93 protein-coding genes are annotated in these 96,586 nt (G+C 64.0%); 55 read left to right on the top strand and 38 right to left on the bottom strand.

Annotated elements, in window-relative coordinates; translation table 11 throughout:
* Nucleotides 1-238: 238 nt before the first annotated feature.
* Complete coding sequence (locus tag VFO25_03740; protein ID HET9342019.1) at nt 239-1,510, top strand: hypothetical protein; 1,272 nt, start codon at nt 239-241, stop codon at nt 1,508-1,510.
* 21 nt (nt 1,511-1,531) lie between these two features.
* Here VFO25_03740 and VFO25_03735 read toward each other — a convergent pair whose 3' ends face one another.
* On the bottom strand, nt 1,532-1,846 hold the full coding sequence (locus tag VFO25_03735; GenBank protein HET9342018.1) for a glutaredoxin: 315 nt from the start codon (nt 1,844-1,846) through the stop codon (nt 1,532-1,534).
* 60 nt (nt 1,847-1,906) lie between these two features.
* Here VFO25_03735 and VFO25_03730 point away from each other — a divergent pair, with 60 nt between their 5' ends.
* From VFO25_03730 to VFO25_03715, 4 genes are all read left to right on the top strand, one after another.
* Nucleotides 1,907-2,695 carry a DUF169 domain-containing protein gene (locus tag VFO25_03730; protein HET9342017.1) on the top strand — a complete coding sequence of 263 codons (789 nt, stop codon included), beginning with the start codon at nt 1,907-1,909 and terminating at the stop codon, nt 2,693-2,695.
* A 46-nt stretch (nt 2,696-2,741) separates the two neighbouring features.
* Entirely contained in the window at nt 2,742-3,527 is a 786-nt protein-coding gene (locus VFO25_03725) for a TonB family protein (protein HET9342016.1), read from the top strand.
* Entirely contained in the window at nt 3,485-4,693 is a 1,209-nt protein-coding gene (queG, locus tag VFO25_03720) for a tRNA epoxyqueuosine(34) reductase QueG (GenBank protein HET9342015.1), read from the top strand. The genes VFO25_03725 and queG overlap by 43 nt, the downstream gene beginning before the upstream one ends.
* Before the next feature lie 65 nt (nt 4,694-4,758).
* Nucleotides 4,759-5,505: a metal-dependent hydrolase gene (locus tag VFO25_03715; protein HET9342014.1), complete on the top strand. Its 747-nt coding sequence runs from the start codon at nt 4,759-4,761 to the stop codon at nt 5,503-5,505.
* Nucleotides 5,506-5,521: 16 nt separating this feature from the next.
* Here VFO25_03715 and VFO25_03710 read toward each other — a convergent pair whose 3' ends face one another.
* Genes VFO25_03710 through rocF form a run of 3 tightly spaced genes read right to left on the bottom strand, consistent with a single transcriptional unit; the run spans nt 5,522 to nt 8,028 of the window.
* Nucleotides 5,522-6,139 (bottom strand): DUF47 family protein, encoded by a 618-nt coding sequence (locus VFO25_03710; GenBank protein ID HET9342013.1) that lies wholly within the window; start codon nt 6,137-6,139, stop codon nt 5,522-5,524.
* 9 nt (nt 6,140-6,148) lie between these two features.
* Nucleotides 6,149-7,108, bottom strand: coding sequence for an inorganic phosphate transporter (locus VFO25_03705; protein HET9342012.1), 960 nt, complete (start codon nt 7,106-7,108; stop codon nt 6,149-6,151).
* Nucleotides 7,105-8,028, bottom strand: a complete 924-nt coding sequence (rocF, locus tag VFO25_03700) for an arginase (GenBank protein HET9342011.1) — start codon at nt 8,026-8,028, stop codon at nt 7,105-7,107. The genes VFO25_03705 and rocF overlap by 4 nt, the downstream gene beginning before the upstream one ends.
* Nucleotides 8,029-8,143: 115 nt before the next feature.
* On the opposite strand from rocF, the gene VFO25_03695 reads away from it, so the two are divergent.
* On the top strand, nt 8,144-9,061 hold the full coding sequence (locus VFO25_03695) for a serine hydrolase (GenBank protein HET9342010.1): 918 nt from the start codon (nt 8,144-8,146) through the stop codon (nt 9,059-9,061).
* A 150-nt stretch (nt 9,062-9,211) separates the two neighbouring features.
* Complete coding sequence (locus VFO25_03690) at nt 9,212-10,504, top strand: HD domain-containing phosphohydrolase (GenBank protein ID HET9342009.1); 1,293 nt, start codon at nt 9,212-9,214, stop codon at nt 10,502-10,504.
* Nucleotides 10,505-11,026: 522 nt separating this feature from the next.
* Here the strand turns inward: VFO25_03690 and VFO25_03685 are convergent.
* Nucleotides 11,027-11,992 (bottom strand): branched-chain amino acid transaminase, encoded by a 966-nt coding sequence (locus VFO25_03685; protein ID HET9342008.1) that lies wholly within the window; start codon nt 11,990-11,992, stop codon nt 11,027-11,029.
* Nucleotides 11,993-12,200: 208 nt separating this feature from the next.
* On the opposite strand from VFO25_03685, the gene VFO25_03680 reads away from it, so the two are divergent.
* From VFO25_03680 to uppS, 3 genes are read left to right on the top strand one after another with little or no spacing between them, the layout of a single operon-like run.
* The gene (locus VFO25_03680) at nt 12,201-12,812 is read left to right on the top strand and encodes a hypothetical protein (GenBank protein ID HET9342007.1); all 612 of its coding nucleotides are present in this window, start codon (nt 12,201-12,203) and stop codon (nt 12,810-12,812) included.
* Entirely contained in the window at nt 12,809-13,219 is a 411-nt protein-coding gene (locus tag VFO25_03675; protein ID HET9342006.1) for a transcriptional regulator, read from the top strand. The genes VFO25_03680 and VFO25_03675 overlap by 4 nt, the downstream gene beginning before the upstream one ends.
* A 3-nt stretch (nt 13,220-13,222) precedes the next feature.
* The gene (gene uppS / locus VFO25_03670) at nt 13,223-13,960 is read left to right on the top strand and encodes a polyprenyl diphosphate synthase (protein HET9342005.1); all 738 of its coding nucleotides are present in this window, start codon (nt 13,223-13,225) and stop codon (nt 13,958-13,960) included.
* Nucleotides 13,961-14,054: 94 nt separating this feature from the next.
* Here uppS and VFO25_03665 read toward each other — a convergent pair whose 3' ends face one another.
* Together VFO25_03665 and polX are read right to left on the bottom strand one after the other, a co-directional pair.
* Nucleotides 14,055-14,858, bottom strand: a complete 804-nt coding sequence (locus VFO25_03665) for a PHP domain-containing protein (protein ID HET9342004.1) — start codon at nt 14,856-14,858, stop codon at nt 14,055-14,057.
* A 5-nt stretch (nt 14,859-14,863) separates the two neighbouring features.
* Entirely contained in the window at nt 14,864-16,585 is a 1,722-nt protein-coding gene (gene polX / locus VFO25_03660) for a DNA polymerase/3'-5' exonuclease PolX (GenBank protein ID HET9342003.1), read from the bottom strand.
* Nucleotides 16,586-16,653: 68 nt separating this feature from the next.
* Between polX and VFO25_03655 the strand changes: the two genes are divergently transcribed.
* Nucleotides 16,654-17,772 (top strand): hypothetical protein, encoded by a 1,119-nt coding sequence (locus VFO25_03655; GenBank protein HET9342002.1) that lies wholly within the window; start codon nt 16,654-16,656, stop codon nt 17,770-17,772.
* Between the two features lie 143 nt (nt 17,773-17,915).
* On the opposite strand, the gene VFO25_03650 is transcribed toward VFO25_03655, so the two are convergent.
* On the bottom strand, nt 17,916-18,521 hold the full coding sequence (locus VFO25_03650; GenBank protein ID HET9342001.1) for a hypothetical protein: 606 nt from the start codon (nt 18,519-18,521) through the stop codon (nt 17,916-17,918).
* Nucleotides 18,522-18,546: 25 nt separating this feature from the next.
* Nucleotides 18,547-19,623, bottom strand: coding sequence for a GDSL-type esterase/lipase family protein (locus tag VFO25_03645; protein ID HET9342000.1), 1,077 nt, complete (start codon nt 19,621-19,623; stop codon nt 18,547-18,549).
* Nucleotides 19,624-19,783: 160 nt separating this feature from the next.
* On the opposite strand from VFO25_03645, the gene VFO25_03640 reads away from it, so the two are divergent.
* From VFO25_03640 to VFO25_03625, 4 genes are read left to right on the top strand one after another with little or no spacing between them, the layout of a single operon-like run.
* Nucleotides 19,784-20,722, top strand: coding sequence for a hypothetical protein (locus tag VFO25_03640; GenBank protein ID HET9341999.1), 939 nt, complete (start codon nt 19,784-19,786; stop codon nt 20,720-20,722).
* 19 nt (nt 20,723-20,741) lie between these two features.
* Entirely contained in the window at nt 20,742-22,871 is a 2,130-nt protein-coding gene (locus tag VFO25_03635) for a 3'-5' exonuclease (GenBank protein HET9341998.1), read from the top strand.
* A gap of 13 nt (nt 22,872-22,884) precedes the next feature.
* Nucleotides 22,885-23,691: an O-methyltransferase gene (locus VFO25_03630; protein ID HET9341997.1), complete on the top strand. Its 807-nt coding sequence runs from the start codon at nt 22,885-22,887 to the stop codon at nt 23,689-23,691.
* Between the two features lie 9 nt (nt 23,692-23,700).
* On the top strand, nt 23,701-24,732 hold the full coding sequence (locus VFO25_03625) for a hypothetical protein (GenBank protein HET9341996.1): 1,032 nt from the start codon (nt 23,701-23,703) through the stop codon (nt 24,730-24,732).
* A 286-nt stretch (nt 24,733-25,018) separates the two neighbouring features.
* On the opposite strand, the gene VFO25_03620 is transcribed toward VFO25_03625, so the two are convergent.
* The 6 genes from VFO25_03620 to VFO25_03595 are packed head-to-tail and all read right to left on the bottom strand — an operon-like array spanning nt 25,019 to nt 30,230.
* Entirely contained in the window at nt 25,019-25,462 is a 444-nt protein-coding gene (locus VFO25_03620; protein HET9341995.1) for a hypothetical protein, read from the bottom strand.
* A gap of 17 nt (nt 25,463-25,479) precedes the next feature.
* The gene (locus VFO25_03615; protein ID HET9341994.1) at nt 25,480-26,199 is read right to left on the bottom strand and encodes an ABC transporter ATP-binding protein; all 720 of its coding nucleotides are present in this window, start codon (nt 26,197-26,199) and stop codon (nt 25,480-25,482) included.
* Nucleotides 26,196-26,957 (bottom strand): ABC transporter ATP-binding protein, encoded by a 762-nt coding sequence (locus VFO25_03610; GenBank protein ID HET9341993.1) that lies wholly within the window; start codon nt 26,955-26,957, stop codon nt 26,196-26,198. Before VFO25_03610 ends, VFO25_03615 begins: the two co-directional genes overlap by 4 nt.
* The gene (locus VFO25_03605) at nt 26,957-28,039 is read right to left on the bottom strand and encodes a branched-chain amino acid ABC transporter permease (protein HET9341992.1); all 1,083 of its coding nucleotides are present in this window, start codon (nt 28,037-28,039) and stop codon (nt 26,957-26,959) included. The genes VFO25_03610 and VFO25_03605 overlap by 1 nt, the downstream gene beginning before the upstream one ends.
* A 1-nt stretch (nt 28,040) precedes the next feature.
* Nucleotides 28,041-28,961, bottom strand: a complete 921-nt coding sequence (locus VFO25_03600) for a branched-chain amino acid ABC transporter permease (protein HET9341991.1) — start codon at nt 28,959-28,961, stop codon at nt 28,041-28,043.
* Nucleotides 28,962-28,979: 18 nt separating this feature from the next.
* Nucleotides 28,980-30,230, bottom strand: a complete 1,251-nt coding sequence (locus tag VFO25_03595) for a branched-chain amino acid ABC transporter substrate-binding protein (GenBank protein ID HET9341990.1) — start codon at nt 30,228-30,230, stop codon at nt 28,980-28,982.
* A gap of 101 nt (nt 30,231-30,331) precedes the next feature.
* Here VFO25_03595 and VFO25_03590 point away from each other — a divergent pair, with 101 nt between their 5' ends.
* The 3 genes from VFO25_03590 to VFO25_03580 are packed head-to-tail and all read left to right on the top strand — an operon-like array spanning nt 30,332 to nt 32,502.
* The gene (locus VFO25_03590) at nt 30,332-31,102 is read left to right on the top strand and encodes an NRDE family protein (protein HET9341989.1); all 771 of its coding nucleotides are present in this window, start codon (nt 30,332-30,334) and stop codon (nt 31,100-31,102) included.
* Nucleotides 31,103-31,108: 6 nt separating this feature from the next.
* A complete protein-coding gene (locus tag VFO25_03585; protein HET9341988.1) occupies nt 31,109-32,140 on the top strand; it encodes a P-loop NTPase in 1,032 nt (343 codons plus the stop codon).
* Nucleotides 32,137-32,502, top strand: a complete 366-nt coding sequence (locus VFO25_03580; GenBank protein ID HET9341987.1) for a hypothetical protein — start codon at nt 32,137-32,139, stop codon at nt 32,500-32,502. The genes VFO25_03585 and VFO25_03580 overlap by 4 nt, the downstream gene beginning before the upstream one ends.
* A gap of 253 nt (nt 32,503-32,755) precedes the next feature.
* Here VFO25_03580 and VFO25_03575 read toward each other — a convergent pair whose 3' ends face one another.
* The 4 genes from VFO25_03575 to VFO25_03560 all read right to left on the bottom strand — a co-directional run bounded on the left by VFO25_03575 (nt 32,756) and on the right by VFO25_03560 (nt 35,604).
* Complete coding sequence (locus VFO25_03575; GenBank protein ID HET9341986.1) at nt 32,756-33,253, bottom strand: hypothetical protein; 498 nt, start codon at nt 33,251-33,253, stop codon at nt 32,756-32,758.
* Nucleotides 33,254-33,466: 213 nt separating this feature from the next.
* Nucleotides 33,467-34,174: a hypothetical protein gene (locus tag VFO25_03570; GenBank protein ID HET9341985.1), complete on the bottom strand. Its 708-nt coding sequence runs from the start codon at nt 34,172-34,174 to the stop codon at nt 33,467-33,469.
* A gap of 14 nt (nt 34,175-34,188) precedes the next feature.
* On the bottom strand, nt 34,189-34,737 hold the full coding sequence (locus VFO25_03565) for a TlpA disulfide reductase family protein (GenBank protein HET9341984.1): 549 nt from the start codon (nt 34,735-34,737) through the stop codon (nt 34,189-34,191).
* A 36-nt stretch (nt 34,738-34,773) separates the two neighbouring features.
* Nucleotides 34,774-35,604 carry an SDR family oxidoreductase gene (locus VFO25_03560; GenBank protein ID HET9341983.1) on the bottom strand — a complete coding sequence of 277 codons (831 nt, stop codon included), beginning with the start codon at nt 35,602-35,604 and terminating at the stop codon, nt 34,774-34,776.
* Between VFO25_03560 and VFO25_03555 the strand changes: the two genes are divergently transcribed.
* Genes VFO25_03555 through VFO25_03545 form a run of 3 tightly spaced genes read left to right on the top strand, consistent with a single transcriptional unit; the run spans nt 35,597 to nt 38,842 of the window.
* Nucleotides 35,597-36,505 carry a MoxR family ATPase gene (locus tag VFO25_03555; GenBank protein HET9341982.1) on the top strand — a complete coding sequence of 303 codons (909 nt, stop codon included), beginning with the start codon at nt 35,597-35,599 and terminating at the stop codon, nt 36,503-36,505. The genes VFO25_03560 and VFO25_03555 overlap by 8 nt on opposite strands.
* Before the next feature lies 1 nt (nt 36,506).
* Entirely contained in the window at nt 36,507-37,790 is a 1,284-nt protein-coding gene (locus VFO25_03550; GenBank protein ID HET9341981.1) for a VWA domain-containing protein, read from the top strand.
* Nucleotides 37,778-38,842, top strand: coding sequence for an XdhC/CoxI family protein (locus VFO25_03545; GenBank protein ID HET9341980.1), 1,065 nt, complete (start codon nt 37,778-37,780; stop codon nt 38,840-38,842). The genes VFO25_03550 and VFO25_03545 overlap by 13 nt, the downstream gene beginning before the upstream one ends.
* 261 nt (nt 38,843-39,103) lie before the next feature.
* Here the strand turns inward: VFO25_03545 and VFO25_03540 are convergent, their stop codons facing one another.
* From VFO25_03540 to VFO25_03525, 4 genes are all read right to left on the bottom strand, one after another.
* On the bottom strand, nt 39,104-39,316 hold the full coding sequence (locus tag VFO25_03540) for a hypothetical protein (GenBank protein ID HET9341979.1): 213 nt from the start codon (nt 39,314-39,316) through the stop codon (nt 39,104-39,106).
* Between the two features lie 7 nt (nt 39,317-39,323).
* A complete protein-coding gene (locus VFO25_03535) occupies nt 39,324-40,739 on the bottom strand; it encodes a SpoIIE family protein phosphatase (GenBank protein ID HET9341978.1) in 1,416 nt (471 codons plus the stop codon).
* A gap of 168 nt (nt 40,740-40,907) precedes the next feature.
* Nucleotides 40,908-41,237 carry a glutaredoxin domain-containing protein gene (locus tag VFO25_03530; GenBank protein HET9341977.1) on the bottom strand — a complete coding sequence of 110 codons (330 nt, stop codon included), beginning with the start codon at nt 41,235-41,237 and terminating at the stop codon, nt 40,908-40,910.
* Nucleotides 41,230-41,484, bottom strand: a complete 255-nt coding sequence (locus VFO25_03525) for a BolA/IbaG family iron-sulfur metabolism protein (protein HET9341976.1) — start codon at nt 41,482-41,484, stop codon at nt 41,230-41,232. Before VFO25_03525 ends, VFO25_03530 begins: the two co-directional genes overlap by 8 nt.
* An 89-nt stretch (nt 41,485-41,573) precedes the next feature.
* On the opposite strand from VFO25_03525, the gene VFO25_03520 reads away from it, so the two are divergent.
* The 12 genes from VFO25_03520 to VFO25_03465 all read left to right on the top strand — a co-directional run bounded on the left by VFO25_03520 (nt 41,574) and on the right by VFO25_03465 (nt 54,739).
* Entirely contained in the window at nt 41,574-42,257 is a 684-nt protein-coding gene (locus tag VFO25_03520; GenBank protein HET9341975.1) for a cytochrome c biogenesis protein CcdA, read from the top strand.
* Entirely contained in the window at nt 42,254-42,835 is a 582-nt protein-coding gene (locus VFO25_03515) for a tetratricopeptide repeat protein (protein HET9341974.1), read from the top strand. Before VFO25_03520 ends, VFO25_03515 begins: the two co-directional genes overlap by 4 nt.
* A 199-nt stretch (nt 42,836-43,034) precedes the next feature.
* On the top strand, nt 43,035-44,774 hold the full coding sequence (locus VFO25_03510) for an ABC transporter ATP-binding protein (GenBank protein ID HET9341973.1): 1,740 nt from the start codon (nt 43,035-43,037) through the stop codon (nt 44,772-44,774).
* Nucleotides 44,775-44,976: 202 nt separating this feature from the next.
* Complete coding sequence (locus VFO25_03505; GenBank protein HET9341972.1) at nt 44,977-45,594, top strand: TetR/AcrR family transcriptional regulator; 618 nt, start codon at nt 44,977-44,979, stop codon at nt 45,592-45,594.
* Between the two features lie 62 nt (nt 45,595-45,656).
* Nucleotides 45,657-46,919, top strand: a complete 1,263-nt coding sequence (locus VFO25_03500; GenBank protein ID HET9341971.1) for a hypothetical protein — start codon at nt 45,657-45,659, stop codon at nt 46,917-46,919.
* Nucleotides 46,920-46,924: 5 nt separating this feature from the next.
* Nucleotides 46,925-47,641: a VIT1/CCC1 transporter family protein gene (locus VFO25_03495; GenBank protein HET9341970.1), complete on the top strand. Its 717-nt coding sequence runs from the start codon at nt 46,925-46,927 to the stop codon at nt 47,639-47,641.
* 123 nt (nt 47,642-47,764) lie between these two features.
* Nucleotides 47,765-48,163 carry a hypothetical protein gene (locus tag VFO25_03490; protein HET9341969.1) on the top strand — a complete coding sequence of 133 codons (399 nt, stop codon included), beginning with the start codon at nt 47,765-47,767 and terminating at the stop codon, nt 48,161-48,163.
* Between the two features lie 21 nt (nt 48,164-48,184).
* On the top strand, nt 48,185-48,865 hold the full coding sequence (locus tag VFO25_03485; GenBank protein HET9341968.1) for a hypothetical protein: 681 nt from the start codon (nt 48,185-48,187) through the stop codon (nt 48,863-48,865).
* A 189-nt stretch (nt 48,866-49,054) separates the two neighbouring features.
* The gene (locus VFO25_03480; protein HET9341967.1) at nt 49,055-50,374 is read left to right on the top strand and encodes a hypothetical protein; all 1,320 of its coding nucleotides are present in this window, start codon (nt 49,055-49,057) and stop codon (nt 50,372-50,374) included.
* Between the two features lie 143 nt (nt 50,375-50,517).
* Nucleotides 50,518-53,061 carry a zinc-dependent metalloprotease gene (locus VFO25_03475; protein HET9341966.1) on the top strand — a complete coding sequence of 848 codons (2,544 nt, stop codon included), beginning with the start codon at nt 50,518-50,520 and terminating at the stop codon, nt 53,059-53,061.
* A gap of 120 nt (nt 53,062-53,181) precedes the next feature.
* On the top strand, nt 53,182-53,880 hold the full coding sequence (locus VFO25_03470; GenBank protein HET9341965.1) for a DUF2461 domain-containing protein: 699 nt from the start codon (nt 53,182-53,184) through the stop codon (nt 53,878-53,880).
* Between the two features lie 19 nt (nt 53,881-53,899).
* Nucleotides 53,900-54,739 carry a serine hydrolase domain-containing protein gene (locus VFO25_03465; GenBank protein HET9341964.1) on the top strand — a complete coding sequence of 280 codons (840 nt, stop codon included), beginning with the start codon at nt 53,900-53,902 and terminating at the stop codon, nt 54,737-54,739.
* 5 nt (nt 54,740-54,744) lie between these two features.
* Here the strand turns inward: VFO25_03465 and VFO25_03460 are convergent, their stop codons facing one another.
* From VFO25_03460 to VFO25_03450, 3 genes are read right to left on the bottom strand one after another with little or no spacing between them, the layout of a single operon-like run.
* Entirely contained in the window at nt 54,745-55,140 is a 396-nt protein-coding gene (locus VFO25_03460) for an ATP-binding protein (protein HET9341963.1), read from the bottom strand.
* Nucleotides 55,137-55,463: an STAS domain-containing protein gene (locus tag VFO25_03455; GenBank protein ID HET9341962.1), complete on the bottom strand. Its 327-nt coding sequence runs from the start codon at nt 55,461-55,463 to the stop codon at nt 55,137-55,139. The genes VFO25_03460 and VFO25_03455 overlap by 4 nt, the downstream gene beginning before the upstream one ends.
* Nucleotides 55,460-56,992 carry a SpoIIE family protein phosphatase gene (locus VFO25_03450; GenBank protein HET9341961.1) on the bottom strand — a complete coding sequence of 511 codons (1,533 nt, stop codon included), beginning with the start codon at nt 56,990-56,992 and terminating at the stop codon, nt 55,460-55,462. Before VFO25_03450 ends, VFO25_03455 begins: the two co-directional genes overlap by 4 nt.
* A 158-nt stretch (nt 56,993-57,150) precedes the next feature.
* Here VFO25_03450 and VFO25_03445 point away from each other — a divergent pair, with 158 nt between their 5' ends.
* Nucleotides 57,151-57,828, top strand: coding sequence for a dienelactone hydrolase family protein (locus VFO25_03445; protein HET9341960.1), 678 nt, complete (start codon nt 57,151-57,153; stop codon nt 57,826-57,828).
* On the opposite strand, the gene VFO25_03440 is transcribed toward VFO25_03445, so the two are convergent.
* On the bottom strand, nt 57,815-58,858 hold the full coding sequence (locus VFO25_03440; protein ID HET9341959.1) for a YncE family protein: 1,044 nt from the start codon (nt 58,856-58,858) through the stop codon (nt 57,815-57,817). The genes VFO25_03445 and VFO25_03440 overlap by 14 nt on opposite strands.
* Before the next feature lie 99 nt (nt 58,859-58,957).
* On the opposite strand from VFO25_03440, the gene VFO25_03435 reads away from it, so the two are divergent.
* The 8 genes from VFO25_03435 (at nt 58,958) to tsaA (ending at nt 67,412) form a co-directional block, all read left to right on the top strand.
* Nucleotides 58,958-59,905, top strand: a complete 948-nt coding sequence (locus VFO25_03435; GenBank protein HET9341958.1) for a chromate resistance protein ChrB domain-containing protein — start codon at nt 58,958-58,960, stop codon at nt 59,903-59,905.
* Nucleotides 59,902-61,110 (top strand): chromate efflux transporter, encoded by a 1,209-nt coding sequence (chrA, locus tag VFO25_03430; protein HET9341957.1) that lies wholly within the window; start codon nt 59,902-59,904, stop codon nt 61,108-61,110. Before VFO25_03435 ends, chrA begins: the two co-directional genes overlap by 4 nt.
* Nucleotides 61,111-61,140: 30 nt before the next feature.
* On the top strand, nt 61,141-61,587 hold the full coding sequence (locus tag VFO25_03425; protein ID HET9341956.1) for a chromate resistance protein ChrB domain-containing protein: 447 nt from the start codon (nt 61,141-61,143) through the stop codon (nt 61,585-61,587).
* Nucleotides 61,588-61,592: 5 nt separating this feature from the next.
* Nucleotides 61,593-62,738 carry an MFS transporter gene (locus VFO25_03420; GenBank protein HET9341955.1) on the top strand — a complete coding sequence of 382 codons (1,146 nt, stop codon included), beginning with the start codon at nt 61,593-61,595 and terminating at the stop codon, nt 62,736-62,738.
* 103 nt (nt 62,739-62,841) lie between these two features.
* Complete coding sequence (locus tag VFO25_03415) at nt 62,842-65,601, top strand: adenylate/guanylate cyclase domain-containing protein (GenBank protein ID HET9341954.1); 2,760 nt, start codon at nt 62,842-62,844, stop codon at nt 65,599-65,601.
* A gap of 17 nt (nt 65,602-65,618) precedes the next feature.
* Complete coding sequence (locus tag VFO25_03410) at nt 65,619-66,401, top strand: hypothetical protein (protein HET9341953.1); 783 nt, start codon at nt 65,619-65,621, stop codon at nt 66,399-66,401.
* A 28-nt stretch (nt 66,402-66,429) separates the two neighbouring features.
* A complete protein-coding gene (locus VFO25_03405; protein ID HET9341952.1) occupies nt 66,430-66,999 on the top strand; it encodes an isochorismatase family protein in 570 nt (189 codons plus the stop codon).
* A complete protein-coding gene (gene tsaA, locus VFO25_03400; protein HET9341951.1) occupies nt 66,996-67,412 on the top strand; it encodes a tRNA (N6-threonylcarbamoyladenosine(37)-N6)-methyltransferase TrmO in 417 nt (138 codons plus the stop codon). The genes VFO25_03405 and tsaA overlap by 4 nt, the downstream gene beginning before the upstream one ends.
* On the opposite strand, the gene VFO25_03395 is transcribed toward tsaA, so the two are convergent.
* Nucleotides 67,413-67,709: a GYD domain-containing protein gene (locus tag VFO25_03395; protein HET9341950.1), complete on the bottom strand. Its 297-nt coding sequence runs from the start codon at nt 67,707-67,709 to the stop codon at nt 67,413-67,415. It lies immediately after the preceding gene.
* A gap of 67 nt (nt 67,710-67,776) precedes the next feature.
* Between VFO25_03395 and VFO25_03390 the strand changes: the two genes are divergently transcribed.
* Nucleotides 67,777-68,676, top strand: a complete 900-nt coding sequence (locus tag VFO25_03390; GenBank protein HET9341949.1) for an IS481 family transposase — start codon at nt 67,777-67,779, stop codon at nt 68,674-68,676.
* Between the two features lie 337 nt (nt 68,677-69,013).
* Here the strand turns inward: VFO25_03390 and VFO25_03385 are convergent, their stop codons facing one another.
* Nucleotides 69,014-71,815 carry an AAA family ATPase gene (locus VFO25_03385; GenBank protein ID HET9341948.1) on the bottom strand — a complete coding sequence of 934 codons (2,802 nt, stop codon included), beginning with the start codon at nt 71,813-71,815 and terminating at the stop codon, nt 69,014-69,016.
* Between the two features lie 271 nt (nt 71,816-72,086).
* Here VFO25_03385 and VFO25_03380 point away from each other — a divergent pair, with 271 nt between their 5' ends.
* Entirely contained in the window at nt 72,087-73,088 is a 1,002-nt protein-coding gene (locus VFO25_03380; GenBank protein ID HET9341947.1) for a hypothetical protein, read from the top strand.
* Here VFO25_03380 and VFO25_03375 read toward each other — a convergent pair.
* From VFO25_03375 to VFO25_03365, 3 genes are all read right to left on the bottom strand, one after another.
* On the bottom strand, nt 73,085-76,183 hold the full coding sequence (locus tag VFO25_03375; protein HET9341946.1) for a hypothetical protein: 3,099 nt from the start codon (nt 76,181-76,183) through the stop codon (nt 73,085-73,087). The two genes, VFO25_03380 and VFO25_03375, sit on opposite strands and share 4 nt — an antisense overlap.
* 90 nt (nt 76,184-76,273) lie before the next feature.
* Nucleotides 76,274-76,405, bottom strand: a complete 132-nt coding sequence (locus VFO25_03370) for a hypothetical protein (GenBank protein HET9341945.1) — start codon at nt 76,403-76,405, stop codon at nt 76,274-76,276.
* Between the two features lie 123 nt (nt 76,406-76,528).
* Nucleotides 76,529-76,750 (bottom strand): hypothetical protein, encoded by a 222-nt coding sequence (locus tag VFO25_03365; protein ID HET9341944.1) that lies wholly within the window; start codon nt 76,748-76,750, stop codon nt 76,529-76,531.
* A gap of 123 nt (nt 76,751-76,873) precedes the next feature.
* Here VFO25_03365 and VFO25_03360 point away from each other — a divergent pair, with 123 nt between their 5' ends.
* Complete coding sequence (locus tag VFO25_03360; GenBank protein ID HET9341943.1) at nt 76,874-77,164, top strand: DUF2277 domain-containing protein; 291 nt, start codon at nt 76,874-76,876, stop codon at nt 77,162-77,164.
* Between the two features lie 8 nt (nt 77,165-77,172).
* On the opposite strand, the gene VFO25_03355 is transcribed toward VFO25_03360, so the two are convergent.
* Nucleotides 77,173-77,775: a TMEM175 family protein gene (locus VFO25_03355; GenBank protein ID HET9341942.1), complete on the bottom strand. Its 603-nt coding sequence runs from the start codon at nt 77,773-77,775 to the stop codon at nt 77,173-77,175.
* A 107-nt stretch (nt 77,776-77,882) separates the two neighbouring features.
* Between VFO25_03355 and VFO25_03350 the strand changes: the two genes are divergently transcribed.
* The 3 genes from VFO25_03350 (at nt 77,883) to VFO25_03340 (ending at nt 81,759) form a co-directional block, all read left to right on the top strand.
* A complete protein-coding gene (locus VFO25_03350) occupies nt 77,883-78,977 on the top strand; it encodes a tetratricopeptide repeat protein (GenBank protein ID HET9341941.1) in 1,095 nt (364 codons plus the stop codon).
* A gap of 90 nt (nt 78,978-79,067) precedes the next feature.
* Nucleotides 79,068-80,600 (top strand): M28 family metallopeptidase, encoded by a 1,533-nt coding sequence (locus tag VFO25_03345; GenBank protein ID HET9341940.1) that lies wholly within the window; start codon nt 79,068-79,070, stop codon nt 80,598-80,600.
* Nucleotides 80,601-80,703: 103 nt separating this feature from the next.
* On the top strand, nt 80,704-81,759 hold the full coding sequence (locus VFO25_03340; GenBank protein ID HET9341939.1) for a stalk domain-containing protein: 1,056 nt from the start codon (nt 80,704-80,706) through the stop codon (nt 81,757-81,759).
* On the opposite strand, the gene VFO25_03335 is transcribed toward VFO25_03340, so the two are convergent.
* A complete protein-coding gene (locus tag VFO25_03335; GenBank protein HET9341938.1) occupies nt 81,750-83,228 on the bottom strand; it encodes a hypothetical protein in 1,479 nt (492 codons plus the stop codon). The two genes, VFO25_03340 and VFO25_03335, sit on opposite strands and share 10 nt — an antisense overlap.
* Nucleotides 83,225-83,968, bottom strand: a complete 744-nt coding sequence (locus VFO25_03330; protein HET9341937.1) for an AraC family transcriptional regulator — start codon at nt 83,966-83,968, stop codon at nt 83,225-83,227. Before VFO25_03330 ends, VFO25_03335 begins: the two co-directional genes overlap by 4 nt.
* Nucleotides 83,969-84,301: 333 nt before the next feature.
* Between VFO25_03330 and VFO25_03325 the strand changes: the two genes are divergently transcribed.
* Nucleotides 84,302-87,412, top strand: coding sequence for an AAA family ATPase (locus VFO25_03325; GenBank protein ID HET9341936.1), 3,111 nt, complete (start codon nt 84,302-84,304; stop codon nt 87,410-87,412).
* Between the two features lie 163 nt (nt 87,413-87,575).
* Nucleotides 87,576-88,925, top strand: a complete 1,350-nt coding sequence (locus tag VFO25_03320) for a hypothetical protein (GenBank protein ID HET9341935.1) — start codon at nt 87,576-87,578, stop codon at nt 88,923-88,925.
* Nucleotides 88,926-89,101: 176 nt separating this feature from the next.
* Here VFO25_03320 and VFO25_03315 read toward each other — a convergent pair whose 3' ends face one another.
* On the bottom strand, nt 89,102-89,332 hold the full coding sequence (locus VFO25_03315) for a hypothetical protein (protein ID HET9341934.1): 231 nt from the start codon (nt 89,330-89,332) through the stop codon (nt 89,102-89,104).
* Here VFO25_03315 and VFO25_03310 point away from each other — a divergent pair.
* From VFO25_03310 to VFO25_03290, 5 genes are all read left to right on the top strand, one after another.
* Nucleotides 89,331-90,629 (top strand): hypothetical protein, encoded by a 1,299-nt coding sequence (locus tag VFO25_03310; GenBank protein HET9341933.1) that lies wholly within the window; start codon nt 89,331-89,333, stop codon nt 90,627-90,629. The genes VFO25_03315 and VFO25_03310 overlap by 2 nt on opposite strands.
* Before the next feature lie 107 nt (nt 90,630-90,736).
* Nucleotides 90,737-91,483 (top strand): DJ-1/PfpI family protein, encoded by a 747-nt coding sequence (locus VFO25_03305; GenBank protein HET9341932.1) that lies wholly within the window; start codon nt 90,737-90,739, stop codon nt 91,481-91,483.
* A gap of 399 nt (nt 91,484-91,882) precedes the next feature.
* Complete coding sequence (locus VFO25_03300) at nt 91,883-93,058, top strand: hypothetical protein (GenBank protein ID HET9341931.1); 1,176 nt, start codon at nt 91,883-91,885, stop codon at nt 93,056-93,058.
* Nucleotides 93,059-93,313: 255 nt separating this feature from the next.
* Complete coding sequence (locus VFO25_03295) at nt 93,314-93,739, top strand: VOC family protein (protein HET9341930.1); 426 nt, start codon at nt 93,314-93,316, stop codon at nt 93,737-93,739.
* 131 nt (nt 93,740-93,870) lie between these two features.
* Nucleotides 93,871-94,266 carry a hypothetical protein gene (locus VFO25_03290; GenBank protein ID HET9341929.1) on the top strand — a complete coding sequence of 132 codons (396 nt, stop codon included), beginning with the start codon at nt 93,871-93,873 and terminating at the stop codon, nt 94,264-94,266.
* A gap of 246 nt (nt 94,267-94,512) precedes the next feature.
* Here the strand turns inward: VFO25_03290 and VFO25_03285 are convergent, their stop codons facing one another.
* Entirely contained in the window at nt 94,513-95,535 is a 1,023-nt protein-coding gene (locus VFO25_03285; protein ID HET9341928.1) for a hypothetical protein, read from the bottom strand.
* A 179-nt stretch (nt 95,536-95,714) separates the two neighbouring features.
* The gene (locus VFO25_03280; GenBank protein HET9341927.1) at nt 95,715-96,383 is read right to left on the bottom strand and encodes a hypothetical protein; all 669 of its coding nucleotides are present in this window, start codon (nt 96,381-96,383) and stop codon (nt 95,715-95,717) included.
* Nucleotides 96,384-96,586 lie beyond the last annotated feature (203 nt).

The raw sequence follows: 96,586 nt of genomic DNA, 5'->3' as shown, positions 1-96,586 counted from the left end.
CGAGTTCGTGGTACAATACATGAAGAGCCCTCCTGAAGGCGGTTGCTAAGCACAAACACCTTTCAGGAAGGCTCTCGCTTTACCCTAATTTTACGTGTAGCGAAGGTCCGTAGACACTACACTTTAGCTCGACCGCCGCGGCCTTACCTGAAAATCTAAGCGCAGACCCTTTCACTCGCGTTTCAGACGCGGTCATTACGATGCAGTGGTTGCCGCAAGCATACCTCTCGGAGGAGCCATGCATCACAATCGCTCGATCGCGACGCTCGTCTCGTTGATCTCGTTCGCCCTCTTCGCCGCGCCGGCTCTGACGCCGGTGATCGCAGAAGCGGCCGGAACCGGTGGGAGGCTCGATCCAACTTTCGGGCAGTCCGGCTTCACCATCGTGCCGCACACCGTCTACTCGGTGAACGACGTCCGCGTCGATGCTAATGGTCGCATCGTCACATCGGTCGACTTCGCCGGAATGGGCAATGCGATCGGCGGCTTCGGTGTCGATAGGCTGCTGCCGAACGGTGCGCCGGATGACAGCTTCGGATCCGGTGGCATTGCCGTCGCCCAGTTCGCCAACGGGATCAATTTCGCGATGTCGACCGCGACGCAGACCGACGGCAAGGTCGTCGCGGTCGGCACTGCCGAGTCGCTGCCCAGCGGGGTGCGCGCGATCGCGATCGCTCGCTTCGCGTCGAATGGCATGCTCGATCAGGGTTTCGGCAGCGGCGGCCGCGTGATGCCTGCCGTCGCGGGCGCCACGCAGACGGGTGCGGAGAGCGTCATGGTGCTTGCCGACGGGAAGATCCTCGTCGGCGGGTCTGCGCTATTCGCGACAGGCCCGCAAGGAATTCTCATCAGATTGAACGCCGACGGCTCGCCCGATGCGTCGTTCGGATCCGAAGGCATCGTCGAAACCGGCTTGCCGGGAACGGTCAACGGCCTCGGTGTGCAAGCCGACGGGAAGATCGTCGCGCTCGCCGGCACCGCGGCAGCCCGGTTCCGAGCGAGCGGCACGCGCGACCCGCGACAGGCGCGCGGCACGCTCGTCGCCGAGACGCACATCGGCACAAGCGCATTGCGGAGCGACGAGCGGATCGTGGCGGTTTTCGCGCGCGCGGACAACGGATCCGGAAGCGATATCGATACGCAGGCTCAGCGGTTTTTCCCGAACGGCACGGTCGATGCTTCATTCCAAAGCCCGCTGTTCGACTTCGTCGTATCAAACCCCGACATCTTCGCGAACGAAGCGCACGCGCTCGCGATCCTGACGAACGGCTCGGTCGTGGTCGGTGGCGGCGGTCAGCCGGCGGTCGCCGTGACGGAATTCGGTCTTGCGCGGTTGCTCGCCGGCGGCCGGCTCGATCGAACCTTTGGACGCGGCGGCATCGTCGCGAGCAAGCTCAACGGCAACTGTGAGGTCGACGCTCTCGGGCTCGAATCGAACGGCGACATCGTCGCCGCCGGTCAGTCGTTCGACAGCACAGGCGGCCTCGTCGTAGCGCGGTATCTTCCATAGATAGCGCCTGTAAAGACCGGCTTACTTCTTCGCGTAGTGCTCTTCAAGATACGGGATGATAGCGTCGTCATCGTCGATCACGACGTCGCCGTCGACGAAGACCGGCACGCTCGTCTGGCCCGACACCTCGAGCACCTTAGTGCGCTTGCTATGGAAGACCGGCACCTCGACGTACTCGTAGTCGACGCCGAGTTCTGCGAGCTTTTCTACGACGCGTTGGCAGTACCAACACCAATCCGCGCTGTAGAGAATGCGCTTCGGTCCGGCGTCTTTGATCGCTGCCGGCTCGGCGGTCGCGGCGGAGCCGACCGTCTGGGCGGTATCGTTTGATGACATGAACTCGAACGTGTTGCACGCCGAGGGGCGCTGTGCCCTTGTGCTGAACGCTCGGAGGCGATGACTCCGAAAGACCTTTACGACAAAATCGAAGAGTACGTCCGTCCCGCCACCTTTCCGGTCGCCGTTCGCTGCCTGCGCAACGGCGAACAAGCGCCGCCGAAAGCGAAGCGTCCGCTCGCCGATCTAGGCAAACACGTCACGGTCTGCCAAGGTTGGGCGATCTCGCGCCGCTACGGGTGGACCACTGTCCTGCGCGCCGAAGACATGAAGTGCCCGCTCGGCGCGCTCGTCGCCGGCTTCGCGTCGCCGAACGCGTATTACGATGAAGGCAATCTCTGTGCCGGCATGTACACAGCCGACGAAGCGGCCGGCGCGCGCAGCGAAGCGTCGGTCGAGAAGTTCAAGCCGGGCGAGATCGACGGCATCGTCTTCGCGCCGCTCCATCGTGCAGACTTCGAACCTGAAGTCGTGATCGTCTACGGAAACGCCGCGCAGGTCATGCGGCTCGTCGCGGCCGCGCTGTACGAACGAGGTGGGCGCGTCGCATCGTCGTTCGCAGCTCGTATGGACTGCTCCGACCACCTCGTCGTGCCGCTGCGAACAGGCGAGCCGCAGGTGATCCTGCCCTGCAACGGCGACCGCATCTTCGCCGGAGCTCAGGACGAAGAAATGGCGTTCACGCTCCCCTGGTCGTGGGCGGACGAGCTCGTGCGGGGCTTGGAAGGGACCCAGCGAGGCGGCATCCGCTACCCAATACCGTCGTTCCTCACATATGAGCCCGCCATGCCGAAGAAATATGAAGAGCTCCTGGCGATGCAGCGCGCCGAGCCGGAGGCGGGCCATTGACGCCGGGCGAATTCCTAGAGCCCGGAACTAGAACGAGCGGACGCTCATGGACGACGGACAAGACAAAGTAGAGACGACGAAACGCCGGTTGCCATTCCGCAAACGCACCGCTGCGGGACTTGTCGCGTTCGTGTTCCTGTCTGCGTTCGTCCACTTCACCCTCGGAACCGAGGTGACAAACCTCTCGCCGCACTTCGCCGCGTCAAACTTGCCCGACTCGGTATCGATCGTGACGCTGTCGCGCAAAGAAGAGCTGCAGAAGATGCCCCCGCCGCCGACGCCCACGCCTTCACCGCGACCGCTGCCCCGAACGAACCGCGACCTCGCACTGCTGAAATATCGCGAAATGGCCAAGATCGCCGACGTACGCATGAGCGTTCGGCCGCCGGCGCGCCGCCACGTGCGGATGATCATCGAGCACCCGGTCAAGCCGGTGATGGACCAACGCGTCGCGCATGTCGTCGCGGCGGCGCCGGTGCCGACGCCCGAACCGACGGAGACGCCGGGAGATTCTCGCACGGCGAACGGCGGCACGCAGGATCTTTCCGGTAACGTCGTTTGGGGCGACGATAATCCGGTGCGCGTCATCAAGATCGCTCAGCTCGCCATCGACGACCATGCGCCCGGCACGGCGACCGTCGAAGTCGAAGTGGGTCCCGACGGGCAGATACTCTCAGTCCGTCTCGTGAAATCTTCGGGCGATCCGAACGTCGACGACGCGGCGCTCGCAGCCGCGCGCGCATCGACGTTCGCGCCGGCGACGCTCAACGGTCTGCCGGTACACGGCACGTGCGACCTCGACTTCCCGCCGCCTGCGTCGCAGACGACATAGCCCCGGTCACGCCGAGCCGACCGCACCCCGGCGATGCCAAAGCGCGCATCACCGCGCGCGCGTTCGAGCTGGGATTCGACCTTGTCGGCTTTACCGGCGCCGCGCCGTTCGTCTCGACGATGCGCGTCTTCCAGCAGCGCGTCGACGACGGACTCTTGAGCCAATGGCGCTACAGCGCCGGCGACGTGCGCGAACGCTGCACGCCCGAGGACGTGCTGCCGGGCGCGAGGACGATCGTCTGCACCGCGACGTCCTACGCCGGCGAGGCGCATCCTTACGACCCGAACGCACCGGGCTTGCGCGGCGCGGTCTCGTGCCATTCGTGGGGAAGCGATTACCACCGCATCATCGGCGGCAGGCTGCGCGAACTCGCGCGCTTCATTAGCGTCGAATATCCGGGCGAGCGGTGCTTGCCGTGCGTCGACACGGGGCCGCTCGTCGATCGCGCAGCTGCCGTACGTGCCGGCATCGGCTGGTTCGGCCGCAACGGCAACGTGCTCACGAAGCGCTTCGGCTCGTGGGTGCTTCTCGGCGAGCTCATCACGACGGTCGAGGTCGAACCGGACGAACCGCTCGGTACGAACTGCGGGACTTGTCCGGTGTGCATCGATCGCTGCCCGACGGGCGCGATCGGCGAGGACGGGTCGGTCGACGCGCGCCGCTGCATCTCCGATCTCACGCAATTGAAGACGCCGATCCCGCGCGAGCTGCGCGACGCGATCGGCAATCGTCTCTGGGGCTGCGACGATTGCCAAACGCCGTGCCCGGTCAACGAAAGCGAGAACGTCGCGGCCAACCGGCGTGCCGGCGACGACCCGTTCGCGCCGCTGCCGCACATCGGCACGTCCATGGATCTCATCGCCGTTTTGCGCATGACGAAGTCGCAGTTCCGCACGTGGTTCGGTCCGACGTCGATGGCGTGGCGGGGCAAAGCTGTCCTCCAGCGAAACGCGGCGGTCGCGTTGGGGAACTCGCGCGACGAGCGCGCCGTTCCCTATCTCGTCGCCGCGCTCGACGACCGCAAACCGCTGGTCCGCGGCCACGCCGCGTGGGCGCTCGGCCGGCTAGGCGGCGATGCGGCGCGAGACGCGCTGAGAAAACGGCTTGACACCGAGAGCGATGCGTGGGTGCGAGAAGAGGTCGAGCTCGCGCTCGGCTCCGCGTGAGCAGGCCCAATCGCGTGTCGTCTTAAAATCTTCCACCCTTCGCCTGGGTGACGCTCAAGGAGAGCATGATGTCCATCGATCTCGGCAAACTCGAAATCACGTTTTGCGGCCACGCGACCTTCGCGATCAAGACCCCGAGCGGCAAGCACGTGATCGTCGACCCATTCCTCAGCGGCAATCCGGCATGCCCGGATCATCTGAAGCAGCCGAAGAACCTCGACGCGATTTTCCTGACGCACGGCCACGGCGACCACCTCGGCGATACGGTCGCGCTCGCGAAGAAATTCGACGCCACGTGCGCGACGATGATCGAGCTCGGCGTGTGGTTGAGCAAGCAAGGAGTCAAAAAGGTCGTCGGCTTCAACAAGGGCGGGTCGACCGAGGTCGCCGGCGTTCACCTGACGATGACGCACGCGGTCCACTCGTCGGGAGTCCAAGACGGCGATGGGATGTGGTACGGCGGCGAGGCGGCGGGCTTTGTCATGCGGTTCGAGAACGGCGTCAAGATCTATCATGCCGGCGACACATGCGTCTTCTCCGACATGAAGCTCATCGGCGAGATCTACAAGCCGGACATCGCCATGCTGCCGATCGGCGACTTCTACACGATGGGTCCGGACGAGGGTGCGTACGCGATTCGGCTGCTCGGAGCAAAGACGGTGATCCCGATGCACTACGCGACGTTCCCCGTGCTCACCGGAACGCCCGCGAGGCTTCGCGAGCTGACGAAGGATGTCGCCGGACTCGAGATCGTCGAAGTGAAGCCCGGCGAGACGCTCACCGGGCAGATGCGGCGGCTCGCCGCGGTCTAGCCGATCGGCTCAGCCCTCACGATGTCTTCACGACGATCTTGCCGATGAGCTTGCCGACCGCGTCGCCACGGTCGGCGCTGTTGCTCAGGTGGCGATAGATCTCGCGCAGCTTGAACATCTCGCGGAAGTCGTGACCTTCGAATAGATCGGCAAGCGCTGTCCGGTAGAGGATCTCCATGCGGTTCTCGGCTTCGCTCGCCTCGCGGCCGGCGATCAGTGCCGTATCTCGGTCCTTCGGTATCGCGCCGACGGCGGACTGGATCGATAACGCCGCTTCGACGAGCAGCTCGCACATCGCGCGCATCGCAGGCGTGCTCGGCTGCCGGAAAAGCGCTATTTCGACGGCAGCGCTCGCGATGTAGTCGATCATGTCATCGAGCGCTTCACCGAGGTTGTAGAGGTCCTGCCGGTCGAGCGGGGTGACGAACGTATCGCTGATGGCGGCGATGAGCCCTCGCAGCACGTCGTCGCCTTTGTGTTCGAGCTCGTCGACGACCGTCGCGAGTTCCGCCTTGCCGCTGTCGACATATGCGGCGAGCGTCCGCGCGGCTTCGAGCAAGACCGACGCGTGCTCGTCGAGCAGGTCGAAGAATCGCTTGCCCGGGGAACTGCGGAAGAGGTCGGCAAGCCACATGACAGACTCCTATATCGAACGCACGATCAGACCGGCGAGCGCACCCGCGACGAGCGCTGCCGGCACGGTGACGATCCACGTCAGCGCGATCTGTGCGGCGGCGTGCCAGTGGATCGCGCGCGAGTCGACCGCCGCTCCGACGCCGATGAGCGACGACGCCGCGACGGCCGTCGTGCTGAGCGGACCGCCCAAGAGCGACGAACAGATGACGGTTGCGGCAGAAGAGACCTCGGCTGCGAGCGCCGACTGCGGACGGATCGAGAAGAGTTTGCCGCCGACCGTCCGCGCGATTCGGCCGCCGCCGGCGACGAGCCCCATCACGAACGCAAGCCCTGCGACGACGAACGTCCATGCGGGCGCGGTGAACGTGCCGGTTGAAACTGCCGCGCCGAGAAGGCCGGCCGTGCGCTCAAGATCGTTCGAGCCGTACGCCACCGCGAGCGCGAACGTCGTCAGATGTTGGAGCGAGACGATGCGTTCGCCGGCCGGGCGATGGACGCGAGCGAGCAGCCATGCGACCGCGCCGTACGCGATCGCCCCGCCGGCGGCACCGATCACGACCGATCCGACGAGCGATACCGCCACGAGTTCCACGCCGTGCCATCGGACCGCCGCGAGGCCTGGTCCGCTCCACAGAGCACCGACCATCGACGCGAACAGCGCTGCCGAGATGCTCGTCGGCACGCGAGCCGCGAACGTCAGGCCGACCGTCGCGATCGCGCCCGCGATCGCGGCGAAAAGCTGCGCTGCACCGACGGTCGCATAGTCGGCGACCCCTGTTCCCGTCGTGTGCGCCACCGCAGTTCCGAGTACGAACGGGCCGACGAACGCGCCGGCCACGATGAGCAAGAAGGACCTGACCGGCGGGATCGTCCGGCTCGCCGCCGACAAAGCGAACAAGTTGCCGCCGTCGTTGAAACCCGCGATCACGGCGAGCACGACGGCGGCGGTGAACGCCGCCGCTATCACAAGATCGATTTGCCCAAAGCCGAGCAGACGAGCTCCATCGCGACGCGCGCCGTCTTGACGCCGTCATCGATGACGGGGTTCACCTCGACGACCTCGAGCGAATGCGCGGTGCCGCTTTCCGCGACTATCTCCATCGCGAGGTGGCCTTCGCGATACGTGAGTCCGCCGAGCACCGGCGTTCCGGTTCCGGGAGCGGCCGACGGGTCGATCGCATCGATGTCGAAGCTCACATGGATCGAAGCCGGTCCGCGGCCGGCGACCTCGACTGCGCGTTCCATGACCTTGGCCATGCCGATCCGATCGATGTCCGACATGGTGAACGCGGTCATCCCGCGCTCGCGGATCTGGCGCTTCTCGCCGGGGTCGAGATCCCGTAGCGCGACGAACACCGTTCGCGCCGCGTCGATAGACGGCGTCGGGAAGAGCTTTGCGTCGAACAGGTCGCGCATGTCGCCGAGTGCCGCTCCGACCGGCATGCCGTGGAGATTACCCGTCGGACTCGTCGCCGGCGTGTTCGCATCCGCGTGCGCGTCGATCCAGATGAGACCTTGCGGCCCCTTGACGCGCGCGCAGCCGGCTAGCGCGCCGATCGCGAGCGAATGGTCGCCGCCGATGATGATCGGGAACGCGCCGGATCCGAGCGAGCGTTCGACCGAGTCGGCGAGCGCGAGCGAAGTCGCGCGGAGCATATCGAACGAGTGCGGCTTGCCCGGTTCGGGCGGCGCCGGATCGTCCGCGGGCACCGCGACGTCGCCCGTGTCTCGAGCGCGATAGCCGAGCGCTTCGATGCGTTCGACGAGGCCGACTGCTCGGATGGCTTGTGGACCAAGGCGAGCGCCGCGCCGGCTCGCTCCGGCGTCGACCGGAACGCCGATGATCTCGACGAGTCTCGCGAGATCGGGCGGACCGGAAAAGGGCATGCGGGCGACCCTCATAGTGTAAGACGCGTCACCGCGGCTGACGCGGCCGCGACTCGTTCGCGTCAGGGAGCGGTCGACCTTTACGGTCGACCGGAAGCCTGCCGATAACAGGAAGATGCGGCCGGCATCCGTCATCGCCCCGCTCTTAGCGGTCGCGGTCATAGCGTTCTCGGGCGTACCTCTTGCGGCCGCGGACGATCCCTCGTGGGATCTCGACCTTGGCGCTGCGAGGCTGCACGAACTCGTGCCGCAGCTCATGGACCTCGCCGCCCACACGGACGGTCTCGTCGCGCTCAGCATCGGCGATCTTCGGACCGGCCACGCGATCGCGATCAACGGCGGCGTGAACCTGCCGGCTGCGAGCACGATAAAGATCCCGGTCATGGTCGAGGTCTTCAAGCAGATGGCGGCGGGCCGGTTCACCGATGACCGCACCGTCATGCTCCTCGACCGCGACTGCGGCTACGGCTCGCTGTGCGACGCGCCGTGGGGCACCGAGTATCGGGTGGGCGACTTGCTCGCGCGGATGATCGATGTCAGCGACAACACGGCGACGAACATGCTCATCCGGCTCGTCGGCCGCTCGTCTATCAACGCGACGATGTCGGGGCTAGGCCTTTCACAAACGCGCCTGGGCGACAGCATCCGCAGCGACGGCGATATCCGCGCGTTGCGCACGAGCGCGGACGACATGCTCCGGCTTCTCTCGCTTATCGCAGCGGGGCGCGTCGTCGATCCGCAAGCGAGCGGCGAGATGTTGGCGTTGCTCGCAGGTCAGCGCCACAACACGCTCCTGCCCGCGCCCTTACCGAAGGGCGTCGTCGTCGCGCACAAGACCGGCACGCTGCACGACACGCTCAACGACGTCGGAATAGTCGAGCTCGCCGGCGCTCCGTACGTCATCTGCGCCTTCTCGACGCACCTCGACGACCTCGACAACGGCGAGCGGTTCATCCGCCGCGCATCGCTTTTGACCTTCGAGAGCTTCCAGCGTACGGCCATCGCACGCGCCGATTCGAACGGCCGTTTGTGACGCTCGTCACGACTGCCCGCTAACCGAGCAACCGCGCTCCCCATCCCCTCTAGACTAGGCGATAAAATCCAAAGAGGGCCTGGTGTGCGGCGTCACGGGAGAGCGTGCGCCGTAGTCATATAGGTAGTGGGAAAGTTCTCGGCAGCTAGCGTGGCTTTGGCAGAAGACCACACACGGATCGAGGCGGAGCGCTGGCGCTCGGTCGCTCTCAACGTTTTCTGTTTCGCCATCGGATTCTTGGGTCTCGCGGTCGTCGTGTTGTGGCCGCCGCATCTCGATCTCAGTTGGTGGACGGTCGTTTCGGTGCTGTTCATCGGCGGATTTCTCGCCGTGTCGCAGCGGCCGACGCTCGCCGCGGGTAAGTCGTACGCTCCCCTGACCGCGGTCATCGCGGCGTCGTCGATCGTCTTCGGCTACTGGACGATACTCCTGGTCCTCATATCGTTCGCCGCCATCCGGCTTCGTCTTTTACCACGCCCCGCGAACTTCTCCGACCTCTTCTCGCCGCGATCGTTCGGACAAGCAGGCGCCGGCATCACCGCGGTCTACGGCATGATCGCCGTATGGGGGCTCTTCGCCGACGTCCAAAAAGCTGCGCCCTCGTGGGCGGGTTCCGCGATCGCGCTCGTCGGCGTGCTCGTCGTCGGCATCGTCTGGCAGATCTCGCAACACGGCTTCGTCCAGGTCACGTACTTCTTCACGCGGCAGACCGGCTTCTCGCTGCAGTTCGTGCGCATGGGCGTGTTCGCTTCGCTTTACGGCTACCTGCTCGTCGCGATGTACGGCTACGGCGGCATGCTGACGACGGTTCTCTTCTACGTCCTCATCGCGCAGACGCGCGTCGTGCAAGACATCCTCGGCGTCGTCAGACGCCTCGAACAGCTGGAACAAGCGAAATCGCAGGCGACATCGGTCATCCGAGAGATGATCCGATTCACCGACATGCCCGATGTCCAGTTCACGGCTGAGGTCGAGAACATCTCGAAGATGCTCGCCCGCCACCTCGGACTGTCGAAGCAAGAAGTCGCCGATATCGGTCTTGCCGCCGAGCTCCACGAGATCGGCAAGAGCCGGCTGCCGGCGCGCATGCGCTGGGGCAAACGGACGAACGCTTCCGAGGAGAACCAGCGGCGCACGTATGCGCGGCTAGGCGCCATCATGTTGAGGAGTGCGGACGCGCTCGTCGACCCGGCGATCGCCGACTACGTCGAGTACCATTCCGAGCACTTCGATGGGACCGGTTATCCGAAGGGTCTTGTCGGTGAGGCCATACCGCAAGCCTCGCGGATCATCGCGATCGCGCGCGCCTACGTCTCGTCGCTGACCGGTTACGACGGTGTCGAGAAGATCAAAAAAGAAGAAGCGCTCCGCAAACTCCGTCAGGAGAGCGGAACGCTTTTTGATCCTAGGCTTGTCGACTTGCTGACGGAGGTCGTCAGCTAGGCGATGTTACTTCGTGGCGATCGGGGTATCGGAGATATCGAAGATGTGGATGATCCCGGCCAGCACGCCGCCGGCCAACGAGATTAGGTGAAGGACCCCACCGAGTGACGCGAAGTGCAGCATGACAACTCCTTTAAGTTCGCGCGCGAGCTAGAAAGCCGTGCCGTCATCCCCGCTTTGAGAGGCAGTCCTCGCACTGCAACCTCTCGCAGCCGATCTGACTCCACCGTCCCCACCAAGACGCGCCGCTCTGCCAAGCGGCGTCGTCTTTTGTGTCCGATGAGCCAAGGTGCTCGGCTCGCCGCTATACGCATATAGCCCCATATCTAACGGGCCGTTACGCGATGCGGCCGGGCTAGTCAAAAGTGACGCCCGTCACACAACGGCATTATAGCAGAGTCGCATATGAGAACGCAAGATAAGCGCATATGGATTTATACGCGCACATCTGTTCGATTTTGCCCTTGAAATTGTAGCGGTCGAGCTTTAGCTCGACCGCCGCGGTCATGCCCTGCGTCGTGCCTAGACGCTGGCCTTCGCTTTCCTCAAGCGATCCGTTTTCGTAGCGTGAGAAGGCGTGAGCCAATGATGGTACTTGGCGACCTTCCCGAGCGTGATATCACGGTAGAGATCCCCTAACGCGATCGCGATCTTACCAGGGGACCCGCTTCCGACCGGCCTACGATCGACCTCGATCACGGGCGAGACGCCGACCGCGGTCCCGGAGAAAAATATCTCGTCGGACTGATAGAGCTCGCTGCGATCGATGCTGCGCTCTGCGACGTCGAGCCCGAGCTCTTCGCGCAGCAACTCGATGACGGTCTTGCGCGTGATGCCTTCGAGAATCGCGTCCGTCACCGGTGGCGTGTGGACGCGCCCGTCGCGGACCAGGAAGATGTTCTCCGCGCTGCCCTCGGCCACGTGTCCGTCCGCGGTCAGCAAGATCGCTTCGTCGAATCCGTTCATGACCGCTTCACTCTTCGCGAGTGCCGAGCTGACGTAGACGCCGGTCAATTTCGCTCTTGCCGGCGCGCTGTTGTCGTCGATCCGCCGCCACGATGAGACCGCCGTCCGCAGACCGGCCCCGGTCTCGAAGTACGAACGGTGTGGGATCGCGATGATCGCGAAATCATCCCTGACGTTGTGGAGCCGGACGCCGATCTCTTCCGCGGCCTTGAACGCGATCGGCCGGACGTAGACGTCCTGGTGATAGTCGTTGAGCCGGATGAGCTCCGTCGTCGCCTCGCACATCGTCGCGACGTCGTCCTTGAGTTCCATGAGGAGCAGTTTGGCTGACAGGTGCAGCCGCTCGTAATGCTCGGCGAGCCTGAAGAGATACACTTCCGCATGGTCGGCGCTCCAGTAACCGCGGATGCCTTCGAAACAGCCGGTGCCGTAGTTGAGGCCGTGCGTGAGCAATCCGACCTTCGCGTCGCCGTACTTGACGAAGTCACCGTCGTGGTAGACCTGGATGCCTTCGAGTTCCATGCGTCTCTCTCCGATCTGTGAGGAGGTCGCGGGTGGTTGAGCGTTGTTTTCAGACGCCTGCCGTTACACACCTTGCCCGCCTTCAGGACGCGCGGAACACCGCGCGAGCGGGTTTTGGGCCAAGTGTCGACACGATGAACGCGCGTCCCGCGACGAACGAGACTTCCGGGGGATTGCGCCCTATCGCACTTTGTGATACAAAGTGCATATGGAAGTCGAGCGTGCGCTGGCAGACCTCGCAGAGGTCAGAGATCGCCTTGCCGCGTGCCAGCAATTCAAAGGTTATTCAGGCCCTGCAGCCGCCGCGAGCGGGGTCATCGCGATCGTCGCCGGGCTCGCGCAGTTCGTCCTCGTGCCGCATCCGGTGACGGCAGCCGACGATCGCATGTATCTCTTCGTCTGGTTCGCCTGCCTCGCTGCCGCGTTGATACTGAACTATGGTGCGATTGCGGTCTGGTATTCCCGTACGGGCGCGACGCAGGAACGCGTGCGCGCGCGCAGTGCCGGCGTGACGCTCTTGCCGGCGATCGTTCTCGGTGCGGTGCTGAGCCTCGCGCTCATCTTGCACGGACTCATATGGATGCTGCCTGGAGTCTGGTACGCGTCGTACGCCATGGGACTCTACGCTTCGCGCTCGCTGGTGCCCAAAGGTGCTATACCGCTAGCGGCGGCGTTCGGCATCATCGGATCGGTCTTGCTCTTGACCCCGGACCCGACCGTGCCGCTCGCGTGGTGGATCATGCCGGTGGGGTTCGGGTTCGGTCAGATCTTCATCGGCTGGCTTCTCACGCGCGAAGCAGAAGCGGCGGTAGCACGATGAGCGCGCGACGAGCTGGGAAACGCCAACGCACGGACGGTCGCGAAGCACCTTTCGCCTATGCGGGCCTCGAGCGGATCTTCCACGAGCGAGGCCGGCTTGCGGTTTGCACGTGCCTCGTCGCGCACGCCGACGGCATGACGTTCACCGAGTTGCAAACCGCATGCGGTCTCACGGACGGCAACCTGAGCCGTCATCTCGCGGCGCTCGCCGAGATGGGCATCGTCGCGATCTCGAAGGATGCGGGGCAAGGCCGTCCGACCACGACTTGCCGCATAACCAAGAGCGGCAAGACGCGCTTCCTTTCCTATATAGATGAACTCGAGGCGGTCGTCCGCGACGTGCACGCCGGCGCCGAGACCTCAGACAACGACGGACGGCGCCGGGTTCCGCGTCTGGCGACGACCTGATCGATGCGCAACGTCGAACGCGCGGCGGCGGTGCCCGCACCGTCACCGATCCCGAAGCACGTCGCCGTCATCATGGACGGCAATCGCCGTTGGGCCCGCGCACGCGGCTTCCCGCTCGCCGAAGGCTATCGCCGAGGCATCGCCAGCTTGCGCGAGTTGACGCGCGCGTGCCGAGACCGCGGCGTGCCGTATCTGACCGCCTTCGGCTTTTCCACCGAGAACTGGAAACGCGACGCCGGCGAGGTCTCATCGCTCTTCGATCTCTGCTGCATCTTCGCGAAGACCGAGGCGCCCGGGCTGCGCAAGGACGGCGTCCGCGTGCAGGTGCTCGGCGATATCGCCGCACTACCGCCGGCGCCGCGCTCCGCTCTGTCGTCGCTGGTCGAGAACACCAAAGAAGGCCGCGCTGTGACGCTCAACCTGGCCGTCAACTACAGCGGCCGGGCGGAGATGGCCGCGGCGGTCCGACAGATCGCGCGCGACGTCCGCGACGGGATCATCGAACCCGAGCGCGTCGACGAAGCCGCCATCGAATCGCGCCTGTACACCGCCGGCATACCCGATCCGGATCTCCTGATCCGCCCCGGCGGTGAGCACCGGATCTCGAACTTCCTCTTGTATCAGCTCGCGTACACCGAGCTCTTCGTCAGCGACGTCCACTGGCCGGATTTCAACCGCGAGCACTTCGACGCGGCGCTCGTCTCGTATCAGCAGCGCCACCGCCGCTTCGGCGCCACCTGAGCGGACGATCGATTTTCACGCTCTCGTCTAGGGAGCGGTCGAGATTCACGGTTTCATGAGGGAGCGGTCGAGATTCATCTCGACCGCCGCGGTCTTACCTCAGCCCGAGCCGCACCATCAACGCGTCCGGCGCTTCGAAGCGCGGGTTGACGTACGCACCGCCGAAGTAGCCGTGGTAGTCGCTGCCGCACGAGTAAAGCTTCCCATTGCGTTCGGCCAAGGCTCTAAGTGCCTCTCGATCCGCCGGCGCATATCGCGCGTAATACGCTTCGATGCCGTCGACGTCGGTGAGCAGTGTTTCGACGAGGCCGTCGGACCCGACGCGATCGGGATGTGCGAGGATCGCGACACCGCCCGCTTCACGGATCGCCTCGGTCGCTTCGGCCGGCGTCGGTAGTCGGCGATATGCCTCGGGCGGAAGCGCTGCGAAAAAATCCTTGAAGCGCGCGTAGCAGCGGCCGACGTCGCCGTCGTCGACGCCGCGCGCGCATAGCCGCTCGATGAGCGCGGGAAGCCGCACGTGCTGCTCCGAGAGCACCTCGGGGGCGCGAAGGTCGAAGCCTCCATCGATAAGCGCGAGGACCCACGTCCGGACGTTCGCCATCCAAACGTCGAGCGCCACCCGATTGAATTGCTGGAGCGGCGGCCGCGAGGGGTCGAAGCCGTATCCGAGGACGTGGACGACCCGACCGTGCGCGTATGCCGTCATCTCGATGCCGCTCACAGCGGCGATTCCGCGCGCAGCCGCACGCATCAGCGTCTCGACGATGCCCTCTGTCGTATCGTGATCGGTGAGCGCGATGAGCTCGACGCCGGCGTCTGCGGCCATGTCGACGACGCGCGCCGGCGCGAACTCGCCGTCGCTGTGGTGGCTATGCAGATGGAGGTCGCAGAGCATCGACGTCAGCGGCGTTTCGCCGCGACGAATTCGAGCACGCCTTCGAGCGGCCGCGCGTTGAGGACGTTCTCTTTCACCAGGCCGGCCTTGCGAGCGGTGCCGACGCCGTAGAACATGTCGTCGAGCATATCGGTCGAGTGGGCGTCCGTGTCGATCGCGAGCGTGCAGCCGAGTTCGCGCGCGCGGCGCGCAAGATTCGCGTCGAGATCGAGTCGCGCCGGATTCGAGTTGATCTCGAGCGCGGTGCCGGTTTCGGCCGCGGCGCGGAAGACGGCGTCGACATCGAATTCATAGGCAGCGCGCTGTTCGAGCAAAGCGCCCGTCGGATGACCGATGACGTTGACGTACGGATTGCGGATCGCGCGGATGAGGCGTTCGGTCTGCTTCTCCTTCGAACCGGTGAACGCGGAATGGATCGACCCCACGACGATGTCGAGCTCGGCCAGCACCTCGTCTGGGAAATCCATCGACCCGTCCGCGCGTATGTCGACTTCGGACGAGCACAGCAGATGGACGCCGTAGGCGTCGCGAACGGTTTTGATCTGGGCGATCTGCTCGCGCAGCCGCTCGATCGAAAGACCGTTGGCGACCGCGCGGCCGCGCGAGTGATCCGAGATGGAAAGATACGATCGTCCGCGCTGCGCTGCAGCGCGCGCCATCTCCTCGATCGTCCGCGACCCGTCGCTCCAATCCGTGTGATCGTGGAGGTCGCCCCGGATGTCGGCCAGTTCGACGAGCGCCGGAACCTTGCCGGCACGCGCGAGCTCGATCTCATCGAGGCCAAGCCGCAGCTCGGGCGGTATGTACTGGAGGCCGAGCGCCGCATAGACCTCTTCTTCGGTCTGCGCCGTCATGACCGCACCGGTCTCGAGCGTCTCGATCCCGTACTCGCTCACTTTGAGACCGCGGGCGCGAGCGTGTTCGCGGATCTTCACGTTGTGGTCTTTATTGCCCGTGAAATGCTGCAGCAGATTCCCGAAGCATTCGTGCTTGACGACGCGACAGTCGACGGAGATGCCCGGCTCCGCCCAGATCGTCGCCTTAGTATCCCCGAGTCCGGAGACGCTGCTCGCGATAGGAAGCTTCGTGAAGTAAGCCAGCACTTCGGCGGGTGAGTCGCTCGTGCAGATGATGTCGATGTCGCCGACGGTCGGCTCCATCCGGCGCAAGCTGCCGGCGGCGACGACGTTGCGCGCGTCGCTATGCGCCGTGAGCGCTTCGACGATCGAGCGTGCGAGCGGCCACGCGTCGCCAAGGCGCAAGCGCCGCGTCCTATCCGCGAGCCGCGCGAGCGATGCCTTGAGATTCTCGATGCTCTTCGGGCCGAGCCGCGGGATCTTCGAGATCGATCCGTCATCGACGGCTTGCCGCAGCTCCGCGATGCTCGTGATGCCGAGCTCTTTGTACAGTGCGACAGCTGTCTTCGTGCCGATCGAAGGCACCCGGATCAGCTCGAGGATCGTCGGAGGGAACTTCGCGCGCAGCTCTTCGAGATATTTGCACGTCCCCGTGCGGTCGATGTCGTCGATCTTCTGAGCGATCGCCTTGCCGACGCCGGGCAGTTCGATGAGCTCGCCCGAATCGATGAGCGCGCGCATCGGCGTCTCGCTGTCCTCGACGCTCCGCGCCGCGCGCTGATACGCTTTCGTCTTGAAGAACGGTTCGCCGTCGAACTCCATGAGCGCGGCGATCTCGTTGAGGCGCGCGGCGATGCCGTCGTTCGTCATCGTCGCGCCTCGTTCGCCGCTGCGACGCCGAAGGCCTTACGAGGTGTGCGCCGAAACGTGGCCGCCACATGGCGATCCCCATCCCCGTCCGCCGCAGACTCGACCCGTCGATCTTCAACCTGCCGGTCGAGAAGATGCGCTCGGGCTATTATTCGGATACCTATTTCAACCGGGTCCGCGAGATCCTCGAACGCGACGGCAAGCATCCGCGCGTGCTCATGCAGGTCTTCAACAAGAAGGACGCCGTGCTGTGCGGCATCGATGAGGCCATCGCCATCCTGCGCCTGTGCAGCGGCCGCACCGCGAGAAATGGATCGTGGGAAGACGGTTGGCCGCAGCTCGACGTCCGCGCCCTCCACGACGGCGATCGCATAGCGCCGTACGAGACCATCCTGACGATCGAAGGCGACTACGCGCTCTTCTGCCATCTCGAGACCGATTATCTCGGCGTTCTTGCGAGGCGCACGAGAGTGGCTACGAACACGAGCGCCGTCGTCGCCGCCGCCAACGGGAAGAATGTCTTGTTCTTCCCAGCGCGCTTCGACCACCATCTCGTGCAGACCGGCGACGGCTATGCCGCCTACGTGAGCGGCGCGCTCGGCGTCAGCACCGACGCGCAGGCAGAATGGTGGGGCAGCAAAGGCATCGGCACGGTGCCGCACGGCCTCATCGCGGCGTACGGCGGCGACACCGTCCTCGCGGTGCAGAAATTCGCCGAGCACGTCGATCCTTCGATCAACGTCATCGCGCTCGTCGACTTCGACAACGATTGCGTCGCGACGTCGCTCGCCGTCGCCAAGAAGCTGGGCCGCAGATTGTGGGGCGTCAGGCTCGACACGTCGGAGACGCTCGTGGACAAGAGCCTCTGGAACGAGATGGGCACGTTCAACCCGACGGGTGTCAACGCCGAACTGGCCCTCAACGTGCGTGCAGCGCTCGATGCGGCGGGTTATCCGTGGGTGAAGATCATCGTGTCGGGGGGATTCACGGTCGAGAAGATCCGCGAATTCGAGCAGCGGCACATCCCGGTCGATGCCTACGCGGTGGGCTCGGCGCTCTTCGAAGGGCGTTTCGACTTCACGGCCGACATCGCGCTCGTCGAACGCGACGGCAAGATGGAAGAATGCCATAAGGTCGGCCGGCCGTACAATCCGAATCCGCGCGTCGAACGCGTGACCCTTCCCTAGCTCGACCGCCGCGATCGAGCGCAAAAATGGGAGCGGTCGAGATTCATCTCGACCGCCGCGGTCTCGCCATATGCCAGCTCGTCTCAGGTCGAGCTGAAGCTCGACCGCTACAGAGAACTAAGCTAGTAAGCTCGTCTGCGCGGTCACGGCAGTAGCGGGTTGTCGCCGGCGTAAAGGCCATCCGAGTTCGGCAGCCACGCCCACACGACGAACGCGCGCGTCGCCGGGTGCACGAACGCGAAGACGAGCTTCGCGTCCGCCGGCATCAATCCGCGCTTGACGATGTTCGCCGCCGTCGGCTCGTCGGTCGTCGGCCACTCAGCCTGCGCGTAATACGATTTTCCGTCGACGACGATGTTGTAATGCAAGTGGCGCGGTATGTCGAACCACGCGTCCTTCGGCACGTCGCCGAAGTCGGGGCTCGGTTTCGTGGCCGGCGTGAACTGGTACTCGACCGCGACAAGCCGACCGGCTTGGTCATAGATGAGCACCGTCGGATGGGCGAGGTCGACCGGATCGAAGCGGTCGTGATTCGTGAACATGACGCCGAAGTTCGCGACGTACGTCGTCGACTGCACGTAGTCGTCGCCGGTCGCCCAGAGCTGGAGCCGGTACTGTTCGGTCGCCGATCGGACTGCACGGGCGAGCGGCGAGTCGTAGCCGTCGTCGGCGCGGGCCGCGGTTCCGAACGAAGCTAATACGACGGCGCCGAGCAGCGCTGCGAACGCTACCCGAATGGTCTCGCGCATGACTTGCCTAGCGACGCCGGTCGGATCAGTATCGGACGTGGTGTAGCTTGACGTGGCGAAGCGTACTCAGCCCGCGATGGACGATCGCTTGCGAGAACTGGCAATTCCCGGCCGGCGGCGGTCCGCCGAAGTTCTTGATCGTGAGCGTGAACAGCTGCGCCAAGAGCGCGTAGCCGGCGTCGTCCGGATGAAAGCCGTCGATGTAGAAATTCGACGGGTCGTACGACCGCGGATCGCACTCGGTGTCGATCACCGGAATTCCGTTCGCGGCGAACTGATTGATGACGTTCGCGTCGATCCCGGTCGAGATCGCGTCGAGCAACGCCTCGAGGCCCGGCTGGCCGAGAGCGGGATCGTTCGGGCCGCAAAACGGCGGCGGATTGCCGGGGTCGGCGCCGATGCACACGCCGCGCGGGGTGAGACCGAAGTTCGGCAAGTTCGCGACGTAGATCCGGGCGAACGGGTGCGATTGATGGATCGCGCCGATCAGCGTCAGGTAGTCGTTCGCGAAGTTCGTGACGTCGGCCGTGATCATCGCCCGGATCTGCTGCTGATTGCACCCGTTGCAAGCGACGGCGACATGGGCGAGAATCGCCTCCGTGTCGTTGCCGCCGGCGAAGATCGTGACGAGGTCCTGATTGCCAGGGACTAGCGGCAACTCGTCGGAGAGGAAGTCGCCCGGAATGCAGACGTTCGCACCACTCGACGTGCAGTCTTCGAAGAGGAGCGGCTCCCATGTGTTCCCGAGCGTTCGCTCGGTCGGGCCGACGGCGGCGCCCGAGATCCCGAGATCGGTGAGCACGACGCTGCCGGTCGAAGAGGTCAGACGGCTTGCGATTCCTGGGATATAACCCCTGCCGCCCGGACAGTTCGGCGGCGACGGCATGAGTTCGGTGTCCGGTCCGATGATGACCGGCGCCGTCGCGCACGGAACAGTCGATCCGAAACCGACAGCGTCGCTCGCTCCGATCGCGGTATAGACGTACGTGTGCTGGATGGCGAGCGGATCCGAACCGGTCGCCTGCCCGAGCTGCGAGCATGACGCGAGCCCGACGACGACGCCGACGAGCGCTGCGATCGAGCCGAGACGACGGACTAACATGAGAGCACCTCTGACGCGTGCGAACCAGCGAACACTCCGAAGAGCGCGCGCGAGAACCGAAGGTTTTGTCCCGTTAGCGGGCCAACCCTGCCCGCGACAGCGCACAAGCGCCGGGTTACGAGCAAGCAGCCGCCGAGGTTGCGTTTCTAGAATCGACACGATGTTGAGACGGACGATCGCAGCCATCACGTGCGCCACCCTCGCGCTCTCGCTCACGGCGAGCGCGCTCGCCGCATCGAGCGGGTTTCTCCACGTGGGCGACGTCGTCAAGTATGGGCTGTCGATCGGCGTCAACGTGAACGTGGCACCCGCGCCGAACACGACGCAGCCGCCGGTCGCCGTCAAGACGAACGTCTACGGGACCGAGACGATCACCGGCCTGCGCGCGGATCCGGACGGGTCGGTGCACGCGAAAGTCGACGTCGCGCTCGATTCAGCCGGCACGTCGGGCACGACCATCGTCGACCGGTCGCTTCTCATGAAGATCGCGCCCGACGGCTCGGTCATCGGCGAGGGCGGCGAAGACGCGACGACGATGCAGTATATCCAGGCGCTCAGCGAAGCGTCGCGACCGTATCGCAATCGCTCGCTCTATGTCGGCGAGAAGTTCAGCCAGACGATGCAGCTTCCGGGCGTCGTGCCGATGACCGTCAACACGCAAGCGACCGTCGTCGGCGAAAAGACGTACCTCGGCTATCCGACGTACGCCATCCAGAGCACGGGCACCGGGAACTTCGATACGATGCTCGAGGGCATGCACGCGAAGGGCGTGTTCGACGTCGCCGGCACGACCTATTACGACCAGCGCGACCGGCTCCTCATCGGCCAAGCGATGCGGTCGAGCATCAACGCGCAGGTCGAGGGCGCGCAAGGCAATCGCATCACCGCGACTACGACCGTGTCGCTGTCGCTCGGATCGTACGTCCACGGAAAGCCGAAGCCGCCGCCCGTCAAGCGCGCAGCTCCAAGCCCAAGTCCGACGCCGACGCCGAGTCCATCGCCCTCGCCGACACCGACGCTCTCGCCGAGCCAATACTACACACCGACGCCGCCCGCTCCGACGCCGGCGCCCGTGTTCAGCCCCTACCCGCCGCGCTAGGGCATCGCGTATCGCAACCGTGGAAGACACGCGCGCGCTGCTCTTCGGGCACGGTGCGGGCGAAGGCATCGTCGCGGTCGAGCCGTATCCGACCGCCGGTACCGCCACCGTCTATCGCCGCACGGCGGATGGCATCGTGCGCGACGTCGTGCCATTGCGCGCCTGGCTCGTCGCACGAAAGCGGCTCGACGGAACGACTGAGCTCGCAGGCCGACATCCGCTGCGGCACCTGCTCGCGACGAACGACGGCCGTCAAGTCCGCGAGTGGTCGCAGACGCTCGCGAGCGATCAGCGGATAACGTACCTCGATCCCGTCACGGCACATCTCGTCGCAAGCGGCGATACGTTTTATCGCGGGCTGCGCTTCGACCAGCTCCGCCGGCTCCAGTTCGACCTCGAGACCCTCGATGTCTACCCGGATCGCGACGAAGCGGCGATCTGCCTCATCGCCGTTCGCGATGATGACGGCTTCGAACGCGTCCTCGCGCTCGACGACTTCCCGAGCGAGGCGGCGATGATCGCGGAGTTCGCGCGGGTCGTGCGCGAGCGGGACCCCGACGTCATCGAAGGCCACAACGTCTTCAACTTCGACCTGTGGTATCTGTACGAACGCGCGCGACGTTTCGGCGTGCCCCTCGTCATCGGGCGCGACGGCCGAACGCCGCTCTGGCTCGACGAGTCGATCCGCCGTTCGGTCCCGGCCGGCATGTCGTGCAAGTACTATCGCATCGAGGGGCGCCAGATCGTCGACACGTTCTTGGGCGTCATGCGTTGGGATGTCGGACGCAAGCTGCCCAACTACAAGCTGAAGCAGGTCGTCCGCCACCTCGGCATCGGCGACGAGTCGCGCGCGATGGTCGACGCGGCGAATATGCGGGCGCTGTGGAACGATCCGCAGCAGCGTGCGCAGCTCAAGGCGTACTGCCTCGACGACACGCGCGACACCGCGCGACTATCTTCGCTCGTCACGCCTAACGAGTTCTACCAAGTCCAGATGGTGCCGGAGTCGCTGCAAGGACTCGCATTCGTCGGGATCGGCAGCCGGATCGAGCGGCTCTTGGTCCGCGCGTATCTCCGTGCGAATCATTCGATCCCGCGCCCGCGACCGACGGCGCCGACCGAAGGCGGCTTCACTGCCGCTTTCGCGACCGGCGTCTTCCGTGAGGTCGCCAAATGCGATGTCGAAAGCCTTTACCCGTCGCTCATGATCGCCCGCGGCATCAAGCCGGAGGACGACGACCTGGACGTCTTCTTGCCGATGCTCGGCGAACTGCGAAGCCGCCGCGTCGGTGTGAAGCGCGCGTCGGCCGCGGCGCTCGCGGAAGAGCGAGCCGATGACCACCGCGCGGCCGACGGTCTCCAAAACGCCCTCAAGATACTCGTCAACTCGTTTTACGGCTTTCTCGGCACGAACGGCCTCCACTTCAACGATCCGGCAGCGGCCGGTCGCGTCACGGAAGCGGGGCGTACCGTCATGATGCGCATCGTCGACGAATTGCGCGCGGCGGGTGCGACCGTCATCGAAGCGGATACCGACGGGGCGTACTTCGTCGCGCCGAACGGCACCGATCCTGAAGCGCTTGTCGCTCGCGTCGGCGCGACGCTCGGCGACGGACTCAATCTCGTCTTCGAGGAGCGCTATAGCGCGATGCTGTCGCTCAAAGCGAAGAATTACGCGCTCGCGCGAACGGACGGCACGCTCGTCATGCGCGGGTCGGCCCTGCGCTCCGCTCGCGACGAACCGTTCGGCCGTGCCCTCATGCGCGAGATCGTGTCGGCGCTCTTCGCCGGACAGCCGGAATCGATCGAACGCATCGTCGAGTCGACGATCGCAGCCGTACGCGGCGGATCGATGGGCGTCGACGAGTTCGCGCGGCGCGAGTCGGTCACGTCGAAGACGTTCAACGCGTCCGGGAATCGACGGCTCGCCCAGGCGCTCGCGCGACGGGGGGTCGCGATCGGCGACAAGGTCCGGATCTATCAGCGCAGCGACGGCGAACTGACGCTCGCCGAGGAATACGCCGACGACGAGGATCGCGAGTATCTCCTCAGACGCATCGACGATTTCGTCGCTCGTTTCGGCGAGATCGTCCCGATCGAAGCTCGGCGGGCGGCGAGCAAGGATCGAGACCAGCTCTCTCTTCTATAGAAAGGCGTCATCCATGAGCGATGCCGTCCGCGATGCCGGACACGAGCTCGCCAATCAGCTGTCGACCGTGCTCGCGCTCGCAGATCTCGAGCGCAGGCGCGCGGAGCGGGGCGGCAAGGAGACCGAGGCGTTCGCGACGATCGCCGATTGCGTGCGAAAGGCGGCGTCGAGCGCCGCCGTCCTCTCGGCGGGGTCGCGCGATCTACGATACCTGCGCGCCGTGAACGGCGATCCGGACCCATTGCTCAAAGAGCTCGAAGATCTGTGCGCGCGCGACGGCATACCGCTCATCGATCCGGATACTGCCCGCTTTGTGTCGGTGACGGTGAGCGCGATGCTCGCGAGCAGCATCCTCGAGCTCGGCACCGCTTACGGATATTCAGCGCTGACCATGGCACGTGCGCAACCGGAGGCCGGCCGTATCTGGACGATCGACCCCGACACGGAGCGCACGGCGATCGCGCGGTCCTTCTTCGAGCGCGCCGGAGTCGCCGGCCGCATCGAGATCATCGAGCAGCCTGCGCTCGACGTGCTTCCGAAGCTCGCGCAGCGCCAGTACGACATCGTGTTCATCGACGCGCTCAAGGAGGAGTACCTCGACTACTTGCGACTGACCCTCCCGCACCTGAAGCGCTGCGGCCTCGTCATCGTCGACAACCTGCTCTGGCATCACCGCGTCGCCGTGCCGGAGGCGGACACCGATGAAGAGTCGACGAAGTCGATCCGCCGCTTCAATAGGGCGTTCTTGTCGCATCCCGATCTCAACGCCGCCATTTTGCCTATCGGCGACGGCGTCGGGATCGGCGCGAAAACGAGGTGACCGGAAGCCATGATCGACGTGCGCCGCTTCATCCCCGCAGCAGCCGCGCTTGCGCTTTTCGGTGCGGCGCCGGATGCGACTCCCATACCGTCGCCGACGGCGACCGTACCGCCTGGCGCCGGTGCGCTCATCGCATCGCCGCCGGTCATCGTGCCGCGCTCGCCGGGTTATTTCGACTACATGACGGTCGACGGCGACTACCGCCGTCTGCTCGTCGCCCACGCGGACAGCGATCAGCTCGCGATCATCGACGTCGACGCCGGCACGGTGATACAAGCCGTCGATCTGGGCAATAACACGGGCGGAGCGGGCGTCGCTGTCGACACGCGCGACGGCAAGTATTTCGTCGGCACCGCGGCCAACCGCGTCGTCGACATCAACCGCAAGAACATGGTGCTCCAGCAGTACATCACCCTGCCGGGCCCGGTCGACGCGATCGCGCTCGACACCAAAAGCGACACGCTCTACGCCGACGAGGACCACGGATCGCATGTCTGGGCGATCGACGCCAAGCACGACAAGCTCGTGGCTTCGATAGGGCTTCCCGGCGATCCCGAGTACGTCGACTACGATCCCGTCTCGAATCGCATCTACCAGAACATCAAACCGGCCCCGTCGCTCGTGGTCGCTATCGACCCCGGCTCGAACACGATCGCCGCGCAATGGCCGGTAGCGCCGGCGGTGAGTCTCCACGGGCTCGCGATCGACAGCGCGAGCGGCCGCGTCTTCAGCGTCGGGCTGAACGGCAAGCTCGCCGTCATCGACGTGAAGACCGGCGCGATCGTCACGGCAGTCGATGTCGCCGGCCGCGTCGACCAGATCGCGTTCGACCCGGCGACGAAGCGCGTCTACTGCCCGAGCGGATCGGGCGTGCTCACAGTGGTCCAGGAGACGGCAGCGGGAGCGTCCGTGCTCGACACGATCACGGTGCCGCGCGGCACGCACTCGTTGGCCGTCGACCCGAAGACGCACAACGTGTGGATTTCGTACGGGGCGCCCGACGGCGACTACGTCGAAAAACTGACCCCGACAAATATGTAAAAACCTGGGAGCGGTCTCGCGATGTCGGGTAGGGGAGCGGTCGAGATTTATCTCGACCGCCAGGGTCTCGCGATGTAGGATACGGGAGCGGTCGAGATTTATCTCGACCGCCGCGGATCTTGCAAATAGCAAGCGACGACAATGTGCCGAATTTTGGGTCGAGGGCGATATCGATCGACGCACCGCTCCACAAGGCCGCGGCGGTCGAGATAAATCTCGACCGCTCCCAAATCGCTATGGCGAAACCACGTCGGTCGAGCTGAAGGTCGACCGCTCCACTGAAGAGTTAAAGTCCGGCGCGGTCGATGGCTTCGATCACAGCGGGGTCTTGGGTGCGCGCCCACTTCCCGCTAGGGTCGCGTACGTAGACGACGATCGCGCTGCTCGAAGAGTTCGAGGTGCTCGTCATCGGCATCTTGATGACGGCGAGATCGAAGTTCGACTGCTGGAGCGATCCCTTGACGCCGTCGAAGACGTTCGAGGCGAGGCCGTTGGGGTCGCCCCCGCGCGGCATCTGCCCAAGCGTCACCACGAGAACATTTTTCTTGAGCGCAGGCACGTACGCTTTGTCGATCCGCTCGATGCCGAGATACGGCGTGGCCGGCGCTGCTGGCGACGGTGTGGCAGTGGCGGAACCGGTCGATCCGGCAGATCCGTGCGACGAACAGCCGCAAACCGTCAACAGAAAGATGATCGCCGAAAGCGAGCCGATCGAGCGAGACGCGATCACAGTCGAAGATATCACAGTCAATCCTCGCCGAGGTATGCTTTGCGGACGCCGTCATCGGAGAGCAGCGCCGACGCGGTGCCATGCTTCACGATCGTTCCTGTTTCGAGGACGTAGCCGCGCGTCGCTACTTGGAGCGCCTTACGCGCGTTCTGCTCGATGAGAAGTATCGGCACGCCGCGCTTGTTTATGTCCTGGATCACCGAGAAGATCGTGTCGACGAAGATCGGCGACAGACCCATCGACGGCTCGTCGAGCAGCAGTACCTTGGGATGGCTCATGAGCGCGCGCGCGATCGCAAGCATCTGTTGCTCGCCGCCTGAGAGCGTGCCGCCGCGCTGGACCAGACGCTCCTTCAAGCGCGGGAAGAGCGCGAGCACGTCGTCCAGGTCCTTGCGGATGCCGGCGGCATCGTTGCGGGCGAAAGCGCCGAGCTCCAAGTTCTCTTGCACGGTCATGCGCGGGAATATGCGCCGCCCTTCGGGCGAGTGGATGACGCCGAGCCGCACGATGCCGTCGGGCGTGACCGACGTGAGATCGGTGCCGCGGAACGTGATCGATCCGCGAGCCGGTCGCAGCAGCCCCGAGATCGTCCGCAGCGTCGTCGTCTTGCCGGCGCCGTTGCCGCCGATGAGCGCGACGATCTCGCCTTCACCGACCTCGATGCTGATGCCGTGGAGCGCTTGGATGCGGCCGTAGTACGTCTCGACGCCGTGGACCGACAGAACCGCCGCGCTCATGCGCCCTTCCCCAGGTACGCTTCGATGACCCGATGGTCGTGCCGCACCTGCTCGGGCTTACCGTGTGCGATCTCCTCGCCGTAGTCCAAGACGTGGACGTAGTCCGAGATGCCCATGACGAGCTTCATGTCGTGCTCGATGAGCAGCACGGTCACTCCGCGCGCACGGATAGACTGGACGAGCTTCATGAGGTCGGCCTTCTCGGCCGGATTCGTACCCGCCGCGGGCTCGTCGAGGAGCAGCAGCTTCGGCTCCGATGCGAGCGCGCGCGCGATCTCGAGCCGCCGCTGCATGCCGTACGGCAAATTGCGCGCCCAATCCGTCGAATAGCGCGCGATGCCGAACCACTCCAATAGCTCCATAGCTCGCTTGCGCGAGTCGCCCTCTTCGCGTTGCTGGAACGGCGAGTGGACCGCATCGCCCCACGGTGTCGCGCGCATGCGAACGTGGCGGCCGACGAGGACGTTCTCCAAGACCGTCATGTACGCGAAGAGCCGGATGTTCTGAAACGTCCGCGTGATGCCGGCCTCGGCGACCGCGTTCGGTTTCGAACCGGCGATCTCGCGGGCGTCGAACGCGATGGAACCGGACGTCGGCTGATAGATGCCGGTTATGAGGTTGAAGACCGTCGACTTGCCGGCGCCGTTCGGGCCGATGAGGCTGATGATCGACCCTTCTTCGACGTCGAAGGTCAAGTTCTTGACGGCGGCAAGGCCGCCGAACGATTTCGAAAGCTCGCGCAGCGACAGCAGCGCCATCAGCCCGTCGCCTCTTTTTCGGCGTGCAGCTCGGCGCGCACGGTCGCGCTCGGGATCAACCCCTCGGGCCGGAACAGCATGACGAGCACGAGGATGAGTCCGAACAACATGAAGTGGTAGTTCGTCAGGTCGACGTTCTGCAGCGCGACGATGCCGAACTTATAGCCGATCGCATGCGCCCAGTTCGACGCCTGCGGCAGGACGAGGAAGTTGAGCATCGCGATGATGGAGCCGCCGACGAGGACGCCGACGAGGTTGCCGATGCCGCCGAGGACGATCGCGAGCAGGATCATGACGGACACCTGGAACTGGAAGTCGTCGGGGCTGATCGTCGTCACCTTCGACGCATAGATGGTCCCGGCGATGCCGGCGAACGCCGAACCGATGGAAAAGGCCAGCAGCTTGACCCCCGTCGTGTTGATGCCCATGTGCTCCGCTGCGAGCTCGTCCTCACGGATCGCCATCCACGCGCGCCCGAGCCGCGAGTGGCGCAGGTTGTTCAAGAGGATGAGGCAGATGACGATGACGACGAAATACAGATAGTAGTAGGGCGTCGGATTGAAACCGAACTGATAGCTGCCGATGCTCGGCTGATCGATCGCGACGATGCCGTTCGGGCCGTTCGTGAACTTGTCGAGGTTGCGGAGCAGCTGCGGCACGATCTCGCCGAAGCCGAGCGTCACGATTGCGAGGTAGTCGCCGCGCAGCCGCAGCGTCGGCGCGCCGAGGATGACGCCGAACGCCGCCGCGACGAGCGCGCTGACGATGAGCATGAGCCAGAAGTTGTAGTGCAGGTTGAACTGCGGCGACGCGAGCATCGCGTACGTATAAGCGCCGATCGCGAAAAACGCGGCGTACCCGAGGACGAGCAGGCCGGTGTACCCGACGACGATGTTGAGACCGAACGCGAGCAGCAGCACGTAACCAGCGTCGGCGAAGGCGGAGATGTGCGAGCTGTTCTGATCGATGAGCGGCAGCAGCAGGAGCACGATGCCGATGACCGCGCCGACGATGAGCTGGTCGAGCCGGTAGCGGCCGAGACCGAACGGCAATCCTTGGAAGCGCCGCGCCAAGACGCCCACGCTACACCTTTTCCGCCAGGTGCTGGCCGAGAAGACCGCTCGGCCTGAAGACCAAGATGAGGATGAGGATCGAGAAGACGACGACTTCGGTCCACTGATTGCCCAAGAACTGCGCCGTCAGCGCTTCGACGATGCCGATGACGAAGCCGCCGAGCATCGCGCCCGTGATGTTGCCGATGCCGCCGAGCACCGCCGCGGTGAAGGCTTTGAGCCCGGCTTGATAACCGTTGAGGAAGAACGTGGTACCGTAGTAGATGCCCGAGACGAATCCGGCGACGCCCGCGAGCGCCGAACCGATGAAGAACGTCCACGCGATCGTCGAGTTGATATTGATGCCCATGAGCTGCGCGGCGTCGCGGTCTTGCGCCGTCGCGCGCATCGCCTTGCCGAGCTTCGTCCGGTAGACGAAGTAGTTGAGCAGGAGCATGCACGCGACGCTGACGGTGACGACGAGGATCTCGTTGTCGTTGAAGATGACGCCGCCGAGCGAATGCTCGGTGTTGGGCAGGAACTGCGGGAAGGGCACGGGCGACGTCCCTTTCCAAAGCTGCATGACGTTCTCGAGGATGAGCGACACGCCGATCGCGGTGATGAGAGGTGCGAGCCGCGGCGCGTTGCGCAAGCGGCGATACGCGAGCCGCTCGATGAGCACGCCGGTGATCCCGCAGAGCAACGCGGCGAGGATGATGACGCCGATCGCGATGAGGACGAGAAGCGGCCCGCTCGTCACGCCGGCGATCGGGAGCAGCGCGAGAATGGAGAGCGAAAAAAAAGAGCCTAGCGTGTAGACATCACCGTGCGCGAAATTGATGAGCTCGATGATGCCGTACACCATCGTGTAGCCCAACGCGATGAGGGCGTACATGCCGCCCGTCGCCACGCCGTTGATCAACTGCTGGGCGAGCGTGTGGATGTCGAACAACGCGCTGCCGCCCGCGCTCTACGTTCCGAACTTGACTTGCGTCAAGAAGTTCCAGACGTCAGCTTTCGCCTCGTAGACCGAGATGATCTTCGTCGTCGGATCGCCGTACTGGTCGAAGTTGAACGAACCGATGATCGTGTCGAACTTCGGCGCCTTGCGGATCTGGTCGAGCACGTCGGCACGCGAAGGCATCTTGCCGCCGTTCGCCTTGACGGCCGCGGCCGCAGCCTTGATGATGACCATCGCAGCGACGTAACCTGACGCCGAATACGACCCGACGGGGACATGATACGTGTCTTGATATTCCTTGAGGAACGATTGCGCTGCCGGGAGTTTTGCGGCGTTGACGCTCGCGACGGTCGCGTAGACGTCGTTCGCCATCGAACCGGCGATCTTGAGGAATTCATCGTTGCGGATGCCGTCGCCGCCGAACATCGTGACGTTGGCGAGCGGTGAGCCGTTCATCTGCTTGCGGAGCTGATCGCCGCCGGTCGCGCTCGTGCCGCCGTAGAACACGACGTCGGGATTCGCGGCCGCGGCGTCCGTGAGCAGCGCGTGGAAATCGGTCTGCCCGGGCGTGAGGTGCTGATGCGAGACGACGGTCCCGCCGTCGGCGGTAAAGCGCGCCGCCCACTGGTCGGCGATGCCTTTTCCGTACGTCTCGTTGTCGTCGACGACGTACGCGCGTTTGAGGTGAAGCGTCTTCGCCGCGTAGTCGGCGCCGACCGGACCTTGCACGTCATCGGTCGCGCAGACGCGGAAGAACGTGATCTGATCGGGATTCTGGCGGCGCAGCTCGACCGCTTGCGGACCTTTTGTGAGCGTCGGGTTCGTCGTCGAGGGAGCGACGAGGGCGATGCCGAGCGCGTTCGACGTCGGGATCTCCGCTTGCGCGACGTTGCTGTTGAAGGGTCCGACGATGCCGACGACGGCGGGATCCGATGCGAGCGCCTGGACGTTTTTCTGACCTTGCGGCGGATTGTGGACGCCGCTGACGGCGTCATCGAGCGAATCCGCTTGCAGCGTGAATCCCGGGATCATCTTCTGCTCGTTCGCGACCTTGACCGCGAGCTGCACGCCGTTCTGCGTGGGGATACCATCCGACGCGTCGGCGCCGGAGACCGGAAGATCCGATCCGATCTTGATGACGTTGCCCGACGCCGGTCCGGTGCCGCCGCCGCCCGAGCCCGTGCATCCGCTCAACAGGATTGAGAACGTCGACGCGACGGCTATGCTAGACGCGAGACGCGCCCATATCGGCCTCTGCATTAGGTATGATCTCCGAGGTTTTCGAGGAGTGAAATACGAATCGCACGGCTGGCTTCGCGGCGCGGGATACCGCTCCTCTCGGCGGGCTCTCCCCATCAAACATGTGTACCCTACTCCTCTGGAAGCATCGGCATCATCGCTTCGGCCTCATCGCCGCCGCGAATCGTGACGAGTTCCTTGCACGCCCTGCCACAACACCGACATCGCTTTGCGCCGATCCCCTCGTCGTCGGCGGGCGCGACGTGACGGCCGGCGGCACGTGGTTCGCGATCAACGCAAACGGTATCGTCACCGCGCTGACCAACAGACGCGGCGCCGGCGTGCACGACCCATCGAAGCGATCGCGCGGTGTGCTCGTTCTCGAGATCGCACGCAGCCGATCGATCGCGGAAGCCGCCAGGACCGCCGAGCGCATCGACGCAGCTGAGTTCAATCCGTTCGTGTTGTTCGCCGGGGATGCAGACGAAGCGTTCGCGCTGCACGGCGGCGATGATGGATCGCGGCTCGTGCGCATCGACGACGGCGCACACGCGATCACGAACTGGGATCTCGACGCGCCGTCGCCGCCAAAAGCTGCGTTCGCATTGAGTAAAGCTCGCGCGTTTTCGATCGACGCCGAGGAAGACGCCGACGTTCTCGCGGCGCGGTTGCATGCGTCGCTGTCCGATCACGGATCCGGCGCCGATGATGCGCTCTGCGTTCACCGGCCTCAGACGGGTTACGGCACGAGGTCGACGAGCATCGCGCTCGTCGGGTTCGAGCGGAGCGATACGCGGCTCTACCACGCTGAAGGTCCTGCCTGCGCTTCGACGTTGGTCGACGTCACTTGGTTGCTCCGCGATGAACCTGCACCGCGACCGTCGAACGTCTGACAGACGATGATCTCGGCAGACACGCTAATCAGTGAAATCGTCACCGCCCACCCCGGAGCCGATAAGGTGTTCGGCGCGCACGGCCTGCCGTGCGCGGGCTGTCACGTGTCGACGCGCGAGACCGTTCGAGGTGGCGCAGCCGTTCACAGTCTCGATCTCGACAGACTCATCGACGATCTTCGCCGTTTCGTCGCAGACGGAACCGTGCCGCCGCCTCGGCCGAAACCCGGCCCGTCGGGCAAGACCCCGCCGATGGACCGTCAGAAAAAACCAGGCATCGAAAACGTCGTCGCCATCATGTCGGGCAAAGGCGGCGTCGGCAAGTCGCTCGTCACGGCGCTTCTGGCCGTCGCGCTTCGGCGTCGCGGACACAGCGTCGGTATCCTCGACGCCGACATAACCGGCCCGAGCATGGCGCGCCTTTTCGGCGTCACGCAACGGCCATTCGCTGGACCCGACAACAAGCCGCATCCGCCGACGTCGGCGAGCGGCATCTCGATCATGTCGATGAACCTCATCCTCGACGATGAAGCGCAGGCGGTCATCTGGCGCGGACCGATGGTGTCCGGCGCGATCCGCCAGTTCTTCACCGACCTCGAATGGGGGAAGATAGATTACCTTCTCGTCGACCTGCCGCCGGGAACATCGGACGCGCCGCTCACCGTGCTTCAGGCGCTTCCCGTGTCGGGCGTCGTCCTAGTCAGCACGCCGCAAGGGCTGGCGACCATGATCGTCAGCAAAGCGGTGAAGCTCGTCCAACAGCTGCACGCGCCGATCATCGGGCTCGTCGAGAACATGTCGTACTTCACCGACGCGCAGACCGGCAAGCGCTACGAGCTGTTCGGGGAGAGCAAGGGCGTACGGCTCGTCGTCGAAAGCGGCGCGCCGCTTTTGGCGCAGCTTCCGATCGACCCGGCGCTGACGCAGCTGTGCGACGAGGGCCGCATCGAGGAGTACGAGTCAGCCGACTTCGACATCTTGGCAGCGAACTTCGTCAAGATCCTACCGACGCTCGAGGTCGCGCCGTCGACTTCGTGATCCGAAGATTCGCGCTGAAGGCTACCGGTCTGGCGGTGCTGATCGCGCTTTCGGCAGCGTGCGCGCCGTCGCTCCGCGCCCCCGCGGGCCATCAATGGGGACTGCCGGTGTATCCTGGGGCGGTCGTCACCGGCAAATCGTCTTCGAAAGCGTCGTTCGTCTTGTATCGCACGGATGATCCGGTCGAAACGGTCGACGCTTGGTACGCAGCCGAACTACCGAAGAGCGCCTCTCATGCGTACGACGCCGCACACGATCGCTCGACCTTCGCCCTTTTCGATCCGCACAGCCGCCGCACGGTCCATATCGAACGCGAAGGCTCTTCCACGGCGATCCTGCTGACCGACCTCTCAAATCCGTGACGCTGAATCCGTAGCGGTCGAGCTTTAGCTCGACCGGCGACGACCTTGCGAGAAAGGCCGCGCCGCGAGCGTGTCGCTCTAGAGCGGGTGTTCTGAGGCGGCGAAAGCCGCCGAAGACAGCGGCGGAAAGCAAGTATTTCCCGAATCGCCGCGTGCCCGCGAGAGCGACACGCTCGCGGCGCGGGGTCTGCTCTTAAAGGCCGCGGCGGTCGAGATAAATCTCGACCGCTCCCTTAGAGAGCGACAGCGCTTTCTATTTGACGATGATGATCGTGCGCATGTTGTCGCTGATATAATGATACGCACAGCCGAAGATGTAGACGCCGGGAACGTCGGCCTTGTACTTACGAGATAGGCTTCCCGCATCGATGTTGCCGGCGGTGAAACCCGGCGTCGATATGTCCATGCCGACGGGCGATGACGTCGCCGCTGCGTTCGGCTGTGCCGTCGGATAAGCTCCCGTCCAGCCGCCCAGGTCCGCGGCGGTGTGCGGTTGGATGTCGAGGTTCATGAACTGGATGTCGTCCGTGCTCGATGCCGTGACGCTGATGACTTGCGACGCCGTGACCGTCGAACCGGTGAAGTATCCTTTGACCGCTAGATACTTCGGGTCCGTGCACGCGTTCTGCACCGGGTTCGTCAGATTGACGCCGATCGTCTCGACGCTTGCCGGCGCCATGACGGCGATGCAGTTCTGGACGACGGCCGCTGCCTTCGGGAGCGGCGTACCGCCGGCGCAAGCGGCAAGCATGCAAGTCGCTATCGTCGCCGCAGCTGCTAGTGCATAGGCGCACCGCGATCCGCGAGATGCCGCGATGTACATTCGGTATGGCCTCCAATGACGGTGCGCTGAAGGCGCCGGCGGCGACGACAGGGCGTCACGTCGCACCGGCGCCGGACTCGATGGTAGGTCAACGGGCTGAAATGCGCGTGAAGGCGCGCGGGCGTCGCGCGATGCGGGCCGCTAGGGGCAGCCGATGACGTTGATGACGCCGCGCATCGAAGGCGAGCTGTCGTAGTTCTGAAAATCGCCGATGAGCCACGTGCCGTCTTGTCCGCCGGTCGAGTAGACGAGCGATAAACCAGGACCGCGCGTGGTCGATAGCGCGGTGACGTATCCCGTCGAGAACACAAAGCCCGGGAAGGAGATCGGCGTCAAGACCGGGCTCGGATTCGTACCGTTCGGATTGTTGTAGCCCACGGGGAACTGCGGCGGGAATCCGCCGGGGTTCGCCGGCGTGAGCACCGATGCCGTGAGCGGCTGCGTCGAGTCGAAGTTCTCGAACTGGATGTTCGAGTTACACGGTACGGTGATGATGCTCGACGGGCCTGGTGTCTGCGTCGGGGTCGGGCTCGGTTTTGGCGAAGGAGTCGGCGTTGGGCTGCTCACAGGCGTCGGCGGCGGCGAGACAAGGGCGTAGCCGTCGATAAATCCGTACGTCGGATCCATCGTCGGCTGCATGCTCGCATAGGCCATCGAGACGAAGACGTTTGCGGTCGGCGTCGGAGACGGCGTCGGCGTCGGCGAACCGCTCGCCATCGGCGACGGCTTTCCGACCGGCGAGACCGCAGAAGATCCGTGAGAGCACCCGCCCGTGCCGACGACGGACGCCGCGAAAGTCGCGCAAGCGATGAGCGCGATCGAGCGCAGTTTGCGTACCGAGTCGGACATCGAGGCGATTCCTTTCACGAGGTCTTACCTGCGCCGCGCGCGAGCAGTGCCCGCGCTTTTGCGCTCATCACGTCGTACGTCATCTCGCCGTCGACCGCGTCGCGGATGACGCCGTCGCGATCGACGAAGAACGAGCTCGGCAATCCGATGAGGTGCAGGTCGGTCCCGAGCTGTTGGCTATCGTCGATGCCCACCGCGAACGTCACGCCGAAGCGTTTGAGATACGACCGCACGATCGCGGGATCTTCGCGCTGGTCGATCGCGACGACCGTCAGTCCGGCCTGCTCCTTTGAGAGCCGCTCGAGCGCGGGCATCTCGCGCCGGCACGGGCCGCACCATGTCGCCCAAAGATTCACGAGCACCGGTCGCCCCTTGTAGGCCGCCAGGTCGATCCGTCCGCCCTCGACGTTAGAAACGACGGCTTCCGGCAAGGCGGTTCCCACGACCTGTCCGGCCGGTCCCGCATATGTATGAAGGGCTTGGTCGAAGTCGCTCGGGACATACATGGCTGTAAGAACGACGACGGCGACCACGACGAGGCCGCCGACGAGCCAACGGTACACGAACGCTTTTTGGCGGGCCCGGGACGGCCGACCTGCTCAGAAGGTCGTGCGCGTGAGACCGCCGTCGATGACAATCGTCTGACCTGTCACGTAACTCGCCGTGGTGCCGGCTAAGAAAACCGCCATCGCTGCGAACTCGTCGGGCGTGCCGAGGCGCTGCATCGGGATCTGCTGGGCCGCCTTTTCTATCGACGCCTCATCGCCGTAGAGATCGATGATCCGCTGCGTCATGATGCGTCCCGGGCAGACGTTGTTGACGGTGATCCCGTCCGTGGCGACCTCGCGCGCGATCGTCCGGGCAAGGCCGATGACCGCAAGGCGCACGCTGTTGCTGAGGATGAGTCCGTCGATGGGCTCTTTCACGCTCGAACTGACGACGTTGATGACGCGTCCGCGGCCGCTCTTCCTTAGATATGGAAGGGCGGAGCGTACGAGCCGCACGACGGACATGAGCGTCACGTCGACCGTGGCGGTCCATTGTGGATCGCCGATGTCCGAAAAGCCGCCCGCCGGAGGGCCACCGGCGTTCGTCACGAGGACGTCAAGACCGCCGAAACGCGAGACGACCTGATCGACGAGCCGCTGCGGATCGCCGTCCTTGCCGACGTCGGCGGCGAACGCAGCGCACTCGGCGCCTGTTTCGCGCGCTATCTCCGCAGCCGCTTTGTCCGCAGCGGACTGCGTGCGTCCGCTCACCGCGACGCGCGCCCCTTCGGCGGCGAGCCCACGCGCGATCGCGTATCCGAGCCCACGCGTCGACGCGGAGACGAGCGCGCTCGAGCCCGCGAGTCCGATGTCCATCGTCGCGTGTTGCACGGCGGAGGCTGTGGTCCCCGCCCGCGCGAAAACCGACGGAGTTTTGAGCACCGCACGAAGCATCGAAGACGTCGAGAAACTCCTAGCCGACCAGCGCTATGTCGCCGACCGCGACCTCGCGGTGACGATCTTCCTCGCGCTCGCACTCGAGAAGCCGCTGTTCTTGGAAGGCGAAGCCGGCGTCGGGAAAACGGAAGTCGCCAAGGTGCTCGCGGCCGGTCTCCGCCGGCGCCTCATCCGTCTGCAGTGCTACGAAGGCCTCGACGTCGGCCACGCGCTCTACGAGTGGAACTACGCTAGGCAGATCCTCCATATACGACTTGCCGAAAGCCGCGCGAAAGCGGACGACGGCGCCGACGTCGAGCGCGAGATATTCAGCCCGTCGTTCCTCATCAAGCGGCCGCTGCTTCAAGCGATCGAAGACGACGAAGGCGAGCCGCCCGTCCTGCTCATCGACGAGATCGACCGAGCGGACGAAGAGTTCGAAGCGTTCCTGCTCGAGATACTTTCCGACTTCCAGGTGACGGTTCCGGAGATCGGCACGTTTTCCGCAAAGAGGCGGCCGATCGTCGTCCTGACGAGCAACCGTACGCGCGAGGTGCACGACGCGTTGAAGCGGCGTTGCCTCTACTATTGGATAGACTACCCGAACGTCGAGCGCGAAGCGTCGATCGTGACGTCGAAGGTCCCGGGCGTCGACGCGCGGCTCGCGCACGAGGCGAGCGCGTACGTGGCTGCGCTGCGGTCCGAGCCGTTCTTCAAAGTCCCCGGCATCGCCGAGACCATCGACTGGGCGGCGGCGCTCGTCGCACTGGGAAAGACATCGCTCGACGAGCACACGGTCGCCGAGACGATCGGCTGCGTGCTCAAGTATCAAGAGGACGTGCGGCGCGCTCGCGACACGAACGCGACAGCGCGCTTCGAACAAAGCCGACGCGCGGCGCGGGCCTGACGTGCCACGGATCCCCGAACGCGGCAGCGCCCGGCACGGCGATCGCGATTTCGATCAGCTCTGCCGCAATGCGGTCGTCTTCGGCCGCGGCTTGCGAGCGAACGGCTTCCGTTCGCAACCGGACCGGACGACGCTGCTCGCTCAAGCTCTCGACGCCGTCGGATTGCGCTCGCGCGCTGACGCGCGAGCCGCAGCGCGAGCGGTCTTCGCCCGAAACGCCGACGATGCGCGCTCGTTCGATGCCGCCTTCGACGCAGTGTGGGCGTCAGCGGGCGGCTGGCCCGGCGAAGAAGAGCACGATGAAGACGGACGCGACAACGGAGGCGCCCCGAGCGAGCGCACGGGAGATGATGCGGCTGACGGCGCACGCGCGATCCGCGCGGTTGCGGCGGTTTCGTCAGAAGCGCGCGACGAGCGCGATCGCATCGATGCCGATCAAAAGGACAGACTCCATCTCGTCGATGGCGACCGCTCGGCGACGTACGCGTTCGCCGAGGGGCTCTACTCGAAGGATTTCTCTCGTCTGAACGCGGCCGAGCTCGAGCGCGCGCGCGACCTGACGAAGCGTCAAGCCTGGGACCTCGGGCGGCGGCTCACACGTCGGCTAAGAGCCGGCCGCGGCGGCGGCGCGGTCGACTTGGCGAACACATTGCGCTCGAGCTTGCGTCATGGCGGCGAGATCCTTTCGCTCGAACGGCGCGTGCGCCGCACGAAGCAGCGCGATCTCGTCCTCCTCTGCGATATCTCCGGCTCGATGGATAGATACTCGCGACTCGTGCTGCAGTTCGTCCACACGGTTCGTCACGCGGTCGGCAAGGTCGAGGCGTTCGTGTTCGGCACGAGGCTCACGCGCATCACGAGACAACTGCGTCACCGGGAGATCCACGCCGCGCTCGACGATGTCGCGGCATACGTCGTCGATTGGGCCGGCGGAACGCGCATCGGCGAGAGCTTGCAGACCTTCAATCAGCGGTGGGGCAGGCGCGTGCTGTCGCGCGGCGCGATCGTCGTCATCATCAGCGACGGATGGGACCGCGGCGACATCGATCTGCTCTCGCGCGAGATGCGCAGGCTCCAGCGCAGCGCCTTCCGGCTCATCTGGCTCAACCCGTTGCTCGGTTCAGCCGGTTATCGCCCGCAAACGGTCGGCATGGCGGCCGCGCTGCCGTTCGTCGACGATTTCTTGCCCGCGAACAACATGAAGAGCCTCGTCGAGATGGCTCAGCTTCTCCAGACCGTCGACCATCGGCGTCCATCGCGGGCGCAGCGTCCGTGCGCGAGCTGAACGAGGTCCTCTCGCGCTGGCGAGCAGATGGCGAGTCGATTGCGATGGCGACAGTCATCCGTGTCGACGGGTCGGCGCCGCGAGGTGAGGGTGCGAAGATGCTCGTCACGCGATCCGGCCGGATCGAGGGCTCGGTCAGCGGCGGCTGCGTCGAGGGCGCGGTCGCAGACGAAGCGTTGTCGGTGCTCGCGAGCGGAGAAGCGAAGACCGTTCGGTACGGCATCAACAAGAACATGATGTGGGACGTCGGCCTGTCGTGCGGCGGCGCGATCGATGTGTATATCGAATCGCTCGACCGCGGGCGCACGCCGGTCTTCGATGAGGGCGTCGTCCTTTGCACGGTCGTGGGTGGACCGGATCGCCGCGGCGAGCGCCTACGGGCGGCTGTCGGGGAAGACGACGAGTGGCGGCTCGACGGCTCACTCGGGTCGGCCGCGGCCGACGCGGAGCTGCTCGCAGCGGCCGAAAACGCAGCAAAATCGGGCGCTTCGCGCGTCCGCAGCATCGGCGGATACGAGTTGTTCCTCGATCCGCAGGTGCCCGAATCGCGGCTCATCATCGTCGGCGCCGTCCATATCGCCGTCGCGCTGTGCGCGTTCGCGTCGCGCGCAGGCTTCAGCGTCACGGTCGTCGATCCGCGCGAGCGACTGAACGCAAGGGAACGCTTTCCCGACGCATCGTCGCTCGTCGTGGAATGGCCGCAAGACGCCCTGCCGGCGTTGCGCATCGACGAGAACTCGTACGTCGCCGTATTGACGCACGACGAGAAGTTCGACGACCCGACGCTCGATTTCGCGCTGCGACGCCGCACACGTTACGTCGGCGCGATCGGCAGCAAGAAGACGCAAGCGCAGCGACGCCGGCGCCTCATCGACTCGGGCATGCCGCTCGAATCGATCGATCGCTTGCACGCGCCGATCGGACTCGACATCGGCGCCGAGACTCCTGAGGAGATCGCGATCGCGATCTTATCGGAGATGATAGCAGCGAAATATTCTCACGACGGTTCGCCGCTCAAAGATCGCGTCGACGAACGCATTCATAGCGACTGAATCGGCGCGTCTGCAGGAAAAGGAAATGAGCGACGCGTTGGGCAAATAATCAGCCGAGCTCGCAAGAGCTGCGTCACCCCATTTACTCCGTAGGATGGAGGTGAGTAAGAATGGCAGCGAAGAAGAAGGCGGCGAAGAAGACCAAGAAGGCCGCTAAGAAGACCGGCAAGAAAAAGAAATAGACTAGGTACGAACGGGAAGAGCGAAGATACGCTTCGCTCTTTTCTTTTTAGGGAGCGGTCGAGATTTATCTTGACCGGATCATGTCTTTTCGGATATGACGACGACTGGATGCCCGCGATGGTCGGCGAGGAACGCGAGTCCTTCCGACATCCACGTCTCGAGTCCGGACGACGTGTGTTCTTCGACCTCGCGGACGATGTGTTCGCGATCGCGCAGCCAGCGCAGGTGCGTGAGGCCTTGGCTGAGGATGCGGACCTCGCCGCATTCCTCGCAGGCGAAACCGTAGCGCAAGCGGTCGTCAGCCGTCCCCGGTCCTGGTAGCCGCGCTCGAGGGCATATCGAAGGCCGCCTTCCAGCTGCTGGGCGGTACCGTGGGACGTTCGACGGTTATGACGAGCAGCGCCAAATCGTCGTTGATCCGGCCGCCTGCGAAGCGCGTCACCTTTGAGACCAATTCGGCGGCGAGAGGCTGCGGGTCGCGTTCGCCATCCCGGATCCAGCGGATGACGCCGTCGTCGTCGACGAGCACGCCGGCGCTATCGCGAGCCTCGGTGAGACCGTCGGTCGCGAGGACGATCGTGTCGCCCGCAGAGATAGCGACTGTGACCGAGGAGAACGTCGCATCATCGACGATGCCGAGAAGCGGCCCCGTCACCGGCAGCTGCTCGACCCAGTCCTCTCGACGGACGTACGCGGGCGAATGGCCGGCGCTCGCGTAGCGCAGCGACCAGTCACGCTCGTCGAAGATGCCGACGAACACCGATACGAACGCGGACGGGTCACGCTGCGACCTGATGTACTGCCGGTTGAACTTGGCGAGCACGACCGCAGGGTCCATGTAGTCCTCGACGAGCGTGCGGATCGAGTACTTCACCTGCGCGGTCCCGACGGCGGCATCGAGACCTTTGCCGCTCACGTCGGCGACGAGCAGTAGGGTGCGATGGTCGTCGATGCGATGGATGTCGAAGAGATCGCCGCCGATCGTCGCCTCTCGCGTCGAGGAGAGATACGCGGTCCCGACGTGCAGGTACGGCAGCGCATCCCAGCCGCTGAGGAACGCACGCTGCAGCGTGTCGGCGACCGTCCGCTCGCGCTCGAGCGCCGCTTGCGTCCGCGAGCGATAGAGATCGGCGACGATCGCCGCGCAACCGAAGAGCAGCATGAGCGCGGCAGTGCTGATCGCGGCGCGTCGCAGCAGATCTTGGATGCGATCGGATGCAGCCTGCGCCTGGCTTGCATAGAGGGTCTGCAACCGCTGGAAGTCGTCGCGCATCCGATCGGTGAGCGCTTTGTCGAGCGTCAACTGCTTGAGCTGGTCGGGCCCGTTCGGGCGCGTTTCAAGCGGGATCGCGACCTGCGAGAGCCACCGTTCGTGGGTGCGCAGGAGGTCCGAGAGCAGAAGATTATCGACTTGCAGCTGCGCGCGCTGACTTGCGACGCGCAGCGCTTGCCACGCGGCGTTGAAGTCCGCTTCGGTAGAACTCGTGTTGAGATACCCGCGCTGACCCGACGAGAGGAAACCGCGCAGCCCCGTGTCCTGTTCGAGCTGCAAAAGGTAGAGCGAAGCGAGACTCGACTGCGCCTCGTCGACGTAGACGTGTTGAGCGAACGCGCCGCGCACGGAGACGTACGTGACGATCGATCCGACGATCGAGACGACGAGCGCGATCGCGAGGACGGTGCCGGCCGTGAAGGTGCCGCCGCCTCGGTCCAATCTCGATCCCGGGCGGCGCGCCACCCGGCCAAACGCTGAAGCGCTCATCTCAAATACAAGCGTGTCTCGGCCATAACGAGGACTGTGTGGATTCGGTCAGCGCTCGCGCTTGGCCCCCTGGTGGGACCATGATGCGGGTCACGGGGGGGGTAACCCCGATGGAGCGCTTCAGACCTTCTCTTTGAACGCCGCCTCGAGCAACGTCTCCAGCTCGCCGCTGTCGCGCATCGGGCCTAAGATATCGGTATCGCCGTAGAAAGTACCGGCGATGAACACCTTCGGCAGGGTCGGCCAGTTCGTCATATCAGATAGCGCACGGCGCTTCTCGTCGTCGGCGAGCACGTCGATGACCTCGAACGGGTAGCCGAGCGCGTCGAAGAACTGGATCGTCTCCAGCGTGAAGCCGCAGCGCGGGGCGGTCTTCGTACCTTTTCCGTAGACGAGGATCTTCGAGCCATTTATCTCGGCCTCGATCGCCGTCTTGAGGTCGTTAGCCATGTCGTTCCTTTGTTTCGGTCTTGATCTGGATCGCGTGAAGCCGGCCGTCCTTGAGCGCGGCGTCGACGGCGGCATAGATCATGCGGTGCTGGTCGAGCAGCGAGAAGCCGCGGAACCCTTCGGATGCCACGCGGACATCGTAGTGGTCTCCGGTGCCGGACCAATCTTGAGCCTCGACGGTGGCGTCGGGCAAAGCAACTCGGATGAGCGCGGCGATCTCGGCGGGCGTGATCATCGCGGACTTCATTCTACGAACCGTTCGTGAATGCTCTACGAACGGCATGTCCCGCATAGGTTTGGCCCCGCGGTGCCGATACTAATCTTAAGGCAATTATAATGGATTGGACCAACGTCTACGCGCTCGCCGACAAGATCGGCGACGTCGTGCACAAGGACTTCGGCGTCGCGCTGCTCGTGATGTTCGTTGGCGGCATCGTCAGCGCGATAAGCCCATCGAGCGTTCCCCGCATGGTGGCCATAGTCAACTACGCCGGTCACGAGGCGAAGACGTTCTGGTCGGCCGTGCAGATGTCGCTCGCATTCGTGCTCGGGATCTGTGTCGTCTACTGCAGCGTCGGCTTCCTCGCCGGGTCGTTCGGCCGCTTGCTCATGATGACGGGCTTCCTTTATTACTTCACCGCGGCGCTCTGTTTCGTCATGGGCCTTCAGCTCATCCGGCTGATCGACGTGAAGATCCCGATGCCGTCGATGCCGGTGCTGAGGCACGGTCTCGTCGGAGCCTTTCTCCTCGGCTTCGGATTCGCGTTCCTCATCGCGCCTGACGCGACGCCGATCATGCTCGGTGCGTTGGCGGTCACGACCTTCCGCGGCGAAGTCCTGAACGGCGCGCTCCTCATGCTCGCCTTCGGCGTCGGTCACGGCATACCGGTGTTCTTCGTCGGATCGTTCGCGCCGTGGTACATGCGCAATGCGTCGGTCAAGCGCTGGCATCTCGTCGCTGAGATGTCGGCGGGCTACATCCTGGTGTTCCTCGCTCTGTTCTTCGCGGTTATCGCATGAGCGATCGGAGCGAGACGAAAGACGTCCGGCCGTACGTCATCAGGACGTACGACCGCTGGATCATCCTCGTCATCGTGCTCGTAGGCGGGTGGCTCTTGTTCAGACCCATCTTCGCCGTCGTCGCGGCGTATCGCGGCGTCACGTTCGAAGCGGCCCTCGTCCCCGACTCGGCGGAACACTACTATAAGAAGGCGATCGCGATCGACCCCGCGGTCCCGGACGGCTGGATCCATCTCGGCGAGCTCTATTATTTCTGGAACGAGAGCAAGCAGTCGAGGCTCCAAGAGGCGGCGGCGACGTTCGAGGCCGGCGAGAAGGCGGTGCCAGGCAACGCGACGCTGCCGTTCGACCTCGGCCGCATCTACTTGTTGAAGTTCCACGACTATAAAAAAGCCGAAGATGCCTTGCGCGTGAGCGTTCAGCGCGATCCGACCAAAGAGTTCGCTTGGGACTATCTCGCCTACGCGGCGCTGAAGAACGGCGACCGCCAATACGCGCTCGAATGCTGGCGGAAAGTCCTTCAGATCAACCCGAATCACGACTCCGCGCGACGCGCGCTCCGGCAGTACGGCGGCTGAACTCCATACGTTCGTCCGGGTAGACGCTCCCGCCCGATCGGGCAGGTAGCGCGAGCCGCGCTGCCGCCCCTCGCGGCGGGATTATCCGAGCGCGCGAGCAGAAACCAGACGTATGCTCGGCGGCGGATCAACACCCTTCCACATGATGTGGTCGTCGCAATTCGACCCGAAACGGCCGAAGGTCGAAAAGCGGGTCGACATGCGGCGCATCTTCGCCTACTTCGCACCCTATTGGCGTGAAGAAGCGCTTGTGCTCGCCTGCATCTTCGTGACGAGCGCGCTCGGCGTGCTGCCGCCGTACTTCACCAAGCTCATCATCGACGGCGCGATCCGCCACGGCGACGCTCGTGAGCTCGCCGTCTACGTCGGAGCGATGATAGCGACGGCGTTGGCGGCGACCGGGATCGGCACGTGGCAAGGCTATCTGAACGCGCTCGTCGGCGAAGGCATCATGCGCGACATGCGCGATGCGCTCGTCCGCCATCTGCATCGGATGCCGCTCTCGTTCTTCGCCTCGACGAAGACCGGCGAGATCATGAACCGCGTGTCCAACGACGTCGATGCAATCGACAGCGTCGTGACGGGTACGCTTGTCACCGTCGTGACGAACGTCGCGATGATCTTGACGACGGTCGTCGCGATCTTCGTGCTCGATTGGCGACTCGCGCTGCTGTCGCTCGCGGTCGTCCCGATCATGATACTCCCGCTGTCACCGGTCGGACGCGCGATGTTCGCCGTCCGGAAGAAGACGCGCGAACAGCGCGACGTCATAGAAAGCCTCCTGCAAGAGACGCTGTCGCTATCGGGCATCACGCTCGTCAAGTCGTTCGTGCGAGAACCGCAGGAGGCGGTGCGCTTCCACGAAGCCGGTACGAAGCTCATGGATCTCGAGATCCGTCTGGCTCTCGTCGGGCGCTGGTTCTTGGCCGTCGTCACGGCGCTCGTCGTCATCGGACCCGCGATCATCTGGTACGGCGGCGGCATCATGGCGATACGCTCCGGACTCGAGGTCGGCACGATCGTCGCGTTCGTCAGCTATCTCGCACGGCTCTACGGGCCGGCGGCCGCGTTGGTCGGCGTCCAAGTGCAGATCGTCAGCGCATTCGCGGTGTTCGAGCGCATCTTCGACTACTTGGATATGAAGGTCGAAGCACCACAGCGCGCACTCGCGCTCGATCTGAAGAACTGCGAGGGCGACGTCGAGTTCGACCACGTCCGTTTCCGCTATCGCGACGATCGCTGGGCGCTGGACGATATCTCGCTGCGCGTCCGTTCGGGCGAAGTGGCGGCGATCGTCGGGCCGAGCGGCGCCGGGAAGACGACGATGCTCGCGCTCTTGCCGCGGTTCTACGACCCGCAAGAGGGCGTCATCCGGATCGACGGTCACGACATCCGCGATTTGACGCTCGACTCGCTGCGCCGCAACATCGGCATCGTGACGCAAGAGACGTTCCTCTTCCATGCCTCGATCGCCGACAATCTTCGCTACGGCAAGCCGGACGCGACCGAAGCCGACCTCATCGCCGCATGCAAGACGGCGAATATCTACGACACGATCGCAGCGCTGCCGGAGCGGTTCGACACGATCGTCGGCGAGCGCGGACACAAACTGTCGGGCGGCGAGCGGCAACGGCTCGCGATCGCGCGCGTGCTGCTCAAAGACCCGCGCATACTCATCCTCGACGAAGCGACGAGCTCGCTCGACTCGACCTCCGAAGCGCTCATCCAAGCGGCGCTCGAGCCGCTCATGGAACACCGGACGAGCCTCGTCATCGCGCACCGCCTCTCGACCGTGCTTCGCGCCGACAAGATCTTCGTCGTCGACGACGGGCGCATCGTCGAATCCGGCACGCACGCCGAGCTGCTCCGTCGCGCCGGCCTCTATGCCGAGCTGTATCGCGCGCAGTTCTTGCAAGAGCAAGACGCCATCGAGCTGTAGCGGTCGAGCTTCTGCTCGACCGAGACGACTCTGCACGAAGAGCCGCGCCGCGAGCGTGTCGCTCTAAAGCGGGTGTTCTGAGGCGGCGAAAGCCAAATATTTCCCGAATCGCCGCGTGCCCGCGAGAGCGACACGCTCGCGGCGCGGTCTTGTGTGCGTCATAATATTGAAACGAGTGTTTCAAGTATGATATGATCGGGCCATGACCCGGCCAGTCGACGAACGCAGCCGCGAAGAACTGCTCGACCGCGTCGTCCGCTACGTCCTCGCTCACGGCGTCATCGATCTTGCGCTGAGACCGCTCGCTCGCGCGGTCGGCGCGAGCCCGCGACTGCTGCTCTACCGTTTCAAGTCGAAGGACGATCTCCTCATGCAGGTGATCGCCCGCCTGCGCGAGCGGCAGCGGGAACTTTTCAACCGCGTTCGCGATCAGGAATCGACGAGCGCGGTCGACACATGCCGCGCGGCCTGGGATATCATGAGTTCGCCGAAGGCCGAGCCGACTTTCAGGCTTTTCTTCGAGCTCTACGGGCTCGCGTTGAAAGAACCGAAACGCTACGCGTCGTTCATCGCCGACGCCATCGGCGAGTGGCTGAAGTATATAGCGCGGCCGTTCATCGAAGCCGGTCACTCTCGAGCGGACGCGCGCGCGATCGCGACCGTCGTCCTCGCCGGCTATCGCGGTTTCATGCTCGACCTCTGCGCGACGCACGATCGAGCGCGCATCGATCGGGCCGTCGACATCTGGTTGAGCACGCTCGGCACGATCGGAGAGCCGAAATCGCTCGAAGCGGCACGCGTTCGCTCGAGCGCATCGTGATTCGCTCGCGCCTCACGTCGGGGAGGTCCCCGGTCGCGAAGCACCAGAAACATGGATATCCCATGCGCACCACCATCATTCTTAGCCGTTGCCTCGCGGCGGTCGCCGCGGCGGTCGTCGCCGCAGCATGTGCGAACGCCGGCCAAGGTACGAGCCTCGCCCACCCGACCGCGGCGCCCTCACCGTCCGGTAGCGCGAGCCCCGCGCCGACAACCGATCCGCGGATCCACATCGCGTCGGGCTTCACATCTTCAACCATCGCCTCGGTGTCCGGCGCCCGAGAGCTCGTCGGCCTTCCGAACGGCGATCTTCTCGTAGGGACCAGCGGCAACACGCTCGTCATCGTGCCGAACGCCGAGGCGCCAGGCGCTGCAGGCTCCGCGCAGACCTTCATCTCTTTGCCCGATGCGCCGGCGGACGGCATCGCGCTTTCGCCCGACCACTCTTGGATCTACGCGGCGACCGAATACAACGTCTACCGCATTCCGTATAAGACTGGCGATCGCAGCGAACCGTCTTCGTCGGCGCAGCACATCGCTTCGGTGCGGACGGGCCCTATCTCACCCGGCTCCGACGGCGACGTCCATATCACCAGTTCGGTTGCGGCGACGTCGTCGACGCTCTACGTGGGCGTCGGCTCGTCGTGCAACGCGTGCGTCGAAGTCGATCCGACGCGAGCCTCGGTCCAAGCGATGAACGTCGACGGCTCGGGCATGCACACGCTTGCGACTCGGATCAGAAACCCGATCGCGCTTGCCATCAACGCGGCGACATCGACGTTGTGGGCGGGCGGCGCAGGTCAAGACAAGCTGCCGTACGGTCACCCGTACGAGTTCATGGACGCGGTGACGCTGCAGAGCGGAAACCCCGTCGACTACGGATGGCCGGACTGCGAGGAGAACCGCCACGCGTACACGCCCGGCGCGAATTGTTCGAAGGTGGGCGTGCCGCTCGTCGAGTTCGCCGCCTACGCGACGCACATCGGCGCGACGTTCTACCCGTCGAGCGCCGGCGGCGCGTATCGCTTCCCGACGGCATTTGCCGGCGCGCTCTTCGTGACGTCGCATGGCTCGTGGCATTGCTGTCCGTCGACACCGCCTGACGTCGCATACGTGCGGATGTCCGGCGATGTGCCTTCGACGTCCGTCGATTGGAGCGATCCGACCAAGCAGTGGACCTCGTTCATGTGGGGCTTCGGCTCGTCGTCAGGAACGGGTTACATAGGGCGTCCGACCGGCATCGCGGTCGGCTCGCAAGGGAGCATTTTCGTCGCTGACGATGCGAACGGCGTCATCTACCGAGTCCGGCCTTCGGGCACGCGGTGACGGTGGTGAGAGCGGAAAGAGTCACAAAGGCGATTCACGGCGAGCGGCATTTCGCCGCGCCCGAGACGATCCGCGACATCGTCATCGGGATGTCCGACGGACTTACGGTGCCGTTCGCGCTTGCGGCCGGCATTTCGGGCGCGATCGCCGCATCGCACATCGTCGTCACGGCCGGCGTCGCGGAACTCGCTGCAGGTGCGATATCGATGGGACTCGGCGGTTATCTCGCGGCGCAGACCGACGCAGAGCACTACGAAAGCGAAGTGCAGCGCGAAGAGCGCGAAGTCGACGAGATGCCGGACGCCGAGCGATTCGAAGTCGCGTCGATCTTCCGCAGCTATGGTCTCGAAGCGGCCGACGCCGATAAGGTGACGGCGGAGCTCGTCAAAGACCGGAGGCGCTGGATCGACTTCATGATGCGCTTCGAGCTCGGGCTGGAAAAACCGAATCGACGGCGCGCGCCGATCAGCGCGATCACGATCGGCGGATCGTACGTCGTCGGCGGTCTCATCCCGCTCGTTCCGTACATGATCGTGCCGGACTCGACACACGGCCTCTACATATCATGCGTGATCACGGCGATAGCGCTCGGCCTGTTCGGTGCGGCGAAGGGTCGGGCGACGGGCGTCTCGTGGCTTCGAAGCGCGACCCAGACGCTCGTCATCGGCGGCGCCGCAGCGGCGGTCGCGTTCGCGCTCGCTCGATTGGTCGCGGGGACCTGATCCCACCGAAGGCACGGCGTGCGAGACCGCCGAACCGCATCGCATAAGCGCCGACGCGCTTTTCTGTCATTCTTGACCGGTGAGCGACGTCTGTGTCGCTGCGCCGGCGAACGGAGTTTCGACATGATATCCTTCGTCCGAAGATCCACGATCGTCTCGCTGTTCGTCGCAGCCGCCGTCCTCGCAGGTTGCGGCGGTGGCTCGCAGGGCTCATCGTCGCAAGCGACCGCGGCACCGACCACCGAAGCGCAGCGAGAACAAGCAGCCCTCCCGATGACGGCGATGGCGCCGGTTCCGAAGGACCTCGGCTGCTCGAGCAGCGATGTCGTCTGGGTCAACCTGAAGTCGAAGTCGTATCACGAGTCCGGCGATCCATACTACGGACGCACGAAGAACGGCAAGTACATGTGCAAGGCAGCCGCGGATGCGGCCGGCTTCCACATGGCCGGCGCGATGCACACGCATCACTCGAAGATGATGAACGGCTCCGGCGGCAATTTACCGTCCGACAACCCGACCTAATTTCGATGGAAAGGGCTTGACGTGAAGAGATCGATCATCGTCGCCATCACCGCGTTCGGACTCGTCGTCGCCGGCTGCAACAGCCAGCAGTCGTCGAATAATGGGCCGGCGTCGAATGGTTCCCCCGCGGGGGCGATCGCGAATCCGACCGACTTCCCGCTTGCCGCTGACGCGAAGATCCTTGCGGCGAAGCCGTTCAATCAAACCGTCACCGCCGGCGGCGGCGGCGGGACCGTGCTGTCGCAAGGAGCGGGCTCGTACAGCGGACATTCCGTCATCGCGCAAGCGAGCGGCTCGATCGCCGATGCGAAGGCGTGGCTGGCAAAGACGGAGAGCGCGCCGCCGGCGGGATACACGCACGTCGCGTCGGCGCAGAACGCGCAAGCTGCGAGCATCGCGGCGAAGTACGGCGTCACGTACGGCGTCTTCAAGAACGGGGCGAAGGGCGCGGTCGTCGCGGTCATCGACACGAAGGTCGCGCACGCGAAACTCGGTTTTCTCATCGGCCTCGCCGACAAGTACAAGATGCTTCCGCAGTCGATGCGAGGACCGATCGACGACCAGGTGAAGCAGCGTCTTGGCATGTCGATCACCGACGCGCTCGACCCGAGCGCGCCCGTCGGCATGACGCTTGAGGCCCTACGCACGATCAATTCGAGCGATCAGCCCGCGATCGTCGAGGTCGACGCGACGAAGCAGTAACATAAGCCAAACGATTGTTCGCGTCTATCGGGACTTTCGACCCTGCGACGGGCCGAAAGGTTAGGCTATCGCCAGCTCGTCCGTTTTTGATACTATCTGAGCGCGGTCGGACCATTCATACGTAGTTCATCCCGCGTTTCGCCCGCTTAAAACTAATCATGACCTTTCAAAAAGCGAGGTAGGTTCGTCGTGAATATTCGTATTGGTGCGCTCGCGGCAGGCGTCAGTCTCTTGATCGCGGGCTGCGGCGGAACGCACAACAGCATCATGCAGTCGCCGTCGTCAGGCCACGGCGTCAATAACCATGTGGTTCAAAACGGGAAGACCCCGATCAACTGGACCCAGTTCAACGATCCGCCGTCGGGCTACGGGACCAATTACACCGCCGTCGTCGGGTCCGACAAGAACCTCTGGTTCGGCAACAGCTCAGGCGGCCTGCTGCAAGTCCAGATGACCGGTAAGACCAAGCTCGTCGCGCTGCAGTATACGTGCAGCGGGTCGTCGCAGTGCAACTTCAACACCGGCTACGGGTCGACGGTCGGCAAGGACCATAATTTCTACTTCGGCGGCACGAACTTCGACTACAACAACAACAAGTACGTCATCGGCATCGCAACGACAAAAGGGGGATTGACGGTACACGACATCCCGAGCGGCGACTATAACGGTTCGGGCGGCCTCTCGCTCGGCCCGGATGGAAACGTGTGGTACACCGAGCAGTCGCATTTCGCGAAGATCAATACGACGGGCACCATAACCGAGTTCTCGTATCCGTCCGGCGCGACGTCGAACTCGTACGGCGACACGACGACCGGTCCCGACGGAAACGTCTGGTTCACCGAGTATAACAACAACATCATAGCGAACATAAATCCGACGACGAAGGCGATCAAGGAATTCAGCCTGGCTTCGCAGAGCCTGAGCTGCAACCCGTCAAGCATCATCAACGGCGGGGACGGCAATCTCTACTTCGTCTGCAACAGCCAATATATCGGCCAGATAACGACCGCCGGTGTCGCCAAGGTCTGGTACGATGCGTTCCAAGTCAGCTACTTCCCCCAGGCGCTCCAGGTAGGCCCAGACAAGAACATCTGGTTCGCAAACGGCAGCGGAACGTACATAAGCGAATTCAATCCGGTCTCGATCGCCTTCACGACGTATGTTCCGCCGTACGCGACTGGAACCGTCTATCAGATCGTGCTCGGGCCGGATCATAATTTTTGGTCCGCTGAGAGCGACAACAAGACCGACGTCTACATCCCGTCGCCGTTGACAGTCTCGCCGTCGTCGATCAACTTCGGCGGCACCGGCCAGACGCAGAATCTCACTGTGACGGAGCCCGGCACATCATCGTGGACGGCGAAGAGCACGAGCCCAGGCGTATGCAGCGTTGCGGCGGGCAATAAAGCGAACATCTTCGTCGTGACGTCTGTGGGTGCGGGAACGACGAAGATCACGATCGCCGATGCGATCGGCAACAGCTTCCTCGTTCCGTGCAAAGTGACGTAGACTGCGCTTCCATCCGTTCTAGCACACGAGAGGCCGGAGTTATTCTCCGGCCTCTTCATTTTCAGCGGCCGCAGACAGGTGGGGAAAGCGAAAAGCGAGTAAACACGCGCTTTCCCGAGTACCCGCCGACCGTGGAGGGACGCATGATCCGTCGCGTAGTTCTCACCGCCATCGTTTTCGTATTTTCCGCCGCGTTCTGTGTCAGCGTCGCGTCCGCGGCGCCTGCGGGAGGCGGTGCGGCTGCCGGATCAGGTTCGGGCGCCGGCGGCGGTTCCGGTAATGGACCCGCGCCGTATGCCGATTTCGTCCAAGGTGCGACCGTGCAGAACGGCCTCTTCCCGATCGTGACAAAAGACGACAAGGTCTATCTCGTCATCTCCGCTTCGCAGCTCGGCAAGGAATTTATCGAGACCTCGGTACCCAACACCGGTCTTGGCGGTTTCGGCCCGGCGCCGGGCGAGCCGTACGTCGCTCCCGCGCGCACGATCGAGTTCGACCGCGTAGGCGGCAAGGTCATCATGCGCTGGCCGAACACGAATTTCACCTACGGCAACAGCGCGCAGCGGGAGGCCGGGGTCAAGGAGTCGTTCCCGAATTCCGTCATCGCAGTCGTACCGATCTCCGCTGAAGACGCGTCGACCGGATCGGTGGTCGTCTCCGCTAGCCCGTTCCTCGGCGACGTCGCATATTTCGAGGCGATCTTCCAAGGCGAGGCCGATAATCCGGAGGCGCAATACCGGCTCGACCCGAGCCGCACGTTCTTCATGCGCACGGCGGCGTTTCCGACGAACGACCTGCTTCAGGTAAGCCAGACGTGGGCGAGCAGCGCGCCGGATCTCGTCGACAACGCGCCCGACGCGCGCAGCCTCGAAGTCCATATGGAATACAACCTCATCGCTGCGCCGAACGACGGCTATCGCCCGCGTATCGCAGACGACCGCGTCGGCTATTTCACGCTCGCGCAGCTCGACTTCGGCACCGACCAAAACCCGACGCGCCAGATGTTTTTCCTGTCGCGCTGGAACTTCGAACCGGCAACGCCCGGCAAGCCTTCAGTCGCGCAGCATCCGCTCGTCTTCACGCTGAGCAAGGATGTGCCGAACGAATATCGTGCCCCCATCAAGGCGGCGCTTCTCACATGGAACGACGCGTTCAAACGGGTCGGGATCTTGAACGCGATCCAGGTCCAGGATCAGCCGGACGACCCGAGTTGGGATCCGGAGGACATGCGCCACAACATGGTGCGCTGGTTCGATTCGTCGTCGCCGCAGTACGGCGCCGAAGCGCTCATCGTCAACGATCCTCGCACGGGCGAAGAGATCAACGCGGGCATCAACATCGATTCGGTCGTCGCGACCGGATACGGCGCGAGTTATACGTACTGGGTGGCGCCGACGCGTGGTCTGCCCGACGACCCGGCGGCGCGCAAGGCGTACGCGATGCAAAACCTTCGTGCCCTCGTGCTGCACGAGTCCGGACACGACATGGGACTCCAGCACAACTTCATAGGCTCGATGGCGTATACCGCGAGGGACTTACAATCGAAAGCGTTCACCGATAAGTACGGCGTCTCGTCGTCGGTGATGGAGTATGCGCCGGTGAACTTGTGGCCGAAAGGGACGCCGCAAGGCGACTACGCGCAACTCGTGCTCGGCCCATACGACTATCATGCGATCGACTACGGTTACTCCTACATCACCGCGAGCACGCCGCAGCAAGAGCTCCCGACGCTCCGGCGCATCGCGTCGCAGTGGGCGGACCCGCACCTGACTTTCGCATCCGACGAGGACGTGTCGTGGCCCGACGGCCACGCGATCGATCCGCGCGTCCAGCAGTTCGACCTCTCGAACGATCCGTTGAACTGGTGCGGCGTGCAGATGAAGTTCGATCATGCCGACATGAATGCTGTCGCGTCGCGTTTCCCGCGATACGAACAACCGAACCAGGATGCCCGGAACGCGTTCGGCGTACCGTTCAGGCAGTACGCTCGCTGCGCGGATATGACGGCTCACGTCATCGGCGGCGAGTATCTCTCTCGCGGCCGGCGCGGCGACCCTGGTGAGAAACCAGGAGTCCAGGCCGTGCCGCGAAGCCAGGAAGCGCGGGCATGGGGCCTTCTCGATCAGTACCTGTTCTCGGATTCGGCGTGGCACTACAGCCCGGCGGTGCTCACACAGTTGACGTATACCGAGCAAAGCACCATCGGCGGGTTCGCGACCTGGGCGTACAATCCGGGCGGCAGGCACGACATAGACGTTGCGGGGCTTGCCGGCGTCGCGCAGGACACGGCGTTGTCCGAGCTTTTCGCACCGCTGACGTTGTCGCGCCTCGACGCACTCCAGATGAAGTACGCGCCGGGTCAGACGATGTCGATCACGGATCTTTTCGATTGGGCGCAGAACTCGATATACGGCGACATCGCGAACGGTCGCGCGTCGTCGGACGGCGTCGTCATGCGCAACCTGCAGGCGAGATATGCGAAGCGGCTCGGCGCCTTGTGGACGTCGCCGCAACAAGGGACGCCCGATGACGCCCGCGCGCTTGCTCGGCTCGATCTGGAAGTTCTGCGCACCGACTGTCACTCGGCGCTCGCAAGGCCCGGCCTCGACGAGCTGACCCGCGCGCACCTCGAGGAGCTCGACGCGATCGCGGGCCAGGCGCTCAACGCTCAAGCGGTCATCCGCTAACGGAACGCCGTCGCCGCGTCGACGTCGAAGAAAAGGGAGCGGTCGACCTTTACGGTCGACCGCCGGGGCCTTCCCAATCTAGAGGAAAAGGGAGCGGTCGAGATTTATCTCGACCGTGAGATGGCCAAGACCGAAGACGCGAAGCATTTCACCGGCTTTTCGAAAGCCGGCATGCGCTTTCTCGCCGATCTTGCGAAGCACAACGATCGCTCGTGGTTCTTGCCGCGCAAACACATCTACGAGACCGAGCTGCTCGAACCGCTGCAAGCGCTCGTCGCGGATACGTCCGAGGCGCTGCGCAAGGCGAAGATCCCCATCGGCGCGGTCCCGACCAAGTCGATATTCCGGATCTACCGCGACATCCGGTTCTCGCGCGACAAGAGCCCGTACAAGACGAACCTCGGCGCGTATCTCGCGTCCACGAGCGGCGGACCGGACGAGTCGCCCGGCGGCATCTACATCCACATCCAGCCGAAGCGATCATTCATGGCCGTCGCCTTCTACGAGCTCGACAAAGAACGGCTCAACCGCTGGCGCACCGCGATGGCGAAGGATCCGAAGGCCTTCCAGACGATGTTGCGTGCGCTCGAGCGAAGCGGCCTTGAGATCTCGCAGGGGCACGAAGCGCTCAAGCGCATGCCGCGCGGCTTCGAAGCACAGGCCGACACTCCGACCGCGGACTACTTCCGCCTCGGATCCTTCACGACCGGCGAAGACCTGTCGGACTCCGACGTCGCGAGCAGACGGCTTATCAGCCGCGTCGTAGCGCTCGCGAAAAAGGCGAAACCGCTGTTGGCTTATGGAGCGAAGATCGGCTAGCGGGGTCGACCTGCCGACGATGAGCACGATTTCAGCCGCAGCGCTCGCGTACGCGCGCAAACACGATCTGCACGCACTCGTCGTCTCTCGCGATGGCCGCGTCGTCGATGAAGCCTACGGCGATGGTCACGACGGATCGACGCCGCACCCGCTCTACAGCGGCGCCAAGAGTTTTTGGGGCGTCGCGGCAATGCTCGCACAAAGCGACGGCCTGCTCGAACTCGACGAGCGCGTCGCGCAGACGTTCCCCGCCTGGGGCCTCGAGCCGTGGAAGAGCGAAGTGACGCTGCGCGAGCTCCTGCAGCTCACGAGCGGGATCGGCTTCGGCGGCATGGGCCTCGCGGTCCCCACATATGCCAAAGCGCTCGATGTCGAACTGAAGAACGAGCCCGGCTCGAAGTTCACCTACGGCGGCATACCCCTCCAGGTATTCGGCGCCGTGCTGGCGCGCAAGCTCGCGGCGTCGGGCGAGACGCCGCATGACTATCTCACGCGCCGCATCCTCGACCCGATCGGTCTTCGCATCGACAAGTGGCGAACGCTCGGCGACGGCACCAAGCCGCTGCCGACCGGCGCGTTCATCGCGCCGCTCGAGTGGATCAAGTATGGGCAGTTCGTCTGCGAACGGCACGCGGATTTCGCGCCATGTTTCAAAGGCTCGAAAGCGAATACGCGCTACGGTCTTGGCTGGTGGCTCGGCGCGAAGAACGCCCCCGACGATCTCTTCTATGCGAGCGGAGCGGCAGGCCAAGCGATGTACGTCATCCCCTCGCGCGGACTCGTCATCGTGCACTTCGCGAAGTCGTCATCCTACAAGCACGACGCGTTTCTCAAGCTGGTCTTCGCGTCCGGCGGCTGATCGGCTTACGCGCGAGCGGAGTCGAACTCGAGGCGGATCGCCGTACCGGCGCTCGTGTCGATGCGCATCGTCCGCGCCGCCGTCTTTATGATGCGCAGGCCGAAGCCGCCGTGCGGCCGCGGGGCGCGTTTGATGAATCGTCCGCCGTCGATGATGTCGACGGCGATGCGTGGTTCTGCTTCGCAGATCCTGGCGTGCAGCTCGACATCACCGACCTTGTCCGGCGAATACGCGTGCTCGATCGAGTTCGCTAAGGCTTCGCCGACCGCCGTGACGATGTCGATGCGCGTGTCGGAGTCGATCTCGTTCGCGGCCAAGAACGCGTCCAGCGCATGTCGAAGAAGCGACGCCGCACGCGGCTGCGCCTTGCGCCGGACTCGCAGCTCCGTCGAAACGTTCATGCCTGAGCCGCCAAGTACGCGAGCGCGGCATCGCGTTCGACGAAAACGGCGAAAGCCTGGTCGAGCCCAGCGTAGCTTATGAGCCTTGCGAATTGCGGAGCGACGATGACGAGTGCGACCGGCACGTGCGCCGCTTTGAGATCGTTGCAGAAGTGCAAGAGCTCGACGAGCGCGGTCGAGTCGGCGTACGTCACGCCGGCAAGATCGAGAAGCACCGATCGAGCCTGGAGCGCGCCCTGCAAGGCCGAGCGCAGTTCGCCTTTGCGCGAGACGTCGAGCTCTCCGTCGAGCCGCACGACCGCGGCCGGTTCGTTAGTCTTCACGCTATCATCTTCAAGCGCGCGAGCAAGCCTTCCGAAGGGCCGCCCGAAGTCCGCGGCGTGCCAGGCTCCGGCGACGACGCCGATCGGACCTCGTGTGTCGGCCAGCGGCTTCTTTCGTCGACGACCGAGATCGTCAGGATGGCGACGTCGTCACTCCGGTCGCCGCCGCCGAGGACCGAGCGGTAGATCGCCGAGGCGGGATGCGGTTCGCGACCATCGCGTGCGACCTTGACCGCCTCGAGAAGGCGTCGCTCGCCTTCGAGCACGTCGCGCGTCCGCTCGATCGCGCCGTCGGTGTACAGGACGAGCATCGATCCGGGTGCGCTCTCGACGCGGTTCGTACGATACCTGGTCGACTCGCTGACGCCGAGCGGCAGTGACCCGACCTCGAGCATTCGAGGTGGGCCGCCGGTCGCCAGCAGGACCGGCGGAGGATGGCCGGCACTCGCATATTCGAAGACGTTCGTGCGGGAATCGACGATGCCCACCGTCGCCGTGGCCATGATCACGGACTCGTCGTGTACGACCTCTCGATTGACGTAGTCGAGGATGACGGCCGAGTCGGCGTGGAAGAGCGCCGCGGATAAGACGGCATTGCGGACCCGGTTCATCGCGAGCGCTGCGTCGATGCCGTGCCCGGCGATGTCGCCGATGACCACGAGCGCCCGGTCCGAGCTGAGCGCGAAGACATCGTACCAGTCGCCGCCGACCTTCGCCTCCTCCGACGCCGGCACGTATGTCGCAGAGAACTCCAGCCATGGGATCCGCGGGAAGTCGCGATGCGCGAGCGCCCGCTGAAAACGTTCGGCGATGCGCCGCTCGGTCTCGTATGCGGACCGAAGCGCCGCTGTGCGCCGGCGCTCGTCTTCTGCCTCGTTTCGTTCCTGCGCGAGTCGATCCCACGCGCGCGACTGCAGCCGAGCGAAGATCGAGCCGACGCCGAGGATGATCAGAGCGCCTATGACGACGAGCGCGCCGATGTAGTCGAGCTGCCGCTGCGACTCGTCGTAGAACTCCGTCGACTGGAGCGAGAGCGCGGCGTCGACGTTCTTCTCGTCTAGACGGAAGTGGTCGACGTAGAATTTGCCCAGCTTTTCGAGCCCGAGCGTGTCGGCCGGAGCCGTGCTCGTGAGCGGCGCGGCGACAGAGGTCGTCCATTGCCTGTTCGTCTTCATCATGTCCAAAGCAGCCGTCGTAGCTCTGGACAACCCGAGCGCGTTCAGATCGCCGATAAGCGCCCTCAACGTCCGGGGCATGTCGGCGCGGGCTGCGTCGTAGGGCTCGAAGAAGACGGGATCGTGCGTCGCTTGATACCCTCGAACGCCCGTCTCTTCATCGAGCTGGTCTTTGAGCGCGGTGAAGATCAAGCCGCGCGCGTCGCGATTGCGCGCTTGCGCCGAGAAGGACTCGTCCGCGGTTTGTCTCAGCGCGAGACCGATCGTGAGAAATGCGAGGACGACGATGCAGAACGCGGCGACCCCGAGCGCGGACCAAACGGGGCGCGACGGTTGCGTGCGGCCGCTTCGCATTCCGTGGAATACGCTCGAAGCCGAGTTTTTCCCGTCTTGGAGGGTCCATCTTCTCACCTTCTTCGTCCGCGCTTCAAGACGGTCGTCTATAGTCGAGTTCGCGCCGCGCCTCGTTCGAGACGCCGTGCTCATCGTTTGCGGTCGCAAGACCGTTCCTTGTGGAGATCCCGGACCTGAGCGGTCACGAGTCGAACATCGACGTCGACGGAGGTTCCGGCCGCGTCGCAGCGATGCTGACCATCCCTAATTCACCTCGCGGCCTGATCGTTTTCGCGCACGGGAGCGGGAGCGGCCGGCATAGCGCGCGCAACCAGGCCGTCGCGCGCGAGCTGAACGACGCCGGCTTTGCGACGCTGCTCGCCGACTTGCTGACGCCTTCAGAGGACGAGCTCGACCGCCGGACGTTCGCCTTGCGCTTCGATATCGAACTCCTCGCTTCGCGCATCCTCGACATCGTGCGTTGGGCGAGCACGGAGCAAGCGACGGCTCGCCTGCGGATCGGCTATTTCGGGGCGAGCACCGGAGCAGCCGCCGTTCTAAGAGCAGCGGCGAAGAAACCCGATAGGATCTTCGCCGTCGTGTCGCGCGGCGGGCGGCCGGATCTGGCCGGGGCTGCGATCGCGAGCGTTCAAGCCCCGACGCTCTTCATCGTCGGCGGCGCCGACCCGATCATCCTCGAGCTCAACCGCCATTGCGCGAAGCAGATGACCGCCGAGGTGCGGCTCGAGGTCGTGCCCCGCGCGACTCACCTGTTCGAAGAGAGCGGCGCGCTCGAGCACGCCGCCGATCTCGCGAAGCGCTGGTTCATCGCCCACGCCGGGTCTAGGGCGTCATGACGCGGATGACCGCTTTTCCGTCGACGTTCTCGAGAGCGAAATATACTCGATGCGTGGTCGGGTCGACGGCGACGGTGTGAGCCTCGTCCGCGAGGAATGCAGAAGCGAGCGGCTTTACGACCTTTCCGTGCTCTTGGAAGACCGACACGACTCCGCTCTCCGAGGCGACGTAGAGACGCCCTAGACCTGGGTCCAACGCTAGGACGTCGGGCTCGTCACCGATTTCGAACGTCGCGAGCTCCTTCCAGTCATCGAGATCCATCACGAGCAGTCGCGCGTTTTCGTCGCACGCGACGAAAGCAAGCCGGCGCTCGGAATCGAGCGCAAGACCGTGGTCGTGCTCGCAACCGGCGAGTAGATGGCGGCCGACGACGCGCTCGGAAACAGGATCGATCTCCGCGATGTCGTTCCGCGCTTGGACATCGGTGAAGACCCTGCGTGACCTCGGGTCGAACTGCGTGTTGCCGGCCTCGCCGCCGACGTCGATCGTGCGGCGACGCGTCCCCGCGGTCGTATCGATGACCGTGACCGCGCCTCCGGATTCGTCGGACACGAATATCTCGTTATCCCGCGCGTCGTACGCGATCCCGTCGGGATATTCGCCGCCCGGCTCGCGTGCGACCACTTTGAGGTGCCCTTCATCGATCGTCGCGACCTCGTCTGTCCCCGTAGCCGACGCGTAGACGCGATGCAGCGATGGTATGGCAAGCACGCCATGAACGGCGCGCAGACCGGTGATGTGCCCTACCACGGCGTTCTTGGCGATGTCGACCGCCACGACTTCGTCCGCGCCGAGATATGCGACGAATAACACGTGCCTGCGGGGATCGATGCTCTCGTAGTCCATCCTCGGCGTTTGGCCGGCAAATCCGCGACCTGCAGGCTCGACGGCGATGTCGGCGAGCGCGCGCAGCGGCAAGCGCGGTTCGCCGGATGCCGCCAGAGTCGTCGACGAAGCCCCGCAGACGGCGAGCATCGCGGCGAGGACGACAAGCAGCCGCCGGGTTCGACGGCGCACAGGATAGCGCATGTGATTCATTTTCTTATTGACATGTGATACACTTGTTATATACACTCATCTTGCCCATAACATCCTCCCGAGGATTTTGGATGCGGGCGACGGAGCGCCTTGGCCGCTAAGAACCGCTGGCTTCTGCTGATCCACCAGATCCCACGGACGCCGAGCTACCTGCGCGTGAAGGTCTGGCGGCGGCTGCAGCGCCTCGGCGCGCTGCAGATAAAGAACTCCGTCTACGCGATGGCGGCCGGCGAACAGGCGCTTGAGGATCTCGTGTGGGTCGTCCGCGAGATCGAACAGGGCGGCGGCGAGGCGTCGATCTGCGAGGCATCATTCGTGCACGGCTTGAGCGACGAACAAGTCGAAGCGGCGTTCCGCGCGGCACGCGACGCAGATTATCGGGCGATCGCGGCAGATGCGCGTCGGATCGGAGCGGACCTCGGCCGTAAAGATGCCGCCATGCCTGGGCTCGCCGACGAGATCGAACGCCTCAAACGCCGACTCGCAGAGACGACCGCGATCGACTTCTTCAAGGCCGCCTCTCGTTCGGAGGCACTGACGTCGGTCGGGCGGCTCGAGCGGGGCGACAAAGAGAACAAGCGCCGCAGCGTGCCGGCCGCACGCGATCTGAAGGGCAAGACGTGGGTCACGCGTCGAGACGTCTACGTCGACCGGATGGCGAGCGCGTGGCTCATCCGTCGCTTCATCGATCCTTCGGCGAGATTCAAGTTCGTGCCGAGCAAGAAATACGAGCCTCGGCGCGGCGAGATCCGCTTCGATATGTTCGGCGGCGAGTTCACCCACGAAGGCGACCGCTGCACGTTCGAGGTGCTTTCCGAACGAGCCGGGTTGGACGATCCCGCCCTCGCGCCTATCGGAGAGATCGTCCACGATATCGACTTGAAAGATTCGAAATTCGAGCGGCCGGAGACGGCCGGGATAGAGCGGGTGCTACAAGGCATCGCCCTTGCGCTCGACAATGACAAGGGTCGGCTCGAGCGCAGCGCACCGATCTTCGACGGCTTATACCAGCTCCTGGGCAAGAAGCGCAAGCGATGACGGGAACAACACATGACGCGAGGCCTCGGCCGAGCGTCGTCGACATAGCGCTCTACTATCTTCGGCTTGGCGCGCTCGGATTCGGCGGCCCGGTCGCGCTCGCGAATCACATGCGCGCCGACCTCGTCGACGATCGTCGCTGGCTCTCGCCTCAAGAGTACGATGAAGGGCTGGCGATCGCGACCGCCTGCCCCGGCCCGCTCGCATATCAGCTCGGCATCTACTGCGGCTACGTGCTGCGCGGCCTCGGCGGCGCGCTAACGGCCGCGCTGGCCTTCGCGGCGGCGCCTTTCATCATCGTCGTCGTCGCGGGCTGGTTCTACGTCCGCTACGAGAACGCGTGGGAAGTGCGCGGTCTCTTCTATGGCGTCGGCCCGGTCGTCGTCGCGCTCATCGTCAAAGCGTGCTGGAACTTGGCTCAGAAGACCATCAGGACGGATGTGCTCGCGTGGGTCATGGCGGCGGTCGCATGCGCGATAACGCTCGTCGTGCAACGCGAGCTGACCGTGATCTTCGTCGCCGCCGGCATCATCGGCATATTTCTTTTCGCGCGCCCGGATGGTCCGTCGGTCGGCGGCGGCTCGCGCGCGCCAAAGCCGATCGTGTCGCGTTCGGTCTTCCCGCTGTTCGGCGCGCTCGCGCTCGGAACGAGCGGGGTGTTGCCGCTCCAGCTGTTCTGGTTTTTCTTCCGGACAGGGTTGCTCGTGTTCGGCAGCGGGCTCGTCATCGTGCCCTTCCTCAAAGCGTACGTCGTCGACCAATATCACTGGCTCGGCGAGCGCCAGTTCCTCGATTCCGTCGCCATCGGGATGATGACGCCGGGACCGGTCGTCATCACCGCGACGTTCGTCGGCTACCTCATGAGCGGCCTCGCGGGTGCGTTCGCAGCGACGGTGGGGATCTTCTCACCGTCGTTCTTGTTCACCGTCATCGGAACGCCGCTGCTGCGACGCTACCGATCGAACTCGCGACTGCAAGGTTTCGTCCGCGGGGTCACCGTCGCGGTGGTCGGGGTGCTCGTCGGTACGTCGTACCTCGTGGGCCGGACGGCGATCGGAGACGTGCTGACTGTCGCCCTTGGTTGCGGCGCCCTCGCCTCGACCTTCTTCCTCAAACGCGTACACGACGCGGTGCTCGTCGCGTGCGGCGCGGCGATCGGGCTCATCGCCTATCCGATCCTGCAGCCGCAGTGGCTGCTTCATTAGCTTTTCAACTCGAGTCAAGGGAGAGTCGCCGTGAAATATGTCACGAAGAAGAACGCAAACGTCGATCGGATAGCCTGCCCATGGCTTATCAAACGCTTCGTCGATCCGGACGCCGAGTTCTTGTACGTCGAGCGCGAGGACGTCATGCGCGTCGCGCAAGCGGAAGGAGCGACGCCGTACGACGTGCCGGGCGTAGAGCTCGGCCACGTCGCCGGGCGATGCAGCTTCGAATCCATCCTCGTTTGGAGCAAGGTCGAAGACCCAGCGCTCGAGCTCGTCGGGCGGATCGTCCATGGCGCTGACGTGCCCGAAGACATCGGCATCGAACCCGAGGCTGCTGGTTTGCGCGCCATCGCTCACGGATTCGCGACGCTCCATGGCGATGACGATCACCGGAAGCTGGCGCTCGAGACACCGATGTACGACGCGCTCTACGCATGGTGCCAGACACGCGTGAAGGAGCGGGTGGTCCGATAGCGCGCATGTTCGCCTTCGTCGTCGCGGCGAAGGTCGTCCGCTCGTTCGGCTACGGTCTGCTCTCGGTCGCCTTCGCGCTCTATCTCGCAAGCGCGGGTTTTGGACCGCTCGCGATCGGAGCGACGTTGAGCCTTGCGCTCCTCGCCGGCGCCGTGTACCTGACGGTGTCCGCCCAGCTCGTCCGAAAATCCGGCGCTCGGTCGACGCTGGTCATCGCGGCCTTCGCCATGTCCGCTGCAGGAGCGCTCCTATCGATCCACGACCGTCCGATCGCTATCCTCATCGCATGCCTTTCCGGCACGCTGAACGCGGGCGGCCAAGAGGTCGGCCCGTTCGCGGCGATCGAACAACACGCGATCGCTTCGTCGTCGTCGACTCCTGGCGCCCACGCATTCGCGAACTACAACCTTGCCGGCGCCTTCGCGCTCGCCTTCGGCGCGCTCGCGGCAGGCGCGATCTCGACCCCGTGGATCCCATGGGCGTACGCATCGTGCGGCGTCATCCTCGCCTTGCTCTACACCACGATGCCGGCGATACCGACGCCGGCGTCGGCGCCGCAAGAAACGCGCGCGCGCGCCGGCTTCCGGTTCGGCACCTCCGAGCGGCTCGCAGCGCTCTTCGGGGTTGATGCGCTCGCCGGAGGATTCGTCGTCCAGAGCTTTCTCGCGTACTGGCTGCACGTGCGGTACGGCGCGGATCAGCAGATACTCGCGATCGTGCTCTTCGCGGCGAACACGCTCTCGGCGCTTTCGTATCCCGTCGCGGCGTGGCTCTCCACGAAGATCGGCCTGCTGAGGACGATGGTCTTCACGCACTTGCCGTCGAACATATTGTTGTGCATGGTGCCGCTCATGCCGACCTTCGAGTCGGCGACGGCCGTGCTGTTGGCGCGCTTCGCGCTCTCGCAGATGGACGTGCCGACGCGCCAAGCATTCGCGATGGACGCGGTACCTCCGTCGGAGCGCGTGCACGCAGCCGCGCTGACGAATGCGGTGCGGCCGGCGGCGGCTGCAGTAGCGCCCGTCTTCTCAGGCCTCTCGCTCGCGACGGCGGCCATCGGCGCGCCGTTCTTCATCGCGGGTGGCCTTAAAATCGTATACGACATCGCTATCTTCAACGCGTTCAAGCGCCTTAAAACAACGCAAACCTAGGAAGCGCCGTTGACGAGGCGAAGTCTCGATGCGATGGCGGGGGCTGGTCTATCAGCCTCCGGTTGTCGCGTATGAACCTGGCGTATGCTTCGAAAGAGCGACAGTGTCTGAGACGATAGCAGCCCGCAAGCACCTGCCGACCGGCACGGTCACGTTCCTGTTCACGGATATAGAAGGTTCGACCGAGCGCTGGGAGCGTCATCGCGATGCGATGAAGGGCGCCGTCCGACGGCACGGCGAGATCCTCCAAGCATCGATCGAAAGGCACGACGGCCACGTCTTCAAGACGGTGGGCGACGCGTTTTGCGCGGCGTTCCACAACGTCGCCGACGCGATCGGCGCGTCGCTCGACGCCCAACAGCGGCTCGAAGCCGAGGATTGGACTGATGTCGACGGCCTCAAGGTGCGCATGGCGATCCACACCGGGCATACCGACGAGCGAGATGGCGACTACTTCGGACCCGCCGTCAACCGCGTCGCCAGGCTTCTCGCGATAGGCCACGGCGGCCAAGTGCTCGTGTCGGGCGCGAGCGCCGACCTCTCGCAGGGCGAGTTGCCGCCGCGCGCGGCGCTGCGCGATCTGGGCGAGCACCGTCTCAAAGACCTGACGCACCCGGAGCAAGTCTATCAGCTGGTCGCACCCGGCCTCGCTTCGGAGTTTCCGCCGCTCCGCTCGCTCGAAGCGCTCCCGAACAACCTGCCTTTGCAGATCACGAGCTTCGTCGGCCGCGATATCGACATACTCAACGTTTCCGAGCTGCTCGCGAAACATCGGCTCGTCACGCTCGTCGGCGCGGGCGGCGTCGGCAAGACGCGGCTCGCGCTCCAGGTCGGCGCCGACCTGCTCGATCGCTACGAAGACGGCGTTTGGCTCGTCGAACTCGCACCGCTGTCCGACAACGATCTGATCCCGAGCACGGTCGCGTCGATCTTCCACGTCAGCGAGGCCGCGAATCGGACGATGACCGAGGCGATCGTCCACGCGCTCAAGGCGCGCCGCGCCCTCATCATCTTCGACAATTGCGAGCACGTCGTCGAGCCGGCCGCGCGCCTTATCGACGCTATCCTGCGTAGTTGTCCGCACGTCCGGATCATCGCGACGACACGCCAAGGTCTCGGCATAGCCGGCGAGGCCGTCCATCGCGTCGCGTCGCTTGCCGTGCCGGAAGCGACGCGACGGCTGAGCGCTGAGGAGGCGATGCGTCACGGAGCGATAGCGCTTTTCGTCGAGCGCGCGATCGCCGCGACCGAGTCGTTCCGGCTTACCGACGAGAACGCTCCAGTCGTCGCCCGTCTTTGCAATCGGCTCGACGGCATCGCGCTCGCGATCGAGCTCGCGGCTCCGCGCCTCAAGGCGCTGAGCCTCGAGCAGCTCGAGTCGAAGCTCAGCGAGCGCTTCCGTATCCTCACCGGTGGCAGCCGCACGGCGCTCCCGCGCCAGCAGACGATGCGCGCTCTCGTCGATTGGAGCTACGACCTGTTGACCGACGACGAGAGGACACTCTTCAGGCGCGTCGCGGTGTTCGGCGGCGGGTGGTCGCTCGACGCCGCGTCGGCGATCTGCTCGGATGAGAAAATCGAAGAGTGGGCCGTGCTCGACCTGCTCCAGTCGCTCGTCGACAAATCGATGGTCGTCGCGAAGCTATCCGGATCGGAGCAGCGCTACCGTCTTCTCGAGTCGACGCGCCAGTACGCGCACGAGCTGCTCGAGAAGAGCGGCGAGCTCGAGCCGATGCAGGTGCGTCACGCGAGATGGTTCCTCGAGTTCGCCGAGCGCGCCGAATCGGTTCGCGACTCGATGCCGACGAAGGCTTGGCTCAACGGCGTCGATCCCGAACTCGACAACCTCCGCGCCGCGCTCGACTGGGCGCTCGCCGAAAAAAACGACGTCGAGCTCGGAACTGCTCTCGCGGCGAGCACGAACGAATACTACTTCCTCGCAGGCTACGAGGCCGAGGGGCGGGCACGCGTCGAGGCTGCGCTTGCGTCAAGCGGAGAGATAAAATCGAAGGCGACGCTCGCGGCATTGTGGCTCGGTCGGTATCGGCTCTCGAGTTTGGCGATAGCGTCATGGGCCCAGCTTCGGGAAGACGCGGAGCACGCATTGCGGCTGAACCGGGAACTCGGAGACGTCGCCGGCACGTTGGACGCGATGCGGTCGATCGCCGAGACCTGTCTGCGTCAGGCCCAGCACGACGAAGCGCAGCGCTACCTGGACGAAGCGTTCGTGCTCGCCGAAAAACTGAGAAGCCGGAACGCTGTCGGTAACGTCAAGTCGGCCATGGCCCGCAACTACCACTTCGCGGGCAGGACGGAAGAAGCGCGCGCGCTTTACGCCGACGTCCTCGCCATCGCACGCGCGACCGGCAACGACCGGCTTCGCTCGACGGTCGTGAACAATCTCGCAGAAGTCGAGTTTTCGACAGGCGACGCTGCGCGGGCGGCAGAGGTCGCGGGCGAGAACCTCGATGCGATCGGCTCGAACAGGTTTATCATCTTCAATAACTTGGCCGCGTATCTGAGCGCGTTGCGACAGTTCGACGACGCCCGGGTACGCGCCCGAGAGGGGCTGAGGATCGCACGCGACGCGCAGGCCGCATCACACGGCGCGATCAGCATCATGCATCTCGCGCGGGTCGCCGCCGAAAAAGGCGACGCAAAGCTTGGGGCTCAGCTGCTTGGATATTTCGACGAGACCCTAGCACGCAACAGTTTCAGCATCGAGTACACCGAGCAGTTCTCGCGCGACGAGCTCGAAGCCGTCCTGCGCTCCGCGCTCGGCGAGGGTGAGCTCGCAAGGCTGCGCGCTTCCGGAGCGCGCATGACCGAGGACCAGGCGGTCGAAGAGGCGCTTCGGATCTAACCTCGTAAGGACGAGGCGTGCCGTCCCTAACTTCCGCGACGCCTGCCCTGCTCGTCATCGCCGTCGCAGCGGTCGGCGTTCTCCACACGCTGGTCCCCGACCATTGGGTGCCGATCGCTCTGCTCGCACGCCGGCAAGGGTGGACGCGCTCGCAAACCGCGCGCACGGCGGCGATCGCCGGCATCGGCCACACCTTTTCGACGCTCGTCATCGCGCTGTCGGTCTGGATCGCGGGCGCGTTGTTCGCGGAGCGATTCGGCCGAGCGGTCGACCTCGTCACGAGTTGGGCGCTCATCATCTTCGGCGCATGGGTGGTCGTAGGCGCGCTGCGCGAACTTCGCGCCGAAGGCGCCTCGTGGGCGGCCGAGGCCGTTGCGGATCCTAGCGCGCGACGCGGGCACGCACACCGGCACCGGCATGGGAGCCTTATCCACGCGCACTGGCATACGCACGCGCCTGCGGATTGGCATGAAGCCGCAGCCGTCGTCGCCGATTCGCCGCCCGAGCACGAGCACGAGCACACGACGTCGTCGCGTACGGCGCTACTCCTCATACTCGGCTCATCACCGATGGTCGAAGGCATTCCCGCGTTCTTCGCCGCTTCGCGATTCGGCCCGGGGCTCATCGCGCTCATGTCCGCCGTTTTCGCCGTGTCGACCATCGCGACGTACGTCGCGCTCTGCGTCGCCTCTGCAAGCGGGCTCCAGCAGTTGAGCATCGGCCCGCTCGAGCGTTACGGCGAGGTGCTCAGCGGCGGTCTCATCATGGCCCTCGGAATCGTCTTCATGTTCATACACTAAGCTTCGCATAACGATGGGAGGTCAGGACATGCCGGTCACGGCCCTCGATGAGCGAACCGCGCTCGTCGTCATCGATATCCAACGCAGCGTCATCGGCTTGCAGACCTTCCAGCCGACGGCCGGAATCGTCGAGCAGTGCAGCCGCCTTGCGAAGGCGTTTCGCGCAGCCGCCAAGCCGGTCGTCCTCGTCAACGTCGAATGGCGCCCGGAGATCATGCTCGCGCCGCGCGCCGAAGCGAAGCCGCCGCCCAGAACGCCGACGCCCGACTTCGCGAAACTCGCCGACGACTTGGAAGCGGATCCGGCGACCGACATCTTCATCACGAAGCGCCAATGGGGCGCGTTTTACGGCACGGAGCTCGACCTGCAGCTGCGTCGGCGAAAGGTGACGGGCATCGTCATGTGCGGGATCGCGACGAGCATCGGCGTCGAGTCGACGGCGCGCGACGCGTTCGAACGCGGCTACAACCTGACCTTCGCCTCGGATGCGATGACCGATCTCTTCGAAGATGCGCATAAGAATACGCTGAACCGCATATTCCCGCGTATCGGTGAGATCGGCACGACGGACGAGATCGTCGCGAAGCTAAAAGCATGACCCAAGGCGCGTTCGAAATACGCCCGATCGGCGTCGTCCGATCGACGATCAAGCGGCGAGGCGACGGACCGAAGCAAGGTCGCGAGGGAGCGCCGGATGCGTGGCTCGAGATCGAGGCCGATGCCGCCGACGGCATCGAGGGGATTTCGCCAGGCGACGATGTCATCGTCATCACATGGCTGCATCTCGCTCGCCGCGACGAACTGAAAGTGCATCCCCGCGGCGATGCGAACAGTCCACTCACCGGCGTCTTCGACACGCGTTCGCCCGACCGGCCGAATCCGATCGGGCTGCATCGCGTCGTCGTGCGAGAGATCGACGGGCGCCGTCTGCGTGTCGGACCGCTCGAGGCGATCGACGGCACGCCCATCGTCGATTTGAAGCCGGCGCTGAACGGTTGGGACGACTCGTGACTAGGTCGTCGGCGGCTTGTAGACGACCGACTTCTTCGCGACCTGGTCGACTTCTTCAGGCGTCAACAACACGGTCGTGCGGACGTTCGAGACCGCGCCGCTCGCGGCTGCGTTCAAGGCGACGGCGCTCGCGCTGACGTTATCGGGCAACTCGCCGATGATGATGAAGTCGTCCGCACCGAACGCGAAATACAGGGATTCGAGCCGTCCGCCGACGCTCTCCAACAGTTTGCCGATCGCTTCGCGACGCGCGGATCCGCCCTGTTTGAGCAGTCCTTTATTGTACTCCCCACACACCTGAGGTACGAAGAGAGCCCTTCCGGAACGGTGTTGTTGTGAACACACACCACCCGGAGGGCTCCTCATGCATTATACCACTCGTTGGGATGCTGCTGCGATTCGCGCCGACATCGTCGCCGATCGACGAGCCGGCATGCTCGTCCGCGCGATCCAGGCTAAGTACCAGGTATCCAAGCACACGGTGTACCGCTGGTTGCGGCGCGACAGCGTCCAGAGCCGGTCATCACGACCGCGCCGCCAGCCACGTCGACTGACCCCCGAGATTGAACAGCGGATCATCGCTGCCCGCCAAGCACGCCGCATCGGACCGAACCGACTTGCCTTCGAGCTGCACATGGCACCCTCGACCGTCTACAAAGTGCTCAAGCGGTACGGCATCAACCGACTTGCCTCCAAGGACCGCCTCCCGGTGGTCCGCTACGAGCATACAACGCCGGGTGCGCTCATCCACGTCGACGTCAAAAAACTCGGCACGTTAGGCCTGTATGACGACCCGCATCGGCGTCGGCGCGGGCCTGGCTATGAATGCCTGCACGTCGCGATCGATGACTGCACGCGCATCGGCTATGCCGAGATCCATCCGAACGAGTTGGCGGGCACATCCACCGGCTTCCTCGAGCGGGCGCAGCAGTGGTTCGCGAGCATCGGCATCGGCGCCCAGCGCATCATGACCGATCGTGGACCGTGCTACACGTCAGCGTATTGGCGCGATACGTGCCAACTGCTGGGCATGCGTCATATCCTCATCCGGCCACGGCGCCCGCAGACCAACGGCAAGGTCGAACGATGGATCCGCACGATTACCGATGAGGCACTCAAGGGTCGAGCGTACGGCACCCTAGAGGCGCGCGCCGATGCGCTCACCAACTACGTCAACTACTACAACACCGAGCGTCCGCACACCGCGATCGGTGGACGGACGCCCTTCCAGAGGTTGGCCGAAAAGAGTACCCCAGGTCTGTAGGGAGTACACTTTATGGCCGTCGACCGAATAACTGCCTTGGACGAGATACTTGGGCATGCGGATGTCACCCCTTCCTTATCCCCATCGGTTCAACGCTCGAAGGGAGATGCATCCGGAGCACACGTTCGATGATGAAGCGGTCGAACCGCGACACGACGCGGCCGGTCCACGACGAAAACGCCGTTGGACCGGCCGTGGACCTTGGCGTCCGGGCCGCGAGTCGCTACGGTTCCTAACGCAAGGCCGGCTTGCGCGATCGCATCGCAGACCTTCATCGAGATGATAGATGAGATGCCGACGTACGGGTATGGGTGGAAACCCTACCTGTGGGCTCTAGTCAGTTCGCGGCCCGGTCGCGCGAAGCGGCCATGTGCGCGACAACCTCGGAACGCGACCGCACCCCGAGTTTCCCGAACACCGAGGCGAGGTGCTTTTCGACGGTCTTATTGCCGATGCTCAAGCGCTTGGCGATTTCGGAATTTCGCAAACCGCGTGCGACGAGTTCGGCGACTTCGCGTTCGCGCGACGATAGCGCATCAGCGACTGCTTCGTTCATGGGGGCGGCCGAATCAGCGAGCCGGCGCGCATCGGCGGTGGCGCCGTGGCTTAGATAGATCGCGCGCGCAGCTTCCGTCTGACCGCAGACCTCGAGCGCCCGCGCCTCGAGCATGGGCCAGCCCAGACCCGCATAGAGCGCGGCCGCATCGGAGGCGAGCGATACTGCCTCGTCGGTGCGACCTTGCCGCGCCGCGATGATCGCCGCGCCCAGCTTGGCATTCGCGCTGAGTGTCGGGAGGGTGGAGTCGACTCGTTTCTCGATGAGGCGGCGAACCGGCGTGAGCTGATCGAGATCGAGCAGGCGCACCGCGTCCAGCATGATGTACATCGCTTCCGGCGCTGCGATCGCGACAGATGCGATCGCAGCTCGCAGATCGGCCCGGGCTGCATCGAGATCGCCGGTCGCCGCGCGAAGCGCGGCATAGGAACCGAGGATATAGACGCAGTCCGGATCTTCGAGTTTGTCGCGAGCTTCGCGAAGGACCTCAGCGTCAAAACGGTTCCACAACGCAGCATCTCCCGACGCGGCCGAGATGCGTGCGGCGACGAGCGCTCCGACGCGGCGCGCTGGCCGAAAATCCTGATTTCGGGCGACTTCATCGACGCACATCCGAGCCTCGTCGATACGTCCGCGCTGGAACAGATACTCGGCCTTCGTCGCGAGCGCATAGAGGCGCTGGCCACGGAAGCCCCAGTCGCGCTCGACCCGTTCTGCACGATCGAGCGCCATCTCGACGTGTTCGTTCACGCCGAGATAAATGCCGGTCATCGCGAGTGCCGCCTCGACGGCGACGACGGACTCAGGAGCGAGTTGGGGGAGCAGCGAGTCGACCTGTGCCGCCGACCGTTTCCATTCCGTGGCTTCGCCGGAATGGGAGTGTCGCATGAGCTGCACGATGAGGTAGTTCTGGCGCGCACCGGGTGCGAGCGCTTCGGGGTCTGACATCGCTTCGAGGAGCCGCTCGGCCGCGTGAAAGTCGCAGAGAGCGCATGCGATGCGAGCCGCGACGACGATGAGATTGTCGCGCGCCTGCGACCCGATCGAGGGCCCGCACTCGGCGAGAAAGCTTTCAGCGTACGCGAGCGCTCCGTGATCCCCGACATTATAACGTTGCCCGGCGATGCTCGCGACGAGCGAAGCGGCGGCATCGACTTCCTTGCGTTCCAACCGGATCGCGAGCGCCGCTTCGAGGACGTCGCGTGCCGCCTGCGAGTGCCCCTGGACGCGTTCGATCGCGCCGATGCGGCCAAGGATACGAGCCTCATCGTCCGGATTGCTCGACGACGCCAACGCACGCTGGAAACAGGTCAGGGCCTCGGGCAACGCGCGCAGCGAGAACGCCGCCTCGCCGGCGCGCTCGTTGTAGCGCACGGTCTTCGCCGCGTCGCCGGCGGCCCACGCGTGGTACGCGCGTTCCTCGACGTAGGTGTCAGAGTCGTGATCCGCTTCGAGCGTGACGAGGATCTTCAGGTGAAGCGATCGCGCTTCGAACGCCGGAACGCTGTCGTAGATCGTCTGGCGCGTCAGCGCGTGTCGGAACCGCACGCTGAGCCGCCTCTGGCCGTCATCGGTGATGAGATCGAGGTCCTGCGCCTTGCGCAACGTCGGAACGATCGCTCCGGGTTCGCGATCCACGACGATGGCGAGCAGCGCGGGATCGAAGCGCTGGCCGAGCACCGCGGCGCACGAGATGATGGCCCGCTCGTCCGGCGTCAACACGACGAGACGCTGCGCGATACTCGCGCGAATAGACAGGGGAAGGTTTGAGGCCGGCCGGATAGGCGAACCCCGCTCGACGTAATGCTTGACGAGCTCTTCGGCGAAGAACGGGTTGCCCTCGCTGCGCTGTTCGATGTCGCGGATGATCGGCTCGGGCAGCGTACCGCGCCCATCGAGCGTTCCGTCGACCACGGCCCTGATCTCGGCCGACGGCAACGGGTCGAGGATGACGCGGCGGATGCACCGAGCACGGAACATCTGCGACATCGACGCGAGCAGTCGCTCGTCTCGCTCGAGCTCGTCGGCGCGGCACGTCGCGACGACGAGCAGTCGCATCGACTCCATGCGATTGACGAGGTACGAGAGGAAGTCGATCGTCGACTCGTCCGACCAATGGATGTCCTCGATCGTCAAGAGCGTCGCGCGCTTCGCGCAGATGAGTTTGAGAAACGCGAGAAGCGATGCGAAGAGCTGGTCCTTTTCGAGCGCGAACCGCGCGTGCTCGTCGACGAGATCGCGCGGCAATTCTTCGGGCATGACCTGGACGAGGGCGCGCAGGACCGGAGGCGGCATATCGGCGAGCGCGACGAGCTGTACGAGCGCACGCACGAGCGCGCGTACCGGCCCGAGCGGCTGCTGTGCGCGTTGCAGACACTCGGTATTGACGACGTTCCTCGCGCGCCGGGCGTGCGCTAAGCCGAGGAACTCGTTGAGCAGGCGCGTCTTGCCGATTCCGGCTTCACCCGTGACCAAAACGAACGAGCCGCTGCTCTTCGAAAGCCACTTGCGGGCGTCGTCGAGCTCGGCGAGCTCTTTGCGCCGCCCGACGAATGTCCGGCACCGGATCGAGCGCCCGATCATGATACCTCAAGACGCCGGCGCTATAACACGAGCGCCGACCATGCTGGAATAGTACGTCGGCTTCGCGGGCCGGCCCTTGGGATGCACCGCCTGGCTGCTCACCTAAGTTAGAGCCGCTTCATATCATATGTCCGTCCGATATCCGCCGTCCACAGTCGGTCAGGCGGAGAAAAACCCATACTTGCCTGACAACCGCGTGCCAACGACAGGCTGCCGTTTCACGCTGGAGTAACAAGCGCGCACATACCTACGCGCTTTGAGGAGTCGGACGATGACAGGCATTCGGACCGCGGCGACATTCGCGTTGCTCGGCGCAATGGCGTTGCTCAATGGTTGCTCGAGCTCGAGCGGATCGACGGCCATAGCGCCGTCGGTGCTCTCGCCGATCCACCCCGTGTCGCAGATGCGCACGCAAACGAGCTTCTACAGCTGTCCGGCGCACGGGGGCCTGAAATACGTCTCCGACTACAACAACAACACGATCAACATCTACGCCGGCAATTTCAACGGGCAAGCGCCGTGCGGCGTGCTGACGTCGCATGTGAAGGCGCCGTGGGGGATGTCGGTCGACTCTGCGACGCACGACCTGTACGTCGCGAACGACTTCGGTCACGACATCATCGTGTTCCATCGCGGTCAGACCGCGCCGTACGACACGTACACTGATCCGTCAGGCCAAGATCCGGTCGACGTCGTCCTCACCGCCGACGGAACCGTCGTCGCATCGAACCTCGTGCGCGAAGATCTCCACGAGGACGGCTCGCTGTCGACGTGGATCGCCGGTCCGAACGGCGGCACATTCGTCGGCAACTTCGCGATGCCGGTCGGCGGGGTCGGCCAATTTCTCGCGGTGCGTGGTGACGGCACGGTCTTCTTCGACAAGCTCGAGGGTCAGACGGACATCGGGAGCTTGTGGTCCGTCTCATGCCCGGCCGGTGCGTGTGGAAGCATGACGGAAGTCATCGGCGCATCGCTCACTGGTCCGAGTGGTCTGGCGTTCGACTCGGGCGGCGATCTTCGCCTCGACGAAGCCGGCGCGGGGCTCGCGGACACCTTCGAGCTGCCGCGGACGCACCCGAAGTCGTTCCCGGTCATGGGTGCGCCGACAGGTTTGGCGGTCAACGAGTTCGAGCACCACTGGTTCATCGCCGACGGGCTCAACAACCAGGCGGAGGAGTACCTCTACCCGGGCGGTACGCTCATCGGCGTCGTGTCTGGGAACTCAGGCGGCGGCACGTTCGGCGTCGCCGTCGATCCCGACCGCCTCCGTTAGGGCGATTTCATCGCCGCCTGGAGCTTCGCAAGATCGGCGTCGCTCAAGGCCTTCAAGTCGTCGAATGCGGCGTACTCCGCTTTCGTCGGTGCCTGGTACGCGTTGTCGAGCGAGTTCATCAGGAACGCGAGCTGTTCGTGGAGCCGTGACTCGTCGAGCAGATCGCCCTCGCTCGACCTGATGTTGAACTGCACCAAATCGTCCAAGACGGCGTCGACCTGCGCGCGCTGCGCGGCCGGCATGCGGTCGCGTGCGGCGAGCGCGGCGTTAACCGACTTGTCGAGCGCGTCGAGGTAGTTGCTGATCCGCATCGCGAACGTCAGCCGGGCTTGTAGATCGCCCGCCGCGGGATGCAGCCTCGGGTCGAGCGCGACGTGGAACGTCTTTCGCATCGACTTTCCACCGTAGTCGAGGACCGCGGTATACGTGCCGGGGACGATCGTCGGGCCGATCATTCCTGAGCTGAAGTCGTCAGCCGTCGCGTTGTGCAGACCGGTCACTTCCGTCGCCGACGGATAGCGAAGATCCCATTGGAACTTGTTCATGCCGGGGCTGATCGCGGTGAGCTTGTGCAGGTCGTAGGCGGTCTGCGCCGGTTGATCGAGCAGCGCGCGCTCCGCGAACGATAGCTCCTTCGGCTTTTTCTCCTTCAAATGGAGATCGAAAGATCGGACCGTCTTACCGCCGGCGTCGAGGAACGTCAGCTTCACCGGCGTCTTGCCGTCGTAGCCCTTCGGGATTTCGAAGTACACGCTCGCGCCGTAGTCCGGGCTGTCTCCAAGATTCGGGATCGGGAAACCCGGCTGGCCGTACGCGTGCGAGAGCCACGCGGTTTCGGGCGCGAAGAGCAGCGGGGCCGAAGGCATCATGCTCGATCCGCGCGCGAGCTGCTCGACGAGCGCGAGGTCGTCTAAGACCCAAAACGCGCGGCCGTGCGTCGCGGCGGCGACCTCGCCCTGACGCGCATCGATCGCCAGATCGCGGACCTGGACGCCAGGCAGATCGAGCGCGATCGGCTGCCACTGAGATCCGCCGTCGAGGCTGACGTAGACCGTGCTTCGCGTTCCCGCGAACATCACGCGCGGTTCGCGCGGATCTTGCCGGATGACGAAGACGTATTGGTCCGATGGGATGCCGCTCGTCATCGCCGTCCACGTCGCGCCGTAGTCGGTCGTCTTATAGATGTACGGATGGAAGTCGTCCCACATGAATCGCGAAGCCGTGACGAATGCCGTGCCTTGGTCCGTGTGCGACGGCTCGATGCTGCTGATCTGCGCCCACTGCGGGAGGTCGGGCGGCGTGACGAGTTTCCAATCGGCGCCGCCGTCGCTCGTCACGTGCACTAGCCCATCCGCCGAACCGGCCCACATGACGTTCGCGCTGAGCGGGGAGATCGCGAACGACGCGATGTCGGGGAACGTCTCGGCGCCGGTCTGATCGTAATAGATCTGGCCGCCGCTCGGCGCCTCGCTCGTCTTGTCGTCGCGCGTCAGATCGGGGCTGACGATCGTCCACGTCTGTCCGAAATCGTCGCTCTTGAAGACGACCTGCGCCGTCTCGAACAGTTCGTCCGGCTTCACCGGCGAGAACATGACCGGGTGCGTCCAGCCGAATCGGTACTTGGTCTCCGCAGCCGCCGCGCCGGCCATGTAGCGCGGCCACGGGCTGACGTTCTTCTGCTCGCCGGTCGACGTGTCGAGCCGTGCGAACGCGCTGTAGTAGCCCGCGCCGTACGTGACGTTCGGGTTTCGGGGATCGACGGCGATGTACGTGCTCTCGCCAAGCGCGACCGTGTGCCAAACGCCGAGCGTCAGGCCTTCGTTCGACGCGCTGGGTCCTTCGAACGCGCCTTCGTCCTGTTGCGCGCCGTAGACGTGGTACGGGAATTGGCTATCAAGTGCGATGTGATAGAATTGCCCTGTCGGCTGGTTGTTCTCGCTGCTCCACGTCTTGCCGCCGTCGACGGAGACGGTCGCGCCGCCGTCGTCGCCTTCGAGCATGATGTTCGTGTTGCGCGGGTTGATCCAGATGATGTGGTGGTCGCCCGGCGGCATGAGCGGCTTCCAGACATTGCCCCCGTTCGTCGATTTCCAGACGCTGTCGACTTCCGGTGCGTACACCGTGTTCGCGTTCGTCGGGTCGACGTAGATCGCCATATAGTAGAAGGCTCGCTGACGGAGCTTCCACTCGCTGTTGACGCGGTGCCACGTCGCGCCGCCGTCGCTCGAGCGGAAAACGCCGCCGTCGGTCGCTTGCACGATCGCGTAGACGACCTTCGGATCGCTCGCCGCGACCGCGAGGCCCATTTTGCCGAGTACGCCGGTCGCGAATCCTGGATCGCTTGAGATCTTCGTCCAGTGCGCGCCCGCGTCGGTCGTCTTGTAGACGCCGCTCCCGGGGCCGCCGCTCTCGAGATGCCACGGCTGTCGCTGTGCCTGCCACAACGACGCGTAGAGCGTGTCCGGATGCTGCGGATCCATGACGACGTCGTTCGCGCCCGTCTTGTCGTCGACGTAGAGGACCTTCGTCCACGTCTTGCCGCCGTCGGTCGTCTTGAACACGCCCCGATCGGGGTTCGGCGCGAAGACGTGGCCCATCGAGGTCGCGTACACGACATCCGGGTTGCGCGGGTCGATGACGATCGAGCTCGTCATGTGCGTCTCGCGCAAGCCGGCGTAATGCCAAGTCTTGCCGGCATCGGTCGACTTGTAGATGCCGACGCCCGTGTCGAAGTCGCCGCGGATGTCGCTCTCGCCGCTGCCGGCGTAGATGATCTTCGGGTTGGAAGACGCGACGGCGATCGCGCCGATGCTGTCGGCGACGCCGGGTATCTTACCGTCCGAGATATTATCCCAGCTGAGCCCGTAGTTGGTGCTCTTCCAGATGCCGCCTTGGACGCCGCCCATGTAGAACAGGTCGGGATCGCTCGGCACGCCCGCGACGGCGACGACACGGCCGCCGATGTACGGGCCGATGTTGCGCCAATGGAGCTTGCTCATGAGCGCTTGCGAGGTCGAGGTCGAGCCTGTGGCGCTCGCGCCTAACGGCGCGGACACGGCGATACAAAAAAGGATGACGGCAGTCAAATTCTTCATGCGCGGACCCTATGGCGCGACGGCCTAAAATCCTGCGCTATTGCGGAGTTCCGCTGCAGTTATGGAGGGTGCGTTCAGAAGAGCGTCGGTTTAGGTCTGGCCGGCCGGGAGTGGTTTGCCGGCGATCGTCTGATACGCATAGCCGGTCAACGTCGCCATGATCGAGTGCACCCGCTGGGAGTTGACGAACGATACCTGGAGCAGCGCCCAAGCGTAGTGCACGTGGCCATTCTTGACGAACGCGATGCCGAGGTAGTGCGGCCCTGAATTGCCCCAATAACCGTAGTCATGGCTAAACGGGCAGCCGAGGCGGCGCGTACGGCGATCCTTGCCAGATCAACGCACCTAGGTTCCAGCGCAACATCCTATCGTCGACAAGGCCAACTGGATCGTCACGTCCGTCACGCCGTCGTGATTGAGGTCGATCGCAAGCGACGCGTCGTCGCCGCTGATGGTTTGATTCGTCTGCGTGTAGACGATGCGCGCCGCGCATAGCTGCAGCGACGAAAGGGTGACTGCGAGGACGAAGGCGGTTCCGCCCAGACTGAATCGAGCAAGTCGCATCATGGCGTGCTCCTTTGTTGGGGCCGCGGGGCTTTCGGGTTGGATAGCGGTCAAGCGCCCGCCTCTGTCCGCCATATGGTAAGGGCACCGAGGAATCTTCGGTTCGATCCGGACAAGTCTTACGGCATGTGCAGGAACATCAAGACGCTTCACAATTTCGCGCCGCCGGCGACGAACGACGAGATCCGGGCGGCCTCGATCCAATTCGTGCGAAAGCTGAGCGGCTTCGCGCATCCGTCGAAAGCGAACGAGGCGGCCTTCGAACACGCGGTCGAACACGTGACAGATGCAGCCCGCGAATTGCTCGCATCGCTGGTGACGAACGCGCCGCCGCGCGATCGCGAGATCGAGGCGGCGAAAGCGAGAGAACGCGGGCGCCAACGCTTCGGTCGCGCGCCGTCGACGCGATCCGCCTAGCCGGAGTACTAAGGCCGGTCGCTCGTGTCGATAAGCGGTTCGAAGCGCCTATCGGGCACGAGCCACATGATGGCGATCGTGACGAACAGCGCGTCGGCGACAGCCGGCACGAAGAACGCCGCGCTGATCGCGAGCACGTATAAGACGATCGAAACGGTGCCTTTCACGTCGACCGCCACCGCCTTCGCGAATGGGGCATCGCGGCCGTTCACGGCGAGTAGCGAGCGCTGCAGGATCGTGTATGCGATCGCGTCGAGCAGCAGGTTCACGCCGTAGAGCACGGTCGGACCGACGGCGGTCGGGTTCTGCCCGAGCCAATTCGTCGAGAACGGCACGAGTGACAGCCAGAAGAGCAGATGCAGGTTCGCCCACATCGCGCGCCCGTCGACGCCCTTGCTCGCGCGCAGCATGTGATGGTGATTGTTCCAATAGATGCCGATGAAGACGAAGCTCAGCGCGTAGATGGCGATCGTGGGCACGGCCGGCAAGAAATCGCGAAGCTCGCCGCCGTGCGGCGGATGGATCTCGAGCACCATGATGGTGATGATGACGGCGAACACGCCATCGCTGAAGGCCTCGACCCGATCGGTCTCGGTGGAAAACCGCTTCATGCCGTCTCCTTACGGTTTTGTGAAATTCTCGCCTCCGGAGGAGAAAGTCGGCCGCACTACTAATTCTATAGTAGTAACAAGAGCTGCCGTCCGAGAGGGCCTTCAGGATGCTCGTCGCCACGATCTGCGCGCTGCTATTCGCGGTCGCGTCGCCTTCATCGCCTCCGATGACGATCTCCGGCATCGTGGCGCGCCACGTCGCCGCGCTCGGCGGCATCGTGAGAATACATGCGGTTCACTCCTTTGTCAAACGCGGTTGGTACCACGAGGGTGATTTCCGTATCGATACGTACACGGCGCAGATGCGACCGTTCTATCGCGTCATCGGCGATCCGGTCGTCCACCGCCTCGATCAGATCCATGAGGGCTACGACGGAAGCGCCTGGGAGTATTATCCAGATCCTGGCGTCGTCGTTCGCACCGTCCGCGACGCCGCCCGCGCGACTCGGAACTCGGCGATGTTCGACGATCCGCTCGTCGAGCCCACGCTTCATCTTACGACGCTGACGCTCGGCGATGACGCGACCTTTGAGGGGCATCCCGTATACACCGTGCACGTCACGCTCGTCGACGGCTTCAAGGAAGATCTGCTGGTCGACCGTGACACGTTCATGATCGATGGGCGCTGGCAGGTCGTGCCGATGCACGCCTTTGGCGCTCGACTGAAGACGTATGACGTCTACGATGACTACCGGCCTGAGGGCGGCATCATGATGTACCATCGGGATAGCGAAGTCGATTCGGCGACCGGACGCGTGCTCGACGACGGCGGCATCAATTCGGTGGTGATCAATCCGAAGCTCGACCTGTCTTTTTTCTCTCCACCGCAGTGGTCGCTCACGCCTTTGCAGACGATGCTCGAGCGGATCTACGACGAGCGCGAAGATGCCGGCGCGGTGCTCACGACATACCACCAGTTCTTTCCGCTTGTCGAGCATGACGCGAAGATGGGCGACGCTGTAGACTTCATCGGCTACCAGTGCCTCAAGATGGGTCACACCGAAACGGCGGTAGCACTTTTGAAGCAAAACGTCGCGGACCATCCCGAAAGCGCGCAGGCGCATTTCGGGCTCGGGCGCGCGCTGCAGACCTCAGGCGATGTCACCGAAGCCGCAGTGGAATATCGCAAGGCGTTGACGATCGATCCTTCGTTGAGCCGCGCAAAAGCCGCCTTGGACGCGCTCGGCCAGACTAGCCATTGAGGCACTGTCCGCCACGGTATTCGATATGAAGTCAGGGTCGCAACGCGGCCAGGAAATGGATGAATTCTCCGGCCCTGGAAGCCTCATGACGTGCACCGCACCGCTTCGAGACCAACTCTCGCCGCCTTCACGGCGTTGATCGCCGCCGTTCTTTGCGGCTGCGCGCACCTGACCTCGGCCGTTCCGACCGTGTCAGAGCCCATCCAGAGCCGCACGACCGACGCCGGCTGCGATACGCACAGGAACGACACAACGACGAAACTCGATGCCTGCATCCAACAATCATCGCTGTGGCAACACCTCAGAGAATTCCAGAGAATCGCCGATGCCAATCCCGACGCGCAGGGGCATGGCAACCGAGACACGGGGACGCCCGGTTACGAAGCGTCGGTCGATCACGTCGCGCGTCTCATGCGGGGCGCGGGCTATCACGTCACGATTGAGCCATACACGTATCGCGCGAGTCAAGTGATGGGCACGCCGGTGTTCGGTACGCCGAGCGGCGCGTACGCGTATGCACGCGACTGGTTCGTCGCGCGACGATCGGGCAGCGGCTCGTTGACCGCGCCGGTACAGGCGCCGCGCGGTTCTCTTGATGGCTGTTCCCCAGCCGATTTCGCCGGATTCACACGCGGGCACATCGCACTGCTCGCGCGCGGCGCGTGTTCGGTCGACGCTCAGGTTACGAATGCGCAACATGCCGGCGCTGGTGCGGCGATTCTGTATGTCACGGAAGGCGGCCCGTTCGAAACCCGCATTGACGATCCGGCCGGCATCCCAGTCGTCGGCTTCGCCTCGAGTGTGGTTGGCGAAGCGCTGCTCCAACGCTATCGGTCGGGTAACGCGCCGCTGGTCCACATCGACGTGCGCATGGGCGAGAGCAGCGGCGTCGATTACAACGTCATCGCGGATTCGCCGTACGGCGATTCTCATCACGTGTTCGTGGTCGACGCACACCTCGATTCGATCTACGGCGCCGGCATGCTCGACAATGCTTCGGGCTCCACGTCGATTCTCGAAACCGCGCTAGCGTTGGCGAACACGCCGACGAAAAACCGGCTGCGCTACATCTGGTTCGGTGGCGAAGAGATCGGCCTGCTCGGCTCCCGTTACTATACGAGGAATCTGACTCCGTCGGAATTGCGGCGGATCGTGTTCGACTTCGATGTCGACGTCACGGCGACTCCGAACTACGATATCCAGATCGCCGACCCGGCGAAGGCGGGCAACGTGGATCGCTTCCCGCCGAACGTCGTGCCGGAATCGCGCGCCGGCAAGGATGCGATAAAGGACTACTTCAGCTCTATCGGCATCGTCGCGCGCACCGTGTTCTTCGGCAACGACGGCACCGACTCGAACTCGTTCAGTCTGGTCGGAGTGCCGAACACCGGGATTCTCACAATGCAAGATTGCTGCAAACGTCCGGTAGAAGTGCGGACATGGGGCGGATTCCTCGGCGATTACGAGGGTCAAATTCCGGGATTCACCGGCGGATGCGTCGACATGCCGTTCAAGTGGTGCGACAATCTGTCGAACAACGACCCGTTCGTGCTCGGGCTCGTCTCTAAAGCCGTCGCACAGGTCACGCTTCAGCTCGCGAACGACTCATCGCTGGGCAGGTAGAAGGCGACAGCGTCGGGTCCTCCCTCCTGATTCGATAGCGGCATTCTTCCCGATATGCGGGTCTCACGTGATTGCGGCGGCGTTGTGCCGGGAATAATGGGACATGAGCATCACGCAAAAAATCGGCTGCGCGCTTGCCGCAGGCCTCGTCGCAATCGCCTCAACTTCAATAGCGCCGTCGCCGGCGCGCGCGCAGGATATCACCATCGTCGTCAACGGCCAGCAGGTGGGCTTCGATCAGCCGCCGATCGAACGATCGGGCCGCGTTTTCGTCCCCCTTCGCGGTGTATTTGAACGGCTTGGCGCAAGTGTCGTGTACGACAACGGCGTGATCAATGCGACGGGCAATGGCAGCAACATCAGCCTCAGGATCGGCTCGAACGTGGCGATCGTGAACGGCAGCCAAGAAATGCTCGATGTCGCGCCGTTCCTGGTAGGGGCGCGCACGCTCGTGCCGCTGCGCTTCGTGTCGCAGGCGTTGGGCGCAAACGTCGACTGGAACAACAACACGTCGACCGTCACCATCGCGATGGCCGGCGGTCCGCAGCCGACGTCCGCGCCTAACTATAGCGTCAGCATCACGAATATGCATCCTGCCGATAGCAGCGTCGTGTCGGCTAGGAGACCTTCGGTCTCGGGCACCTTCAGCAGCCCGGTCGATCCCAATTCGGTGAGGATCTCGCTCGACGGTCGAGACGTCTCGAGCACGACGTACGTCTCCGCGACCGCCTTCCAATTCTCGCCGCCATACGATCTCGCACCGACCACGCACACGGTTCATGTGACGGGCAAGGATGCTAACGGCAACCCGTTCGACCGCTCTTGGAGCTTCACGTCGGGTACGAGCGGCGTGCAGAATTACATCACGAACGTATCGCCGACGAATGGAGCGACTGTCGGCGGATCGTTCACTGTCTCGGGTACGACGCAGCCCAATTCGCGCGTGCACATCGCGGCCGTCAGTACGACGAATATGGGCGGCTACTTCACGGTCAGCACCGGGTCGTACAACGCGGATGTGATGGCGGATTCATACGGACACTTCTCGCAGGCGGTCACGATCAACGCCGTGAGCGGCGGCGACATCGGCGTTCGACTTACGTCGGTAGAACCGACCGCTAACGCAGCGACGACCATTACCCTGCAATATCACGGATAAGATGCAGTCTTAGCCGCACGTTCGAAGCAAATCGACCGATGACGGTAATCGATCGTCGTCACGAAACGCGAGAGCAGCGCGGAGCCTAGAACTCCCGCCTCGGTTCGCGAGGAGAACTTTCCCGCTGTGCTGGCGAGAAAGCGGGTCGGCACCCCGTGCAGCGTCGTGCCGCCGATCGACAGCGATCGCACGACGTTCGAACCCGACACACCGGTTCGGTCCAGGAATGGTTTGAACAACATGAGCGATGCCGGCGCGCGCAAGTCGAATTGGAAGAGCCCATCATGGCCGTCGACCATTGCGTGGACGAGCGGTATATCATCGTCTTCTTGCAGCACGAATCGTTCGGCCACAGCGGTCCCTGCGCAGCCAAGACTCCCAGACGGCGCGAGGGTCATCACGTTCGACGTATAGTCCAGTCGGACGGCGAACCGATCGAGGATTTCCGGTCCGAGCGTGCCGGCTATCGGTGAAAGTCCGGGCGAGCGCTTAGGAAAGAGATCGGTTGCGGCGCCCGAGTAGACCGGCAGGTCGATATCATCGATCGATGCCGCACCTATCTGAATCGTCATCACGCGATTCATCTTCCCGATCGCGAGATCGAGCGGCGTCGACGCCACCGTCGTCAACGCGCCCTGCGCGCCCGGGTCAAGCGTAAAGGCGAATGGACCTCGGCCGTCTATCCTTGCGTCGAAGACCGTTACGCCGTGGTCTACTGAGATCGGCACTGACGCTTGCGCGCCGGATATCCGTCCTGGCGGCGGATCGGGCGGGCGCGCGAAGTCCGTTTCGCGTACGGTCGTCAGCGGTCGATACGTTCGGATCCGCTCGACCGCTTCGACGGGCGCTCCGCTCTGATCGCCGTATTGGCGAGTCACGCGATACGGCAGCATCACGCCGTCACTGCGACGGTAGTCGGCGTACCGTTCGGTCAACGTCGTCGTCGGCCACTGCTCGACCTTGCGATCGATCAGGTACGTCGAGCGATCCACCCACAGATCGGCGGCGCTGCCACCGGGCGGCGCGACTCGGATCACATCGAAGGCCTTCGCGTCCTCCGATCGTGGACGCAGGCACCTCGTTTGCGCCGGGTGCGTCCAAAAGTTCACGCTATCGATGTATGCAGTCGTCAGCGCTCGCGCCGCAGAATCTGGCGCATCCAGCGCGGTGACGCCTCCTCCTTGGTCGACTTCCCATTTCGTCTTGCCGTCATAGATATAGGTGACTTGCCCGACGTCGAGCGATTCGGAAAACGCGCTTCGGCCGGTCTTCGGGTCACGCGCCTCGTGGAACGAGCCGCTCGAGCCGGCATCGTCGACGGTGCCATCAGCGACTATTTCGGCGACGCCGTTCCAGCGGTCGCCGCCGCTCGCCTGACGCATCTGCGCCAACAGATGCCGTGCGTCGCAGTCGTTCCCCGGCGGTCCGACAGCCAGCGCCGCGACCAAAATGCCGATAGCAGCGATCAAGTCTCGATCGGCTCGCGGACTTGTTGGCGACGGTACGCCGCTGGCGATATCCCCGTGAAGCGTTTGAAGAACCGGGTCATATGGCTCTGATCCGTAAAACCAGCCCGCGCGGTGATCGCGCTGAGCGGCTCGCTCGTCTCGACGAGCTGCCGGCAGACGAAGCGCACGCGCAACCCCATCACGTAGTCGCCGATCGTGCGTCGCCGAAAGCGGCGGAACGTCTTGCACAGATGCGACGGGTCGACGTTCACCTGCGCCGCGAGCGAACGAAGGTCGACGCGTGTCGCGATGTCCGCGCGCAGCACCGCTTCGGTTTCCGCTATCCACGCCGGTTCGCGAGACGCGTCAGGTATCGGGTGCGACAGGTACGCGCACAATTCGAACAATACCGACTCGATCGTCAAGGGCGATGCCGCATCGCCGGCGAGAAACTCTCGATGCAGCCGCAGGACCAACCACACCGGCGCGCTGCCGTCCATCTCGAAGAGGTGCGCACGCTTTTGAGCGGCGGCGATCACGGTCGTCCATGACGCCAAAAGCTCGACGAAAAACATCCGGCAGCCGCTCTCTTCGATCGCATCCCAGTGCTCCGTAAGCGCATCGTGGAACACGACGGTATACGGTTCGTAGCGCACAGAGAAGTCCGCGGCGCCTTCGGTATACGATCCTTCGAGGAGTAGACTGAGGTACGGCGCTTCGTGCGAATGGGGAGCGACACTCGAGCCGCGCGCGTGCCGCACCTCCGACAAGAGCGCGCCGGCGATCCGAAGGGATCGCGTTTCTCCAGCGAATGTCCCAGGCTTCCAAATCGACATGGCTTTTCATGAGTACCACGAGCCTGCGCGGCACACCCGCGCGAGCGCGTAAGGTCGCCAATAACGTTCAAGAGGCTGAGGTGCCTCTTGGCTACGCTCATGATATGAAAGGAAAGCGCGCTGCCAATAGCGGTTCGAAGCCGACAAGAACTTCGCTCCGGAACGCCGCAAGGCGCTTAGGCCGCTGGCGACCAGTCCCGTGCAATCGACCTCGTCGTCGGGCAAGAGAGAGCTCGCGTTCCCGCCAAATAATCGGCTATGGCCACCGGCCGGCTCACAACGCTCGGCGCTTTGGCTCTCGAGATCGATGGCGTCATGCTCGGCATGCCGACGATCCAAAAGGCTCGTGCGATCATGGCGTTTCTCGCCTTAAACCGTCGAGGCGACGTCAGTCGTGAACGTCTGACCGAAATCTTCTGGCCCGAAGCAGAGCCGCAGCGAGCTCACGATAATTTCAAGACCACGCTGTGGGCGATCCGCCGTAGTTTTCGTAAGAACGGCATCGACCCGGACGACTTCATCCATGCGACGAGGCTTATCGTCCGCTGGCGCGCCCCTCTTTGGGTCGATGCCGAAGAGTTCGTCAACGCTGCCGCCGACGAGTGCGGTGACCCTCAGACCGCGCTGGGTTTGTACAACGGTGATTTCTTAGAAGGCGTCTCCGAAGAGTGGGCTGTCAGCGAACGGGAGCGGCTCGCAGTGATATACGAGTCGCTGCTGGTCAGAAGCCTCGAGCGCTCGCCCGACGTCGCCGTCGCTCAGCGGATGATAGAGCGTAACCCATACCACGAGCCGGCGTACGCCGCACTCATCGACGCCGAGCTCGCGGCTGAAAGATATGTCGCGGCGGTGTCGGTCATAGCGCGCTGCCGCGCCGCTCTTGCCGATGTGGGCGCGCGACCATCCTTCGCGTTCGAAGCACGATATGGGGCGATCGAGGCACCGGCTCGACCTGCGGAAACGACGCCGACGATTCGATTTGTCGGAAGAGAGCCGGAGCTCGAAGCGATCGATAGCGCTTTCGCACGGGCAGCGAAGGAGACGGGCGGCGTGCTGCTATTCGTCGGCGACGCCGGTATCGGCAAGTCTTCGATATTAAGCCAAGGGCGCGCGTTTGCGGCGGCACGCCACGTCGCTATGTTTACGGTGCGCTGTGTCGAGAACGATGCCGGCGCTTATGGCCCCTGGCCGCGCCTCTACTCGCAGGTGTCGGACGACGATTTCAACCGGTTGGTGGTGGCGGGCGCGACCGAGGCTGCAGTATCCTGTGCATCTGCTGTCTGCGCCGCAGTTCGAGGTCCGATTGCGTTGATGGTGGATGACGTACATGCGCTGCGAGCCGAGGGCCTCGCTATGTTCGCGACGATCGCCCGCGAGCTGACACGTGTCGGCCACGGCGTGATCGCCACGCTTCGGCCCGAGGGGATTCACACGGTGCGCTCAGCGCTGAGCGGCATCCCGTTCGACGAGGTCGACGTATTGCCGCTCGATCGCCCAGAAGTAGATTTGCTGATCCGACAGGTGATGCAAGAGGGAGCCGACGCCTTGGCGGGCCCGCTCTATGACCGCACGCAGGGTCACCCGCTCTTCATCGTCGGTATCTTCGATTCGCTCGCCCATTCCGGCGCGATCCGCCCAGAAGTTCGCGGATGGCGGCTTACGAAACCCCTCGATCACCGGCTCGACCTGCCAGAATCGCTCAGACGCCAGGTCGAGACGCGCGTGCGTTCGCGCGGCGAAGACGCGACGAGCGTCGCATGCGCGTTGGCGCTCGAACCGGAGGCGACCGCCGACGACGTCGCAGCCGTGCTCGGCATCGGGGAGACGCGGACTCTCGATGCTTTCGACGACTTGCTCGACCTGGGCGTGATCCGGCAGCCATCCGTCGGTCCACAGTTCGAGTTCTGTCACGACGTCTTTCGCGAGGTTGGCGCGACGTTGCTCAACGCGGGCCGTCGCGTGCGTCTGCACCGTATATTCGCGGCGCGCCTTGCGGAGAGTACGGTAAGCGATCGCGCCCTGCGGCGGGCACGACATCTCGCTGCCGCCCACGATCACTTAGAGGCCGCGGTCGCATTTGAGGAAGCGTCATGGGACGCATCGTCGCTCTCTGCGTGGCATGAAGCCGCGGAGCGCGCCCGCAAGGGCTTGGCGCAACTCGAGAAAGTCAGCGTCGGTCCTCAGCGCTTTCGGCTTGTCGGCAGCCATCATAGACTTCTCGCCAACGCCAATGTGCAACTCGGCGACGTCGCTGCTGGCATCGCGGCTGCAACGGACGCTCTCCGGCATACGCGTTTATCGGGTGATGATCGGCTCCACGCGGACTCGCTCCTGACGCGAAGCTGGGCGTACGCCACCGGATTTCGACCAGGCGAACAGGCCGCCGATGCGAACGAGGCCGCCGAGATCGCGCATCGTCTCGGAGATCATGCTATGGTCGGTCGCGCGCTGCGTCTCGCATCGAACGCGTATCGCTTCCAAGGTCGCCAACACGAAGCGATTGCGACGGCCCGCAGAGCCTACGAGGCCGGTGTGAACGCCGCCGATTGGAATGTCGCAAGCGGCGCAATCGACGTACTTTTGAGAGCACAGATCACGTGGTGGCGGTTCCGGGATGCTGCCGAGACAGCGGCGCTCGAAAGGTCAACCGCCAGTCGCGCCGGGCGTCCCGCGGAGATGATGTTCACATATACTCGGTCACTTCTGTGGTATGCTCTCGAGCGTTTCGCGGAGGCGAAAGGCGAGCTCGACGCTTTGACCCGGTACATCGCGTCGGGCGAGGCGCAACACGACGCTGGGGGCGTCGCCGCCTATCCTGTGTGGCATTTCGAAATGTGGGTCCGCTACATGCGCGCAATACTGGCAAGCGCAGTGCGAGATTGGGATGCGCTCGTCGAAAACGCTCGGGCCTCAGAGCAAGCGGCTCGATCGTCGGCTTCGCCAGTTCGTTGGAACGCGATTGCGAACGTCCTCATCGACGGCTTGCTCGGGCGCGGGGCCCCGGGAGATATTGATGAGGCTGCGAGCCTCACCTCGCGCCTGATAGAAGTTCAGGCGGCGCAGACGCTGTTCGGCTGGAGTCATTGTCCGGAGCTCTCACGCGCTCGCGTCGCGGCTGCGCTTCGCCGACCCGATGCTGCTGAGTTACTGGGTCAGGCACTCGACGCCGTCGAGAAGAACGCACTGTCCACGCCGCTCGACGCCGACCGCGCCTTCGAGCACCTGGCGGCTTCGGCCGCGGCCGTCGGCTGCGAGGCCGTGTGGAACAAGGCGCAGGCGCGGTCCGACCATTACCGTGCCAAGCGGCGCGCTGCTGCCGTCGAGTTCTCCCCAGGCGAGGACTTGAAACAGGCGATCGACACTCCCTGACGCCGATTTACGAATCGATTACGCTCATCGGATAAGCTGGCCTCGCGGATCGTCCAACGCGGAGGCTCCACCGATTCCTAACACCGAGCGCACCGAAATCATTTGACGATCCACTTGTCGCGGTGGACGACGGGCGGATCTTTTTTTGAGGGAGGGTTTGGTTATGCATAGTCTTATTTCTCGGCCGGCAGTTGCGGCGGCAGCGCTTACCGTGACGGCCGGCGCACTCGCGGGAGCGCTCGCGCTGAAGCCCGCGATCGCCGCGAACGGAACGATGACAATGCAAGTCGGCCCGTTCGCCCTCGTCACGTGCAGCGTATCGGGCGGTCCGTGCGAGCAATATAAGAACCTCCTCGCCGGTACCGGCGTCGAAGGCGATGCTGCGAAAGGCACCGGCGTAAAGGGTACCGCGGCCAACAACGGCACGACCGGCGTTCTCGGTACGAACAACAAGGGTGTCGGCGTCAGAGGTACGTCGGCTTTGGCGCAAGGCGTGCTCGGCATGTCGACATCATCGACGGGTGTGGAAGGCGACAGCAGCAGCGGACGTGGGGTCTACGGATCCGGAGTCGAGGGCGTAGTGGGCGTTGACTCATCGGGCACCGGTTTTGGCGTCGAGGGCACTTCCGGTGGTGGCTACGCCGTCGTCGGCACTAGCAGCAGCGGAATCGGCGCTTGGGGTCAAAGCACCGGCAGCGGCATAGGGCTTGCCGGAAGCAGCACGTCGGGCTACGGTCTGAGTACCAGCACCGGCAGTAGCTCGGCGTCGGCCATTTCCGCCACTAATTCGATCGGCAACGCAATCGACGCGTATGGTGGGCCGAACGGCGCTTCTTACTACGCTCGCCCAAACGGTGGCGGCACCGCCGCCTATCTTGATTCGACCGGCGGCAGCGGTTACGGAGTCGTCGCATTCACGTACGGAAGCCCGACGTACTGGGGAGAAAACAACAACGGAGTAGGCATGGACATCACCGGGTCGTACATCGGCGTGGCCGCCCGCTCGAACAGCTATCCGTTCGCGGCCTACGATGAGAGCAGCAACCTCGTGGCCTACATCGATGCTACGGGAAACCTCTACATACATGGCGCCTATGGTAACTTCGCGCGCGTGCGCGGCGGCGGTGCCGCAACGGCGTATGCGCCCGCATCAACCTCGCCGATGATCGAGGACAACGGCACTGCACAGCTTGTCGACGGCGTCGCGACGGTATCGCTCGATCCGACGTTCGCTCAGACGATCGACCTCAGCCGCGCATACCGAGTGATGCTGACGCCGGACGGCGATACACGCGGGTTGTACGTCGCGAGCAAGGGTACGAGTGGCTTCGTGGTGCGGGAAGTCCAAGGCGGCCACAGCTCGATCGCCTTCGACTACCACATCTATGCGCCCGCGCTCGGGCGGGCGAACCAGCACATGACGATAGTCAACGGCATGGTGGGCCCGAAGGCGCCGATGCTTCACCCGGCTCGCATCAAGCCGTCCAAGCCACCCGTGCTGCCGCACCACTGATCGGAGTCGGTGGGCGAGCTGTGCGAGCGCGATAACGGTGCATATCGCTGGGAGCGGCCACCCCTGGGGTGGTCGCTTCAATTCTTGTGATGTGCCGAGGCGAGCAACGTCGATTTACGATTCGATTACGCTTGGCGGATAGAATGTTTTCGCGGATCGTCCAATCGCGGGGGGTTCTACCGATCGACATCACGGACCGCGCCGAACTCATCATCATCCACTTCTTTCGGAAGCCGGATGGCGTGCTCTTCTGTCGGGCGACCGACGCGATAACGCGAAAGTCTTGGTTCGTGGAAGACGCGCTCGATCTTCATGCATCGCTCTTTCGCGCGCGCACGGCGGGTGCGGCGCGTGAGCGCAATACGTTGCAGTGCGACCCGAATGAATTCTGAAAGGAAAGCCGTCATGTTGTTGTCTCGTGTCGGGCGTAAACCCGCAGTCATCGCGGCCTCACTGTTTGCAGCTGTCTGGATCGTCACGCTTGCATTCGTGCCGGCTGTCAGCGATCAAGTCGGCCCGGTCTTGCGATTCATCGGCATCAACTCGTGTAACAAGACGACTGCATGCGTCCAATACACGAATAGCGGAACCGGCGCCGGCGCCCAGGGGACGAGCCTGAAAGGAACCGGTCTCGTCGGCGTCACCCAATTCAACAGCACCTCCGCGTCGAACGGAACGAGCGGTATCTCGGGCAAAGATTCGAGCACGTCGGGGACCTTTGATAGCGGGATCAGCGGTCTCTCCGTGCGCGGCACAGGTGTGTCCGCAAGTTCGACGTCTGGCAACGCCATCGTTGCCTCATCCACAGGTGGGTCTGGGCTGATCGCGACGTCCACCAACAGTGACGCGATCTATGCGACGTCGACGAACTTCTACGGCGTTGGAGGGTTGACGCTGAACAACAGCACGGCGACCGGCACTGGGTACGCCGGCGTTCTCGCCCAAGACAATTCTTCAGATGGTGGGCATCTCAACTCGGGAGTCTTGGGCTACTCGGTCAATGGTTTCGGCGTAGCCGCCTTTTCGAGCAACTGGGCCGGGGCGAACGTTATCGGCGGAGCTGGTATAGTGCCTGCACTGAGTCTGATAGCCCCTGCCGGTGCCGACCTCATTGACGCCTGTTCCGGTAACGTCCATAATCCTTGCACGCAGCTCGGTGCGTTCAGCGTGGGCGATGATGGCACAATGTTCACAGCCGGCTGCATAGAAGTCGGTATAGCTGCCAACTACTGCTTCACCGGCAGCACTGGAAACGTCAATATCGCAGGCCAGTACCTAAAAAATGGACAGTGCCTACAGGGCTGTGCCGCTCCGTCACCGACGCGACCTGGGCACGCCGTCGTCAGCTATGTACCCACCCAGAGTCTGCCGAGCATCGACGACTTCGGCGAAGCTTCTCTACAGAATGGCTACGCTTACGTTCAGCTTGACCCAGCGTTTCGCAACGTCGTTGATCGCAACGCCAGCTATCTCGTGTTCATCACGCCCGAGGGCGACAGCCGTGGGCTGTACGCCGCGCAAAAGACTGCCCAGGGTTTTGCCGTCCGCGAAAACATGGGCGGTCACTCGTCGCTCACGTTTGACTACCGCATAGTCGCAAAACCGTTCGGTGAGCAGGGGCAGCGCCTCCAGATGGTCACGATTCCGAAACTTCGAACGCTATCTAACCCTCTCCGACGCACAATACCGCCGAAGAATCGCTGACCTTTGCGAAGGGCTCGAGACGCATCTGGGACGACGTCAGCGTCGGACGCCGAAGGCCGCCAATAACGTTCAAGAACGCCGACGAGAGTGTCGGCTAGACTCACGATATGAACAGAAAGAACGCGATTTTCCGCGTGGCCGCTTTCGCCGGCGGCATCGCCGCTTCTTCATTGCTGCTCCAAGCAGCGACGAGCGGTTCGAAGCCGACAGGAACCCCGGCTCCGGAACGCGGGAGGCCGCTGAAGCCGCCGGCGAGCGGTCCGGTGCGGGTGGGCATCGTCGTCGGGCCTCAGCTCGTCGCGATCGACGCATTCGGGCCCTACGCAGCATTTCGGGCCGCGACGATGGGCGCCGATCGCATGACGTCGCCGCTCTTCCGGTCGTACATGATCTCGGCGAATACCGACGCGATCGATGTCGACGGGCTGCAGCTCCAAGCCCAATATTCATTCGACGACGCGCCGCAACCGCACGTCATCGTCGTACCGAACCAACTGACGTCACCTCAAACCGTCGCTTACGTCAAGCGCGCAGGTGCTCACGCAGACGTGACGATGTCGGTATGTACGGGCGCGTTCATCGTCGCTCAGGCAGGTCTTTTCGACGGGCTGCGAGCGACGACACACCATCTCGCGTACGATATCTTCGCGCAGTCGTTTCCTCGGGTCACGCTGTTGCGCGGATCGAAATATGTGGAAGAGCCGAACGTCTCGTCGTCGGGCGGCGAGACGTCAGGCATCGACCTCGCATTGCGAGTCGTCGAGCGATACTACGGCGCGGACGTCGCGAAGGCAGCGGCGTACATGATGGAATACCGCCGCGGCCCGCGGCCACAAAGCATCGCCGACGTCTGATAGTGCGCTAAGCTAGCCTAGCCAACAGAAAAGGCGAACCCGGTCTAACGGGCTTACTTCCCCAAATGTTCCGATGATCTAGTGGCGGAGAGGCGCCGTACCCTCATTGTCGAGACATTTCGAAATCGCGAGAAACGATTTCCGAGATTGTGAGATCCAAGTTTTGCGGCTGCAGCCGCGCGAGGATCGCAACAATATCTAGAGGGCCGAGGGCGAAGTCTCGACGACGTTCCGGGAACGCTCTATAAAACGTCACAAAAATGACGGCAATTGCGTGTAAAGGCGTCAACCGTAGAGGCGCGCGAACTCGGGCAACTGGCCCACGTCCGAACCTCATTGGCTGCTTCCGAGGGCTAAGATTTTCGCAAATTTTTCAGCCTCGCGTGAGACGATTAGCGAATGCGCATCAATCGCTCACTCATGTTCGCGACGATGGTTTTCGGTCTCGCGACGCTCGTCGTGCCATCGGGCACACCGCCCGCCTCCGCATTCTCTCAGGTGCTCAAGTGGCGCATCGTCAATAGCCCGAGCGGCGGTCCGCAGCCGGCGAAAAACCAATTTCTAGCTGTGGCCGATCTGTCGTCGGCGAACGCCTGGGCTGTCGGCACGCGATCGGTGTCGGTGAACTTCCCGACCGCGACGCTCGCGGAGCACTGGGACGGCATGCGCTGGTCGGTCGTCTCGACGCCGAAGGTTTTCCAACCGACTGCGCAGTTGAACTCCATAGCGACCGATGCGCAAAGCGATGTGTTCGCCGCCGGCTTTTCAGATAACCCGTCTTGTTTGTGCGGAAAGACGATCGTCGAACGGTGGATGGGCCAATCGTGGATGCGGATCCCCACGCCGAATCCGAATGTCGCCGACTACATTGACGGCATCGCAGCTCCGTCGGCGAGCGACGTGTGGGTCGTCGGGCAGCGGTGGATCACACAACAGTCGTTCGAACCGCTCATCATGCATTTCGACGGGCACCTCTGGAAGGCGGTCGACACATCGCAGCTCGTCGGCGGCAACCTGTTCACGATCTTCGCATCGGCGTCGAACGACGTCTGGGCCATCGGCGACTTCGGACCGATCGGTCAGAACTCGATCCTCGCCCTCCACTTCAACGGTTCGTCGTGGCAACAGGTCTCGTTCCCGCCCAACCAGGCTGACTACACCATCATCCGCAGCGTTTCAGGTACGGGAAGCGATGATGTGTGGGCGGCGGGCTTCGAATCCGCCAGCGGATTCGAGTTCGCTCTGATGTACCACTGGAACGGCACGGCGTGGATGCAAGTCGACGTCGCTAACTTGACACAGCCGTCTTACTTCGTTGGCGTCAAGGCGATCGCGCCGGACGACGTCTGGGCGGTCGGCCAGGGCGTCGTCCAACCGAACAACAACAATATCCAGAACATAACCTACCATTGGGACGGGTCAGGATGGAGCAACGTCGCCAACCCCGATGACCTCCAGGAAGCAGTTTACAGCGGAATCGCGGCATCGTCGAGCGAGGACGTTTGGGCCGTCGGCTACGGCATAACGCAGACGCCCCCGCATCAGGGGACATTCACGATGCATTACGCACCTTAAGGTCGACCTACTAAACCTCAAGGCGATTCGCGGTGCGCGGCGACGATACGTCGCAAACAGCGCTGGCGACCAGTCGGTCGCGGTGGCCTTATCTCACCCGATGGCGCAATCACCAGTCTAAACGTACGCTAAACGAGCCGAAAGTACACCAGGTTTGGCGTCGGGCGATTCCTAGGCGCCAGTCTCGCATTCGGCATATAACGTATGTTGTCTGGGTAATTCTCGTAACCGACCTGAACGACGAGGGGGTTTGTCATGAAACAAACGGCGTCTGATCCGACAGGAGCAGGACAAGGCCTGGTGTTGGAACTGTGGGGCGTTCGATATCAAGTGAAGGACGTCGCACGCTCCGTCGCCTTTTACTCCCAGAAACTCGGCTTCAAGGTGGACCACCAACAGTTGCCGGCGTTCGCTCAGGTTTCCATCGGCGGCCTTAAACTCGTACTCAGCGGCCCAGGAGCCTCGGGCTCCCGGCAGATGCCGGACGGCCGCACGCAAGAACCGGGCGGATGGAACCGCATAATTCTTCACGTGGAAGATCTGCCTCATCATATCGAGGAAATGAGAAGAGCCGGTTACCTGTTCCGCAACCAGATGGAGACGGGTCCGGGCGGCAAACAAATCCAACTGGAAGACCCCGACGCGAATCCGATCGAGTTGTTCGAGCCTTCCCGCCAATAGTTCGTCGCGCCTTAGCCGGGATTCTCCAAACGACGTTGCCCGCCGCCGCTCGGCCGCGGCGGCGGCTTCCTGCTCCTCATCGTCCGTAATAATCGGTCGATTGAAATGGCCAAACGCGAGATCGATGTCGAATGGGCGGCTTCGAAGCTTTTCGAGGGGTCGAACGTTACGACGTATGCGGCGATCGTCGCCGTCCTCTTGATCGGTTTTGCGTCGAACTCATTGCACAAGCGCGTGGACAACGTAATCGACGCGGTCTTCTTCGCGAAGCTCAAAGCGGCGGAGCGCCGATTGCGCCGCTCGTAGCTATTCCGTTGAAGGCCCGCGGCGATCTGTTCGGCATCGCGCTGTACGGCGGGCACACCGACGGCGCGCTGCTCAACGACGACGAATGCGCGATGCTCGATCACCTGGCGCAAAACGCCGCAGCCGCATACGATCACATCGAGGCAACGCGAACGCGGAAAGAGATAGAACGGCTACAGAGCGATTTTGCGCAGCTCCAAGCGCAACTTCAACCGGAATAGTCCGGGAAATCTGATGCTACGACTACGGCCGGGTACTACTGTTTCAGTGGTGGAGATGAGGGGACTCGAACCCACGACCCTCTTAGCTTGCAATCCTTAAAGCCACGGGACCTCCAGGGATGAGACGCCACGCCGCCTCCATCAGAGAACCCTAACATCAGGCATTCTAGTTTCTGCGTGGACGTGTGTCAAGCCTGACCTCTCCGTCCCGTGCGAGCCTCCCACGTCTCGGCTTAGGCGCGGTCATCAAGGTTGGTGCAGCGGCATCCTAAACTGACTCGTTCCACGTGGATGTCGGCCAAAACGTTCAACGACTTCCGCGTTTTGGCAGAGTGGCTCTGCAGCAAGCACCGGCATCATTGCATCCTTCATCGCGCCAGCGTCTGCACCGTAAAAGAAGAGAGCCGTCTCTCGAGGTCCGCGCCAGTGCGATCGGAACTCCCCGAGGGAGCGGGCGTGGAGCGCGTCCTTAAGCCGTCCGACGAACTTGTTCACATCTTGAGTCTGGTAGACTTCTGCCGGCAAAGAGACGCCATCAAGGAAGATGGCTACACACTCCGTCGAGCCAAATGGTATAGTGAACGGCTGTTTTCCCCGCGAGTATTGAAGTTCGGATCCCACCGGCGCAACGAGGCTGCTGAGTCGGTCCGTAACGCCTGCACGAGCCTCGTCGGAGTCTTTCAGCCAGAACGTAACATCGACGAACTCGATCTGCGGCCGCCCACCGATCTGCGTGCCGCCGCCATCGATCTCGCCAAGGCCAGAGCGAGTAAGGAAAGCGTCGAGGGGATACTCATACCTATTCCCACGCGCAATCGGTTCGATGTACTCCCACATTCGGGCTGTTACGAATAGTGGAAACCGTGTCGGCGGCTTTGTAGCAAGTCTCGCCTTTACGTACTTATGAACACCACTCCCCGATATCGACTCGACCTCCAGGGTTTGAGTTCTTGCTGACAGCCACGTGCCATCGCAATTTACCCAGGTATCGGCTGACAACGCCTGGAGTTTTTTGGGCATTAGGGGGCCGACGTTTGCCGTCGTGGTCATGTCGTAGTGCTGGAGCACTCTTGCGACCCCGCTGGCCTCCTCAATGCTAACCAGAGTGGTCTTGGCGATACGTTTGGAGCGATCAACGTTTAGCCTCAGCACCAAGTCGATCATTTGCTCACCGGTTGATTCTTTGCCACGGACATCCACGCTGACAAACGCAGGGGTGAGTAAATCGGAGATCGCCTCCCGTTGCCCCGACGCCATGGCATCGCGCATGAGAGCATAACGCGCTTCCAGCGTCGAGCGCAAAGGATGCGCTGCCGAAGTGAACTGCCGCTCAAACAATTGAGGCTGTTTGCGCTGATGCGTTCCAAGGCCAAGCCTTTGCAAAAGGCCACTAATAATGTTGGTCAAGCCCTTACCCCTGGTGCCGGCATTCTTGTGGCGTCAACCCTCTATGCGCGGATCCGCAACTGCGCATCAAATGGTGCTGGCAAGACGTTCAGTTCTGACTCTCGAGCTAACATCAGGACTAGCCTTGCGTCGTGCCGCAACCCGTCAGCAAATGCGCAAAGGGCTTCCGTCTCTTCGTCGCTTTCATGAAGGCTAGACAAAATCACTCCACTGTACCCATGTGCTTCGAGTGCTACCCCAAGCTGTGGAGCGGCGACGGGGTCGCGATGTGCAACCTCTCCCCGCTGTCTCGGTCTCACCCATGCGAGGAGTGCAGTGATGTTCGAATCAATACGAGGCTGCCACTCCAATAGCGTTGTAAAGTGCTGACCATCGACGCCGCTTACGGTGTCGAGATCATCGTTGATATCACGAAAGTCGTTGACTAGAACCGAAGCCCACGTGAACTCTGGATCTCGAGGGTGGTCAACTGTCGGATCGAAGTGCCACGCGCTGAGAATCGCTCCGAGCAATACACGCGGCGGGAGACCGACGCTTGCGCTCGACGAGTTGTGGACACGGATAGTCTCAAAGGTTGCCAACGCATCGTCGGCCCGAACCTCGGACAACATATCCCACCATTGGTGAGAAATGCCGGGGGCAAGCATTCCAGAACGCGTTGCAAGCATGATGGGTCCAACGCGCAGATGATCGCCTGCGGCGTGGTTCACTGGGCTCACCTTGCGTAATCTTCAAGCGAAGGGATACCCCACACGCGGGTCTCGTTGTGTTCGTGACCTGAGGCGGTTTTTCAGGCAGCTGGTTCCTGTGATGGGTTGATCGCTAGAGTATCCACGAACTCCTTGGGCGTCCGGTCACCGAGCGAACTATGCGGCCGGACTTCGTTGTAGTCGATCAGCCACGCCGCCGCTGC

The sequence above is a fragment of the Candidatus Eremiobacteraceae bacterium genome, from assembly GCA_035710745.1.
Taxonomy (GTDB): Bacteria; Vulcanimicrobiota; Vulcanimicrobiia; order Eremiobacterales; family Eremiobacteraceae; genus JANWLL01.
The sequence above is the reverse complement of the archived record's forward strand: the minus strand, read 5'-3'. Positions and strand labels throughout refer to the sequence as shown.

Bases quoted from the DNA above. Each gene is read 5' to 3' on its own strand.
- tsaA (HET9341951.1), top strand. From the start codon at position 66,996: ATGACCCAAGGCGCGTTCGAAATACGCCCGATCGGCGTCGTCCGATCG.
- VFO25_03595 (HET9341990.1), bottom strand. From the start codon at position 30,230: ATGCAGAGGCCGATATGGGCGCGTCTCGCGTCTAGCATAGCCGTCGCG.
- VFO25_03640 (HET9341999.1), top strand. From the start codon at position 19,784: ATGTTGAGACGGACGATCGCAGCCATCACGTGCGCCACCCTCGCGCTC.
- VFO25_03740 (HET9342019.1), top strand. From the start codon at position 239: ATGCATCACAATCGCTCGATCGCGACGCTCGTCTCGTTGATCTCGTTC.
- VFO25_03625 (HET9341996.1), top strand. From the start codon at position 23,701: ATGATCGACGTGCGCCGCTTCATCCCCGCAGCAGCCGCGCTTGCGCTT.
- VFO25_03290 (HET9341929.1), top strand. From the start codon at position 93,871: ATGGGCGGCTTCGAAGCTTTTCGAGGGGTCGAACGTTACGACGTATGC.
- VFO25_03390 (HET9341949.1), top strand. From the start codon at position 67,777: ATGCATTATACCACTCGTTGGGATGCTGCTGCGATTCGCGCCGACATC.
- VFO25_03350 (HET9341941.1), top strand. From the start codon at position 77,883: ATGCTCGTCGCCACGATCTGCGCGCTGCTATTCGCGGTCGCGTCGCCT.
- VFO25_03585 (HET9341988.1), top strand. From the start codon at position 31,109: ATGATCTCGGCAGACACGCTAATCAGTGAAATCGTCACCGCCCACCCC.
- VFO25_03470 (HET9341965.1), top strand. From the start codon at position 53,182: ATGGCCAAGACCGAAGACGCGAAGCATTTCACCGGCTTTTCGAAAGCC.
- VFO25_03365 (HET9341944.1), bottom strand. From the start codon at position 76,750: ATGATGCGACTTGCTCGATTCAGTCTGGGCGGAACCGCCTTCGTCCTC.
- VFO25_03440 (HET9341959.1), bottom strand. From the start codon at position 58,858: ATGCGCTATCCTGTGCGCCGTCGAACCCGGCGGCTGCTTGTCGTCCTC.
- VFO25_03715 (HET9342014.1), top strand. From the start codon at position 4,759: ATGATGTCCATCGATCTCGGCAAACTCGAAATCACGTTTTGCGGCCAC.
- VFO25_03305 (HET9341932.1), top strand. From the start codon at position 90,737: ATGAACAGAAAGAACGCGATTTTCCGCGTGGCCGCTTTCGCCGGCGGC.
- VFO25_03590 (HET9341989.1), top strand. From the start codon at position 30,332: ATGTGTACCCTACTCCTCTGGAAGCATCGGCATCATCGCTTCGGCCTC.
- VFO25_03320 (HET9341935.1), top strand. From the start codon at position 87,576: ATGCATAGTCTTATTTCTCGGCCGGCAGTTGCGGCGGCAGCGCTTACC.
- VFO25_03510 (HET9341973.1), top strand. From the start codon at position 43,035: ATGCGGCGCATCTTCGCCTACTTCGCACCCTATTGGCGTGAAGAAGCG.
- VFO25_03665 (HET9342004.1), bottom strand. From the start codon at position 14,858: ATGCTCTGCGACCTCCATCTGCATAGCCACCACAGCGACGGCGAGTTC.
- polX (HET9342003.1), bottom strand. From the start codon at position 16,585: ATGACGAACGACGGCATCGCCGCGCGCCTCAACGAGATCGCCGCGCTC.
- VFO25_03685 (HET9342008.1), bottom strand. From the start codon at position 11,992: ATGGAACTCGAAGGCATCCAGGTCTACCACGACGGTGACTTCGTCAAG.
- VFO25_03530 (HET9341977.1), bottom strand. From the start codon at position 41,237: ATGGCTAACGACCTCAAGACGGCGATCGAGGCCGAGATAAATGGCTCG.
- VFO25_03725 (HET9342016.1), top strand. From the start codon at position 2,742: ATGGACGACGGACAAGACAAAGTAGAGACGACGAAACGCCGGTTGCCA.
- chrA (HET9341957.1), top strand. From the start codon at position 59,902: ATGACGGGAACAACACATGACGCGAGGCCTCGGCCGAGCGTCGTCGAC.
- VFO25_03630 (HET9341997.1), top strand. From the start codon at position 22,885: ATGAGCGATGCCGTCCGCGATGCCGGACACGAGCTCGCCAATCAGCTG.
- VFO25_03500 (HET9341971.1), top strand. From the start codon at position 45,657: ATGCGCACCACCATCATTCTTAGCCGTTGCCTCGCGGCGGTCGCCGCG.
- VFO25_03680 (HET9342007.1), top strand. From the start codon at position 12,201: ATGGAAGTCGAGCGTGCGCTGGCAGACCTCGCAGAGGTCAGAGATCGC.
- VFO25_03615 (HET9341994.1), bottom strand. From the start codon at position 26,199: ATGAGCGCGGCGGTTCTGTCGGTCCACGGCGTCGAGACGTACTACGGC.
- VFO25_03735 (HET9342018.1), bottom strand. From the start codon at position 1,846: ATGTCATCAAACGATACCGCCCAGACGGTCGGCTCCGCCGCGACCGCC.
- VFO25_03375 (HET9341946.1), bottom strand. From the start codon at position 76,183: ATGAAGAATTTGACTGCCGTCATCCTTTTTTGTATCGCCGTGTCCGCG.
- VFO25_03340 (HET9341939.1), top strand. From the start codon at position 80,704: ATGAGCATCACGCAAAAAATCGGCTGCGCGCTTGCCGCAGGCCTCGTC.
- rocF (HET9342011.1), bottom strand. From the start codon at position 8,028: ATGCCCTTTTCCGGTCCGCCCGATCTCGCGAGACTCGTCGAGATCATC.
- VFO25_03360 (HET9341943.1), top strand. From the start codon at position 76,874: ATGTGCAGGAACATCAAGACGCTTCACAATTTCGCGCCGCCGGCGACG.
- uppS (HET9342005.1), top strand. From the start codon at position 13,223: ATGCGCAACGTCGAACGCGCGGCGGCGGTGCCCGCACCGTCACCGATC.
- VFO25_03570 (HET9341985.1), bottom strand. From the start codon at position 34,174: ATGTCCGACTCGGTACGCAAACTGCGCTCGATCGCGCTCATCGCTTGC.
- VFO25_03520 (HET9341975.1), top strand. From the start codon at position 41,574: ATGGATTGGACCAACGTCTACGCGCTCGCCGACAAGATCGGCGACGTC.
- VFO25_03310 (HET9341933.1), top strand. From the start codon at position 89,331: ATGTTGTTGTCTCGTGTCGGGCGTAAACCCGCAGTCATCGCGGCCTCA.
- VFO25_03525 (HET9341976.1), bottom strand. From the start codon at position 41,484: ATGAAGTCCGCGATGATCACGCCCGCCGAGATCGCCGCGCTCATCCGA.
- VFO25_03645 (HET9342000.1), bottom strand. From the start codon at position 19,623: ATGTTAGTCCGTCGTCTCGGCTCGATCGCAGCGCTCGTCGGCGTCGTC.
- VFO25_03450 (HET9341961.1), bottom strand. From the start codon at position 56,992: ATGCGAAGCGGCCGCACGCAACCGTCGCGCCCCGTTTGGTCCGCGCTC.
- VFO25_03655 (HET9342002.1), top strand. From the start codon at position 16,654: ATGGCGATCCCCATCCCCGTCCGCCGCAGACTCGACCCGTCGATCTTC.
- VFO25_03490 (HET9341969.1), top strand. From the start codon at position 47,765: ATGATATCCTTCGTCCGAAGATCCACGATCGTCTCGCTGTTCGTCGCA.
- VFO25_03610 (HET9341993.1), bottom strand. From the start codon at position 26,957: ATGGCGCTGCTGTCGCTGCGCGAGCTTTCGAAATCGTTCGGCGGCCTT.
- VFO25_03285 (HET9341928.1), bottom strand. From the start codon at position 95,535: ATGCGCGATGCCATGGCGTCGGGGCAACGGGAGGCGATCTCCGATTTA.
- VFO25_03650 (HET9342001.1), bottom strand. From the start codon at position 18,521: ATGCGCGAGACCATTCGGGTAGCGTTCGCAGCGCTGCTCGGCGCCGTC.
- VFO25_03300 (HET9341931.1), top strand. From the start codon at position 91,883: ATGCGCATCAATCGCTCACTCATGTTCGCGACGATGGTTTTCGGTCTC.
- VFO25_03465 (HET9341964.1), top strand. From the start codon at position 53,900: ATGAGCACGATTTCAGCCGCAGCGCTCGCGTACGCGCGCAAACACGAT.
- VFO25_03695 (HET9342010.1), top strand. From the start codon at position 8,144: ATGCGGCCGGCATCCGTCATCGCCCCGCTCTTAGCGGTCGCGGTCATA.
- VFO25_03380 (HET9341947.1), top strand. From the start codon at position 72,087: ATGACAGGCATTCGGACCGCGGCGACATTCGCGTTGCTCGGCGCAATG.
- VFO25_03675 (HET9342006.1), top strand. From the start codon at position 12,809: ATGAGCGCGCGACGAGCTGGGAAACGCCAACGCACGGACGGTCGCGAA.
- VFO25_03420 (HET9341955.1), top strand. From the start codon at position 61,593: ATGTTCGCCTTCGTCGTCGCGGCGAAGGTCGTCCGCTCGTTCGGCTAC.
- VFO25_03405 (HET9341952.1), top strand. From the start codon at position 66,430: ATGCCGGTCACGGCCCTCGATGAGCGAACCGCGCTCGTCGTCATCGAT.
- VFO25_03475 (HET9341966.1), top strand. From the start codon at position 50,518: ATGATCCGTCGCGTAGTTCTCACCGCCATCGTTTTCGTATTTTCCGCC.
- VFO25_03515 (HET9341974.1), top strand. From the start codon at position 42,254: ATGAGCGATCGGAGCGAGACGAAAGACGTCCGGCCGTACGTCATCAGG.
- VFO25_03355 (HET9341942.1), bottom strand. From the start codon at position 77,775: ATGAAGCGGTTTTCCACCGAGACCGATCGGGTCGAGGCCTTCAGCGAT.
- VFO25_03315 (HET9341934.1), bottom strand. From the start codon at position 89,332: ATGACGGCTTTCCTTTCAGAATTCATTCGGGTCGCACTGCAACGTATT.
- VFO25_03295 (HET9341930.1), top strand. From the start codon at position 93,314: ATGAAACAAACGGCGTCTGATCCGACAGGAGCAGGACAAGGCCTGGTG.
- VFO25_03730 (HET9342017.1), top strand. From the start codon at position 1,907: ATGACTCCGAAAGACCTTTACGACAAAATCGAAGAGTACGTCCGTCCC.
- VFO25_03575 (HET9341986.1), bottom strand. From the start codon at position 33,253: ATGCTTGCCGCTTGCGCCGGCGGTACGCCGCTCCCGAAGGCAGCGGCC.
- VFO25_03460 (HET9341963.1), bottom strand. From the start codon at position 55,140: ATGAACGTTTCGACGGAGCTGCGAGTCCGGCGCAAGGCGCAGCCGCGT.
- VFO25_03710 (HET9342013.1), bottom strand. From the start codon at position 6,139: ATGTGGCTTGCCGACCTCTTCCGCAGTTCCCCGGGCAAGCGATTCTTC.
- VFO25_03385 (HET9341948.1), bottom strand. From the start codon at position 71,815: ATGATCGGGCGCTCGATCCGGTGCCGGACATTCGTCGGGCGGCGCAAA.
- VFO25_03325 (HET9341936.1), top strand. From the start codon at position 84,302: ATGGCCACCGGCCGGCTCACAACGCTCGGCGCTTTGGCTCTCGAGATC.
- VFO25_03505 (HET9341972.1), top strand. From the start codon at position 44,977: ATGACCCGGCCAGTCGACGAACGCAGCCGCGAAGAACTGCTCGACCGC.